Source organism: Photobacterium kasasachensis, from assembly GCF_050336885.1.
Classification (GTDB): domain Bacteria; phylum Pseudomonadota; class Gammaproteobacteria; order Enterobacterales; family Vibrionaceae; genus Photobacterium; species Photobacterium kasasachensis.
In genome coordinates this window covers 115,343-230,685 of the sequence record NZ_JAKJSH010000011.1, presented here as the reverse complement: position 1 = coordinate 230,685, position 115,343 = coordinate 115,343, and the positions used below count along the sequence as shown (strand labels likewise).

Sequence of the window (115,343 nt, the reverse complement as noted above, 5' to 3'; positions counted from 1 at the left end):
CTTCCACCTTCTTTGCTAAGCGACGCCTGCTGCAACTCTCCAGTGAAAACCGTCAGAGCGGATTTGTCCGCGCTGAAGTTGTTGAACAAACCACTCATTACCAGATAGCTAAACCTGTCGCGGCGAATATGACGCTCAGCATCAATGATATCGAGCTAAGCATTCCGCAAGGTACACCTGTGGGTTATCTGGCAGAGCTTATTGGCGCTCTCCAGTCATGAAAGGGTTAATCAGTCCTCCTGCCATTTACCTGTACCGTGAGTTCGTTGATTTCCGCAAATCCATCAACGGACTGGCGGCACTGGTCGAATCCGACTTGTCTTTAGACTCAGGGGCGCTGTTCCTGTTTACCAACAAACAGCGCGACAAAATGAAGGTGCTCTACTGGGATAAAACAGGCTTTGCACTTTGGTACAAACGCCTGGAAAAAGACAAGTTCAAGTGGCCATCCAGGGAGCAACATCAGGTCTTTACCCTCAGCAGTGAGGAGTTCGAACGCCTGCTTTCTGGCTTCACGATTATCGGCCATAAGTCCATAGAAATACATAGCTTTACAATGAGTTAGCCATCAAAAAAGTTAGATATATCGGGCAGTTACGAGCCATTTTCAGTATAATGGACGCCATGAAAAAGACGCCCAACATTAACCCTGACAGTCAAGATGTTGCCGCGCTTCAAGCGATGGTTAAAGCCCTGATGGCTGAAAAGGCATCGCTTCTTGAGCAGTTTAAACTGGCTATCGACCGCCAGTTCGCCAAACGAGCAGAAGCCCTCAAGCCATATGATGAAGCACAGGGCGATCTGTTCAATGAAGTGGAATGCGAAGCTGCTACTCCTGATGAGCAAGAAGTTGTTACGACCACAACCACCAAAAAGGCGCGTGGTAAACGCAAGCCGCTTCCTAAAGAACTGCCACGAGAACGTATCGTTCTGGACTTGGCTGATGAAGAAAAAGTCTGCTCATGTTGCCAGCATCCGCTGCATAAAATCGGTGAAGATAGCTGTGAAAAGCTTGAGTTCACGCCTGCTGTATTAAAAGTATTGGAATATGTCCGTCCTAAATACGGATGTCGTCAGTGCGAAAAGGAAGCGGATAAGGTCAGCATCGCACAAAAGCCTGCACCAGCAAGTCTTATCCCCAAGAGCTTCGCCACTGAAAGCCTGCTGGCCAACATCATTCTTGGTAAATACCAGTACGCGCTACCGCTTTATCGCCAGGAAACCCTGTTTAAGCAATCGGGTATTGAGCTATCCAGAACCACCATGGCTCGCTGGGTGATGCAGGTCAGCGAACACTTTACTCCGCTTTATCAGTCGCTACAATGCACCTGCTGGAACAGGTAGTGGTTCAGGCAGATGAAACGCCACTCAATGTACTGAAAGAAGATAAACAGTGTTATATGTGGGTTTACTGCTCGGGAGCAGACTCCCCAGAAGCCACACTGAAAGGTGTCAAAAATATCGTCTTGTTCGACTACCAAAACGGTCGTTCGAGGGCATGCCCTGTTGCCTTCCTTGGCGAGTACGACGGCTATCTACAAACGGATGGCTATAAAGCCTATGACGGACTGCCGAAGGTCAAACACCTGGGTTGCCTGGCCCATGCCCGCCGTAAGTTCATGGATGCCAAGAAGCTGCAAGGTAAGGGCAAGACAGGAAAAGCCGATGTCGCTCTGGCGAAAATCCAGAAACTGTATGCGCTGGAAACGCGCCTGAAAGGTAACACTGCTCAGGAGCGATTGGCAGAGCGGCAGAAGCTGGCGAAGCCAATGCTTGATGACCTGCATAAGTGGCTGACATCGCAGAAAGTGGTGGGCTCAAGCCAGTTGGGTAAGGCAATTAAATATACGACGGGTCAATGGCCGAAGCTGGTTCGATATGTGGAAGACGGCCATCTATCCATCGACAACAATCGGGCAGAACGTGCAATCAAATCCATGGTTATCGGCCGAAAAAATTGGCTTTTCGCTGATACCCCGAAAGGTGCGGATGCCAGCGCAATGCTCTACAGCATTATTGAAACGGCCAAAGCCAATGATCTTATCCTTTACGATTACCTCGTCCAGTGTATGAAAGAACTGGCCAAGCCTGATCCAGATATCGAATCACTTCTTCCCTGGAACTTCTCACATTAATAATGCGCCCGTGGGATCATGGGCCGCTTACAAAAAACTTAACACACGAAACTGGCGAACTTTGGTTTGAGGTACACTGGCGAGAACCCGAACTTGTTGGTGATGAAATTCAGTACGATTGGAAGAGCGAATTAATTCCCTTCTCTAAGCTAATTTTCCACGATTACTATATGAAAGCATACTTCAATGATGTAGAGACAAAAGAAGGTGAACTCAAAGCCCAGCTACAAGATAAAAAACGCGATCACTATGAGGAGTATTGCTCCTTCTGTCGAGAATCAACACCAAGCAAACATGTTGCAAACTACAAACTATATTCGAATTGTATGTCGCCCAAGTAGCTCACCTCATTAGTAATTTCTTACTCCATATATTGCTAATACAGGAGTATATCTACCTTTCGGACAACCTCTAGTATCACGAGCAATCAGAGGTTGACGCACTGAAAGTTGCTTAGGGAAGAAGACCAAAAATGAAACTTTATGATCTCATACTTTGGTTCTAGCATGTTTTCTATAGCCGACGTGAGACTCTAGTAGCTTAATATCATAGCCAAAATATTCCATTACCACGTTTTGTAGATCGCTTATACTGATGTTGGGGACTTCCTCGTAGCCACTGCTACTGTATATCTCTAACTGGGTATCACGAATAAATAAAAATCGCTGGCCAACGATCATTGAGAATCGTAACTGGTTGCTAAATGGGTAGGTAATGTTGGTGGAAAAGCGGTTTGCTATTCCTTGCCGGATTTCTGCCTCTGGTTTTGCTGCAATATCTATTTCCATTTGTTGCTTTTCTACGCCACGTTTAAGGTGGTAAATCGTGATCACACCATTTTCTATTTCAGTCCTATAGCGCATTCCGTAGCACTCATACACAATGGGGGTTGCTGCTGGGAAGAGTTGAATGGATGGCCATCCATTGCCGATATCGGCAAAGTAACGCTGATTACCAATCTCAAGCCTTACCAACCGGTGAATATCTTGCCCACCAATGCGAGCAGAATGCAAGTGTGCATCAAATCCTGCTACTTTGGCTGCCTCTAAGTAGCTTAGTGTTTTGTCCGAGCAGGTGCCACCATATGCCGTTGTGGTGGGTTGCACATTGTTGAGTAGATAGAGGTTGTGAAATGGTTCTTGCTTGAATTTGTCTAGCAGTATCTTTTGGGCTAATTGTACTGTCATCTGTGAGTTGCCCCGCGTTTAGCAATGGCAGTATCAAACGTTGGATAGCTAAAAAAGTAAGTGTTGTCGGCATCGTGTGTAAATGTCCGTTTCCAAATTTTCTTAAGCTCGGCTATTTCCGTATTGCCGTTGCGGGTTAAATAGTCCACCAGCAACTTGCGTATGCCACTGCCTACATCGAATGAGGTTTTTTTGCGGGTAGCGATTTCGACAGGCAATAAATCCCCAAAGGTATTCCTAAGTGCCACTTTATTGCGACCAGGTAAATAGAACTCTTTGTGCTCCAAAGTATCAGCGATACACTTCACCACACGATCTAAATATGGGCAACGAGCTTCAATACTATGCGCCATACTGCATTTATCTAGCCGACGAAGTTCGGTAAAGCGCATGTCGATTATCAGGTTAGTACGTGTTGTTTGCCATTCTTGTTCTGATAGCTGATCGTGGTAACCAGCAAATAGCTCATCCGCTCCCTCACCGGTTAGTACTACCTTTAAACCTTCCTTCTGTGCAGCTTCAGCTAATAAGTAAGTTGCCAAGCCATTACTTATTACCGATGGGTTATAGCTTTCAGTTGCGTAAAGCACTTTAGCAATCAATGAGGGTAGCTCTTGCTCTGTTGGTAACGGAATATAGCGAACTTGGCTTAACCCTAAGTGCTTAACGAGTCTGTTAACCATCGCGATATCGGAACTATCTGGGCCGCCAAGTGCAAAATAAGTGATATCCTGGCAGTGCTGATTAGCTAGTGCTGCAATAATTGAACTATCCAAGCCGCCACTCAAGAAAACGCCGAACTGCTGTTTGGGCAAGCGTTTAATAACTGCTTGTTCCATTGCAACAGCCAGACTAATCGCTTCCTTGGCTAGCGGTTGGTGCTCTGCTAATTGCGTTAGTTTTCCTGTAGTTAACTCTAACTGACTTATACCTAGCGGCACTTGCTCAAACCACTCGATGTTATGTAACGCTTTGAGCTCACTTACAACAAATATGTTACCGTTGGCTTGACCATAAAATAACGGTTTTTTGCCTATGTGATCGCGTAATAAGTAAAGAGTGTGGATGCTAGGTTGATAGATGACGCCTGAATAAAAACCGTCTAACTCTGACAGCACTTGGTTACCTAATTGAGCAAATAGCGGTGCAATAACATGTGTATCACATTGACTATTCAGCACTAGGTGATGTTGTTTAATAAGTGCATCAGCATTGTAGATTTCGCCGTTAAATGCCCCTATCAATTCACCAGCTTTATATGGTTGACGACCTGCGATGGTTCCATCGTTAATCGCCAAGCGTACAAAGCCTATAGCTAATTGACCGCTGACCCAACAGTGTTGGTCATCAGGCCCTCGATGAAAAAGCCGATCTAGGGTCGCTGGCATGCTTTGTTCTGCGGTGTCACCATAAAGTAACGCTATTCCGCACATAGTTGTGTCTCTTTACTATCTCGTAACTGGCTGCGCAATTGCACTAACAACGCACCTAATCGGTTTAAGCCAGTGCCATCTTCTGCGTCGCCCCAGTAGCTGTCATTGCGTGTATGTTCGGCTATATTACGTTGCTGTGTTGATAACAATAACTCTTTAAGCTCAGGGTGCTGAGTAAATTTAGCTGCAAGCGCTTGCCACATCACCTTTTCTTTTACGTTGTGCCAGTTAGGTTGGAGATGTTGTGATTCCAGCTGGTTGGCTATTTGTTTGGCTAACATCGGGCTCGCAGCAGAGCGTACACGCTCTTGTAGTGCAGGATCACTAAACTTTTGTGCTTGATAAAAGTGCTCAGTTGTACGCCAAATTTTGTCATACAGATAAACGGCATGCTGCGAGAAGTTAGAAAACTCCCCCCAGGTTTGGTCGGAATGATAAAAGTGAATTGAGCTGGTATTGTCATGTTCGAGGCCCAAAGGCAGATAGTGGCCCAGTTTGTCATTTTTACTCTGCAAGTAGTCGGCGTTTTCGTGGCGTACTTGTGGGTGGGTATTAACGACTTCTACTGCGATACCTGCTTGTTCCAGTGCACGTCTTTTTCGAGGGTTATTTGACACTAATCGCACTTGTTCTATCGCTATTTTTTTTAGCACTTTGATAGCTGGCGCGTAGTCGCGAATGTCTTGTTCTAAACCCATCGCTTGAAATGATTCAACGGTATCTAGTGCCTCGGTTTGCATTTTATATACCGCTTGAATCTTCTTCGAGAGACCTTGACCGCGCCCTTCTTGATGCAAATGAAAAATGATACCGCTTCCATCGTGTGCCATGACTTTCATGGCTTCGCGCAATTGGTCTGCGCAGTCGCAGTCTCGTGCTTCAAATACCTCTGAGGCCAAGCAAGAGGAATGCAATCGCACCATTGGCTTACTGCCTAGTTTGTTAATATCACCAAAAGTGACCACTCGTAGCAATTCATTCCCAGTATCGTACATTCTAAATGTGCCATGTGGTGTCGGGAGTTCGCAGTAATTTTTATAAGGCATTTTATTCTATTATCTCAACAATTTTCTGGTGTGCTTTTGCAAAGCGGGTACTTTGCGGCACAATTTGATTTAAAAACTCGTAAATATGGCGCTCGTTCATTTGCTCAACCTGAGCTTCTAGTTTGGAAATCGTGGCTGGGTTAAAGGATCGAATCAGGTATTCACATAGCTCGGTGAGTTCTGGAAACTTAGACAATGCTTGTGCCAAACCATTAATTCGATAAAAGCTATGTTTTAAACGCGCGAGACGAATGTTGCGTGCTACTTTAGTAGCTTGCCAAACCTTGATAATTTCGGCAGAAGTAAAGACCAGATTATGCTGTTCTTTTGTAAGCAAAAAATCCTGCAGACCAGCGTACAGTGCCGAGCCCATTATTTCATCCTGTACCTTATCCAAGTCCAGCATTTGCTTGTTTTGCACGCGCCCCGTATGTTGCACCGGAAATGGTGCGCTTTTAATACTTAGCCCATGGTGATGCTTATTGACCATTGCCCAAACCATGTCTGAACGGCGCGCTTCACGCCCGTTAATTTTAGGTATTAGGTTGGGTGTTTGTGTTAACGCCTTTGGGTTTAGTACAAAGGTATTGCCACCACGATTGACAGTGTCTTTTGCTGCCGCCAATGGGTCTACAGAACATGCAGGGATGATACTACGAGTGAGCGGGAAGCCCGTGACCAACAATGGCGCATAAGCAAACAAACGGGCGCGCGCTTCCGCTACAGTTTCGCCTTTGTAGGCGGGCTCGAGCCAAAATGGAACTTCAATATGGGCCGAATGTTTACGCGATAAATCGTAGTAATAATCAGGGTATTTATTTCGAAGTATTGTGTTTTCGCCGCTGCGGTCAGGCAGCTCGATATTGCTTGGTAGTTTATCTAGCCAGCGTAAGTTATGCAGCAGGTCTAGCAGCTGACCACGTAGGCCATTTAATGGCGGATTAGGTGAGGAGCCTTCATATTGCCCAATCACAACATCAACGCCCGCTTGCTTAAACCTTGGTAGCCAAGCGAGGTACTGCTTCGCACGCGCATCTAAGCGCATGTCGTCATCAAGAATCCAAGCAATGCTATCTGGATTCGCTTCACATTTTAGTCCAACGTACTTTTGCAGCATACTCCGTGCATGTGCGATGCCGACCTGACCTCGAGGGCGGCTAGCTAAGCCTGAGCCAAATAAGCCACTTTCGGCATCTTCTACTTGTCGTGCTTCGCTGATTATTCGAACATTGCCCAGTGGTCGCTTGCTATACTCAAAAACTGCTTTCAGAGAGCTAGCCGAGCAACCGTTGCACAGTACGATGGTGTTTACCTTGGATAAAAAACCATACTTCGCAAGTTCGGCAATGCTGTTAAGCAATGGCAATAGTTTATGGGCATCACCAGTAATCACGCCGATAGTTAGTGCAAAAGGTGCTGGCTGCTCTGATGGCAAAGTCAGGGGCAACCGGGCTTGCTGTTCTAGCTTCAGGTTACAGTCAATACCGGTTAATCGTTGACGAAATACTTGATAGCCCTGCATCTCCGGCAGATTCGTGGTTTGCAGCGATTGACGCATTAAATACTTTAGACGTGGGTGACCCGCATGATAAATAGTTAGATAAGCACGCCGCGCCATGTGTTCAAAACCCAATTCATTCCATGGGCGAATATCTGAGCCATAATCAATCAGCTTCACTTCATCTTGAGTTTTGATCAGGTTTTTCGGATGAATATTATTGCATACAATGCCCGCTTTACAGCAGCTATACAGCAAGTTAATCACTTGCTCGCAGTCACCACCTTGGTAGGCCTTGCTCACCTCATAGGGATAAGTCAGCACTAAGGTTTTGCCATCAGAAATGATTTCGTCGAGGGCATATAAACCAGGCAGATCACGCCATTGTGAACACTCCTTTTGTAAAAACTTGATTTGCTCAGCAGGTAGACGTGTTTTCCAGTAATCAATGCACTTAAAAACGCGTTTACCATCGGTCATTACAATGGCTTCAGAGCCAATACCAAGTAGTTGTAGATCACCGGTACTAAATAGCTTATTGATACGTGCATGGGCTGCGTCAGTGCGACACTGTTTTATTTTTTGAATTAGTTTTCTTTGCTGCTTTGTGAACTGCTCATTAAGGCTGTCGTTGCACAACTGGCGAGCACCTAATTCTGTCAGTATTGCTGAAATGACATTTTCGCTTTTTCCGGATGGTTGCTCTTGAGGTTGCCAGCCTCTTAATACCCATGCGCTATGGCCAATGTTCTCTTTGGCGACAAATGCAGTAGCTATTTCAATACATGTTTGTTGAGCACATAAGTTGTAGCAAGTAATTCCCTGTTGTCCCACAAATTCAAGAAACGTACGCAAATCATTCAAATTCAAATCTTGAGTTGCAGTCAACACAAGGTTAAAACCAACTAGATACTGTTGGCCTACTTGGTGAATTCTCTCTATAGCTTGGCTTAGCTGACAAAACGAGGTACTTCCTAATTCAATGCCGAGTGTTAACCCGATTTGTAGTACCGACTTTGATGCTGTTTGCGGTGCTGTTTCTGGTTGCCAGTTAAACAGGTGTTGCGCGCGCTCAAGGAATGCTTCACGCTGCGCGTCATTCATGCGCCCATGATACTTCTGCCAAAACGCTGCCAAACCCTTTTTCTTGGCTGGTGAGTTTGGTGTACTAAGCCGTTGGCGATCACTATCTGCATAGTGATTTAACAGTGGTTCATTTATGCTGTGGTAGCGGATCACTCCTAATTCACAGAGGCGTATGCACAGATCGCGATCTGTGCAGCTTTGTAGATGTTCATCAAAACCGCCAGCCATCAGCATGGTATCGAGTGATAAGAACAGGTTAGAGCCTTGAATACCCGGGTTGCCCCGCAAGAATAGGTCTTCATTTAGTGACTTAGGTGGTAAGCACTCGATAGGCCGCTGGCCATTACTTTCATAGCGGTAGAATCCAGCAGCCACCATATTGCAGTGGTTTGCGCTTGATACCGCTAAGCATCTTTCTAAATAGCTGGGATGCCATTCATCATCATCATCAAGGAATGCTAGAAACAGCGAATCACTGCTCTTTATTTGCTGGCTGCTCAGGTAGTCTATTGCCGTATTCCACGCACCACTGGCACCACGAGTTCGCTGATTTCTCAGGTATTGAATATGATAATCATTTAATGGAAGGGATTCGACAATCAACCTATTTTGTTGTTGAGCTTGTTCTGGAGAGTCATCTACAACAATTAAATATTTTGGTAATCTGGACTGCTTTAAGACTGAGTGCAGTGCTCGTTGTTTTAATAGGTTGGGTCTATTTTTGGTCGCAATAATTACTGCAACTTGCGCGGTATTCAAACCATACTCCATACGTCTTAACAGCTAGTTAGCGCTCTACATTATAATGACCAAACTAGCTTTCAAGTTCCTAGTTTTGGCCAATCAAAAATTCAGCTCTAAAGCATATCAAGCATTGACTCCACCTTGATGGATTCAGCACTTTGTTTATTTTAGTGGTTGATATAGCAGTAAACTAAAACTACTACGTTATGATCTGTTCAAGTTCAACCAGGCACGTCATGTTTTAAGCTGACAAAAAAGCACTCAGCCACTGAGTGGCATCAACATGTGAGAATATTAACACAATTGCTTTGTAATCAAAATTTTAAGTAACTTACGATAGCTCTTGCCGGCATTTCAAGAGTCTCGGTCAATATAAAAAACTAAGCATTTACGTGGCTGCCCCTTAGACGAGCTACCAAATCTGTCGTCATGCGTTTATCTATATCCCAACCGACTACTCCACGGAAAATACATTCACTCTGGTAATTCTTTGCAGATGCTTGAAGTGGTCAAATATATTTGGTCACAATGTGTTCAAACTAGTATCTTCAGTTCGTTCAGCCAATGCTAGATATATTGGTGGCACAGGTAGATTCAATAGAAAAGACTCAATCAGATCAGCCTTTTTCTTCGCGTCCCAGCGTTCACGTCTTTGATATTTAGGGCTTCGTTTATTACCATATCAGATACTGAGTTCAGAGATAAATTTAACTGCTGAAGAACTGAAGACCTCTCTAAAGAGTTACGAAGCCTATCAAGAATAAAACCAGTATTAGATGATTGCAGCCTACAAACTCCTGATTTTGTATGTTCACCTTTAACCACCAAACTATTAAATTCTGCCTCAAATTTACTACGCCACTACAGTTGGGGCACTCTTCGACTAAAGAGTGCCAATAGTCTCGATTCTGTCGGATAGGCGACTACCCCCAGTGTTCTTGGAAAGAAGGGCGTAATTTATCTATTAATGTCGGGACAGATGCTTCACAGGTTATACCTAAAAACGTTGCCGCCCTCGTCGCACCTACATAGAGGTATTTATCGAATAGCTCAGGCTTGCTTTGAGCTAAAATATCAGCTCCAACAAAGAATACCGCTTCAAATTCGAGCCCCTTAATGTGTTGAACATCAAAGACTCGAACATCATTCCCTTCACCTAAAGATTGCCCATCGCTACAGGCTACGGCTCTAATATTTAAGTCTTCTAACTCTTCCGTAAGAGCTTCAGCTAATGGTTTAACTTCGCTTTCATGGTTAACCAAAATAGCAATACTTGGTAAGGTATTTACTGTTTGCTCGACTTCAGTAATCCTACCTTTTAACCAACTCACGACTTTTGAGTGATCATCTTCATTTTCTAGTAGAACAGGGTTAACACCTTGGTGATTCGATTTCTCTGGTAGTTCTCCGCTGTAATCAATGTTACCATCCATTTCCATTAGCAGTGACTTTGCAAACTCGTTTAGACATTTACTTTGGCGATAAACTATCTGGATTGCCTCTGTCCTCAATTTTGGAGATACCCAGTCAAGCTGAGCTGCTGATTTAGTGCCTAGCTGAGTTATCCTTTGGTTGAAGTCTCCACATGCAAAGAAGGAACCTAGAGAAGGCGTGGTCAACGCTTCCATACACGCTAATTGAATAGGTGAAAAGTCAGTTGCTTCATCGACTAAGACTTGATTTCTAAACGTTTCATTGATCACTTGAAGCTGATTGTAAGCGGTCAGCTCTACTTTCTGCTGAACAAACCTTTCATTGAGTAGTTCTTTTGCAATTTTTAATTTGCTCAGAATTATCACATCCAATTCTGATTGTTCCAAATGATTAGGTTTACTCGGCGAGCTTTCGAACCAACTATGGAATACCTCTTCAGACTTTCTGAAAATTCTGTAACTTTTTGAAGTGTTTTTTAAGTACTTCAACTCAGCCTTTTTGAGCTTTCTCAGTTCGCGCATTTGAATTGCTAGAGCTCCAAGTTCTTGAAGTTTCTCTTGTTCAGGTAACCTGGTGTCTAACCATTGGACTATAGTGCTAGCTAGGCCATTTTTAGGGAGAGTGCGCTTGAGGTACCTAGCACGTGCTAGAGCATTCAGTGCTTTCTTGTATTCGCTAAATGCTTTTTGCTGTGGTGTTACAACTTGTTCTTCATCTTCGTCATCATCTTCATCATCTTCATCATCTTCTTCAATGGCAGACTCAGACAGCTTGCTCATCTTAAAGTCATTAATGACTGCAACTAAATCAGAAATAAAGCTTCTATCGGTATTTACCTGATAGGCTACTGTTGCCCTCAATATCATCTCGGCGCTGTCTTTCAGATCTTTTAACAGTTTTTGAATACCTTCTTGGTACTGGTCAAGATTTCTATAGAAATCAATAAGGTTCCCTTGCTCCAAATGCTTTTTAATTGACTTAAGTGCTGGATTGATATTCTCTAAGTCTTTGCTCTCAAGTTTACTAAGAAGGTCAATACTTACAAAGAGTTCTCTAATTACAGAGCTTTTGTGGAACCCGATAAAAGACTCATAAAAGCTAGGTAAACTAGAGCTGGCTGTTAAATTAAGGTGCTGAACATTCTTTTTAACAAAGCCGCCACTACCCGTCGATTGCAACACTGACAAGACATTACGACCCAAATGATTACTGTAGTTTTCCCACGTTTTAATTTGTTCAGACGAAGCTGGCACTTGCTCCTTAGCAAAAGCTTCCTTTAAATAGTGCTTGAGAAGATCTGTTGGTGTGAACATGATCCAACTGGTTTTATGTCGGGCTTCCCCGCCGTTAGAATTCCTGATTTTTGTTTGCTCGTCAGGTTCTAAATGTTCAATGTTAAGCTTTTGACCTAAGCGTTTAATCAGAGTAGTCGTTTTACCTGTTCCTGGAGGGCCTAAAATGATCAATTGACTATCTAGAGGTAAGCGGAAAATTCCAGATTGAAACTTATCTAAGATAGGTTGATCTCGAAGACTCATGGCCGCTCTAACTTGGTGCTTAACGCCCATGGAAAAATCAGAAGGAGCACCACTATCGTTGAGTAATTCATCCAAAAAGGATGTATCTGATAAATCCTTTTAGTTTTCAAAAAATTTACGTAACGATGGATCGATCGTAATGACTTCTTCGTCTTCAGAAGTAAAAACAGAGAATAAAGAGTCCCAACCTTTAGCGTTTTTTTGAGGTTTCAGCGTTAAGGTTTCTAGTACTTCCAGTATTGTTGTTTTACCACCAATGTTTAGTGTTGTTTCATCACCAACTTGTAGCGATGCTAAGTGGCCTAGTGGTGAATCATAGCTGGCAAGAGCGATATTTCCGTTTAGTTTGAGTGAACTCTTACGTGCAATGTAAAGAGTGTTAGTTTGAAGGCCATCATGGTAAAGGACTCTTGCAATTGCAGGTTCTTGCTGAAGAGCTTGATACCCAGCTTGAGTAGAATTCGAGATTTGACTCATGTTTCCGATAGCATGAGTGTCATTGAATGTGTTGACGCTTGCTAATTGAGCTTGCCCATTTGAGCTTTTTGATTGATTAGCTAATTTTTCGGCAGTACTAGAGACATTCTCCATTACCTCCACTGCTTCGGTAGCAATTTGCTCTATTTGTTGTAAATTATCCATTGTTATTTCTCTGAATCACTGACGAGTGCCTTTTTGAATGTTGAATGATTAACACCAAAATTGACAGCTTCTGTTTTATTACAGAGTTGCCGAGAAGTCTTTCTTTTTTGATGTTTGGTAAGAACCTTATTCTCTCGACACTTTTTAACGTCAAAATTGATACTCAATCGACTACATATTGATGCATTAGGAAAATTTGGTCAAATGATGAATGGAATATTTGTTAACTGTAATAATTTTAAATTGATAAGGGGCATAAAGAATGCCCCCACCTACTGTCCAGTTCATAAATCGCGCACGGCCAATTTCGAACCAAAGCTCAATACATTTTGGGGCAAAAGTGAGTCAGAGCAGATCAATTAGAGAGCCGATACATTTAAGTACTTCCAGACACTTCCACATACGGGATAACGGTATCAGGAAACGTTTCGGTACTAAACACTACCAATTTTTGTCCTGCGCGAGTCATCGCTACATAGAGTTTTCTCATTGCTTCTTGGCGTGCCTCTTCACGTTCTGATTCAGTATGTTCAATATTTAATGTTTGGTTGATGATATACCCAGCCCCTAAAACAAAAGTTGTACTACTTTCCATCCCCGTGCAGCTATTAATATTTAATAGCTTAATTTTGCTACCTTTGCTTGAATCTAGATCCTTTTTATCGTTGTAGTTAACTACACTCCCCGCACCCACTCGCTTTTCAATGTCTTTTTTGAGCTGCCAAGGATTGTATTGTCGACTACAAAGAACCATAATTTGATCCAATGGAATGGTATGGGATTTCACTAAGCCCTCTAATTCATTGAGAAAGCGATGAAGCTCATCCTGAAGGCTACGGGAAAACACAACTTGAGGCTTATTCCCACGTTCCATTTTATCGTAGTCAGGTGTTACATAGTCTTCTGTATTTGCTTCTAATCCTTCGAGTAACGCATTCGCTGCTATTAAAATTTCATAAGTCGTTCTATATGAATGTGTTAATCTTTTTGTTCTACCACGAACATTTAGCCCCACGCTCTTCCAACTCAAACGGCTTTTGAGGAAGCCTTGATTTGGGTCTGCACACATAAAAATTCCACCACCCGGTGTTAAGGATCGCTTAATTACCTCGAGCCAAGATGGAGCAAAAAACTGAGCTTCATCAATCATTATATGATCATAGGAAGGTAAGGGTTTTGAAGATAGAGCTGCGTCCTTGATATACAAGCTGGGTAGATAGCCTTGCGGGTCAGATAGTTTAGCTACCATAACGTCATAAAGCTGCCAAATGCTTTCACGCTGAGATTTTTGTAGTGCAAAACCTCGACCTTGGCGGTCATAACTCAAATATTCATCTTTGTCTTTGATCATATAGTCGCTGATATACTCTAACTCTGACCAAATTTGCTCATCTTTAAGATTGAGACTTTCGTATCCTTCATTATTCGCATTAAGAATTAACTTCTTAGCTGCTTCTATTTTTGCTTCATTAAATAAACCTGAGACATATCTAAAGGACTTTTTGTACTGCCACCACGCAAAAGAGTGAAAAGTGTTAATTTCTAGATTTACTGGCACCCCGCCTAACCACAATTTGAATCTGAGTTTAATGTCTTCAACAACAGGACGGTTGTGTATTACTAATAACACTTTTTTATTAGGATATTTTCGACAATATATAATGGCACGATTAATCAAAATTAGTGTTTTACCACTACCAGCAACACCATTAATCAGTCGAACTGAAAGTTCTTCCTGCTTCTCTTCTGTTTGATCTATCGATTCAAGTAAGTCTAAACGTGTTGCGAGCTCTTGATCATAATCAAGAAAAAAAGGTAATAAACGGGCAGAATTATCTACTATTTCATCTTGCCTACGAGTACTACATTGGGCTGGCACTACAGACTCCGGAAATAGTTTTTTCTTCACTCTCGCGAAAATTGTCGCTGATAACTCGGCTAAGTTATCTTGTATTAAATACTTACCTTCAGTGTAAAATATTTTTTCGTCCACGAGCTTAATATAACTTGGTAAATCGCTGGCATCGCAACCCAGCTCCTCTACTACAGCTAGATACTTGATTGTCGGCAGCCCTAGCTCCAACATTTTTTGATTAAATTTTATAACTACTGGAATATCTTGTACCGTCGGAATTGAAAGGTGTGCACCTATAAATAACCAGCTATTACATGGCCCCTCAATAATACAAGGTGCCACTTTGAGATCATCAAGAACAGGTGCTCGAACAAGAAAACTGTCGGGTAATTGTGAGAAAACCTTTTTGAAGTGACGTCTTTTCTTCCTATCTAGCCCCGTGATTGAATCAACATATGCCATAGCTATACTTCCACCTCATAACAATGACGAACGAGTGACTGATAATCAGACATACTTTTTCGAACCATTGGATCATCAATGCCAGATAAGAGTGTATCGGGGATATCCGGGCCCACAATAATTAGCTTTGTCTGAGGACGAGTAATAGCAACGTTCAGTCTTTCCGGCTGAAAGAAAAACTCCGCAATAGCAGTAATGTATTGAGGGTCAGATGAGCATAGAGAGACAACTATCATTTCTCTTTCTTGTCCCTGCATTCTCTCAACCGTATCAGTCACTATAAGCTGTGATGAAAATAATCCCATCTTGTCAGACATACATGTTCTAAGTGCTTTCGCATGACTTCTAAATGGTGTTACCACTCCAATTTCGTCAGCACTCAAGCCGGACTCAACAGCTGTCTGAATAATATTAGTAATCAGTTTTGCTTCTTCGATATTTACACTTCGTGCATTTACTCTCGGTGTTTTAATAAAGATTGATGCATGATCACTAGAAAGAATATCTAAGTACTTTTCTGGCTTACTCGGCAACGAAAAAAATGATTGGTCAGATGCTCTTTTCGATTCAAGCTCACCGTTGTAATAGCACTGACTCGGCCACTTAGTTAAAGCTGGTGACATGCGGTAGGTTTTACTTAATAAAACAGACACGTCATCATTACCAGTAATCATTTTGGAAAACGCAGAGCTGTCTTCTAGAACTGATTGGGAGAGTATTACTGGAGGAAGTTGTTTATGATCACCGACAAAAACAAACCGGCTTCCTTTCCTCATAGCCATTAGCGCCAATGGCACAGTAATTTGACTGGCTTCATCAAAGATAATGGTATCAAACGTAAAGCTTTCAAGTCGTTCACTACAAGTCGCAAAAGGAGTGGCGCCGATAACATAACCAGTGTCAGGAATGTCTTCCCATTTTGACGCATATTCGTAATGCAACACCTTGTCACTCAGTGATTTTTTGCCTCCAGCAGCACAAACTTTAGCAACAGGAACACCCTCTTCTGCAATTTTATTTAGAGCATTGTTTATCGCCATATGTGTATGGGACGTCATTAATACTCTTTGACCTGACTCGACAAGCAACTTGGCTATAATACTAATTACTTTCGTTTTTCCGGTTCCGGGAGGGCCTTGTATGCATGCTAGATATTTTGATGCTACACCAATGCCTACCGCTTCACTTTGCTCTTCATTCAAACCACGTAGTTCAGCATAGTTAGCAGCATCATCAAAATCATCTTCATAGATAAATTCAGTATTTAACTGTCCAGCAAGCATGGGCAACAGGATATCCCGTCCTACTTTTGATGTTGCCACGTCATCTAAAGCTTTATCATAGAATGGTTTAAGATCCATACCATCAGGATCAGCATAACAACCGTATTGCAAGTGAGAGAATATTTCTTGGTCAACTTCAACTTTGAGTAACCACTCTCCATCATTTTCACACTCAATCGATGCCTGCTGGATAACTCGCTCTCGATGAGCTTCACCAAGGTGTAAGCAGACCATGTCCCCTTCTCGAAAACGAGATTCATTGTCTCCCAAAACAACTTCTAAATAATGCTTTCCAAAGCTCTTCACGCTCTTTATTTTTTGAGTTTCACCTTTTGTGAGTTTTTCACTTAAGGGTTTTTCCCAAATTTCTAAGAGCTTCTCCACTCCCGCCTCATGCTCTGCATACACAAAAGCTTTTAACTCTTTCAGCACCGGACATAATTCCATATAGCTCACCAACACAAATCGGGGGTAAAACCGCTCATACTCATCAATACAAACATGTTACATCTTTTTTTTGGAGAGGTATTACATCAAAAAATACCTTATAAAACTGTTAGTTATATCGCAGTGCAAAGAACAAAAAGTGATATGACGATCATATGAGTTGATAGAAATCCTCAGGTATGAATATTATCGGGACATTAATAGGGGATTTTATTTAGATATGGCATGCAAACGTTATAACTTTTGTACTTTCCGAAAGAAGGGAAAATACTCTCTCAGGAACATCAGTTGATACCCAACTTGGATGAAATTTCGCTTTTGAGCTGGTTTAATCGATTGAAGGCTTACCTCTGGTTTGGAATCATCGCACCACCAAACAAATCGTTAAAGAAAGATCGGTGAGATTTATATCGTTGCAGTTCTTTTTCGATAAGCGGCATGTATTCTTCATCACAGTGGTAACATGCTGGTCATGCATGCGAACTGCATTAAGCTACATAGTTGCTTGAGGTATAAGTAGATTTAACTTATCCGCTTCGGTGATCAATTTATTTTTTTATTTTTGACTTGCTCTACTTTTTGTAGGAGTTCTTAGTTCTAATACACATCATTTACAAATACCATCGGATAGAGAACTAAACCATTTGAGTCTTTAAGTGCATTTAATTGCTCAACCACAGTGCCTGATGAAAAATGAAGCCGTGGGTTACAAAGGACACAATGAAGAATCCGGTCACCGTTTAAGCCAACAAAACCTTGAGCATAAGGCAAAAGTACATATGTTGAACCTGATGCCTGTGGCCATACGAAACAGCCATCATCTCTTTTAATCATTTCGTCCAGATTGTCAGCTCCCGATGACATACGACACCGGTCTTGAAAACCATCATTTCCGCGCCACGATACAAAAAGCCGATATGATGCCTCCCCTTTTGAGTGAGCCGTATAATAATCCAGGCATCAGGCTTATGAATCCTCGACTCAGGTTCTAGTGTAATAGCGTTCATAGCAACCTAGCTCATCTAAGATCTCAACAGGATTGGTAACCAATCCATCCTCGCTCGTTCTCAATTTCAGCAGAGAAATTTCTACACCAGGAGGCGCCATATCGATAGAATTGATTGTCCTTTGGAGAATAACTGTTCCGTAAGCATTGTGACGCTGATACCCTGCTCTACTGAGATGGTAGGTAGAACCGCTCAACTGCTCTGATACAAACAAGCCGATTGTTGCATCATATATCAGGTTAAAGTCTTCAGCGCCAGATGAAAGGCGCCACAAATCGCCATCGAGATACCCGCCACTCCATGTACCCAACACTTTATAGGTATGAGCACCATTGTTGTTAATATGGAAGATCGTCCATCCATCTGGTGTGTACACACGCCCGTCAGGTTTAATCATAATACGCCCCTCACCAATGCTTTATAAGTAATAGAATGAGCACTCAGTTGGTACTCTTTTTATATCTCCACCTTCTTTAAGCCTTCCAGGCATTTCACCTGCTTCAAAAGCTTTATCCAAAAGTCATAAATCGTTTCTCGTGCATCATCGTCATCAACAAATGAATACGAAACCTGGACTCGAGAAGGCTGAAACCCACCACAGCAGATCTGGTGTACACATAATTGAAGTGAAATTTGAAGATCAAATAAGTCCAACTGCCTGGGTAAGGAATATACACACCTCCGAGTTTCCCCCTGCTTGGAAAAGACTATTACCAGGGCTAACAATCGAAAATCATACCAATTCGCTACGAGCTGGCTCTGACTGACGTAAAGGCCATACTGACTACCTCCAATTGCGATTCTTCAATCTATGAACCTATACTGTGTATAAACACAGTATAGAGTGAATTCTGAGGTTGCACAGAAATGGCTAGATATCACAAGCTGAAAATCAAACTGACTCCACGATACATTGAAGCCCTCCATGAACTGATGGAAGCTGAACTCGAAATGATGAAAGATCAAGATAAAGACTACAGCGAGTGCTGGGCCTGGGGCATCTGCACCGTCGGCAACTTTTCAAAACCTAACCACCTCAATCTTACATTTGGTGATGAGGAGTCCAGGCCAAAGGGAATGAGCAGGAATACTTGTGTCCGGGAAGACTGCTAACAACGCTCGTCTACGATAGCTCTAGATCGTCCGGATCCACACTTGCTCATAAAATTAATATGTTAGCCATAATTAAGCGAGGCTCTCACATGAAACATATCGTTCTAAACCGGATTAAAACACCAGACGGCACAATTTTGACTAGCAGGCATCGACACGACTATGTCACTCACATTGATGCAAACGGAGAAACCTACATGGTCGATGGAGGAACTGATTATCTACGACGAAACGTTAATACCGACCCATTTGAAGAGCGATCTATCTACACTGATGCACCTCACAATGAAATTCGGCAAGGTTTCTTTTGGGGAACAAGAGGCAAAGATGGTAATCAACCTGTTGAGTTCAAGCCTTTAAAGGAACTCGATACAGCTCACATTGAGGCCATTATTCAAACACAATCCCACTTACCTAGTTGGAGAGTTGAAATTTTCAAAGCTGAATTGGCATTTCGCAAGAAAATCGATTAAACATGGTAACTGAGTTAATAGCTTGAGGTGCCTCAATTGCCTGATATTACTAATCGAGACCATTTAACAGCAGAACTTGAGGCGATCGACATTCGTCTGCGGCAACTTGATGCTGAAAAGCAGAAGCTATTAGCTCGTAAACAAGAGTTGTTAAAACAGCAAAACCTGCCACCAGCCCCGTATTCAATGTCTCCAGACCAAAAGATCGCACTTTTCGCAGACCTGTTTAAAGGAAGATCTGATATCTATGCAACAAGATGGGAAAACGGAACAGGTCGTAATGGTTACTCATTAGCGTGTGATAACGAATGGAAGAACGGAGTATGTGCAAAACCCAAGGTAAAGTGTGGAGAATGTCCAAATCAGCAATTCAAGCCCATCACTAATCAAACAATTTACGATCATCTCTCTGGCAAAATAGTTGTAGGGCTCTACCCTCTTTGTCAGGACAGTCGTTCTCATCTACTCGCTATCGATTTTGACAAATCCGATTGGCAAGAGTCCATTAAAGCAACATCTAAAGCATGTTTAGCTTTTGATATTCCCCATGCCATCGAGATTTCCCGTTCAGGAAATGGCGCTCATTTGTGGGTATTTTTCTCTGAACCAATATCGGCAAAAACGATCCGCCAACTTGGCTTTTTGGTACTCAATAAAGCAATGGAAATTCAACCATCGCTTTCTTTTGATTCTTACGACCGATTATTTCCAGACCAAGATGTGATGCCAGAAGGAGGATTTGGTAACCTGATAGCACTCCCCCTACAGCTAAAATCAAGAAACCATGGTTTCAGCGTGTTTGTGGATGACAATTTAACCCCCTATCCCGATCAGTGGGACTTCTTGTCAAAGATCAGAATCAGGCGCTTTTCACAACAACAAGTACTCAAACTAGTTGAGTCATATCAAATAACCACTAAGGAGGCATTTGAACTAACTGAACCATGGGACACAAGTAAACCTATCGCCCATAGCTTGATTCCTAACTGCCCTGACGCCATAGAAGTGACATTGGCAAATCATGTTTATATACCTACTGAACCATTACCTTCCCCGGTAATCGCCAACCTAAAACGAATCGCGAGCTTTTCTAATCCAACATTCTTTAAAACTCAAGCAATGCGATTTTCTACACATGGTATCCCTCGCTATATCTGTTGTGCTCATATTGAAAAAGGCTATTTGTCTCTTCCCAGGGGATGTTTAGATGAAGTTCTATCGCTACTAGCTGGCCAGAAGATCAAGGTCATCTTCAATGAAAAAAGAACCGTCGGAAAACCATTAGAGCACATACATTTCTTAGGGTCACTTAGAGGAGAACAGCAAGCTGCCGTCGATATCATGTCATCCATGACACTGGCATTTTGCACGCACCAACGGCTTTCGGAAAAACGGTGGCAGCAATTGGTTTAATCGCCAAACGAAAAGTAAATACGCTCATTTTAACCCACAGTCGGCAACTGGTAGATCAGTGGAAAGATCGAATCCTCTCATTTACATCAGGTATTGATGTCGGTGTATATGGTGGAGGTAAGAAAAAGCCAACAGGCCAGATCGATATTGCTACCTATCAAAGTCTTATTAATAAACGTGATAATTCCATATCAGAACTAACCCACCAATATGGCCAAGTGATCATTGATGAATGCCACCACATTTCGGCGCCAAGGTATGAGATGGTTATCAATGAAGTAAATGCTAAATATGTACATGGACTAACAGCAACACCAGACCGGCAAGATGGACATCAAAAGATCATGTTTATGCTAGCTGGCCCAGTAAGGCATAAGGTCATTTCAAGCCATAGCAATTCCTTTACTCAAACCGTCCAAACATGTACACAACCAACCACCGTCAGAACTCAGTGATATAGAAAAACGACCACACATCGCTTCCGTCTATCACTGGATTATGGAGAATCATGAGAGAAACCAACAGATCATAAATGATGTGACTGCAGCAATTAAATCTGGTCGCCACCCACGACTTCTGACAGAAAGAAGGGAGCATGCCAAATTACTCTTAAAACTATTAGAGGCCCAAAAGTTAAGCGCCGTAGTGCTTCGAGGAGCGATGAAAGCCAAAGAGCGAGAAGACGCAAATAATAAATTACAAGATGCTCAAGTAATCGTCGCAACAGGTAAATACATAGGTGAAGGCTTCGACCTTCCTCGCCTCGATACATTATTTCTCACAATGCCAATTTCCTGGCGAGGATCACTTGCACAATATGCAGGCCGTATTCATCGGCAATCCGATGGTAAACACGACACTGTTATCTATGATTACGTGGATATCAAGTTACCAATGCTACAAAGAATGTTTGATAAAAGAGCCAAAAGTTACAAAACCATGGGATATCAGATTGTCAGGCCAAGCTTAGCTTAACTCCAGCAATACAACATATCCCAAACAAACCAGAGGACAGTCCGTCTCGTTCTTCCCCCATACCTTGCCAACACAATGGGCATGTACCTGATTGTTTCGCTGAATGCTCAAGAAATGTTCAATACCATACAGCGCTAAACTATCACTTTTGGTGCGTTGACTACCTTTTTTTACTCAAACCTTACGGCATGTTTTTGCAGCCACACTTTTTGTGTGAACTGTAACAAATTTACACATCGAAATTTGCATGCTTTTCTGTGCACAAAAAGCTAAAATGTCCGACAAAATACGAAATGCAGCTGAAAGTGGTGTTTTACTAAGACAAATCAGCTAATTAACGTAATAGGTATTTTTCGTAATAAGTTTGAGTTTATGTTAGTTGCTGCTTGAAATCGCACAAGACAATGAAGTCAAACAAAGGAAATAATAACAATACTTTGAGAATGATAAACGTGTTAATTGTAAAAATAGCGCTATGATTCACATGAAAAACATTCAACGTGAAAGTTATACACAGCCCCAAAAATTATCAATATAATAATGAGACACATAATCATGGAAAAATTATCAATCAAACAAGCATATCTCTACTTAAAGAGTTACGCATACCATGACAATCTCAATCTCTTCTTAAAAGAACGAATTGCTCAGTTTGAACTGAATGATTTCGATGACGGCTTAGTTTTGATTGAAAGTGTTTTAAGTGAAGATAACATTCTTGAAACTGATACCTTCAAAGATTGGCTAAATCACATATCTTATCATGTACTTCCAAAATCAGTAATTAGACCAGAAGACAAGATTCAAAACGAACATAATAAACAAAATGGCTTATTCTTATCAAATGTAAGATCATCTAACAATTATGAAATACAAAAAGTAAACTATTTTATTGATGCCCCAATTCATATCCATATTCTAGAAACACTCTGGTCTTTGGTTGTTGGCCCAATACTTGAGGAAGATCTAACTAAAGATTGTTATGGTAACCGACTGCATGATTTTGCTTATAAGTTTAGCGATAACACTGATAAATCATCACCCAAAAATTCTGTTGAGATCTTCAAAAGATATATCGACCAATATAATGACTGGAGAGATAATGCAATTAAAAAAGCATCTTACTTAGCTGATCAAAATGAAGACATTGCACTCCTATCTCTTGATTTGAAATCATACTTTTATCATATAGAAATAGATTTCAATAAAATAAACGACTTAATCATACTAAAATTATTTGGTGATATTCAAACTTTTGCTCTTAAGCTTAATGCAATACTTGAAGCAACATTTGAAAAATATTTAGATACAATAAAACCACGACTAAAATCATCTCATCAAGAATGCATTAACAAATCTGGTATTCCAATAGGATTTGCGTCCTCATCAATTCTAGCAAACTGGTATTTGGCAGAATTTGACTCTGCGGTATCTCAAACTGTTCGACCAGCATACTATGGTCGATATGTTGACGATATTTTACTTGTCATGAAAAGACCTAAAGTCGATACAGAACATCCGATCGAGATATTAATTAGCAATTATTTCTCTGACTTAATACAAAAAGATAGTAAAAGTGGTGAGTATATTATTCCTGTCGCTGATAACTTCCTTCCTATACAGCCAGAAAAACTAATTCTGCAATACTTTGATAAGAATCATAGTAGAGCTGGTCTTGAAGTTTTTAAGCAAGAACTGGATGAACAAAGTAGTGCTTTTAAGTTTTTACCTGAAGAACACATAGATGGTGATTTAGACAAATTTGCGTACGATGTGTTATATGATGGCTCTGCTAATAAATTACGAAGTATTGTTGGATTAGCTGAAAACTCAACCGAATAGGCAAAATATCTCTCCTCACATATTACGGCGCATCGCTTATGTAAAGTTAATCATGAGAAAACAGCTCTACCACAGTTGAAAATATTTTTTAGAGGAGCAAATGTCCTAGATTTTAGTCGGCTATGGGAAAAAGTATATCAATATGCCTTAGTTGTTCAAAAAACTGAATTTATAAAGTACTTTTTTAAGTATATTAATAGTGAGTTGGATAAAATTGCTTTTCATAAAAATCTAAAAAAGTCTGAAGAAACGAAAGAAATAAAATTATTAACAAATAAAATAAAGTCAGATTTACTTAAGTATAACCAACTATCTTTTAGTCTATGTTTAGGATTACTTGATCTCTCAGACAAGAAAAAAGCAATAGAAAATGAGTTCTTTCAAAGCGAAAAAAACAATAGCTTATTCTCTGAACTTGTCACTTTTGAACTTTGGCATCAGGCAAAAGCATTTAGATGTTCGAATCTAATCAGGCACCAACTTGTCGCTTGGCCATTAGCTAACTTTACTAACTATGAAGGTAATCTTACTGATGAAAAATCATTCCTTAATTCAAAAATGATTCAGTTAGATAATTTAAAGCTAGAACTATCTCCTCGCTTTATCCACTTTGATGAATGGCAATTATTTGAACTACATGGTGCGATTTCAGCAAGTGAAAGTAATGTTAATGACACCTTTCCAAACTGGATCGAGCAATCCCTTGACAAATATAAGTCTCAGTATAATTGGGACGATATTCAGATACAAATTAATAATGATAAAGAGCAGACTTGTTCTCATGAAACTAGTACAAAATCTCTTATTGTAGGCGATAACAATACTCCCAAAAAATCCTTACGAGTCGCATTGGCTAATTTTAGAGTTAATAGTAATGACATTGAATACTCAGTTCGAAAAGATAAAAGACCAAACGTATCTTTTGAAAGACAAACTAGAATTTATCAGATTCTTAATGAGGCCAAAAGAAACAAAACAGAATTACTTGTTATGCCTGAGGTGTCAGTTCCTGTAAGTTGGTTACCATTTATGGTTTCCTTTTCAAGGAGAAATCAAATTGCTATTGTTTTTGGATTGGAGCATTGGGTGGTAGATGACCATGCTTATAATTTATTAATTGAAGCACTTCCATTTAAAGCTGCTGGTAAATATAATTCAACGGTTGTTACGGCTCGTTTAAAAAACCATTATGCACCAGGTGAATTAGAAATGCTCGAGTCAGTAAGATTAAAACCTGCGTCAAACTTAATTAAAAAAGACAACTATCATAAAGTCAGTTGGAATAATGTAACTTTTGCCACATATAATTGCTTTGAGCTTTCTGACATTAGGCATAGAAGCATTTTTAAGTCAGAAATAGACATGCTAATTGCATGTGTTTGAAATAAAGATACCAATTATTATCAACACATTATGGAATCAGTTGTTCGAGATGTTCACTGTTATGTTATTCAATCTAACACATCTCAATACGGTGGCTCTTGCATTCTTAGACCAACGAAGACTGAAACAAAGCAGATGTTATATGTTAAAGGTGGAAAAAACTCAACTATACTAGTACAGGATATTGATATTCAAGCTCTTCGAGATTTCCATTTCAAATCTAAAAGTATGTATCCTTTTAAACATTTACCGCCAGGATTTGATAATCACAAAGTACTTACTCGTTAGAAAGTGAATTTATAACAAACTTATTGAACAATCGGCAAATGTAATTATTTTATCATTTGTCGATTTAATTATAAAATCAACCATGACTTTTATCCACTGTAATTAAATGATGCACTCATACATACATGATTATGAATGCAACAAAAAACACCTTAAAAACTTAATTAGCTTTCAATTAAATGTTGATGCTCCCCTAAAATAAGAGAGCGATTTTTATAATCAATTCCATCCTTAAATATATGATGAAAATGATTTAACTCCTCCTTGATTACTCTACTCCAATCTTTACACCCATCAGACATTGTATCGATTCGACCAAGTAAAAAAAGTGCTTTTTTAACAAAAATATGATATTCAATTTTTGATGTAAAACTGTCATCAAAAGATTCACGAATAATATAATATTCCGGGTGGCTCATTATTAAATTTAAATACTCTTCATATATATGATAACACTGGTCATGGCATTCATACACTTTATGTTTATGCTTTTTTACATAACTATTTTTGACTACTGAGTCAATTATTTCCACAAGAGAATCATCCCAACCCACATTAAGGTAATTACTATTCTTAATATGCCATTTATGAATTTCTATTTGTTTCGCTATTGATTTCTTCCAATCTTTCGCATTAACATTAGAAATTAGTGTCTCTTCAAATGAAAAGAGCATATTGGCTACAAACCATCGATATTGAGAATATAATAAGTCATTATTTTTCAAAGTTTCCGGCTGAGGGAAAGCAAGTTGTGGATACTCTAGTGCCATCTGTAAATATTTACCATATGCTGATTGAGACAAGCTACGGTTATTGTCTTTTTTGATCTCAGTTAACTGCTTATAACCAAACCATACAATAAGGGCCGTTAAAAGTGCAATATTAGCCGTTGCAAGACCAGATATATCAGCCCAAGTATTACTTTCACCGCTTGTAACAATATCTCTTGCAAATATAACATTTAACAATATAACAACCAGCAACATAACAAACTTGAAGATATCACTCATAATACAATTTACCCCCTGATTGTTAAGGTGAGCCCAATATAAATCTGAATATTAAATGGCAACTGTTAACTGCCATTGTTTATCTTTAACAGTCTACAATCCACTTCTCTATTTTAATATAAATAAAACGTGGAAGCTATAATCTAACTATATTGGGCAAACAATCTTTATGAACATGATTATTAACATCCTAGAGTATTAATAATGCAAACCACAGCTTTTTCACAATCAAAAGCGCGCGCTCCATAACCTTCACAAAGTAGTTCATCAGGTAAGTAATCGTCATATTTTTCAATATGCTTTTCATCAACCATTTTAGCCAAATTTGCTTCTGTTGGTAATCCAGTTTTAACCGTACTTTTGAGGCATTGGACTACATCATCAATGGAAGCCTTCTCTACCTCAATGACACCAGCAAATGCTCCTGCTTTGAAACCATTTTGCAAGAGGATTGCCGATATCGTATTGACAACCTTATCGCCCATCCAGGTAAAAATATAAACGTATTGTCCCTGTTGAATAATTGATTTTGACTCTAGCTTACTGTCCTTAAAGAAGCATACACCTTCCTCAAAAAGGCTCTTAGCAGCTGTGTCTATGTAATCTACCTTTCCATGACCAACTTGTATGCGGTAATCACCTTCGCAATATATTTGGAACATCTCTTGACGAACAACATCATGAATAGACATCCCTTCTCCACCGAAAGACGGAGGCTTGCCGCCTTTAGTAGCTTCCACATGAATTACTTTCTTATCGCTATCTACATCGAGCACTTTCCAGCGGCGACCACCAAAAATAATATGCTGTCCCTGGATGACGACCGAGTCTATTGGTAATGTACCTAGGGTTTTATTGCCAGCCACGACACGAAACTCTTCTGGTGTTTTGAACACTGCGTAAAAAGTATATTGGTTTACTAATCGCTCTCCCTGAATACCAAGCACAAGTTCACCACTCGATAGCTGAGTCAATAGATCACAAGAGCCCATATGGGATAGCAACAGCTTAAATTGTTGGATCGTTGTCTTTTGGAAAGGGCCATTCGTACAGAGTAATGTATAAAGCTGATCTGCTCGTATCCCTCCCCACTGGGCGGTTACGGCTAGCACTTGGTGCAATAACGTCGAAAAGTGCATTTGGCTTGTATCAGCAGGTTCAAACCATTTACTGGCAATCAGCAATCGAATCATGGCCAGCGATTGAACCAACTCCATTCGAAGTTTATCGATAATACTAGAGCTTTTAGTAAGTTCATCTTCAGAGATAAGCATGCGAAGAATTGCCGGAGAATTTCTTCTACCGGAACGCCCCATTCGTTGCCGAAGACTAGATACAGAATGTGGAGCAGTGACCTGAACAACCGAATTAACTTTACCTATATCGATACCTAATTCAAGCGTCATGGTACACACAGCGGTCGTTGGCAGCATTTCCTTCTGCAACCTAGCTTCCAGCTCTTCTCGAAGCTCTTTAGACAGCGAGCCGTGATGCGGAAAGAACTCGTTGGGGACGATATTTTGCTCGCATAAATCACTCAGCTGAACGGCAAGGCTTTCAGTTCGTTTGCGACTATTTGCAAATACCAAATGTGAACCACCGCGACATAATCTATATAACTCCTCGCAAATCTGATCTTCAGCCGAATCTCGTAAATCGTCGGGTTGTAAGTCCAAGGGCTCTATATAACCACGAACCTGGATTTTAAGTGTTGCTTGGCTTTTGCTACTAGTTATGGTTTCACATGGCATGCTCTGATTCGGTCTCAACGATAAAGGAACTTTATCTAATTCACCGAGTGTTGCACTTAATGCGACTCGTGGAATCGGATCTGAGTACCTGTTCAGCAAATGCTCTAACCTATTCAATAACGAAAGCAAATGCTGACCACGATCTGAACCAATAAATACATGAAACTCATCAATAACAATGTATTTAAGAAAGCCAAAAGCTTGTTGCACCCAGCCTGCGTCTCTTACAAGCAACGATTCCAATGATTCAGGTGTTATAAGCAAAATACCAGAGGGGGCTTTCTTGGCCTTTTTCTTTTTCGACTGTGCACTATCACCGTGCCAAGGTGTAACCGGCATATCTAGCACTTCACAGAGACTTTCTAATCGACGGTACTGATCATTAATAAGGGCTTTAAGAGGGCTTATATAGAGAATGCCAAAACCTTCCTCTATATTAGCAATTGCACTACAGGCGGGAAGAAAGAATGCCTCTGTCTTACCCGCAGCAGTAGATGCACTAATCAACACATCTCGATCACCAGATAAAATCGGCTTAATGGCTCGCTTTTGGATTTCTCTTAAGTCAGGCCAACCTTGCTTAAACACCCACCGTTGAACTCGGGTGTCGAGAAGTTGATATTCATCCATCATAACTTGAAGTCTACTAACCCCTCATAATCACAGTTTTGCTCCCCAATAACATCAAGTTCAACATCACTAGGACGCTCCACTTCAACAATTGATGCTTCAACCAGTTGTGACCATTCTACTGAAGGATTTTGTTCTAATACTGCGAGCACATCCAAAAACGCCTTAATGGTATTCCTTGGCGTGCGAAAGTACGCATCACCAATATTTTTGCTACAGTGATGTAGAAATGATTTCAATGCCTCATCGGGAACTAAATACTTCGACGTATCTCCGCTTGCAAATACATGACGAAGATTCTTCAACAAAATGTAAAGCTCCTCTGGTGTAAGGCTAGCTAGATGCAATGCTGGCGATGAATAATCAATAACACCTGCTCTTTGGGCAAATCTATTTTCTGCTAATCGTGACTGCAAGGCTTCATAACTATATAACCCTTTTCTCGGGTCAAGTAAAAACTCGGGTGTTCCCCCCAACAAAAAGCCAAGGTGCTCTGTTGTACCTTGCAGGCAATCATTCAAAATTCTAAGAATCTGTTCATAGTTCGAAGTACGAGCCTGAGTGCTGTTTAACTTATACAGATTTACCATTTCATCAAGGTTAACCAAAAGGCCTTCGTAACCAGCCTGTCGAACAAATAAACTCATCAATTTCAAAGCATCATAAAATGATGAGTCTGAAATTATTGTACGAACCCCCAAATCTTTCTTCGCGTCAGTTTTTGTTGAATATTCTGCACGTAACCAACGAATAGCATTTGATCTCAAGGTTTCATTATCTTGCTCATGTCCAATCCAATAAGCCTCAATAACTTTTGCAAAATCGTAACCGCCAACAAGTTCTGAGAGCGAAGCCAATTTTTCGTGGATTACAGAAGACACATTGGCTTCTTTTGCCTCTGCTTCTTTTCTAGCCTCAGTCACAAACCGCTCAACAACACTGGTGAGAGCATTACCGTCAGGCTTATTCCGAGTTGCCAAATTGCGCATAAGCTCTGAATACAGATTACGTGCTTGACCTGATGATGCGTGAATACGTCTATCAGGTGCAAGATCAGCGTTTACAGTTACCAACTTCTTTTCTAATGCAATGGAACGAATAACACTTAAGAAGAATGTTTTACCTGAGCCGTATTCTCCAATTATGAGACGAAATGCGGAACCACCTTCAGTGATCCGTTCTATATCCTGATACAACGCTTTAAGCTCATTTGATCGACCAACCTGAATATGCTGGATACCTATCTTAGGAGTAACACCAGATTTTAAAGATTGAATAATCGCGTCTCGTTCTTTGAGACGAATACGTTTTTCTGCCATGCTTAACCTTCCAATTCTTCAACTACTTCTAAGTCGACATAGATGTCATCGTCATCATCCAGAACCGGGGCATCTACCATGTCAAAAGACCAATCGTTAATAGTTTCAATTGCACCATCTATCATCAAATCAAGCTTCTGACAGAGTTCAGCAACTTCTTTGCGTGCCCATTTTTCTTTCGAGATAAGACTCTGATAAAGCTCATGGTGCGAAGCTTCTAATCCACCAGCGCTTTGTCCCGATGATGATTTCACTTGTTTCTCATTCTGCGGTTCAGGCTCTTCATCAACAAAGATGGCTCCTAGCATACTTTGAACATCATTTGTCTCCGATTCATGTAGAGCCAAGATATCCTCATCCAATTCAAAGCTAGGCTTATCTTGAACCTGCACTATGGACTTGACCGAAGAGGTTGATATTGGAGAGACTTGAGTGCTAGTTTTGCTAGAAGAGAACCTATGGATATCACTTGTTACTAGAGATTTATCAAAACCGAGTGCTGTATAAAGTTTCTCAAGCTGTTTGATTTCTGTTGGATCAATTTTTCCATCGGCTAAGGAAACACCTATGAGGATATGACTGACCGCAGCTTTCTCCTTATCACCAAGCTTTTCCAACCGGGCTTTTAAGCCTGTCATATTGGCAGGAGTATTTAATCGCCAAGTTAGATAAGCATTTAATGAACTCTTTTCAGTTGGTGAAAGCTTACTATTGTGAGCTATTAACTGATGAAGCACATTTAATTCTGATTCATCAACATCGGAGTCAATATTCGCAACCATAGATCCAAGTCGCAGTGCCATACCCACTTCATTGAATGCTTTTGATGGTTCAAAAAAGTCACCATGGCCTCCAATAAACAACACTACCTTTCCGTCTAAGGTAAGTTTTGCATTATGATATCGTGAGTCAGGAGCAATTCCGAAACCTGCTTTCTGAGCAAGACATTGAATAAGCTCAGTTTCTTTCTTGTTGATTTTAGCAGGGAGAGGAGTTCCAGTATGTACCCAAAAGTCGGCAACTGTTACTAACCCTTTGTTAGCAGAAATACTCTTGTCAGCCCAATCTTTAAATCCTCCAATAACAGATGATGATTCCGCATTGGCCAATTCATCAGGTAACAACATCACTGCTGCAACGTCGTTTTTCGAAGTACCCTTCTTACCAAGATACCGACTATATGCATCAAGCTCACTTGTACAGCTGTCTGCTATCGTAATAAGCTTTTTCACTGGAGCCTTCAATACACTTGGATCAGGCAAGTCCTGCTGCTCAATCTTTACACCCCGGATTGAACTACTGGCTGGCCAGTATTCAAGCTTCAACCTAGTCTTATTAGGTTTGACGACTAAACCTTCTCCAAATTTTTCCGTGTATTTCGACTTAAATAGCTTCGCGAACTCGACATCACAGCGTCTAGCCGGGGTTCTGAGATTATATTCTGGATAGAACTTAACCCAAGCTAATGCCATTTCTGCGGGGATTGGTTCTTCGTCATGAACGATTGTAGCCAAATTATGCTTGAATAAGAGGGAATCACTGCCTGGTGAAAAATCATTTTCTTGAAGCGATACAATATCAGTCTTAGTCAGGCACATCAGTTCAAGGAGACGAGTTGAATAATTAAAGAAAGAACGGTTATGTGAATATATTACTCTCAGTCGCTGCAGCTCATCAAATAAAGAAATGTATTCAAAATCTTCAACATTTCCCTGAGCAGCATCAACAACTACACGTCTTTCTAGCCCGTAAAAATACATGAATATATAGCCAATCGGCATGTCTGGCTTACTTCTATCACTCGCAAGCCAATCAAGGTAGACACCGCGACACCTAGCTGATAGTGATATATATTTAGGCCAGTACCCTAAGGAGTCATCCTCAAGTGTATGTGAGTCCAATGTTGATATACTTGATACTTGTAACGAGTCGTCAATGAGAGAGGCTTCAGTACCATATCCATCTAATGAGCTCAGCTGTCCCCCAAAATAGAAGTTACCACTAGTAATTTTTCGACCATGAACAACTACCGATTCACCAGGGCTTATCCAACGACCTAATGTTTTATTTTTGCTTACCTCCTCTTCATAGCCATAGGAGATAGTAAATGTTGCAAGATCATCATCTAGCTCTTCGTTAGTACTTTGTTCATTTTGAGACCTGCTTCTCTGAGATGAAGCTTCAACCTTAAAATTACCCCACTCATCTTTCACTTTTTGTGGATGATTTGACATGGGTTTCGAGTTCTTTTGTTGTTTGAAAAACAAAACATAAATAATGTAACAGCCACCTAAAAACAGCAAAAATTCCATGATGTATTCCGAAGCGTAGTAAGCCCTTGATGATATTAAGGTAGTTTGGCCACATATGAAACATTTAGATGTTACATCGATAGCACACTTATACCCCGTATACGGATTGATTTCAGATAAACACCCTAAATTCGTCTGTAAAGTAACTTCCGAGAAAGAGCGCCCCCGCAAAAAGCTAGATTTAAGCTCTATTAGGATTTCACGGCGGATGATTACACCCAATAAAAGTTCCGGGTGGCGCTATATCGTCACATCCTAGTCAGTACCGCGAAGGTTAACTACATCGAAATCTATGAGGGATGTAAGGCTATACAGGAAGGAAAATCACGCTCTTAACCCGTTATGTGCGTAGCGGAATCTAAATTGATTACGATCTAACCAATAGTAGTGGCAAATCCTCACGTAATACTGACCATTCACTGTATACAGCTCACTCAGCAGGCGTGATGTAACTCAAGTTCCTAGACTATCACTTTCCAGATTTTCACTACCTAAACTAGACAAGCTGATTTTCATCAAAATGATTATTAAGTAATAAAATTATTAAAAACATGGTGATAAGAAGAAAATCAGAATTCCATTTTGCTATACAGAATCCCAAATGAGACTGGAACTGACACAGAAAAGACACGTGCGAGAAACTACTGTGTAAACCACTGTATATGACTTCAGTCTTGCTTCATTCACTTATGAACAATCCAGACTTCACCAATAATTGAACAGCTTTAGAGGTTAGATGCTTTGGTTTTAAAAAATGTATGGCAGCAAACAAACGTGCAAACACTATTGCTTACTGCCAGTGAAGTTAGCTCGCTTTTTGCTTTTCGTAACACGTAAGTACCGGCAAACGAGCCAGTTTCGTCAACACTTCGTGACGACGCTGCTGTTTAATGTACTTAGTACAACCCACTAGATACAGATGATTTTTTGCTCGTGATAGTGCTACATTTAAACGTCGTGGATCCCCGTAAAATTTAGCTGAACCGGTATTTCTGACAAAACTGAAGAATACAGCATCCGCCTGACGCCCCTGAAAAGCATCAACAGTGTCAATTTCTAAATTCAGGCCCTGCTCGTTATGGTGCATGAGTGTTCTTCTAAGAAGTCTGCACTGCGCTCTATAAGGAGTAATAACAGCGACTGATATAGGCTCTTTACTACTTACATTGCCGGCTAATTTCTGCAGGGCCTCATCAATGACTGCTACCTCATGAGAATTAGCCAACTCTGCACCATATTCACTAGGACATCTATCCTTCGTGCTATAAGTCAACCAGCCAAAATTTTCTTGGGCATTTTCTGTTTGCACTCGTCCATGAGACAGATTTCCATTATAGAAAGCCTCTGAAATCAACTCACCGATATTTGGCTGCATACGGTACTGTGTTAACAGTGTCCCTATCATCCATTCCGGAGCTTGCTCAAAGAGCTTGTCAATCACACCATCTCTGATCAACTTCTCCTGATGATCACTCATTTCTGATAACGCTTCCGCCTCTGTCGCGCAAAACGTCGGTGGTAGTTGCTTATGATCGCCAACCAAAACCGCTTTCTTGGCAATAGAAAGTGGCATTAGCCACTCAGGTAACGTTGCCTTGGAGCATTCATCAATAATAGCTAAATCAAACAAGTCAGACTCCGTATCAACAATGTGCTCCATCTGATTGCAAGTCACACCAATGATTTGATGCTTATCAGCCAAATTTTTACCCAGCCATTTCGGGATTTTACCATTAGAAGTCGCCAACCTATCCCACAAGACTTGTGTCAGTTCTGGTGACTGAAGATAAGCATCTGTCCAAGCTTTATTAGCTTTATCTTCGTAGTTGGCCATGCTTATGGCAGGGTTCTCGAAATGATACCCCTTGGAAAAATTGGGATAGCGTAAAACCGTTGGGATTTTATCGTCTTCCATCACCGCACTAAGTCTATCGATGGCATTATCTACCGCAACATGGGTCTCGGAAGCAATCAAAATGCGCGCATCAGGGTCGGCTTTCAATGCCTGTAAAACTATCTCAACAATCGCTGTCGTCTTGCCTGTTCCTGGAGGGCCCTGAAGCATAAAAAGTTGTGGGGCGTTCAATGCATTCTCAATTTGCTTAAAAGCATGATCGCCGCGTTGATAGCAGTCTAAAATCGGCGTGTATTCATTTACCGTCACGGGCTGGGGCTCGTTGTAACTGTCCGCGTAGATAGCTGAGATGATCAAGTTGTGGCGGTTTGAGGCATTACTGCCTTTGCGAAAGCCCAGTGTCCAACGCAGTTGCCTTTCATATTTCACTTTCTCACGGCGGAGGTTTTCTTTCTCTTGTTGCCCCCGTGAATTTGTAATCTTATCGTCACAACGATCAAGCAAAAGACATAAATAAGCAATCCAGTCGTCAAGGTGTGAGACAAAGCCATGCTGAGGTTGGTTCTCGGGTGTCGGTGTAGTCATTTCCATCGATTAGAGCTCCTCTACTAATGGCGTGGCATTAATATAAACGGCATTAAGAGCCACAGCGGTATTGGTTATACCCAATGTACTCAGGATGACCCGGCATTCTTCAATACTGAGTGTGTCGTTTGTCGCAGGAATTACCAGCGGAGGAGATTGCGTTAGCTGATCAAGGCGAACAGCATCGTCGCTGAGCACCAGTTTACCTAGCTGGATATCAATAAGCTTACTGGCCAATAAGTCCGTCAGAGCCGCTTCTAAACGGGATACACAAAACTGAGGTAGAGCTCGCAGTAAAGCCTGGCAGTCTTGGTGCTTATATTTTACTGCATACAGGATAGCGATAGATTCCGGGCGGCCCAATTTCTTTTTCCAACGAAAGCTTAGAGAAATTTGACTGAGAGATGATGCTACTGGATCCATAGGTTACGCCTCCACATGCGCTATTTTTTGTCTAGGCGGCTGCATTTTTTGCACCTTCTTAGTTTTGATCCCAAGAGCATCCCAGTAGAGCTGCTCGCCATTTTTCTCTTCTGTTTCCATCAACAAAGCAAAGATCTTCTCGACCTGCTGATCAGGGTGCAATTTGTTCAACAACTCCCTTAGCTTGAAAATGGTACCTATCTGCTCGAGGGTTTCTCCAATCTCCTCTTTGACATCATTCAACTCTTCGAAAGTTTCTGCATTCAGATTAAAATAAACCTGTCTGTTACGCTTGTCGGTCTCGAAGGTACTGTAATCGTCATGCTCGTGTGCATAGGCGATGCGGGATTTATAGATAGCAAGCTGCTCCTTGTTCTCATTGAGATCTTCGTAAAGGTCATCTTTCAAGGCAAACAGCTCTCTTTTCTTATCCATCAGCTCAGAAAAAGATAAAGGGAAGTGGTTATTAATTTCATCGTTAATGCTAAACCAATGGGCTTTCAGTTCGCGATAGAGGCGCCGAACCACTTCACGCTCTTGCTTCAGTTGAAGCGATAATGCTTTCTCTGCCTCTTTGGTTGCATCTTTTTCTTCACGGATCGTCGATAGTTTACGCGACGCTGCGCTGATGGCAGATTTGATCCGCTTCTTTTGGGCGACCAATTCGTGCTCTCTGTCTTCTTCCCAGCGGTCGACGTGCTTCTGGGCAGCGTGAACATGAACATTATCAATAGCTAATGGAACACTCTCCGTAATATGCCTCCATGCTTTACGTTCCTCGGTTTCGCACATCGCATCATAAGCTGACATAGCTTCAATATAGAAACTCTTCTCCTTTGCAATCAAATGAATACGCTCATTATGGTAACGCGTCAAACGACGAAGGGGTTCTCGTTGCCACCAAAGATCCAACGCATCGACAATATGCCCATTGAGCGCCATCATCATTGGCTGCATCTCAGTTGCAGAGCTACAATATGCGTTCAGTGTATCCACCAGTGCCTCGAGTTCAGCATTTTTGGCCGTTGCAGTCGCTTCCAAACTCTCTTTCAGCACCATCTGGTGTTCCTGAATCCGAAAGTCACTTTGCTCTTTCTCTACTTCATAACGCGCCAATTCCGCGTTAGTTTCACGCTGGTGCCTGTCCAATCTTTTCTTACTAAAGTAATGCGCGATTGCTTTAAACAGCATCAGATAGTTCTCCATTAAAATAGCTAACAGCCAAATCGGCAGGCGTGACTTTTGGAAGTACCTCGTTCATTCGGTTATCGAGTACGATGCGCATATACCGCACCAACTCGATAGGCACTTCCGTTTGAGAGGTGATCTCTTCGCGTAACCGGCGAATTTCGTCGGTATAGACTTGCGTTTTCTCTTGCCTCTCCAATACTGCCTGGGTTTTTTTGTCCTGCTGTTTAATAAGACGTAACCTGGCTTCATTTTTACAGAGGCGCATACGGTAGTGCTGGTTAAGATGACTGTCCAATTCATTCTCAAGCTCACCAAACATGACATCAGTCTGTTCGAAGAGTGCCGTTTTTTTCTCTTCAAACTGCGCTTCAATGACTTTCAATTGTTGCATATAGTTCGCCTGCATGGCGTAGAGAAGCTCTGCCTCTCGTTCCGGCAAGTTTGCTCGACGAGTTTGAATCTGATTCTGAATCGACATCAGTTGTTGTTTTCGTGTTTTGTACTCACCAAATACGCTAAATGTTCCTGACAAAGGAAGCATATCGCCCCAGCTAAACGAGAGCTCAGACATCGTTCCGATCTGACCGGTGTACGTAGCTAGGTCTATCTTCCCGCTACTGAGCAGCGCCATGGATGACTCGATGTCCGAAATCGCAATCTTTGTACCCTTCGAAGAGAAATGCTCGCAGTATTTAGTGACAACCACAGAGGCAGCGATCCCACCCACCACCCCCAGCGCAATAGGGCCCAACGCCCCCAGTGTAGTTCCCATAACAGCGAAGTTAGCCGTGGCTGGCCCCAACAAGGCTGTCATGTGAGGAGCGAGTAAGCCAGCTGCTCCGACTCCTGCTGCATACCCCCCCGCCGACGCAGCCAAGCTTATACTGGTATTTAGAGTGCTTTCGGCCAGCTCAACCCCATCAATCTCCCCTTGAGACATTCGGTGTAGATCTTTTCCTAAGCTAATACTTAAAATCGCCACGTTCGCAGCTACATTGCCCTTACCCAACTGTTTGCCGATCGATTTCACGGCTTCATGGCTGCCTTTTTTCACCATTTCCTTACCGACATGCTGAATCCCGGTAGTAAGCAATGCTTTACCCGCACTGCTTACCGTCCCTTTAATCACTTCTTCGGCAATCTTGATGTAATCTTCTTCAGTCAACGGCTCATTAGATGTCAGCGCACCATACAGTTGTGTCGCACTAGAAGTCAGTAAACCCGCCAACGCACCATACTTTAAGGCATCCCCATACTGGTTCATTTGCAACTCATGTTGCGCTTCCTGGCTGCGGCTATATTCGGGCAATTCGCCGTTATCAACCTGCTTAGTTAAATCCTCTGAACCACCTTTACCTTTTCGATTTAAAGTCTGACTCTTTATATCCGGACGATCTGGGTGTGAAATACTATCAGTCAAGTTTTCGTTGGTATGCTGATAATCTTTACTTACCTCAGGGCGAGTATGCTGGTTTCTAAGAGCTTCTTGATGAGATGTCACCATAGCTTCATCCATTTGCTCACTGGGTATCACCTTACCGACATCACCATCGGTATAGCGCATCTTGGTAATACTTTTAGCACTGGCCTCACCATCTTGATAAAACTTTAACTGAAAATCAGCATCAGGGCCGGAAGGAGAAGTTATACGTATATCAGTGACGGGATCATTTCCAGGAACCATGTGAGCGCGAATATTACTTTCACCCCGCGCCGCCGCTTCAATATTGAATGAGCCAGTGTGTGCCGCTTCTGCGACAAAACCTTGCTTTACCGCAAGTGTTTGGTTACTGATTTGCCCATCATTCCTTGTAATTGACTCTTTGAGCAACGCACCATACTCATTAAGAGCTGCGGACAACTGTTTCTGTTGTAATTCAGTGAACGCCGCAAACGCCGTATTTACAGCACTGTCTTGTGTCTTCTGAGTGCTTTTTTTCATCCAATATATCCCTACAATTTACGTCGCGTAATTTTGTATCTCGTAACCAACTTTTAGCCGTAAAATGACATAGAGCAACAGAGACAAGACAAAACGACAGTCAAATGATGGTTAACAATATCTAAACCCTTAGGTTCATTGTAAAAAACGGCCATTGATAAGTTTTTCATGGCAAATATGCTCAATATAATACCTAGTGATTTAATCCAAAGTTTGATGTTCGTCCAAAAAATCACACACAAATAGCTGTTAAGACGTCAGAAACTACTGTTTGCGCATATTTTGGGCATTTTAAAGTTACAAGCCTTACCAAATACTAAATCTCTTAAGAGCCTAATATTCATGGAAAAAAAGAACCTGAATAAACAAAGTCAAGAAACTAGATATAGAAAGTAATGAAAGCTTGAGGTTAAGAGATGAGAAAAAGAAGTGATACAGCACTACTAACCAATGAAAGATATAAGCAACTATAATTCATCATTGTACCGACACTCATCACCGTAGCTAAAAGAGACTTATAGTTCAGAAATACTCTTCCTACGCTTTATAAAACTAGTAGTACATACAGTGGCATTAACACAAACAACAGTAGCGCCTCAAATTGTCCCACCAATGCTTTTTGCTGTGCAATTAGTAACCTCCACACAACCATATTGTGATCTGCATCTCACTTGTGTGATTTGTTGGTAAATTGCCTGTTCAGGCACGACCATGTGATTTTTCGCCGCTTTAACTGTCTACTATTTGAAAAGCAAAATTCATACCAAAAGCAATAACTCATGGATTCTTATTACATTATTCTTCAAATTATCATTATTGATAGATGAATTAATAACGGACTTAATTATATCAATATTAACATAAACAATAGCTTACAATAAAAACCCTCCCTTGCAAGATGACAATTTCTATCTATGATTCGATCACCAACTAATCGAGGATAGTGAAATGCGTACAATTCCCAGACATTCAAAAGTAAGCAACATATACAGAATCAAAAGTCTAAAAGCAGATGCTGTCTTACGCTGTGAGAGTGAGGCAGAAGTTGGCGAGTGTATTAGGCAAGAATTTGATAACAACACGATTTCATACATGACCCAGCCCTTTACTATCAGTTACCTATTCAACGGAAAAAAACGCAAATACACCCCAGATCTACTCGTAAAGCGAGTGGACGGTATTTGGCGTGTTATTGAAGTCAAACCGTTTGAACAGATTGAAGGACTCAAGGAAAAATTTGAGGTATTACGACGGATTTTCGCATCTGCTGGTATGCAATTCGTGATTGTATCTGACAAAGAAATCTATGCACAAGATACTTATCACAGCTTGACTCGTAAATACCAGGAGAAGATGTATGCTTAACGTAACTGATTTAAAACAGGGAGATACAGTTAAGTACAAAAGTAAAAACTACAACCTTGAATAGGCCAAAGGCCAGCACTTAATCTTTACACACAACGATCCAAGTGAGGAGCCTCTTATCCTCACTATCCAGAAAGCAGACCATGCTGCACGAAGCCTCGAACTAACTATGGCTTCATCTTTCGAGCAAATGACCAGAGCCCCTCTTGGAGACATTAAAGGGCGCGAACGTGCCGTGATGATTATGAAGTACCTAGAGTTCTTTAAGGGAAAGAAGAACGTCACAAACGAGATGCTTCAAGCCGCGGCAAAGAAACTGGCACTCCCTCCTATAGGTAAGACTTGTTTTTACAACAACAGGGTTAAAGCAAGAAAATATGGGATGGTGATTGATGCCTTTCTCCCCAGGCATCATCAGAAGGGCTGCAAAACATCACGCTATTCAGTTCAACTGGAAGCGCAAGCGGAAAAGTTTATTCGAAAGTACTACTTAATTAGAGACAAGAAGACCTTTGACTCATTTTACCGAACCTTTATCGGCTTCTGCTCAACGGAGTTGGCACTTGCAAGGAATAATATACCTAGTAAGTCATGGTTGAAACGTCAGCTGAACAAACTCCCACAAGCTGAAGTTATTCATAAAACGAAAGGTAGCGTTGCTCTTAAGCAGTTCTTAAGAAAATATGATAAAAAATTTGACGTCGACGAGATTTTAAGTCTCGTTGAATTTGACTTCTTCAGTCCCAAGGTTTTGTTCCGCTCAAGGGATGGTAAAAAAGTAATCAGCCGTGTTTACTTTTGTATTGCTATTGATGCATACAGCAAAGTACCGCTTGCAGTATTCACATTAGAAGAAAGAGGAGAATCAGCAGAGTGTTTCAAGGCTGCTCTCAAGCAAGCAATAAGCGAACCATTGTTTTCAACCCGAACAGGGACATTACTCGAATTTACTGGACTGATGAGTACACTCGTTGTTGATGCTGGCTCAGCATTTTCTAAGGAATACTTAATACATTGCATTGTAGCTGCCTTAGGTATGACTTATAAGACAACTGAAGTTGCAGCGCCATACAGAAAACCATACATCGAAAACCTGGTCAATCAAATAAAAATACAATTTGAACCCTTACAACCTGGACACTATGACGATATTAGGAAGGACTGTGATGATAAGCTGATTCGACCAACTCTTACCGTAGAGCAATACCGCGAAAAACTAGTCAATTGGCTTGTTGATGTATATGTAAATGAAAGACAGCTTGGAGATACCAAATCCCCTCTTGAACTATGGCAAGAATCTTATCAGCGAGTAGGAACATTCTTGCCAGATGACTTTGATTCACGTTTTGCTATAGCGAATACAATAAATGAGGGACGAGCTGACTACCGTAAAGGGATCTGTAAACATGGTATTTACTACAGAAATGATGAATTAAGTGATTTAGTTGGTGTTGGCCGAACAATTACACTTGAATATTACGTTGACCCAATGGACGTAAGTGCCATCCATGTAGTGCACCCTAAAGAAAAATACTTAATTAAAGTTGAAGCTGTTCGTCCATCTATTGAGCCAGGAACAACACTGGAAGAGCTAAAGGCGATGATCCAATTTAAAAAGCCAGAAAGATCAACTGAAAGCTGCGAAACAGAATACTCAATTATGAAGGATTCATACGACAAAGCTAAAAGTGTTCGCTCAGAAAACCCAAAGAAAGCAAGAAAACAAGATACGTCAACCATAGGAGCCGAAGAACTGACGCCTAATTACTTAAATCAAGTAGTTCGTAACAGCCATGATAGTTTTGATGATGAACAGCCTCCCTTTTCTGCCTCAGGCGAAGATACTGAAGAAGCTGAAGAAGCTGAAGAAGCTGAAGAAGCTGAAGAAGCTGAAGAAGCTGAAACTAAGTCTACACCCAAAACGACTATGCGGGCTCTTAAGCGAAGAACTAAACCATAAAGTTTTTCTTGAATGAGCTCATTTATCACGCCTTTTTGAACCAAGTTATCCTATGAATACACTAAAAAAACTACAAGAGACTTACATCGTTCATCCACATGCTGATGTTGCTATAAATAAAATCGAAGCATGTATTGACAGTACAGTTGATGGCGGAACCCCAAGAAGCCTGATGCTAGTTGGCTGCCCTGGCTCAGGGAAGACATCATTAATTGAAACCGTTATTGATACGATCATAGTTGACCATGAGCACCCTGAGATTTCAGAAGAAACGGTACTTTTACTCGATACCCCGAGCCCAGCAACACTTAAAGCACTGCAAAGTGAATACTTCGCTGTGATGGATGCTCACATTATGGATATTAAAACCGATACGGAAGCCAAACGTACTAAGCATATCATTGAGCTAATAAAGAAGAAGGGCTACCGCATTGTTGTTAATGATGAAATCCATCATTTTACAGAGAAGTACAAAAATCGTGTTGAGTCAGTAGTCTGTGACTTTTACAAGACACTAATGAAACAGACACGATGTACATTTATCTTGGTCGGTAAGCATGAAGCTGAAATAATTGTCCAGACTGAAGGCCAACTTCGACGTCGATTTTTAGGAACCGCTCGTCTTCTTCGTTTAAATAAACCAACAGCCACTGACACACAGTTTTCTGATTTCGTAACTGAATACAATGAAAACTGTCCATTAAAGGTTACTCAATTTGGTCACGATTTCTTATGTCGAACCTATGTTGCTTGTGACGGGTTACCAGGTCTTTATCACGCGTTAATTGAATCAGCGATTCGCTGCAATAAAGATGGGAAAAAGATAACACAATCTGATATTGCAAAAGCAATGGATCTCGAATTCCAACCATCTGAGAACCTTAGCTTCAATCCTTACTCTGTATCATTACCAAGAGTTACTGCATGGCTCGAACAGATGGCATAAACATGAATAACTATAAATTGCCTTTTTCACTCTCTCCGGCTGAAGGAGAATCTGTACAAGGATATCTCGCTAGACTAGCTACAGAAAATTGCTGTACTGATACGAGAGACCTATTGAGAATAACAAGAATTCCAGGTGGAACTAGCTCTAACTTTCAACGCACCGGCTCCTGGAAGTCCGCTGTTAAATGTTTTGAATTACTTAAAGAATCGGATATACGGCATGCAAAAGACCACTTTCGCCAACAAGGTGAGCAATATAAATTTACACCACAAATCAGAAACATGGCACGTTGTTGCCCTCTTTGTCTTGAACAAAAACCGATTCAAAAATTTGAATGGTTAATTACCGTCAAAACGCACTGCCAGGTACATGGAATTCCACTAATTGACACCTGTACGTGCTGCGATGCTCCATTAAACTTTGATGCTATAGAACGTGGACAATGTAACTACTGTGCTTCTGGCATTCTTGACGGCAGCGTAAAAGAATCAACCTTACCTCAGTACCTTGATGGAATAATTGCTCTTAGAGGCCGGGAGCTACAGCAAGCATCCAAACAGCTACTTGATTGCGCAGGACGGTTACTACGACCTTTTGATATCTTGCCAGGTAAAAGTGAAACCCTTGAGCAAATCAATAATTCACTGCTAATCCAGATATTTACTGCGGCTTATGAGCTTATTCATTCTCCAGCTGCAAGAGAGTATTATGCAGAGGAAGTTGAACAACACCGAAACCAGGCAGTAACCTTGGGCCCGCATGTTGCTCGCTACCCTGCATATGAATTCGAGTATCCTGACACTGAGCATGAAAACTACCCAAGGGTATCTACATCGTACCTTCAGTGGAAATCAGAGGCTGCAATTTCTAACAAAGTTAAGGCAGTATTGAAGGCGAAAGACCAATCATTTGATGACGATGTTACGAAATACATCGCTGATCTCTGGGCCGCCAATAAAATCTTAGGAACTAGCTGTGCCGAACTTGCTTCTTTTGTTGAAGAAGGACTTATTGAACCGATCAAACGTTCGAAAAAAATCCAGGGTATACTCCTTGATATTAGAGATTTCGCTGAACTCATTGAACAACCAGCTATACCAAAAAAAACCATACCAGTGAGTCTTGATGAGTTAAGGCAATCAGAGTTTTTTGAACGCTACAGTGTTTCCCTGGGCGAACTAGTTGCGTCACCATCTATCCAAAACTACATTTCAGACAAAGGAAATGGGTTAGCTTCACTTTGCTGAAACAAAAATGAGTTGCTCCCTTGGGCTATCAACACATTCAAGAGTAAGGATATCCAAGTATCCCCAAAAACAGTTAAGTTGATACTTGGTGTGACCCAAACTGAACTAAATGACTTGGTCGATCAAGGCAAGCTAACTCGGTGTTTACCTGATAAAGGAAACCGAGAATTATTTAACACATACAAAAGTATCGAAGTACAAACCCTTCTTTAAAAAAAGCAGTCGAATGACTGCTTTTGTCCTCACACCTCCAGCGTCAAATCATTTTAGTATATTTATATCATTAACAGATTGATTAATAAACCATTATTATCTTGTTGATATTTTGATAAAACAGGCTATATTAGTACTAACATAGCCGTTAAGGCGTTCTTTTCGACGTACTATTATAGAATTCCGCCTATCTATGTTTTTTTGCCATATTTCCGCGTTATTGGCTTAATTTTTTTTCCGCGCTTCTGTTTTTTCATGCCTAACTCCTTAATTTGAAAGAGACGGTTTTCCGCTTTAATGATCCCCTAGCCACTCGTTTCAGCGAGAATTACTTGGCTTGTAGGCTAGGCACCGATTTGAAAATCTAGTGGCTCTAAATTAATAATCGGTAACAACGCATAGAAGCCAAGTAAACTCGCCCTTTGGGAGTGAGCCAGCAAGCCCATTTCTGTGTCAAATAACGTTGAAAGGGAATAACCATTGCTACCGTCATTTTCCTTGAACTGAGCACGCTGGTCTCACTCTGAATCCTGCATCTTGAGGTAGCTTGGGTATAGAACAAAAAAGCGGGTAAGGTCTCCCTTACCCGCTATAAGCTATTAAAATCAGAGTGAAATTACTGCTGTTTTTCCTGCAAGTGTTGCAGCAGATGGTAGGCATCAACAACACCGCCGGTAGCCGATAGCTCTGAGAACGGCACCATCACTTCCGGTGTGGCCGGATTCTTAACCATGTGACCCTCGTAAGTTCTTACCGTTTCTAGAATGGCTTTCTTCAACTGACGACCTTTCAGATCCGGGAAGTAAGTCAGCGCAAGCGCTGCAACCCCTGATACAACTGGTGAGGCCATACTGGTTCCGCTAAAGGCCTGATAATTGTTACCTGGTGTGGTAGACATGATCTTATAGCCAGGGGCAAATACATCGACACTGTCTTTACCAAAGTTGGTAAAGCTCGTCGCCAGCCTCTGATCTTTGTAATTACCCGATGCGCCGATATCTAACCAGGTGCCAATCCGGTGTCCCGGATAGTAGAGAGGGAAACGGTTCGGATAGCTCGGTTTGATATCGTTATCGGTATGGCTGTTTCCCGCAGAGTGAACCAACAATACACCGCGGCGTGACGCGTAGCGGAAGGCTTCATCCACAACATCCTTGTAAGGCGAATACGCCTTGCCGAAGCTCATATTGATGATTTTAGCGCCATTATCGACAGCGTAACGTACCGCATTGGCAACATCCTTATCACGTTCATCACCATTGGCCACAACCCGTAAAGCCATAATCTTCACGTTGCTTGCCACTCCGCGTACACCCAACTGATTGTAGCGATCAGCCGCTATGATCCCAGCCACATGCGTACCGTGTGATGCATCAGGACCAATAACATCATTATTACCGTATCGGTACTGCCAAGGGTTATAGGGCTGATCTTTGACTATCTCGGCACGAGGGTCATAATCCAGGTTGTAATGATAATCAACCGCTGAACTGTAGCGCTCAAACATGGAATCCATGTAGTCAAACGAACGCCATGTCGACAAAGTCTGTACCAGATATTCTGCGGCTTTCATCACTTCAGGATCATCACTCCTAATCTGCTCAATGGCCGCCAATGAGAAATCCGTCTGTCCATGCTTATTCTGCAGTACAGCTTTACTTGCCTGAGCCTCATCATACATCGCCTTGAAGGCCTGATACTTACTGTTTGCCGCTTCAGACTCAGCCAGATATTCCTTCTCGACACCTGCAAAATAGGCTTTCTCGTCAGGCGTTAACCAAACACCGTAATCTTTATAGGCCAGGTAACGTTTATACTCGCGCGTCACTGCAAGCGTATCGTAGGCAACATGAGAGCCATCACGCCCGCCTATGAAGTTCCACCCATAAACATCATCAACATAACCGTTGAAGTCATCGTCAAAACCATTGTTCGGGATCTCACGTGGGTTTTCCCACATTTTTCCCTGAAGATCCTCATGGTGAACATCAACACCCGAGTCAATTACGGCCACAACAACCGGAGTATCACTGGGAGTTAGCGTAATCGTGTCATACACACGGTCAACACTCGAACCTTCAATACCATTCATTTCCGGATCTAAGTTAAACCAGTCACCATCGAGTTGGCCAGCAGCATCACTGAGGCTTCTCTTCGAACGGGTGCGCTGCTCTTTTATTACTGGCTCAATGATTGTCCCTTTAACCGTTGTTAATTCTTCAAATGGAACAGGCGGGACGCTGTCATTCGCTGCTAGAACAGGAAAAGAAATTGCTGCCATTACAGCCGCAGAAATAGCCGAACGATAAAACTGTCTTGCTTTCATTATATTTTCCTTCATATAACATTTGCGTTGTTAAGTTGTTGTTCTTATTTGCAATTTAAAGCGAGACAGACATTAACATTGTTAATACCAATGCATGACAGATACGTATCACACTTAGTTATAACCAATTTACTCGTGTCACGGCTCTGGAGGTGGGAAATAGGAAAGGAAATCTATTCAGGAAAACAACCAATTATAGAAAGCAATCAGAGAAAGAATAAATCATCATCAACTCATTTATTCCACTTGCGCACTACATCACGATTTTGCTGACAGAAAAAACCGATTTGTACCTGAATCGATATATAACTATTTGATTATTTACAAGCGCAAAAAAAGTAATATTGCAATCAATTAATGGAACCATGCTCACAATAAGAATTAAGCTATATTATTGATAAAAAACAGATTAATTCACAATGTGCATGATTATCAATATATGGGAAATATGTTATGCCAGAGAAAAAAGTCCGGCAACCATTCAGGCTGCAGGACTTATTATCTGAAATCGGGCTTACTAATAAGATAAGGATATTCAGCTCGCTAAGCTATCACCACAAACCCGCTTTTGAACATTCATCGGTGCAGGTTCATAATGGCTCAATGTCATACTAAAGCTACCCTCGCCTCCTGTAATGGCCCGTAACCGCTGAGAGTAATCCTGCAGTTCGTTAAGCGGTGCCTTGGCATCCAGCGTTGTCTGATTATTCGGGGCTGCATTTGTACCGATTATTACCCCTCGGTTACCCGCAAGATCACCGGTAACATCACCAACCGCCAGAGTCGGCACCACCAAAGACAGTTCGACAATAGGCTCCAGCACGATAGGGCTGGCTTTGTTGACAGCATCCAGGAAGGCTTTCTTGCCTGCAATCACAAAGGCGATTTCCTTCGAATCTACCGAGTGATATTTGCCATCGTAAACAGTCACCTCAATATCCCGAATTGGGTTACCGGATATCGCCCCTTCGTCAACGGCCTGCCGGATACCCTTTTCGACCGCAGGGATCAGGGCTGTCGGAATAGCGCCACCAACAACTTTATTAACGAACACAAAGCCTGATTCAGGCTCTAACGGGCGAACTTTGAGCTGTACCTCACCAAACTGCCCGGCACCACCACTCTGCTTTTTATGGCGGTAATGCCCTTCCGCAGGCTGTGTGATCGTTTCATAGTATTCGATACTTGGTTGGGCAGCTGAGACTGGCAATTTATACAAAGATTCCATCTTCTCGAGGGCAATTTTCAGGTGGAACTCACCCTGCCCGCTGAGTAAGGTTTCATTGGTGCGAGTGCGATGCTCAAGCCGAAGCGTCGGGTCTTCCGCCACAATTTTGTTCAGCACTTCAGAGAGCTTTTGCTCGTCCCCCCTTTTTGTCGGCCTAATAGCCTGGCTATACATGGGTTCCGGGAAACTCAGTGTCTGCATCCTGATGTTGTCTTCATCATGAGAATCATGAATAACAGAGTCAAAATAGAGGTCATCGACTTTTGCCAACACACAAAAATCCCCCGCTTTCGCACTGGAAATTTCAATCCGTTTTTTACCCTGTAGCTGATAAAGGTGGCCGACCTTGAATGCCTTATTGCTCTCGCCAACATATAGCTGGCTGCCCGCGTTTATCTCCCCCTGAAAAACACGAATATAAGCCAGTTTGCCTAGGTACGGGTCGACACTCACCTTGTAGACATGGGCCACACTATGATCCAGCTGATCACAGTCAACTTTAACTTGTTTACCTTTCTTCTCCAGCAATGGCGGGTTGCCTTCATCCGGCATCGGCATGATTTCAGCCAATGTTCTCAGCAACAACTCTACACCCGCCCCGGTCTCGGCAGAAACAAAACAGACAGGAATAACGTGCCCGGTACGCAACGCTTCCTCAAATGGGTCATGCAACTGTTGTGGTGACAATTCCGAGCCTTGCTCGAGATATAACTCCATCAAGGCTTCGTCAACTTCAATCACCTGATCGATAAGCCGCTCATGCACGTCCGTTACGCTATCAAACAGAACCGGCTCATCGTATTCAGGCGCATAGTAGCAGTCGATCACCTGCTTTCCGTCTGCTGACGGCAAGTTGATCGGTAAACAATTACTACCGAAATGGGCAGCAACTTCAGATACGAGCTCACCTATCAAATGCAAATTTAAGTCGAGCTTGTTGATGATAATCATCTGACATTTTTGCTGCTCTTGCGCAAAAGCAAATAGCCGCTCCGACACCTGATTTAAAGGCGTGTTTGCATCAAGTACCAAGGCAGTCGCCTCAACGGCAGGAAACACACTCAAACTACGGCCTAGTAGCTCTGGTAGCCCCGGCGTGTCGAGGATATTCATTCGGTGTTTTTGCCAGGTAAGTGCCACAGGCGTGGCTTCGATGCTGTGCTGATACTGAATAGACTGGGGATCAAAATCGGTTATCGTGTCTCCGTCTTTGACTGTCCCCAAATGTGTGGAAGACCGAGACTCATACAATAGACGCTCGATTAACGTCGTTTTCCCAACCCCGCTTTGACCAATAAATCCTACGTTACGTATTTCATTAACAGACATAGATGCCCCCTAGAAAAAGAAAGACGAGAGATTTCACACGTTACATTGCGTTAGTTGGCGGTTTAACCGCCTCATCGTCTTCCAAGTCATTTTCCGTATGGGGATATCCATAATCGAACCATTCAGTGACCAGTTACTTATAGCTTAACCCGACTCATGGTAATTGCTGTGAGTTATGTTGTTTTCTCGAATATAAAAAAGACCTCTTTCGAAAAAGAGGTCTTGGCAGAATCAAACACTAAGGAAGCCATCGGCATTTGCCTTAAGCGAAGGGTAACAGAGTTTCTAACTGTCCATTTTGCGCATTTGGCTTAGATACTTTATCCAGCTTTTCGAGGCCGAGGTCGACTTAATGTTATTGGCCAGCTTGGCATGAATAATCGCTTTGTCATAATTCTCAAGCTTGTAGTAGGCACGTACCTTTGCCAGCTCGACATCGTCCTTACGCCCTTTCAGGGTCACCTTATCCAGTTCGGCAATTGCCTTGCGATAATGCCCTTCCTGAAGCAACAGCTGCGCCAACGGCCAGCGGTGCTTATTATCTAACTCCGCCGCCTTTGCCCACGTCGAAATCGCTTTATCCCATTCCTTAGCCATTTGCCAATACATTGCCTGAGATGATACCAGCTCAACATCAGTTTTTGCCCCTTTCAACTGGGCATAAATGTCAGCAGCCCTCTCAGGTATACCGCGCTGAGCATACAGCTGCGCGAGAGTTTTCAAATCCTGCTGACTCAGTTCAACGCCCTGACGTTTTGCCAGAGCCAAGGTATCCAACGCATCCTTCGAGCGGCTAAGCCGGAGCTGAATACCCGCCGTTTGTTGCCACCATACCGCTTTGTTGGGCTCTAGCATAATCAAACGCTGCAAGGTTGGCAGAGACTCACGCCACTTCTGAAGCTGAAGCTGAGCGCCCAGCTTCATTGACAGAGGCTGGACTTCATCACCGCGATTGAGCTTCTCATAGGTTGTCATTGCTGACAAAACCTGTTTCCACTCACTGATCTGATAATGGGCCTGTACAATCCGCAGCCATAGCTCATCGGCTTTCTGGTTCTCGGGGATTGCCTTGGACAACTGGTAATAATGGGGCAAGGCGCGTTTGAACTGTTCGTCAGACAACAAAATATCAGCCAGCATGCGCTGGGTAACCCAGGCCTGCTCGTCTTTCAACAGGCCGCTCTCAACCGCTTTGGAAAGGTTAGCAATGGCTCTTTTGACATCCCCTTTCTGCCAGTAGAAAACACCCAGCATACGCTGTACGAAGGCAGCATCGTATGCTTTGGAGGGTGACATCTCCGCCAGCAGCGCAATGGCCTCACCCAGCTTCTCTTCTTGTTGCAACGTTTGAGCTCGCTGAACTTTCCCTGCCGTATATCTCGATAGTTCTGCCTGAGCAGCCCCCGCGACCAATACCAGAGCCACTGCAACTACGAATTTCTTGATCATTTTTGTATCTTAAACTCCAGTCTGACTGTTTGATCCAACTGAGCAATCGCTTTGCCATCGACAATCTTAGGCTGGTACTTCCACTTCCGCAGCGCACGAATCGCTTCTTTTTCAAACAAACGTCGAGGCTGGGCATCCTGCACCTTCAGATCAGTCGGTCGCCCCTGCGGGTCAATGGTAAATGAAATAACCACATAACCTTCAGCGCCACGTTTCATTGCTCGAGCAGGATAACGAGGTTCTACCCGATAGAGCGGCATTGCCTGCTGGTTGGAGCCAAAGTCCGAAAACGTCGGAACATTAATCGCCAAGCCTGAAACAGCGGTATCCAGTGCCAAACTAGGCATTGTCGGTGCCACTGTCATTGCCGTGGTTTGTGAGGCCGTCGGTACAGCTTCAGGAGGCGGCTCTGGCGTATCCGGTTTTTCAGGAGCAACTCGCTGGCGGCGCTGAGCTTCTCGCTCCTGCTCTACCATCACCATGTCAAAAGCGATGAGTTGCTTCTCATCAAGAGCTCGTCGATGACCGTTATCGACCATCCAGGCCATAAAGGTAAACAAGCCGAGAGCCATTGCCAACGCGACAGGCAAAGCAATGAATAATCGCAACATCAGCGTTTCTCCGCTGCCAGCGCAATCTTCTTCACCCCGGCCCCTTTGGCGGCATCCATCACCTTAACAACGGTACCGTTGTAGGCATGCTCATCAGCCTGAATAACCAATGAAGCTTCAGGCTGTTCCAATAACAAATGCTCAAGGGTGGCCTGAACACGCTCAACATCGACCACCCGCTTATCAATATAGATATCATTTGCCGAAGTAATCGCGATAAAGATCCCGGCATCTTTCTGACTAACGACATTGCTGGCCTGGGGACGGTTGACCTCGACACCGGACTCACGAACAAACGAGCTGGTGACAATAAAGAAGATCAACATGATAAAAACAATATCCAGCATCGATGTCAGATCAACCTGGGCTTCTTCCCGCGCAGAAGACGGACGACTCAGTCTCATCACTGACTCCTTAATAACTTTTCTAACTTGAGTTCACGAAGGTGGCAGGCCTTCGACAGACGTGCGTGTACAAACATACCGGCCAATGCCGCGACCATTCCGGCCATCGTCGGCAAGGTCGCCAATGATATGCCAGACGCCATCAGGCGTGGCTGACTGCTACCTTGAGTCGCCATTACATCAAACACTGAAATCATACCGGTGACTGTGCCGAGCAAACCCAGCATCGGACAGATAGCAACCAGCACCTTGATGAGGTTCAAGTTCTGGTTCAGGGCAATACGCGCTTCACTCAACCAACCATCACGCAGTGCATGGGCATACCAGGACGTCTGATCCTGCCTTGCATGCCACTGCGATAGCCAATGGTTCTTTTGCTTTGGGTAGGTGATGAGCAGGTATAGCACCCGCTCGATCACCAGCAGCCAACTCACGACAACCACAGCTGCCAGCCACCAAAGAAGCTGACCGCCCTGACTCATGAAGTGCTGCAGTGAATACCACCAGCCCTCGAAGCCCGCAGCTTGTAACAGTGGTACTTCAAAAAGACTCGATCCCATTAGGCTGCATTTCCTGCTTTTTCTGCTTGCTGGGCAACAAGGCTGATGCCCTGCTTCTCAAGAATATTGCGGATAGTCTCAGCCTGGGTGCTCAGCATATTGTGAGCCAGCAATAATGGCATAGCCGCGATCAGCCCCAGTACAGTGGTAACCAGCGCCATCGAAATACCACCCGCCATCACGGTCGGATCGCCGTTACCAAACTGGGTGATCACCTGGAAGGTTTCAATCATGCCCGTAACGGTTCCCAGCAGGCCAAGCATCGGTGCCAGCGCCGCCAGCAACTTCAGCATCGACAGGCCTTTTTCAAGCTCTTGTTGTTCATCGACTATGGTTTCTAGCAGGCGCAGCTCAAGCGCTTCCACCGAGCGATTCTGCTCTTTGTCATACACGCCCAGTACACGGCCCAACGGGTTGTTGCCCGGCTTGGTCGGATTCTTCAGCTGAGATTTGATTTGTTGCCTGATAACGAGCAGTTTAACACCGCGGAACAATGCAATAATGGCACCGACAGCAAGCAGGCCAAGTATGATCTTGCCCACAACACCACCATGCTCAAGACGATCTTTCAGCTCAGGCGAGTTAGCCAGTTGCTCTAGCATGATGCCGCGAGACGGGTCGACAACAGCTGTTTGCAACCCAGATTGCACCAGACCGTTAAGGCTCGCATAGGCCGGCCCGTCTTCTGGTTGTTTCAGGTATGGCTTGGCAACTTGTCGTTTGCCGTCCCACGCCAGGTAACCTTGCTCACCAATCAAACCAATACTACCCAATCGGTAGGCTTGCGTATCAGACTGGTAGCCTTCGCCGTTAATATAAGGAACCGACACATCACGTAGCTCAGCACTTGCCGTGATCTGATCGGTCATTCCCAGCCACAGGCCATTAAGCTGAGACATTGAAGGCAAAGCTTTGGCATCAACAATTTGTTCTACTACAGAATGGTAGGCTTTGCGATCGGCGCTGGTGACCGAGAATGACATCTCGGCATCAAGATCTTTGGCAGCTTGGCGTACCACCCCAAAAAGCTCACCCAGGCTGCCCGTTTCAAGTCGGAGCTGCTCTTCCAGCTGTGCCAACTTGTTCTCATTGTTGCTGAAGGTCTCGCTAAGCTGCTCTGTTTCTTTCTGCAACTTGCTACGCTGCGCTTTCAAGGCTGCCAGTTTTGCTTTGACCTGCTTTTCCGTTAATTTAAAGTCCGCTTCACGCTCGGCATTATGGGCCGCTTGAACTTTCTGTGCCTGTTGTGTTTTTTCAACCAGCGAGTCAGTGGCAGAAGCGGCAAACGGGAGGGTAAATAAACACAGTGCAGTTGCTAACGCTTTGATTTTCATTAGTTCGTCTCCACGTTAACAGATACAGGCAAAGTGATCAGGCTCGGAGCGGCCTGTTTCGAGGCAATAGCATACGCCTTATCGATATCGGTAGAGTACTGCGAATCAAGTGTCTGCCAGTCGTTCTGGCTATCATTCCAAGCCCAGTAGCGTTTGCCATCGAGGCTACGAGCCACCAGCGAAATACGGCCCAGATACAGCAGATCAGCTTCTATCTTTTCCTGTTCGGAAAGCGCTACCTGCCCTTGGAAGATTCCCATCTTAGTGCCGTAATCCATTTCAATCTGGTAAGACTCCAGGATACGACGGTACTTTTCTGCATCACTGATATCAGCCTGCGCCATCATCAGCTCTAGCTTGGCAATACGAGCCAGACGCTGGTCACGACGAATAGGCTTGTCATTGGCAACAATGTCTTTCAACCCTTCGATCATGTTGTACATCAAAGGAACAACGCCTTGTCGCGTCTCCTTGATGCCCTTGATCTGCTCATTAAGGCTTTCTGCTTCAGCATTTTGACTGTCTACCAAGCGCGCAAGGTGATCGCGGTACACCGTCAGGTTTTTTACTTCTTCCTGAAGCTGTTCAATCTCAGCCATGGTCGACAGAGTTGTTTCGGCGCTCTTGTCAATTTTCTTCTGGCTCTTTGATGATGCCGCGTTGATCTTACTTTCAATCGCTCGGGCATTATCGAGGTTATCGGCGTTTACGCCCGCGCAAAGGCCGATCATCATCAACGCGAGGCTAGTTTTTTTTACGTTCATCTGGCAGTTAATTTCTTAAGAGAATGCACAAAAATAAAAAATTCACTCCGTGAATTTCACATATGTTAAAAACAAATACGCCCGACAATGCCGGGTAACGAGATTCAATGTTAATTGAAAACGAATATCATTTAAACAATTTTCAGCATTAATACTACAAAAGGGAGAAGCCGAAACTTCTCCCTCCTCACTTATTCCATTAGTAACGGAATTGTAGTGTTGCCATATAGTTACGGCCTTCACCCAAAATGGTTTTGGTCTGGCTGCCGCCTGCCAGGTAATCCTTGTCGAAGACGTTTTCAACATTTAGTCGCATAATAACATCCAGGTTTTGATCATATTTAATCGTATGAGCCACACCTGCATCTACACGCGTATATCCGTCTTTCTTGTATGTGTTCTGCGAATCGCCGTAACGGTCACCAACATAAATCACACCTAGGTTAGCGTCAGTATTATTAGTGACTGCATAGCGAGACCAAATGCTTGCCGATAGCTCAGGCACATCCGCCGGACGCTTGCCATCTTTCGATGCATCTGTCGGATCGACAATCTCTGCATCAAGGTATGTCATGCTACCATTCAACGCCAGCTTGTCAGTAACAAAACCAGAAGCACTCAGCTCAGCACCACGGTGCTTCTGCTCACCAACCTGTGTAGTGATTGACTCTTTGTCTGCAACACCGGTAACGGTTTCGGTCAGTACTTTGTTCTCCTGGGTAATATCAAAGATGGCGCCCGAAACAAATAATTGATTATCCAATAATTCCCACTTGGTACCCAACTCGTACAGCTTGCCTTTAACCGGATCCAGCTCCATACCGTCGTTAACATCCGTTTTGTCATCAACCGGATCTTCCGGCTCGAAGCTCTCAGAATAGGTCAGGTAGATTGAACCGTTAGACATCGGATGGTAAATCACACCGGCTTTCGGCAATACGTTGTTGTAGGTATCTTCACTGGTCTCGGTTTTGTCAAAACGCACACCGGCCAATACCTGCCACTGATCGTTAAATGTGATCATATCCTGCAGGTAGATACCGTAAGAATCACGCTCTGTCGGATCTTTCACTTTACCGTTGCTGTAGTGCAGTTCAGCAGGCTTATCCATTGGCTGACCCACCGTCGCTTCGTAACCTTTCAGGTACTCGCTCTGAGTCTTGTAGTAATAACCTAACCAGTTAGCTCCAACCAACAGTTGGTGACTAACGCCCAGCGCGTCGAACTCGCCGACAAAATCCATGTACGCGGTATCGAACTGCCAGTTATCCCAGCGGTCATAGGCGTTATAAGTAAAGGTCCCTGTTGATGCATCATAGGTATCCGGTTTCGAGAAGCTCTCGATATCACGGCGCTCAAAGTCCTGATGGTTATAGCCCGCCGCAACACGCCAGATGTCAGTCAGCTGCGCGTTGACATCAACACCGATATTTTCAACATCATTTTCAATGTTCGACCACTGAGCATCCCAGATATGTCCTTCGCCCAGTACAGGCTTGCCATCAACAATGTAAGCACCGGTATCGACGCTGCCGTCATCGTTCGTTTTGTCGTAATGGAACGAAACGGTAATATCATCGTTCACGTCGTAATCAACAAACAGGCCACCGACGAAACGTTCAGTCGACGGTGTGCTACCGTCGTTATAATGGCGCCAAGAGTCATAGCTTTGCTTGGCAACAACAGCGCGGGCACGCAGTGTTTGCTCGTCGTTCAGTGAACCACTGACATCGGCAACAGTACGCGATGAATTATTCGAGCCGATATCCTGGCTAACCGTTACCTGCGTATCAAACGTCGGCTTTTTCGATACCATGTTAATCAGGCCGCCCGGTGCAGACTTACCGTACAGCAGGCCAGCCGGGCCTTTCAGTACTTCAACACGCTCAAGCAGTTCGATTGGCTGACGGTAGTGAGACCAGTGCTGCTTGCCGTCGCGCAGGAAGCTATCACCGCTGCTCAGGTCAAAGCCACGAAGCTTAAATGTCTCACGGTTACGGCCCTTACCACCTTCGGAAACACTGGAGTCATTCTTAAGCACTTCTCCTAGTGTGCTGGCACGCTGCTCTTCGATCAGTTGTTCGTCAATGATTGCCACCTGCCCCGGAGTTTCCAGCTGACTTGCCTCAATACGCATCGCACTGGTATTGGTATCCGCCTTGTAACCATAGTCGCGGCCCGTTACCACCATGTGCTCGTCAACATCTGCTGACTGAGTCTGCGTCTGAGCATGAACAACAGGTGCGGAAAGAATCGCACCAATCAATAAAGTCAGCTGACTTTTAGAAAACATATTCCGTTACTCCAAATAGTATGAGGTCCCAGCCCTGATTTGTTTTGATTATCCAAAGGCTTAAGGTACCCACGTACGCCTTTTCGGCGTTGCTGCAAAATACGGAAGGGAATATAAGTGATAAGTATTACCATTTGCAGTTAATTTACATTCTTTGCATTTGGTAAATTTATGTCAACGACGGTCAAATAACGGCTGAGAATACCCATGTAAAGAAGTGCTATCTAAAGGAAACCACTCCCCCCGATAATCACCAAAGTGATATTTCGACCAATCACGGGTATAATGCCGCCGATTTTATTGATTTACGCGGTATGAGAAGTGACAGAAGTAAACCTAGACGAAGTGCGTCGTCAACTAACAGAGCTTAACTACAAAGCTGATAAGATCCGAATAGTTACCGTATCGGCTATGGATGACGAGCTGCTGGAAAGCTGCACGACCACAGAAGGTGAGTGTTTCTACAACAGCTATATGAATGTTATCTACGGCAAAGGTGAGCGTTATGTATTAGGTTACCGTTGCGAAGAGACCATTGTCGATCACGCCATTATTCGCAAAGGGGATAAGTATTTTGATCCGACCCTTCAGGCCGAAGGCGACTTTACATCGTATCAGTATGCTATTTTGACCGAGTTCACCGTGTTTGACATGATGAAGCATGCCAAGTCCAACAAGGACTTCCCGCCAGATGTCGACTACCTGCTGAGAAAGGCAAGCAAGTTCAAGAACGTTATTGACGCAGACAAGCTTCGCAAATAACAGCTTACAACCTCCTTGCTAAAGCTAATCAAACATCAGCCTACTTATCCAGATTGGTATTATCATCGACAAGTAGGCTGAGCTTGTCATTCATTCAGCAATGATGCTTATTTCTCAGGACAACGCCGAGCATTCAAGCCCCCTACCTTCTTAAGAGGCACGAAACAGTAAGCAAATTCGCAATCCGCCAGACTCCCGATTTTCAGCCCTGACATGGCCTTTCATTACCGTCATGGCTTCCTTCACGATTGCCAACCCCAGACCATACCCGCCAGATTGCTTGTCTCGTGCGGCTTCAAGGCGAGTGAAGGGATCGAAAATTTGCTTGAGATGCTGCTCCGGGATCCCTGCCCCGTCATCTTCGACCACCAGCTGCACCCAGCCATTGGCATTAGTGACCGACAAACCAATCACGGCCTGCTCACCCGCATACTTAATCGCATTACCTAACAAATTCTTGATAGCCCTTAGCAACAAACGGTTATCCGCCATTGCCATCAATGTTGCATGATTCAAGTCACACTCAAGCTGCTGCTCGGGGCCGAGATTGTGCTGCAACTCGAGCACCAGGTGGTGACAGACGGTTTCAAGCTGAGTTGGCACGAGATTAACCGAGTAACTGGCATTTTCCAGCTGGCTATATTCGAGAATTTCCGTCACCAGCTCATTCATTTCATCTGATTCACGTTCCAGTCGGTCAAGCAATTGCTGGCTATCTTCCGGTAATTTTCTACGCAACAAGTGCAAAGCAAGGTTATGGCGCGCCAGCGGTGTTTTCAGCTCATGGGAGACATCACGGATCAGCTGTTTCTGTTTTTGGGCCAAATCATGTATACGCTGAGTCATGTGATCGAACGAATTAGCCAGCTGGCCGAACTCAGTGACACTGTCACCCACCTCATGACCTACCCGGACACTAAAATCCCCTTCTGCCAGTCGATTGCTGGCATCTTGCAGCTTGTTCAGTGGCCGTTGCAGATAGCGAGCAAGCAATAATGAAAAGACACTGAGGATCAAAATCGCAATCGCTATCTGGATCAGTGCAAAATAGTACGGAAAATAACGAGCCGGATGATACTCATGGGGAAACTGGATCACTATTTCGTGCCCGGTACTTAGCGGAATAGAAATGACGGGCTGGTTAACCCGGTTCTCGAAAGTCGTATCTAGCTGCCTAATAAAGTTAAGCTTGAATTCAAAATGCGGATGCATGTCTCTGCCACTGATCGTGCGACGCTCTTTATCAAGCACAAACAAATAATAGTCCTGCCCCCGTTCCCAGTCGGCAAGCTCATCCATATCTCCCTCTTCGATCATTACTTCGGCCTGCTCGGCCAGCGAGAGCATCTCGGTCTGAATTCTCTCGGGAACATGTAGCAAGGCCTTGATCAGGGCAACCTCGGCAATGTTTTGCAACACCAGAATTAAAGTCAAAATAACCGCAAAGTATGAAAACAGGCGAAAAGCCAGACCGTCACGATCTCCAAGGAAAAACAGCGCGCGGGTTTTTGGAAGGCGAATAGGTATCATTCTATTTATCAATTAACAAACAACGCGCCTACCTTACCACAGCTTCCCGCTCTCTGTTCAATACATCGACACCTAAGTCACCGTTACGCCTCATCTTCTTCTCGTAAGTGACAGAATTCGAGCAGTTGCTCATAAATTTGATGGGTATTAGCAGCAAAATGCAATTAGTGAGTGCCAGACAATGCGAATTGTGGCATATATGAGAGCAATATTGTCATGTCAGGGCGCTAGCATACCCATAAGATGACCAAATGCTGATCACCGAGCAGGGATAGCAAGGATAAATTAAAAATGAGAATTGTTTTTTTCCTTTATACCATTACGTTATTACTAGGATGTAGTTCAGGGGTAGATATTTCGATCCCGGAAAAATACGGTGAAACCACCGAATACAACAAGGGCTATCTGACCGGCAGCCTGAGTGCGACCACCGTCTGGCCATCATCGGGCGAAGGGCTGGTGACGACCCTCTATATTCGTCAAAAAGGCCATGATGATGTCATAACCCTTGTTAATAACAACGCTGATTCCGATTTCATTACAGATTCTCTTAAAGGCCAGCTTTTTTCGCTACCTTTACCAGCCGGTGAATACGAACTCTTCTGCATCGGATTCAAAGGGAGCAACGGCTCAAAAACGATCACTTCTAAATCCAGAGATGATCTTGGCCTCGCCTTTTCGATTGAGCCGGGACGAGTCACCTACATCGGCCAGTTCATCACTTCTAGCCTGGTTGCGAAAAGTAAACTGTGGAATATCGAATATCCGAGTGGTTACGGTGTGATCACCTATAGCAATGCATACAGCCGTGACAAGGCCCTGTTCGATGAAAGGCACCCCGATCTATATAACCTTGCTTTCAGCCCCGAACCGCTTGCAGAAAAGAATACACGCCTGATTTCAACCCGCCCCGAGTAACCATCACTACTGCATACAAAGAGTGAGGCAATACGGCCTCACTCCTCCCCCCCTAACAGCAACACAGAACTCCTTTACCGCCTGCGATGAGTTTCACGCCCTAATTCTCACGCAATAGCTTTATTCACTAGCAACTCAGTGTCAGGCGCCTCGATTGCTCACGACTCGCCCCCTGACTCATAGCCCAAACTACAATAGCTATACTCAACATATAAAGCTGATGCGGGGAATGCTATGGCACTTTCAGATTATCTTCCGGTGTTGCTTATGACAGGGTTTGTATCCCTGCTGGCGCTGTTGATACTCACGGTTTCCTCGTTGATCCGCCCGCATAATCCCTATCCTGCCAAAAACCAGCCCTATGAGTGTGGTGTAGCGCCTATCGGTGATGCTGCTATCGGCCAGTTCAAGGTTCACTATTTTGTGATCGGCATTTTGTTCATCATCTTTGATGTCGAGACCTTGTTCCTGTTTCCCTGGGCTGTGGTACTCAAGAGCATTGGCCTGTTCGGTTACATCGAAATGATGGTCTTTCTCTTTGTACTGTTGGTCGGATTTATCTATGCCTGGGCTAAAGGAGCATTAGAATGGGAGTCTTAGATAACCGCTTTCCCAACAATCTGCTGTTTACCTCGGTTGACAATATTATCAACTGGAGCCGGAGTTCGGCACTCTGGCCGGAAATGTTCGGCATTGCCTGCTGCGCCATCGAAATGATTGCGACAGGCTGCTCCCGTTATGATCTCGACCGTTTCGGTGTCGTGTTCAGGCCGTCCCCCAGACAATCTGATGTCATGATTGTAGCCGGTACGGTCAACAAGAAATTCGCCCCGATAGTCAAACTGCTCTATGACCAAATGCCCGAGCCTCGCTGGGTTATCGCCATGGGATCCTGTGCTATCTCAGGCGGCGTCTACAACAACTATGCCGTCGTACAGGGTGTGGAACGCCTGATCCCGGTCGACGTATATGTACCAGGTTGCCCCCCTCGGCCGGAGGCCCTGATGCAGGGAATCGTTATGCTGCAGGAAAAAATCAAACAAGGTCGGGTCTTGCGTCGGTTTGATCCCGAAACAGGCCAAGATATTACAAACCGAGATATAACAAGCAAAAACATTACCGCTCAAGCTGCTAACCCACGAGATCTCGGAGAGTTTAAATCATCATGAGCCGCTCGCTTAACGACCATGCCCTCGCCGAGCATATTACCGACCTCCTGACGGATACCGGCATGGACGGTATCAGCCTCGATGCCAGCTGTATCGATATGCCGACATTGGTGGTACCGCCAAAAAAGCTCATCACTCTTTGCCAGCAACTCAAACAAGACCCGCAGTTCAAATTCAACTTTCTCTCTGATATCGGCGGTGTCGATTACCTTAATCGAGAACCACGGTTCGAGGTGGTCTACCATCTGTTTTCAATTGAACTCAACCATCGTATCCGGCTCAAATGCCCGCTTGCCGAAGGCACAACAATCCCAACGGTCTCAAAGATATGGAGCTGCGCCGACTGGCATGAACGCGAAGCCTTCGACATGTTCGGCATCATCTTTTCCGACCACCCGAACCTTAAACGGATTTATATGGATGACGATTTTAAGGGCTTTCCGCTGCGAAAAGATTTTCCCGTCCGCGGCTATCAAGACGATTTGAATCCCTTTGGTGAACCAGAACCGGAAGGAGACAACTAGGTGACCGCCGTAACCCAACTCAATGCAGATGACAGCCTAACCAAAGATCTGTTGCTCAATCTCGGGCCGCAGCATCCAAGTACCCACGGCGTGTTGCGTATACTGCTCGAAATGGAGGGCGAGCGTATCGTGAAAGCCGATCCTATCATCGGCTACCTACACCGTGCCTTCGAAAAAATGGCCGAGGCCGGCACCTATACCCAAACTATTCCGCTTACCGACAGGCTCGATTACCTGTGTCAGGCATCCAACAACCTGGGCTTTGTCCGTGCAGTCGAAAGCCTGCTGGGCATCGAAGCACCGGAGCGAGCCCAGTATATACGCGTGTTAATGGCAGAACTGTCACGTATTTCCGGTCACCTACTGATCACCGGTGCCCTGCCAATGGACCTGGGCGCTATGACCGCCCTGCTCTACACCATGCGTGAACGGGAAATGGTGATGGATCTGATGGAAATGGTTTCCGGTAGCCGGATGATGAGCAGCTATTGCCGAGTCGGTGGCGTTCGCGAAGATCTGCCAGACGGATTTACCGACAGAACAGCAGAGTTTTGCCAAATTTTCAGCAAGCGAATTTCTGATTACGAGCAACTGCTCAGCAATAACCGGATGTTTGCCAAACGCACCAAAGGCATTGGCGTTATCAGTGCGGAAGATGCCATCGACTGGGGACTAAGCGGGCCTTGCCTGCGCGCCTCAGGCGTTGACTGGGATATTCGGCGCGATAAGCCCTATGAAATCTATGGCCGGCTCGAATTCGACGTCATTGTCAGCCACAACGGCGATTGCTACGACCGCTGGTGGTGCCGGATGGAAGAGATGAAACAGAGCCTGAGAATGATCTCGCAATGCCTCGAGCAGATGCCTGAAGGCCGTTTCCAAGTCGACGCCCCTGAGATTGCCTTTCCGAGTGACAAAACCGAAGTCAAAAAGTCGATGGAAGCACTGATCCACCAGTTCAAGCTGGCCGCCCACGGTATCGAGGTGCCCAAAGGAGAATGGTACGAGGCCATCGAAGCTCCCAAAGGAGAGCTGGGGTACTACATTATTAGTGACGGCAGTGCGATCCCCTTCCGGGTCAAGGTACGGGCACCGTCATTTGTGAATCTTCAGGCGATGCAGCCAATGTGCAAAGACTGCTATCTGGCCGATCTGATAGCCATCGTCGGTAGTCTGGATCCTGTGATGGCCGAAGTCGACAAATAACAGGCAAATACGACCAAGTAGTGGGAGTCGCTGGCATGAACAAAGAACAATTCAAGCGCGAAATTGAGGAATTCTGCCGTATCTATCCCATGCGTCGTTCGGCACTGATGCCGGCACTCCATCTTGCCCAACAAGAATATGGCTACCTCAGCACTCAGATCATGCAGGAAGTAGCTGATATTCTTGAGCTCCCTCCGGTTCAGGTCTATGAAGTGGCCAGTTTTTACAGTCTCTATCACACCCAGCCAATTGGCAGCTGTCACCTTCAGCTCTGCACCAATATCTCCTGTATGCTTGCCAATGCCGAGAAGCTAATGAACGTGATAAAACAAACCTTGGCAATCGAGCAGGATCAAACCACGCCGGACGGTCGCTTTACCCTCTCCGCCGTTGAATGCCTGGGAGCCTGTGATAAAGCCCCCGTCCTGCAGATCAATAATGACCCATATATTGAGCAGTTGAGCGAGCCCCAGCTCCGGCAACTACTGGATCAACTCATAGAGTACACCAAAGCGCCAACGAAATGGCACCAGTCCGAGGCCGATAAGATCATTAAGGTGCGCAATGTTTGAACCTGTCCTTTTAAAAAATGTTGGCCGAGACAACGCCTGGCAACTTGATGTCTATCAGGCCAATGGGGGTTACGATGCCTGGCGCAAAGTGCTCAGCAGTTACAAACCCGCTGATGTGATCGGCCAGGTTAAAGCCTCCAACTTACGCGGTCGTGGCGGGGCCGGTTTCCCAACTGGCCTGAAGTGGTCCTTTATTCCTGCTGACAGCCCCAGCCAGCGCTATCTGTGCTGCAATGCCGACGAAGGCGAACCCGGCACCTTCAAAGACAAGTTCCTGATGGAACAAGACCCACACCAGTTGCTTGAGGGCATGGCAATTGCTGCTTATGCCATTGGCGCTCACCGGGCCTATATCTACCTGCGGTACGAGTTTCGCCTCGCACTGGAGAGACTCCAGCAGGCTATAGACTCGGTAAGAAAACAGGGGTTGCTGGGAAAAAACATTCTCGGCTCCGGTTTTGAGCTGGAGATTTATATCCACCGCAACGCCGGGGCCTATATCTGCGGCGAAGAAACAGCACTTTTACAATCACTGGAAGGCTACCGTGGCGAACCAAGACTGAAACCGCCATTTCCGGCTATCAAAGGCTATTGTGCCAGCCCGACGGTGGTCAACAACGTCGAAACCCTTGCCTGCATTCCATCCATTTTCACCAACGGCGCCGAATGGTTTGCCGCTATCGGGCCGGAAAAAAGCCCCGGACCAAAACTGTATTGCCTGAGCGGCCAAGTGAATAAGCCGGGCCTGTATGAACTGCCAATGGGCTTTTCCCTTCGCGAGCTAATTGAAGTCCATGGTAGAGGCTGCCGTGACGGTTACCAGTTGAAAGCAGTGATCCCCGGCGGTGTCTCGGCCCCGATGCTGCCAGCCGATCAGGTCGATATCGCCATGGACTTCGACACCCTGGCCGCTGCTGACTCAATGCTGGGATCGGCAGGCGTCATCGTCATGGACAACAGTGCTTCCATCGTTGAAGTGACCAAACGAACAATGGAGTTTTTCAGCCATGAATCCTGCGGAAAATGCTCGCCCTGCCGCGAAGGGACCTTGTGGGCCGTAAAAATCTTACGCCGCTTTTCTGATGGTACTGCAACGCAAGATGACCTGTCTCAGCTCCATAGCCTGTGTGACAATATCGCCGGCAACTCATTCTGCGCCCTGGCCGATGGTGCAATCATGGCTTTGCGGGCTGCTCTGAAGCACTTTGAATCGGAGTTCACTGAACGAATTGATGCCCGTGCTACCCTTAAATCAGAGGGCGGCATTAACCATGATTAAAGTGACGATTAACGGTGTGTGCCATGAATTTACACCGGGTATAACCATTCTGGAGGCAACACGGCAGCTTGGCCTCAACCTGCCTACGTTCTGCAACCATCAGCTGCTAAAACCTGTCGCCTCATGTCGCGTCTGTCTGGTTGAGATAGAAGGAGTCCCTCGCCTGCAACCTTCCTGTGCCACCCTCATCACCGATGGCATGGTGGTCAATACAGACGGAGATCGGGCAACGCAAGCAAGGCAGTCAACTATCAAGCTATTGCTTGCCAACCATCCGCTTGACTGCCCTATCTGCGACAAGGGTGGCGAGTGTGAACTGCAAGACACCGTGTTAGATCACGGCCCCCGTGTCAGCTACTTTGAGGAAAACAAACGCGTCTTTACCGACAAGGATCCGATCCTCAACAAAGTCATAGTTGCCAACTCTAATCGCTGCATACAGTGCCAACGTTGTGTTCGGGTATGTGATGAAGTCGTCGGTGCCAGTGCCATCGGCGTAATAGGACGCGGTGCCGATTGTATCGAAACCGGTTTTGACAATAACCTCAACAGCTGCGATCACTGCGGCAATTGTATCGAAGTCTGCCCTGTCGGGGCCTTAATGAGAGTCGAATACCGTTACAAAGCCAGACCTTGGGATCTGGCCACGACAGAGACAATTTGCCCCCATTGCGGTACCGGTTGTCAGATCAGCGCCGAAACAAGAAATAATCAGCTTGTCCGGGTCAAAGCCAAACCCACCAGCGCCGTGAACAAAGAGCTACTCTGCACCAAAGGCCGATTCGGTATCGACTTTGTTGATAAAGCCCCGCGGATCACCCAACCTATGGTTCGGAAAAATAACGAGTTGCTAGCAGTCTCTTGGAGTGAGGCATTAGACGCCCTCAAAGAAAATCTACAGCCTCTTATACAACAAGGAGCCAGTACAACCGGTGTGATCTCTGGTCGGATGACCAACGAGGTGCTATTTCGATTTCATCAATTTATCAGCGAGGTCTTTGCCAGCGAACAGATTTACTGCGGCAACGATATCTACCGCCGTGATTTTGAACCTGGCTACCAGCACGCATTAAACAGCTTGATCAACCAGAGTTATACCAACAAGCCTGTTTCTGAGCTCTTTAACAGCGATTGCATTTTCGTACTTGGCTGCAATATCGGGGAACAGAACCCTGTTTCCGAGTATCTGCTCCGAAGTAATTTTACTCGCCAGCCATTTACCCTGCTGCTTGCTTCAACACGCCAGAGTCGACTGGATTTACTCGCCAAGACCTATCTACGCTATCCACCGGGCCACGAGTTAGCCTTGCTACAACAACTGATCCTGCAGCTGAAAAACGTTCAACGGGTAGAAAATAATCAACCAACAGAAAATCGAAATACTGAAACACAAGTCTCCGATGAATTGCAGTCTATGTCCCCCGAGCTAAAAGACATCAGCGAGAAACTGGCGTCCGCCAACAGTATCAGCTTACTTATTGGTTCCGATCTGCTTACCGGAGAAAGCACAACTGCTACTGTTCATAACTTGGTACAGCTTATCAAGGTACTGCAGCAAATAACGCCAGACATGCAGTTTCAGTTCTTGTTCCAGCATTGTAATGGACTGGGGGCGTTAGATATCGCATCAAATTGGCCGGGACCAACTCAAACGCTACTACAAGCATTAACTCAAACAACCTCGCAATCTGCTGATATTATCTATGTCGTTGATCAGGAACTACCACTACCAAAACCTCAACTGATGATTTATCAGGGCGCATTTGTGAATTCGACGATGGAAATGGCCGATATTGTTCTGCCGGGGTTCAGTTTTGCCGAAACCGACGGCACCTTCACCAATAACGAAGGCCGTGTTCAACGGGTTCGACCTTTCTATTCCGCCCCGGAAGGCAGCACGAACAGGATCAATAACAGTGGCAATAGCGCAAAGTATGACGCCGAGATTTTTTCCCTCGTTGCACACTGCCTCGAACAAGGCGAGCTGGGAAGCTCGGAGCCACAACATATTTTCGATGAAATATGTCACCAGCTTCCCGCTTACCAAGGATTAGATTGGAGCCTGCTAGGCAGTAACCTGGCCTTTCGAAGTTCTGCCCCTGCTCACCCAATCAAGCATCAAGTCAGTCACCAATTCAGTCATCAGGACGGTGAAGCTTTTGTGCAGCCTTCTCCCCTTATCGAGAAAGAACACGAACTTGTTTCGGACATAACACCAGAGCCCGAAGCACAAGATGATAATAGCCAGCCATTTTTACTGTTGATCGCTTCCAGTTTGTATCACTCCAAAGACCCCATTGCCGCCTCCTCTCAGCTTGATGATATTGAGACAGAGGCCTGGATTGAGATCCACGAGCACGATGCCAGCAAGCTCAGAGTCAACCATAATGAGCCGTTGCTTGTTCGTTACAATAACCGCTCCTTCGATACACCCAATGACTCTGTTCAGAACCAACTTGGTAAGTCATTGATACTACCAGTTCATATTACTCGCCGGACAACACAAAGTACTTTGGTCATAAGCGGCGATCTGACCAAACTACCCAATAATTTGGCTATGTCGCCAACGCCTACTCCCTGCCTTGCCAGCGTATACAGGGAGTAGAGAATGGAATTCTTACTGGTCTTTCTCGTTATGCTGGCCAAGGTCATTGTGCTGACAATAATCTTATTTATCTTACCTGTGCCGCTGACCTGGATGGAACGCAAGGTTGCAGGCCACATTCAGCAGCGCCTTGGACCAATGCGCACTGGCTGGCATGGACTATTACAACCCATCGCCGATGGGATCAAACTGCTAACCAAGGAAGATATCATTCCGGATCAGGCTGACCGCTTTTTGTTTAAACTCGCGCCACTTCTCTCTCTGGTGCCACCATTTGCAGTCTTTGTGGCTATCCCCTTCGGTGAGCCCATCACCATTTTTGATACCCAAATCGACCTCCATCTGTCTGATATGAATGTCGCCTTGTTATACATCCTCGGGGTGGGAGGACTGGAAATTTACGGCGTTATCTTTGGTGGTTGGGCATCGAACAACAAGTATGCCCTACTCGGCAGCTTTCGTACCTGCGCCCAGATGATCAGCTATGCCGTGCCGATGGGATTTGCGGTTATTGGGGTGATCATGCTGGCTGAGTCGATGAACCTTAGCCAAATCGTCATCGCGCAGGAAAATGTCTGGAATGTCGTGACACAACCGATCGGCTTTATTGTCTTTTTTATTGCCGGACTGGCCGAGGCACAACGCATCCCCTTCGATCTTGCGGAGGCCGAAGGCGACTTGGTTGCAGGCTATCATACCGAATACAGCGGAGTACGTTTTACCTTCTTCATGACCAGTGAATATATCGTCATGCTGACGATTTCTGTTCTGTGCGTACTGCTGTTCTTCGGTGGCTGGAACGGGATATTGCTACCGCTGCCACCTGTGATCTGGTTTTTGCTCAAGGTCTTTTTCTTCGTCTATCTGATCATGTGGATCCGATTTACCTTCCCCCGCTATCGCTATGATCAGCTGATGACCATTGGCTGGAAAGTGCTGTTACCTCTCTCGCTGCTGAATATCATGATAACTGGGCTGTTTTTCACCTAGCTAACAAACATATCAACTAAACTAAGGATAACAAGAGCCGGATCCCGGAGCTGTCAGAGTGAATATTAAGCGCTGGTTTGGTTGGACCCTGTTAACCGACATCAGAGACGGGATGCGCCTGACTCTGCGCTATATGCTCTCCAAAGGGGTAACGATGCAATACCCGGATAAGGAGAAATGGGTGCCATACCCAAGGCACCGAGGTCACCCCTACCTGCGTAAAGATAAACAGGGCGAAATCAAATGCGTCGGTTGTGAACTGTGCGCCAATATTTGCCCCAGCGAGTGCATCACTGTGATCCCCTACGAAGACAGCGAAGGCAAGCGCCGACCAAAAATCTTTGAGCTGGATAGTCGCCGCTGTATGTACTGCGGACTGTGTGAAGATGTCTGCCCGGAAGAAGCTATTGCCCTTGGCAGTCACCTCGAATATTCCACCCTTGATAGCAATGATATGGTTCTCAATAAAGAACAACTATTGAACCTTCCGGGTAAAAACAAAGAAGGCGGCATGATAGTCCCTGCCACATTAAAGGCAGGCGCACAGGTCGTTGCTGTACCGCCTGACTCAAAACATGGTCAAGAACTTCAAGAACAAGAAACAAATAACCAAGAACTCAATACACAAGAACCCAAAACGCAAGGTCCGAAAACACGAGGTCCCAAAAACCAAGGTAAAGACTGGTGGCAGGCGATCCACCGTCATTAGAACACTAAGCCGACTTTCCCTGACAAAGCTTCATCATGAAGCGACAAGAATAAGAGGGTACAGATGCCGGGCATAGAAACACTTTTCTTCTTATTATTTGCATCATTGACGGTTATCTTTGCCGTACTGGTCGTGATCGCTAAAAACCCGGTACATGCAGCGCTCTCGCTGATGGCATGCTTTGTTCAGATTGCTGCCCTGTATATCCTTCTGCGCGCACCATTCATCGCCGCCATCCAGATATTTGTCTACGTCGGTACCATCATGGTGCTGTTCGTGTTCGTCATGATGATGCTGGATATCCGCAAGACCACCAGCGAGCCTTACCTGCCAGCAAGCCTTTGGATGCTGGTACTCTTCCCAGTTCTGCTCGGTGCATTACTGATCATCGGATTAAATCTTGGCGACAACTTTGACCCTATTACCCAAACCGACCAGATCCAGCTTCAAAATACCACCGCCGAACTCGGTCTGGCCCTATTCAATGACTTCTTGCTGCCGTTTGAGGTGGTATCGGTAATTTTATTAGTGGCGCTTGTTGGCGCCATATTACTGGCTCAGAAAAGGAAACGATGATGGTACCGCTCTCTTGGTATCTTAGCCTCAGTGCGCTGCTCTTTGTGATCGGACTCTGTGGAGTTCTGTTACGACGTAACATACTTATCATACTGATGAGCCTGGAGCTGATGCTGAATGCCGTGATCCTTAACTTCGTTGCGTTCTCATTTTATTTACAAGACTTGAGAGGGCAAATTATGGCTATATTTATTATCGCCATCACCGCTGCAGAAGTGGCTGTGGCGCTGGCAATTGTGATCGCGCTGACCCGCAACCGGGCAACCTTGCGGGTTGATGATATTAACTCGATGAAAGGCTGACCAAGGTTCGTACTATGGATCCAGAAATATCAGTCATCCCCCTGATCACAGTCCTAGTACCCCTCGCGGCGGCACTGGCTATTATTGCCAGCCGCTCTCGTCCCAACATGAAACACGTTATTTCTATTCTGGCTGCAGGAAGCAACTGTGTACTTGTGCTCTCTATGGCACCGCTGGTCTTACAGGGATACACGATTCAACTACCTCTGTTTACCGTCCTACCCGGTCTTGAGTTTGGATTTAGGGTCGACTCTCTCGGCATGATTTTCGCGAGCGTTTCGTCACTGCTCTGGGTCGCTGCGGCAATATACTCCATCGGCTATATGCGCAGCCTTAAAGAAAAGTCCCAGAGCCGATTCTTTGCCTGCTTCGCAACCAGCCTGGCCGCCGCTATTGGCGGGGCTTTTTCTGCCAACCTGTTCACCCTGGTGATTTTTTACGAGGTATTAAGCCTTGTCACTTATCCCTTGGTATATCACAAGGAAAATACAGACTCCTGGCTAGGCAGCAAGAAGTATCTGGTGTACTTGGTCGGGGCATCAAAAACCTTTTTGCTAGCCGCACTGGCACTCACCTTGGCTACCACAGGTAGCTTGAATTTTGACTCCGGAGGAATATTTAACGAGGTGAACGCCAGCCCGCTTTTGCTGACAGTCATCTACTTCTGCTTCCTGGCCGGATTCGCCAAGGCCGCCATTATGCCCTTTCATATCTGGTTGCCGTCGGCCATGGTTGCTCCGACGCCGGTCAGTGCCTTGTTACATGCAGTCGCCGTGGTAAAAATGGGGGTATTCTGTGTGTTGCGGGTTGTATTTGATGTCTTCGGGCAAGATACCCTGCAACGATTGGATTTGGGCATTGCTACCGCGTATCTTGTCTCCTTTACCATCATCATGGCATCAGTCTATGCCCTGACCCAGGATGATCTCAAGGCTCGGCTGGCCTACTCCACCGTTAGTCAGCTCTCCTACATTATTTTAGGCGCTGTGTTGCTAACCCCAGCCTCAACCCTTGGCGGCTTGCTTCACATCGCCAGCCATGGCGTGTCTAAAATTACCCTGTTCTTCTGTGCAGGCTCTCTCTACTGCGCCGCACGAAAAACCAAGATCAGCGAACTGGCCGGCATTGGCAGACAGTTACCATGGACCATGACCGCCTTCTTCATTGCCTCTCTGGGGATGATCGGTATTCCACCCGCGTCAGGCTTTATCAGTAAGTGGTATTTGCTCACGGGTACCATCGAAGCCGAACAGCTGGTTTTTCTCGGTGTCTTGCTGGCTAGCTCGCTACTAAACGCCGCCTATTTTTTGCCTATCAGCTATAAGGCTTTTTTTGAATCTCAGCCTCCTCTATCGAGCCAGGCGGATAACTCAGGACATACTCCATCCAGCTCAATGTCATCCGAAGCTATGTCACCCGGAGCAAGAGAAATCCCACTGGTTACTGTTCCGCTGGTTATTACCGCTCTACTGTCACTGGCACTTGGCGTTTATCCAGACTACTTCCTTGCATTGGCGCAGGGGGTACAGGGATGATCAGGCGTTCGGTTTGTATCACGCTACTTTTGCTGGCAGCCGTTGCGGTTGTCGTCGCTGACTTTCTTGCACCTCGCCACGACGTTCACTTTTTCTGGGACAGTTTTCCAGGCTGGTCGGCACTGTATGGTTTCATCTCCTGTATCGCCATTATCTTTATCTCCAAGTTTCTCGGCCATCAGTTTGGTTTGATGCATAAGACCGACTACTACGAAAACAAAGACTCACACAAGACAGACAATAAGAAGGAGGAAAATAGTCACGGCGAAACGGCGAAGACAAGCCAACAGCCCCCTGCAGCCAAAAATGCAAAAGGAGGGGATGAATGACTAGCTGGTTTCACCCCGGAGTCATCTTTTTTGTAGCCGCGGCCCTTTTACCGCTAGTTGGTCTGCTCCCAGCCAGTAAATCAAAAGAAAAGAAAAGTAGTCCGATGGTTCAAAGGATCCAGCAAGTTATTCTTATCGCCGCTCCGCTTGTTGCCATTACTGTTACTCTGAGCGCTATCTTCGGCAATACCGTCCCTACCGGTGACTATTGGCGATTTGATTTTATCGGCACTCCCATCACGCTCGGTGTAGTCGATAAGCTCAGCCTGATGTTCAGCTGTGTATTCACCCTGATCGCACTCATAAGTGCAATTTACGCACTCCATGTCCGCAATACCGCCGAACACAGCGCGGCTTTTCTCTACATCGGCAGCGCCCTTGGCGTCGTCTTCGCCGGTGATTACCTGTCTTTGTTCCTGTTCTGGGAGCTGATGGCGTTTTCCTCTTCCTATCTGATCTTTGCCTCAGGCACGACGCAATCAAAAGCCGCAGGTCATCGCTACTTGCTGGTACACATTACAGGCGGGCTTTGCCTGTTGGCCGGCATATTGCTTCATTACCATGAAAGCGGCTCTATGGTCTTTACCATCATGGACCACACTCACAGTGTCGGTTTTTACCTCATCATGACAGGCTTTATCCTGAACGCCGCAGTGCCTCCACTCAATGCCTGGTTAACCGACGCTTATCCCGAGGCCACCATCACCGGTGCCGTTTTCATGTGTGCCTTCACCACCAAGACAGCAATCTATGTGTTACTAAGGGGGTTTCCCGGTACCGAACTCCTTATCTGGCTGGGCACTATCATGGCGGTCTACGGGGTGATTTATGCCGTGCTGGAAAACGACTGTCGACGCCTGCTGGCCTACCATATCATCAGCCAGGTTGGCTATATGGTTGCTGCCGTCGGCATAGGCAGCGAGCTGGCATTTAACGGTGCGGCTGCCCACGCCTTTGCCCATATCCTCTACAAGGGCCTGCTGTTCATGGGAGCCGGTGCCGTAATCTATATGACGGGGAAACGTAAGCTCACCGAGCTGGGTGGACTGTATAAAGCCATGCCTGTAACACTTTGCCTGTATATGATTGGCGCGCTGTCGATTTCTGCCTTTCCTTTCTTTAGTGGCTTTGTCAGCAAATCTCTGGTTATTGCAGCCGCCGAGCAGGACCATATGGCCGTCGTCACCCTGATGCTGCTGCTAGCCTCATCCGGTACTTTCCTGCATACCGGCCTGAAGCTGCCCTACTATATGTTTTATGGCAAAGACAGCTCACCGAATGACTCTGAGGTAAAGCGCCAAGAGCCACCACTTAATATGCTGATAGCCATGAGCCTCGCCGCCATTGCTTGTATCGCCATCGGCGTATTTCCCCAGTTGCTCTATCAATTGCTCCCCTACCCGGTTAACTTCGAGCCGTACACACCGGTTCATATCACGACCACGCTGAGCATATTGATTTTCACCGCGCTGGGTTTCGCGGTTTTTCTCAGGCATCTGGATCCGGAAGATACCATCAGCCTGGATACCGACTGGTATTACCGAAAAGGATCGGTTGTTTTCATGTGGATAGCACAACACCCACTCAGTCGCTATGAACAATGGATGAGCAAGGCGAGTCTCGGGCTACTGTCAGCCGCCCAGTCTCTAGCCAAACAAGGATTACGATTCGATAAAGGGCTGATTGATGCCACCGTCAATGGTATCGCCAACCTTACTCGTCGCAGCGGTCAGCGGCTTCGACAATTACAGTCAGGCATCATCAACCACTACGCCCTTGCCATGGTAGTTGGCGTAGTTGCGGTCCTCACCTTTGGCGCGGTTGTTTTCGATGTTTACCTCCATTTCTTCGAATGGTTGAGGTAATCAATGGAGTTAATGAGCCTGCCACTGTTATCTCTGTTGATTGCTCTGCCACTCATTGGTGCCCTGCTGCTGGTAACGCTCCCCGGCACTGTTATCGGCCCTTTTATCACACGCTGGCTAGCCTTAGGTTTTACTACTGGCGAATTGCTGCTGGCGGTCTTGCTGCTCTGGTCATTTGACAGCAGCAGTCACCAAATACAGTTTCTTGAAAGCCACACTTGGATTTCCGCTCTCAATATCCATTACACACTCGGAGTCGACGGTTTCAGTATCCTGTTTATCTTTCTGACTGCCTTGGTTGGCTGGATCTGCGTGGTCGCTTCCTGGCGGGCAATACAACAACGCGTCAGACAGTTTATGGCCTGCCTTCTGATGATGCAGGCGCTCATGTTGGGAGTATTCTGCGCGCTGGATCTTTTTCTGTTCTATATATTTTGGGAGGCGATGCTGATCCCTATGTATCTGATCATTGGGATTTGGGGAGGTGACAACCGTTTCTATGCTACCTTGAAGTTCTTTCTCTACACCCTGGCGGGCAGCGTCTTCTTCTTAATCGGGGTTATCGTGCTCTATTTGGCCGGCGGTAACAGCTTTGATATTCAATACCTCGCCCAGCAAACCTACAGCCTTGAACTCCAGCGCTGGATATTTATCGCCTTTTTCATCGGGTTTGCCGTCAAAGTGCCGATGTTCCCTTTCCATACCTGGCTACCCGATGCCCATGTCGAGGCCCCGACGGCCGGCAGTATTATTCTTGCCGGAGTACTGCTGAAGATGGGCGCTTATGGCTTTATTCGCTTCTCTTTGCCGATCCTGCCCGACGCCAGCCAGTTTTTTGCACCTGTAATGGCCACTCTGTCGGTCATTGCCATTATCTACGGCGGCTTTCTGGCACTGGCGCAAGATGATCTTAAAAAGCTGGTGGCCTACTCCAGTATCAGCCACATGGGATTTGTCACCCTGGGCCTCTTTACGTTCAACAGTCAAGGGATCAAAGGGGCCATCTTGCAAATGTTCAACCACGGCATTGTCACCAGTGCCCTTTTCCTGATGGTCGGCCTGATTTACGAACGAACCCACTCCCGTTCAATCGCTGATTACGGTGGCCTGATGAAAGCGCTGCCTGTCTATACCGTCTTTTTTGTCATCTTTGTCTTGGCATCCATGGCGCTGCCCGGCACTAACTCTTTCATTGGTGAACTGTTTGTCCTTGCCGGAGCGTTCAGCTCAATGCCGGTATTTGGCGGGCTGGCAATTATCGGCGCGGCCCTGAGCGCCATTTACCTTCTGAGTATGTACAAACGGGTAGCGCTGGGGCCACTCAATAACCCTAAACTTAAAACACTCAATGACATCAACCTCAGAGAATTCAGCGCCATTGCTGCTTTGCTGATTTTTGTATTCTGGATTGGATTACACCCCTTGCCTTTCCTTGCCCTGATGGATGCCAGTGTCAATGAGCTGCTGAGGCAAATTTCACCTCAGTCAGGCACGGCTTTAACACCGTCAGTTATTACAGCTCCTTCTCTCACTGACTTTAGAGGGGGCTAGGCATGGACATAAATGCAATCCTACAGTCTATCTATGCCAGCAGTGCCGAACTCATTCTACTGGTATTTGCCTGTGGGCTTTTGCTAGCTCCACTTGTCAGTCCCAAAATAAACACCGAGGTTATTGCCTACCTGTCAATTCTGGCCGTTATTATCGCGGCAGTCGCCAATGCCTATACACCGCAGGGGATGTCCAGTTTCAATGAAATGTTCATCCTGGACTCAAGCGCGCTTTTCTTTAAATACCTATTCTATATCACAACGATTCTGGTGATTCTGCTTTCCACCGGCTACCTGAAGCTCAAGCAGATCCGTCACAGCGAATACTATGTGTTCCTGCTGTTTGCTCTTTGCGGCATGATGCTAATGGTATCAGGCACAGATTTGCTTTCAGTCTATGTCGGTATCGAACTCGTCGCCCTAGCCACCTACATCCTGACCGGCTTTCTACGCCATCAGACAGACTCCACCGAGGCGGCACTCAAGTATGTTATTCTCGGCGCGCTCTCCTCAGCCATTCTGCTCTATGGCATTTCCCTGTTTTATGGCCTGACGGGCACCACCCAGCTGCAACATATTGCCACAGCATTATCCGGCACAGGCACAACGGCAGGAGCCAACCTCGAAAACACCGGCTTGATTCTGGCAACGACCTTCTTGCTTGCTGGCTTCGGTTTTAAAGTGGCTGCCGTCCCCTTCCATATGTGGCAGCCAGATGTCTATCAGGGGGCTCCCACCCCCATTACGGCGTTTTTATCTGTCGGCCCCAAAATCGCCGGGATTGCAGTACTAATGCGGGTATTTATGGTGAGCTTTGCCGAACAGCAGGTTATCTGGGGACAACTGCTTACTGCTATCGCCATTGCCACTATGGTAACAGGCAGCCTCTTGGCCCTGGTGCAAAGCAACATCAAGAGACTGTTGGCCTATTCCAGCATCAGTCACGTCGGCTTTATCCTGCTCGCTTTTCTCACGCCAACAACCGACGGTTTCTATGCCATCGTGTTTTATTTGTCTGCTTATGCCTTTATGAATCTTGGCGCGTTCGCCGTCATCATTACACTGTATTCCCGCAACCAAAACAATGAGGACATTGATGACTACTGTGGGCTTGTCCATCGCCATCCCTGGCTGGCAACTATCATGGCACTATTTCTGTTTTCTCTGGCGGGGATACCGCCAACCGCCGGATTTATAGCCAAGTTCAACATCATCATGGCGCTGATCGGCCATCAGCACACAGTACTTGCCATACTGGCCGTTATATTCAGTGTGGTCTCTGCCTACTATTACATTCGAATCGTGCTGGTGATGTTCATGAAACCGGCTAAGCATAAATTTGCCCCAGACTATTCAGTTCATCTAGTTATAGTGCTGGCTACAACCGCCACTATCACTCTAGGGCTCGGGCTCTATCCCGCTCCTCTTATCGATATCATCCACCAACTATCACCCTAGCATCATCTTGGCTTAGTATCATTTTGGCTTGGGTATATCGAGTTTAAACAAAAGCGGGAGCCAAAAGGCTCCCGCTTTAAAAAACAGTCAATGTGATTTGAGATTAGATATCTCGCTTGAGCTCTTTAGGAATACCCGTTTGCAAAACCAGTGCTGAACTCAAGCGTTCCTCGGCATCTTGATCCCCTTCAACCTTATTAAGCAGTGACTTTGAGGCTTTCACTTGCTTATGGGTGCCTACCTGCTCCTCAGAGCGTGACAGTGGCTGGTGAACTTCAACATATAAGGAACCATCAGGCTCAACGGTTTTCTTCAAGGGTTGGTTAATAACCTGAACGGCAGTTCCCTTTGGCACTTGGTTGAACAGCCATTCAATATCCCACGGGTTCATTCGAATGCAACCAGAGCTCACCCGCATCCCGATGCCGAAATCTTTATTGGTGCCATGAATCAGATACTGCCCCTTGCCATAGGAAAGACGCATTGCATATTCACCCAACGGGTTTTCCGGGCCAGCAGGCACGACAGCCGGTAACTCGATATCATGCTTCTCGCGGTATTCTTTGCGAATATTGGCCGTAGGCGTCCAGGTCGGGTTTTCTATCTTCTGGCTAACCGTGGTCGACATCTTAGGCGTTTCTCGTCCTACCCGGCCAATACCGATCGGGAATACATACATTCGCTCTTTGTCATCTGCCGGGAAATAGTACAGGCGCAGCTCAGCAAGGTTGATCACAATCCCATCGCGTTTTACATCAGGCAGTATCAGCTGAGTCGGGATTGCCAGTAGTGTGCCGGGATCCGGCAGAAAGGGATCGACGCCTTTGTTTGCTTCCATCATTGCCAGGAAGCCGACATCGTATCGATTGGCAATATCCGCCAGACTATCGCCTTCATTAACCTGGTAGTACTCCATGGTACCTACCAAGTTACTCTCGCCATCCGGGCGCTGATATTCAATGGCATTAACCGACAATGATGTCAGGCAGGCTAGTGATAAAAGAAATGAGCGAAACACAAAAACACCTCCATCCGAAGTACTATTTAGTATGGCAAACATGGGAATGTCATCGTATTTCTACTGCCTTATTCTCATGAATAAGACAATACAACTTTTTCTGTAACAGAAGCTCCCAATTCATAACCCCGGATTCTACATGTCTTACCTGAATGCTTCGTCATCATAGCGTCAAAAAAAGGGCGAAATCGTTATGACTCCGCCCTTTTATTGTTTTTCCTGTAACAACCTTTTACGCACTAGGCATACTGGGCAGTCACCATTTTCCAGGACTTTCGCTGCTCATCCAGCAGACGCTTCATTTCGGCATACTGCTGAACAAACTCAAAGCTTTCATAATGCTTGACCAGTCGCTTCTTCTTAAGCTCAATCATTCGTTTCTTCGCTGCATAATAATCCGATATTTTCAGCATCAGAGCCTCGTATTCTTCCTCCAGTCGCTCCAGGCACACCGAACTATTGGGTACCGTCGCCAACTTGACCTGCAACCGCTTGAGTAGCATAGTTGCTCTGGCCTTTTCAATCTTATCCTCCGGGCAAGTACGCAGGTTCTTGGCAAAACCCAGCCAGTAGCAAGATTTAATCAACCACTTGGTCGGATCAAACTGCCACCAACGAATTCCGTTCCGGTAATCGTTTTCGAAAATATGGTGATAGTTGTGATAGCCCTCACCAAATGTCAGAAAGGCAAGGAAACCATTGTCTCGGGCCGTATTTTTGTCGGTATACGGCTGGCTGCCCCAGATATGGGCCAGCGAGTTGATGAAAAAGGTGGTGTGGTGGCTCAGCACAAGGCGTACTACCCCAACCAGCAACAAGGCTCCCCAGACATCACCATGAATAAGCCCGAACAACAAAGGAATACCTACGTTGGTGGCAATAGCCAATGGCACATAATACTTGTGCTGCCACATCACAATCTTGTCTTTCTGCAAATCGCGGCAGTTCGAGTAATCACTATAACGAGAGGCCTGGTACTCCCTTAGCATCCAACCGATATGGCTATAGAAGAAACCCATCTTGGCGGAGTAAGGATCTTTGTCGTTGTTATCGACATGGCGATGATGAACCCGATGATCTGACGACCAATGCAAAATACTGTTCTGCAGGGCAAAGGCACCACCGATAGCAAAAATAAAACGCATCAACGCATTGGCTTCATAAGCCTTGTGTGACCACAAGCGATGGTAGCCGGCTGTGATTGACAAACCGCAGTAGCTAAACGCTACCAGCAGCATCACGACTTGCGTCCAGTCAAAGCCTACGTAGAAGGCATAAAGAGGGGCTCCTAATGCAGCAATTGCAAATGTTACTGAAAAAATAACCACATTTAGCCAGATGATTGGTGGTCTGTTGGTCGACATCCTATAACCTTAGATAACTATTCAGCTTACAAGTGTTCGCTAGAATAATCAGCCATTCTTTCAAGGTCAACGATAAATTACGCATTTTGCAAACAAATATCACAACAGAGTCACACTTGTTACAAAACCGCCTCATCATAACTTTGCCAGCAAGATTCTGCATCTTGCTAGGGTTTAGATATACGTTTGGGTATACACTAACATTGAGCGGCCATGGAGATAACGACTATGAATCCCCTATCTTCATTCAATATGGATCGACATCAGCGTGTCGTGGTTGATACTGCGAGTCAGCCTTGGCTTGCCTCTCCGTCTGCCGGCGTCTGGCGTATTCCGCTAGAGCGAGAAGTAGCAGAAAGCGGTCAGGTAACCAGCCTTGTACGCTACGATCCCAACACGCATTTTCCGGCACACTTTCACCCCAACGGCGAAGAAATATTCGTTATCGACGGCATCTTTCAGGATGAATACGGCTGTTACCCCGCCGGCACCTATATCCGTAACCCACCGGGCTCCTGCCATGCCCCCGGCAGCGACGGTGGTTGCCTGCTGTATGTGAAACTGAATATGTTTCCGGAACATGACGCCGAAGTTTTTCGCCTTGATACCCACAACGCAATGTGGCAACCCGGAATCGATAACAGACTATCGACCTTGCCGCTGCACGGGTACGGCCAGGAAAAAACAATTTTGTTGAAGTGGCAGCCAGATTCGGCTTTTTCTCTCCACCAACATGACGGCGGAGAAGAGATTTTTATTCTGTCGGGCGACTTTTATGACGAACAGGGGCACTATGAAAGGGGAACCTGGATCCGCTACCCTGCTGGTAGCTCACATCAGCCATCGACAAAAAACGGCTGCCTGATGCTAATAAAAACCGGGCATTTGCCCCTTTAGGACAGAAACTCAATCCCGACGGCTTCAAATCTGGCGTCAGTGTTCTGATACTCAGGGCTCGCCGAGCGGTAGTAACCCGCAGGCATCCGTTCGGCCAGGCCAGCCGCTTTTAACTTCTGGAACTCTTCCCGGGTCAAGACGGTGTATTCAAGGTGTTCATCGAGCAAAGACTGAAGAGACTCGAAGTTCAGCTCGTCATCTCTCACCAGTTCTTTGAGCTTGCCTGTTAGCACAGCAAACGGCAAACGCGGTTCCCGTACCAGCTGTTTTCTGTCTGCTATCTGGCTGGCAGCTTTGGAACGTACAGCGCGCTCAAATATTTGTGTCCAATCGGCTTTTCCCTGCCGGGTAACCAACTGATAACGGTAACAATAATAGCCTTCGAAAAAAGTACTGAGATAGTGAAACCGTTCGGCATGCGCTTCAAGGAAGATATGCTGAAGCTCAAGATGGGCGTTAAATTGGTATAAGTCACTCATGGTTAATACGGTATTGGGAGAAACGCAGCAGTTTATATCACAAAAAAACCACTACGTTCATCAAGACATTATAGATTTACCCTGATCCCAATAGCGCCTTCGAACTCCACGCTCGAATCGCTCTGTATGTACCAGGTCGGACCGCCCTCGACATACAAGTGAAACTTATCGTAAGGGACGATTAGGCCAGCACCAGCTCTTGGCCCCCATTCATGCTTGTCATCATCGACCCACTGAAGCCCGGTATAGATGTAGAACGGCGAATACAGTGTACCGCGGCTCAGGTCGCTGACATTCCATAATGCATCCGCAGTCAGGCTGAAAGTATCAAGCCCCATCGAAAACTGTAATTCCTCTCGGTACTTAACAGTAACCCCGGAAGTTGGGCTACCGACATAAACGCCTGCTGCCAAAGGTGAACCCGCTGCTGTAGCCGTGACGGGTAACGCTAATAATGAAGAAAGTAATATCGCTCGTTTGTACATCCCTAATCCCTAAACGAAGGTGTTTCATTTGCACCGCGCAACATAACCTCTTCTTTCATAAAATAAAAGAATAATATTGTGAAATTTAGTATCGATTTGTCAGGTCTACTTTCCCATCAGCCAATTACTATAATTTTTATTACACCAAAGGAAGATTATGCTTATAAAGAAAACACCTCGCTGGGCGCTCAAGGAAAGCGATGCCACCCCAGAGTCAGTCTATCACCAGCGCCGTGATATATTAAAAAAACTGGGTATCACCCTTGTCGGCATGCCAATCGCTACGCAGGCCAATGCCGGGCTGTTTGACGCCTTTACCGGCAAAGACAAACCCGCCGCCAAAGACAGCCGCCGCCAGTTGGTGACCAAGCCATCACAGTACTCGGACAACAAGCTTTCGCTAACGCCTGAAAGCAAGATCCTCCAGTACAATAACTTTTATGAGTTCGGTACCGACAAGTCGGACCCCGCAGTTCGTGCCGCCAACTTTCAGACCAACCCGTGGACCGTAGAGATTGACGGACTGGTACATCGCCCGCTCACTCTGGGCTACGAAGATATTTTCAGCAAGTTCACTCTTGAAGAGCGTATTTACCGACTACGCTGCGTTGAGGCCTGGTCGATGAACGTTCCTTGGATTGGCTTCCCGTTGGCGGAGTTGCTGAAAAAAGCCAATCCGATGAGCAAGGCAAAATATGTTGCATTCGAAACCCTGTACGACCCCAAACGTATGCCGGGACAAGCCTCCCGCAGGCTCGGAGGCGGTATTGACTACCCATATGTCGAGGGACTCAGAATCGATGAGGCCATGAACCCGCTGGCACTCATATCGGTTGGCCTGTACGGCAAGACGCTGGCACCGCAGAATGGTGCTCCACTCCGTCTGGTCGTGCCTTGGAAATACGGCTTTAAGAGCATCAAGTCAGTTGTCCGAATTACCCTGACTGACAAAGAGCCGCCGACAACATGGAACCGCCTCGCACCGCATGAATACGGCTTCTATGCCAACGTCAATCCGAAAGTCGATCATCCACGCTGGAGCCAGTCCAGTGAGCGCTTCATCGGCGAAGGTAACTTGTTCAGCAGCAGACGCCAGCCAACGCTGATGTTTAATGGCTATGCCGATGAAGTGGCCGGACTATACAAAGGCATGGATCTCAGAAAACAGTACTAGTCAGCAAACGCAATAATGAGGAACAATGCGAATGAAAATCACGCCTCGACACATCACAGGGCTTAAGGTCATTATTCACATGGTAAGCCTGGGCTTTCTGACCATGATGATAGCCCAAACACTGACCGGCGGGCTCGGGGCCGATCCTGTCGAGGGGCTGAGTCATTTTACCGGCAAGGCGGCCTTGAATACCCTAATGATTACCTTGCTTATCTCACCGATTGCCCGCCGTTTTAAAATGGGGCAACTGGTCAAGGTTCGTCGTCTGGTTGGCCTGTACAGCTTTTTCTGGGCAGCGATTCATCTTCTGGTTTATCTGGCGCTTGATCTCAGCTTCGATGTTACATTGCTGGCAAGCGAAATCGTTGACCGGCCATATCTGACTGTCGGCGCAATCAGCTGGCTCATCCTGTTTGCCCTTGCTGTTACCTCCACACAGGGTATGCAACGGCGGCTCGGGCCGAAATGGCAAAAACTACACAACTGGGTTTATCTGGCGTTGCTGCTGGCTCCAATCCACTACTACTGGTCAGTAAAATCCGGTCTTGCCGAACCGGCTATCTATATTGCTGGCGCATTGATATTACTGGCATTTCGTCACAAGACATTCAGGCGCTGGCTACCAGCCATCCCCTATATCAATCGCACAACATCAAGCCGATCATAACGTTAGACCTATCACTTAGATCAAAGAAGTCGCTATCATGCGTCTTCTTTGATCACTAAACGTTTGAAAAACCGTAAGGGAAAATGTTTTTTTCTGGTACGATTAGGCTTAGTGATAGTCGGTATTATCAGTCTGGAATTAACCATATCATCATTCCGGGCTGAGCAAGTGGTATTGTGTTATGGGGCGTTGCGTTCTTGGTCAGTGATCTTCTTTCAGTCAGCATTCATCAGTTCAAGGCTGACTGCTTGCAGTTGTGCGAGCAACATTATCCAACCGTTCATAACCGGGGAATGCGTGGAAACCACTTGGGCAAAACCTTGTGCCGTCGAATTATGTCGACGCTAAGCAAAGCCGATATTCCCGCCGAGCTGCACCAGTGTCATCAGGATGATGCACTTGAACAGCCAATCTTCCGTATTGAGACTGCCGATTTTAACCTGTGGATTATTGCCCACCGCCTGGTCAGTGCCAATCTGGCTCGCCGTGAGGCGCTTGTTCAGTCTGTCAATACTGCCTGCCAGCAAATCGATGAAAACAAACAGCATCATCTGCTGATCGTATCCGACCATTGGTTTGACCGCAGCAAGGCCAGCAAAGAAATTCCTGCCTGGTGGCTGGGCCAGTTACCCGTCAACGTTAATGATTATCTGGCCGATGGGATCCGCCTGCAAGAATGTACCAACACTCTGCCCCACTGCCTGCAGCAACAATACCTGTTATCCGGTGGGCACCACCAGATCCATCATCCTCTCAAGCGCAATGGCAGTGATAAAACCGTACATCGATACCTTCTCCTCACGGCTTACTACCAACTTCAATAACAAACGATAGCCAATATAGTGATCGCTGCGATAACTCATATCGCACTTCATCCTTTACTATAGCGGCTCCTTCAGTGTTATATTTTTGTTGAATAAGACGTTACATGACAGCATCCAGCACGGCTTCTCACTTATCGCTGCGGAATGATTCTATCTTCCGGCTCTTTATTCGCTATACCATGCCTACCATTGCTGCCATGTTGGTAACTGGCATTTACGTCGCCATTGATGGCATGTTTGTTGGCCATTTCATTGGCGAGAATGGCCTCGCCGGAATCATGCTCGGCTATCCTATCGGCTCGATTCTTTATGCGGTAGGCGCATTGATTGGCATGGGCGCATCAGCCTTGGTTTCCATCCGGCTTGGCGAAGGCCACACTGACAAGGCAAGAATAATCGTCGGCAATGCCCTGTCTCTCAGTCTTCTCGCCGCAGTGCTGATCTGTTCCCTGGGCATTATCTACGGCGAGCCCCTCTTGCTCTGGCTGGGAGCCGAAGGCGAAATCCTTCAAATGGCTTCCGACTACCTGTTCTGGTATTTCGCCCTTGGCGCCTTTCCTGTCATTTCTATGGCATTTTCCTCCCTGCTTCGTAATGACGGCCAGCCAAACCGCGTCACGCTGATCATGATTTTTGGTGGCGTGCTCAATGTTGTGCTCGACTGGCTATTCATCGTAGTCTTCCCGTTTGAGCTGACAGGCGCGGCTATCGCGACCATGCTCTCGCAGGCTGCAACAAGCCTGTTATGCCTGCAGCACTTTTTCAGTCCCAAAACCACGCTTCGCATCCATTGGGAAACACTGAAGCTAAAGTGGGATACCGCTATCCAAATCATTCGTCTGGGCTTTTCCAGCCTGTTGATGTATCTCTATTTGTCCGTCGTACTCACTTTGCACAACAAAGCCTTCCTTTTAGTCGGCGATGCACTTCACGTGGCGGCTTACGGCATCGTCAGTTACACAGAAGCGTTTTTCTACCTGATCTTTGAAGGGATTGCGCTTGGGATCCAGCCTATTACCAGCTACAACACCGGAGCCGGACAGACTGAACGTGTTATCAAGGTGCGTAATCTGGCCTTTGCTGTCACTTTGTTATTTGCTTTATTCGGGGTCGCTATGCTCTACAGCTTCCCTGAATATGTGGTGTACCTATTTGCCGGTGATAACCCGACCCTCCAGCCTGAAGCGGTGAATGGCATGCAACTCTACTTCTGGGGGCTACCAATGGAAGGCTTGCTGCTTGTCGGCGCGACTTATTTCCAGTCCATCAACCGTGCCAAAGAAGCCTCGCTATTAACTGGCGGAAAGCTGATCCTGATAACCATCTTTATCTTCACCCTAGCCAACGTTGCCGGTGTCAATGGTGTCTGGATAGCTTTACCTCTGTGCAGTTCGCTCCTCACCGCCTGGATGCTTTTTGCCTTGCGCCGGACATAAGCCATTTAGCCAAATGGGCAGAAATACCTCAGTGCAAACGTTTAGCAGCGCCATATGGCGCTGTTTTCTTACACAAAACAAATTTCAACCCAGCAAGAAAGGTGACCCTAATCACATTTGGATAGGTAATTATGCAATACTGATTTTCAAGACATGATCTGAGAGTATCATCTGCATACCGTTATCGTTTTTTGGTAGTCATTGATGTTTAAAAAAACACTTATTGCCGTCTCTTTAGCCGCTACTTCTCTCGCCAGCACATCCGCTCTTGCGCTCGAAAAGGTCGACTTGCTGATTAAAAATGCCACTGTCCTGACCATGGATCAGGAAAAAACTGTTTTCGACAATGGATTGGTCGCCGTTAAGGAAAATAAAATCTTCGCCGTTACCGACGGCTCTGATGTCAAAGATTACCTGGCCGCAAAAATCATCGATGCCAATGGCGATATCGTGTTGCCGGGACTGATCAATACCCACACCCATGTTTCAATGACGGTCTTCCGCTCAATGGCCGACGACGTTCCTGATCGCCTGCACCGCTATATCTTCCCGCTTGAAAAGAAACTGGTCTCCCGTGACATGGTCCGTATCGGGGCGCAACTGGGTAATGTCGAGATGCTCAAAGGTGGTGTCACTACCTATGCTGACATGTACTATTTCGAGGATGAAGTTGCCAAAACCGTTGATGAAATCGGTATGCGTGCCGTGCTGGGCGAAACCGTAATCAAATTCCCGGTTGCCGATGCAGCCAATGCCGACGAAGGCATCCAGTACGCGCTGGACTTCATCAAAGAATATAAAGATCACCCGCGTATTACGCCGGCCTTTGCCCCGCATGCCCCGTACACCAATACCACCGAAATACTGCAGAAAATTACCAAATTATCGCTTGAACACGATGTGCCGGTAATGATCCACCTTGCCGAGTCAGAGCGAGAAAACCAAGTGATCGCCGAGCGTAGCGGCGGTAAAACACCTGTCGGCTATATGGCCGATATCGGCGCACTGACACCGAACCTTGTCGGTGCCCATGTGATCAATGTGGACGACAATGATATCGCCCTGCTAAAAAAACATGATGTCGGTATTGCGCACAACATGAGTGCCAATATTAAATCTGCCAAGGGTGTTTCACCGGCACTGAAAATGTTCGACGATGGACTTCGCATCGGCCTGGGTACTGACGGACCAATGTCCGGAAACACCATCAGCACCATCGATGAATTTAACCAGGTGGCCAAAGTACACAAACTGGTCAATAAAGACCGCGCAGCCATGCCACCAATGAAGGTGATTGAAATGGCAACTATCGGTGCCGCCCGCGCTCTTCACATGGAAGACACCATTGGTTCTCTGGAAACAGGCAAGCTGGCTGATATCATCATCATCGATACCACGGCACCTAACATGGTACCGGTTTACAATCCGTACTCGGCGCTGGTCTACTCGGCCTATGCGACAAACGTCAAGCACACCATTGTTGACGGTAAGCTGCTAATGGAAAACCGTAACATGCTCACCGTCGATGAAGACGCTATTCGCGAAGAAGCCTTGAAGTTCGCCGACAAAGTACGCAAGACAGTGGTAGAAAGCGGCGAAGTTGTCCAATAACTGTATTGCTTGCTGAACAACTAGCAATAGTTAAATCTAATCAGGGCGGTAGCAATACCGCCCTTTCTTTTTTCATCTCGCTACGATTTATGTTTTAAACGCGCTCTGTGGTAAAGTGCGACCAACTTCAACTAATTACCTTCGTTATGTCTAACTCGTTCGGCTCTTATATCCCTCTCGGCGTTCGCTATATGATGCTCTCAGCACTTGGCTTTGCGCTTATGTCTGCTTGCGTAAAATACGTCAGCAACTATGGTATCCCTGTCTTTGAAATTGTCGCGGCAAGGGCCTTGGTATCTCTAATCATCAGTTATCTGGACGTAAAACGAAAAGGAATTTCGGTTTGGGGACACAATAAAGTCTTGCTGTTTACCCGAGGGGCCGTTGGCACCCTTGCGCTAATGTGTGTCTATTATGCGGTAACCACGCTCCCACTGGCTGAAGCGACAATTCTCCAGTATGTGCACCCCGTCTTTACGGCCTTGCTGGCCGTGCTTTTCCTCAAGGAAAAAGTCCATTTCTCGACAGTTATCTGCATTGTCATGTGTCTTTTAGGCTTGTTCGTGATGGTCAACCCGGCAGCCGTCGAGGGAGCCACCACTGAGCTGCCGATGTTCAGTGTCATGGTGGCGATTCTGGGGGCTTTCGGTAGCTCAGTGGCGTACGTCATTGTCCGTAAATTAAGCCAGACAGAAGATAGCTCCGTAATTATCTTCTACTTCCCGCTTGTCGCCCTGCCGATGTCACTGCTGTTGATCGGCGATAGCTTTGTAGTGCCTGACTGGTACTTAACCGGCCTGCTAGTTCTGGTCGGAATATTCACCCAGGTTGGGCAACTAGGCCTGACCAAAGCAATGCAGACACAGGCCGCTGGGAAAGCATCTGCCTATTCGTATGTTCAGATTGTATTCTCGGCAATACTTGGTGTGGTCATCTTCCATGAGGTGCCGTCAGTATGGACATATTTAGGCGGCATGTTGATTGTGGCAGGTGCACTTGTCAATGTATTTGGTCAACGGCTCAAAGCCCCCTGGCACCGCTAGGCAATAACAAAAAAGGCAGCACTCTGATGCTGCCTTTGTTACTCCCGCATTCCACCAACCAGCTATCACCCAGAGCTACCAGCTAGTATTCGAGCTTATAACCCGCACCATAGACCGAGTGAATTAACTCATAATCGGGCTGGACCTCGGTGAACTTCTTTCTCAATTTCTTGATATGGCTATCGATAGTCCGCTCACTGACAATTCTGTTATCCCGGTAAATCGCTTCCATCAGCTGCGCCCTGGAATAGACCCGTCCTGGTGAGGCTGCCAGTATATCCAGCATGGCAAATTCTACTGCCGTTAAGTCCAGATCAGAGCCTTTTAACGTCGCCTTGAAGCGTGCTTTGTCCAGATGCAAGACCTCTTCCTGTTGCTCAGTTGCAGGATCCTGAATGAAATTTTCCGGAATAACAGCATGACGCCTCAGTACAGCCTTCACTCTGGCGACCACTTCCCGCAAGCTACAGGGCTTACAGATATAATCATCTGCACCAATCTCGAGTCCGATAAGTCGGTCTATCTCATCAATTTTTGCCGTCACCATGATAATCGGCACATTCGAAAATGTTCTGATCTCCCGGCACAGCGAAACACCGTCTTTACCCGGCAACATGCAGTCGAGCAGAATCAAAGCCGGGGCATTGGCTTTCACCCATTCAACGACCTGTGTTCCTTCGTACAATGCATCCGTCCGGTAGCCCGATGCTTTGAGATAGTCTTCCGTCAGTGTCGCCAGTTGAACTTCATCTTCAACCACTAAAATATGTTCCATCACACTTTTACTCCCACGTGATCACCACCTTCATACTCACCCCGCCCAGAGAGGAATGCCCTGCTGTCAGTGTCATTCCGTGTGCTTCGGCTATGCTCTTACAAATAGACAACCCCAACCCCGCCCCTCCGGATGTATTGCGATGGCGAGAAGGGTCTACACGGTATAGCCGTTCAAAGACCTGCACCAGATCGTTATCCGTCAAGCCTGGGGATGAATCATTAAACTCGATAACCAGCTGTTTATCTTCCGTATTACTACATACAACTTCAAGTCCACCACCGGCATCTGTGTACTTTAATGAGTTCTTCAATAAATTAGAGAAAAGCTGTTGGATACGGTTCTGATCCAGCGCCAGTGACATAGCTTTCATCGCTTCTGCATCCCCCAGAAAAATCAGCGACAAGCTCAGTGATTTCTCGTCAAAGGCATCCCGGTACAAATCAACACATTGCTCAAGCAAGGCTATTGGTGATGCCCTGAACTTGGTATAGGTCAAGGCACCGATATCACTCATCGACAGCTCATAGAGGTCATTGACCAGGTGAGACAAGTGCGTCACGTTATAATGCAGTGACTTAATGGTCGAGTCACTATTCTCCCGAACGCCATCCTGAACGGCCTCAACTTCGGCCTGCATAATCGCAATTGGATTTCTAAGCTCGTGTGAAATATCGGCAATCCACTGTTGGCGGGCTTTTTCATTCCTCTCCAGTACAGTCGCCAGGTGATTGATATCTGTTGCAAGCTGGCCCAACTCATCCTTCCGTTCTATCGTCACCCGGGAACCATATGTCCCCTGGGCCAACTGTCGAACCCCCTTGTTAAAGACTTCGATGGTTCTTATCAGGGAGTTGGCCCACGGATAGGCCACAGCCAGAGTGACAGCACAAGAGACTAGCCATATCCAAAGCAGACTGTAGTTAAACTCTTCAACAAACTGGACTTCTGTTGCCTCAACCAAACTTTTCTGCGGAATGTGGCCCAGATAGGCAATCAATTCGCCTTGACTGTAAATTGGATACAAAACCTCATCAGCGTGATTTGGGGGACCGATAATTCTATGCTTATCAGCATCCAATAACATAACACGCTGCTCAAATTCTATTGAGGTGTTGCCACCAGCCCGCCCAGCTGGTCTTGGTGGAGGAAGACTATGATCAAAAGCTTCATCAAACTTAGGCGGACTAGAGTCCCACTGTTGATAACGAGGAGGCGGTGGCGGACGACGCTCATGAAAGCCAGGAGGAGCTGGTCTTGCTGGTCCAAAACCTTCGCCACTTGCGATACTGTCGGACCTTTCAAAGCTCTCAAATCGTTCAGCTCTTTCCGGTCTTTCATAACTATATTCCGAGATTGGACGCTTCCATTGCTCAGACTCATGCGATCTTGTTGAATTGACTAGCGTTGGCCACCAGTAATGAGGATTTTCACGTCTGTCCAGGTATCCCGCCAACTGTTCTTCTAACAATGCCGTAAGCTGATCTACCCTGACCTGCTCTGCACTGTTTACATAGCGCAAGAAACCTTTATCCATCGAGGTCTTCGTTAGCACAACCAGTGTGACCGACCCAATCAAAGTCGTTGCCACTATCATGACAATCGCCTTGAATCGTATATGCCTTTGTATGCCAGCCAATTTATGTAACATTGAATCCATTCTATTGATGTTCAGTCCACTCACCAGAATACCTCCTGCTTGAAAAAACAGATACACCGGGGTGCACTTTTTCGTAAACGATAGAAACAATGCAAAGCACCTCGGCATGATAGGTTCCTTCCTAAACTAACCACTGAATATCTGTCGTTATTGCCTGCGACGGGGTGAAGGTGAAGATATCAAATCTTCTGTAAATGCAGTCTCAGATGAAACCCGCCTAGACAGTTTCTTGGCTGCAGCATCGATAATGAACGCGACAATAACCGCCAAGTAACCCAATAATGACAAGCTAATCATCCAAAAATCCTCTAAGCGTACAGCAAGATAGATACTAAAAAATGCCATAACCACTGCGATATATTTAGTCATTTGATTTCCTTATTTGCAGGCTTCTTCTCCTGCTCACAACTGATTATCGATATAGTCGATACCAACATGCGATGCTCAGAAAGCAATTCAGTTGCTCCTATCAATCGTCACAACGCTCTGTGCTGTCGACTTGAGTTCATAATAGAGAGGAAGTTAGTAAGAATTAGGGATGAAATGTGCAAATAAGATGGAAGGGAATATTCCAGGCACCAGCCAAAAGCGACCAGCGCCTGAAATATAGGGGGAATAGTTACATAAACAACTGTTACTAAATAGCGGCCTCAAATTATCATACTAATAATAAATAAACACTGACGACTTCGCCCTCTTCTTTGTTTGTATTTCATCTCTGATTACGCCATACAGAATTGCAAAAAAACTCGTAATAAAAATCGCTGTCAGCATAATTTCTTTCAAATACAAAGAAGATAACAGGCAAATAAATGATAGTAACAACGAAATATACTTAGGCATCATTTCTTCCTTAATACCCGATTAATTTTAAATATGACTTTGGTTTGCCATCTAATCTGCGTTGTGAGGATGCTGAGCTAACAGATCGTCATCATAGAGCGTCATATAAACCGGTTTTTTCGCTGGTTTTCTCCTGGAGCTTGCATCCAGGATAAAAGCAAAAACCACGATAAAATACCCAATCACAGCAAAGCTAATCATCCAGTAATCAGCTAACCGCGTAGCCAAGTAAATGCTGAAAAAGGATATAGCTAATGCAATATATTTCGCCATTGTATTTCCTTAATGACAGGGACGACCTGCCTAACACAGAGTTACGTAAAAAACTTTAAAACTGACTCACAACGACTCGTATCTCACCGGATATCACGGACAGACAGCAAAAAACGACTTCGTTACTCATTTCAGTCGAACGCAAATCACAATCTTTTGATGGGGTTTATTTTAAGAGGAAAATAAGTAAGAAATAGGGATGAAATGGAGTAACAGTTCCTGTTTCCAAAACACAAACAAAAACGCCAGTCATAGAAGACTGGCGTTGGCGATATAACTATTGGGCTTAGGCTTTAGATCACACCCAGCTCTTTCAGACGCTCCATGAGGTAGCTATTTGCTGTATGACGTTCAGAAAGTACAACTTCTGGTTTTGGATGCAAAAACAAAGGAAGCGAGATACGGGCCTTTGACTTGTCCGTTCCTTCCGGGTTAACGACACGGTGAGTTGTCGATGGGAAATAGCCGCCTGACGCTTCTTGTAGCATGTCGCCGATATTGATGATCAGGTTACCGAAATCACACGGTACATCAAGCCAATCCCCTTCTTTGCTCTTCACCTGCAGGCCAGGTTCATTGGCTGCTGGCAGCACAGTAAGCAAATTAATATCTTCATGAGCACCGGCACGGATAGCGCCCAACTCTTCGTCACCTTTCAGCGGTGGGTAATGCAGAATACGTAGCAATGTCTGAGAACTACCGTCAATCATGCTTGAAAGAGGCTGAGAATACAGTTTAGAAACATCATCAGGAGAGTGCTTCTCTACCCATGAAAGCAACTCAGCGGCTAGTTTGTTTGCTTCGTCATAATAGTTCTGAAGCTCGGCTTTCAACGCTTCAGGACATTGCCCCCATGGATAATAGTGGAAGTACTCTTTAATGTCTTTTTTGGTATGACCCTTTGCAATTTCAGACACTTCTGATGGGAAAAAGCCATCTTGAGTTTCAACATTAAACCGGAAATCATTTTTATCTTCACTGTTGAAGAACTCATTCCAATTTTCATAAATTGAACTGACCAGTTTTTGCTGGATCGGATGATTTTTCAGGACACCAAAACCGGTATTGCGTAATGACTCGACAAATAACTCTTCGGCGTTCGCGGCGGTATAATCGACTGCTTCCAATTTCATAGTACTTCTTCTTTTGGCTGACTGGTTGTTTTGACTGAAGACTTTTATTGATCCCATTACTTACCCTCTTAAGGGGGCACTTCATCAGCAATGAAATCGTTATTATTAGTGCGGATTTTATTGACTAAACCAGCTTGTAACAAGTTCGAAACATAATCATTTTGGAAACACACAATTTACTCACATCAACAATCAATCGATTGCCTAACCGTTTGCGCAGCAATACCCACAAAGACTAAAGCTTTACTTCGAAAATCAGCACGCAAAGATAATAACGCTAAATTATTAAAAACATAAAAAACCATAATTTTACGATCATGACCAATCGCGCTATCTTCACTGCCAGATTTGTCACCATCCATCTTCACAACGCTGCCGGATTAAAAGGCCTATGAGCGAGCCGGGAAAAGCGTATTAAGGGCTAATTATGAAATTCTTGCACACCATGATTCGCGTTACTGATCTGGACCAATCTATCAAGTTCTATACCCAGGTGTTAGGTATGAGTGTTTTGGATAGAACAGAAAACACTGAATACCGATATACGCTAGTGTTTGTGGGGTATGAGGATCAGCCAGAAGGTACAACTATCGAGCTGACCTATAACTGGGATACCAACCAGTATGAGATGGGTAATGCTTTCGGCCATCTGGCTCTGGGAGTTGACGATATTTATGCTGCCTGTGACAAGATCAAAGCGCAAGGTGGCAACGTCACTCGCGAACCAGGTCCGGTAAAAGGCGGTTCGACCCACATCGCTTTTATTACCGACCCTGACGGTTATCAAATTGAACTCATCCAAGTTAGCAAATAAGAGGACATTTCAATGACTAATGCACTATTTCAACCAATGCAGCTTGGTAATATCTCAATTAAAAACCGTATTGTGATGCCACCAATGACCCGCTCACGAGCAAGTCAGCCAGGTAACATCGCTAACGACATGATGGCTCAGTACTATGCTCAACGAGCCACCGCCGGCCTTATCGTTGCCGAAGGCACCCAGATTTCAGAAATGGGTCAAGGCTATGCGTGGACTCCGGGTATCTATACAGCAGAACAAATTGCGGGCTGGAAAAAAGTCACAGATGCCGTACATGAAAAAGACGGCGTCATTTTTACTCAGCTTTGGCACGTTGGCCGTGTCACTCACCCGGCTAACATCGGTGGCCATCAGCCAATCTCTTCATCAGCACTAAAAGCCGAGAACGTGAAGGTCTTTATTGATAACGGCAGCAACGAACAAGGTTTCGTTGATGTCGTCGAACCGCGGGAGATGAGCAAAGAAGACATCAAGAACGTGGTAGCGGAATACCGCCAGGCTGCGCTTAACGCAATCGAAGCGGGTTTTGATGGCATAGAACTACACGCTGCAAATGGCTACCTGGTCAATCAGTTCATCGATTCTGAGGCAAACAACCGTACCGATGAATACGGTGGTTCTATTGAGAACCGTTTACGTTTTCTTGGTGAAGTTGTCGAAGCAATGACTGACGCTATCGGCGCTGATCGTGTAGGCGTTCGTATTGCGCCATTTACTTCACTCAACGGCACCGTGGATAAGACCCCTGTCGACACCTACACAGCCGCGGCAGCCTTGATGAATGAGCTGAATGTCGTCTATATACACGTTGCGGAAGTTGACTGGGATGATGCACCAGGCACACCACAGGAATTTAAGACCGCAATTCGTAAAGCTTATCAGGGCACCATCATTTACGCAGGCCGCTACGATAGTGACAAAGCGGCACAAGCGATTACAGATGGCCTGGCGGATATGGTTGGTTTTGGTCGCCCGTTTATCGCCAACCCGGATCTGCCTAATCGCATCTTGAACAATTATCCGCTGGCTGCACACGATCCTGACACCCTGTTTGGCGGAAATGAAAAAGGCCTGCTTGACTACCCAAGCTATCAAGCCAACTGATAACTGTCTTAGCTTAAAACAGAAATAACCCCGCAAGCAATTGCGGGGTTATGGGTTATATAGTCTATTCTTTCATCATCCTATCCCTGAGTGCTTTCATCTATAGGAGCTCAAGATGAAAATAATCCTCATTGGCTTATTGCTATCCCTTTCGGTGAACACGGTAGTCCATGCACAAAGCGGTTTGATAACAATCCAAAGTACCTATGATGCGAGCACTACAGCAGAACGCTTGGTAAGTGTCCTGCAAGAGAAAGGCATGACTATTTTTGCGCGGATCGACCACTCACAAGGCGCAGCCAACGTTGGCATAAAACTTCGCCCTACCGAAGTCATCATTTTCGGAAACCCTAAAGTCGGCTCGCCATTAATGTTATGCAGCCAAAACGTAGCCATTGATCTACCACAAAAAGCGCTGGTCTATGAAGAGGCGAATGGCGAGGTCTGGCTGACCTATAATGACCCGAAATATCTGGTCGAACGGCATAGTATTTCTGGATGTGATGCAACTATAGAGAAAATCGACAAAGCACTCGCTAATTTCGCCCGCAAAGCCACCCAACCGTAATAGCTACCTCAAGGACTTATTCTGTGATAAAGCTACACCGCAATAAGAGATTAAGATTAGCTGGAGATATGTCTTGCAACATTTTCAGACATCTCACCGCGGATTGACTCACACCTGACAGCTGGAAGAAACCATGACTCACAGCAAAATATGATACGTCGTAAAGCAGCCCCCATGAATATGCCTTGTCTCGACTTTACTCGCCAGACGACGCAAGCTTTCATATTGTGGCCTGCTGTCCAGCAAGTTAAGCACGACTTCTTTATGGCCCATCTTTTTGGCTGTTTCCAATAACTGTCTGAATACAGGAATACCCATGCCCCAACAGCTTTTCTGCAATACAATAGCAATTTCATAAACAGAGTCATCGGGTTGAATCCCACACCAGCCTGCTAATGAACCATCGACTTCGATTGCACGAACATAACACCCCTCCAATGCATCAAGCGCCAACTTGCTATTTACCCATTCTTGAGCCGTTTGAGTGTCATACAACGCATGTTTGATTAAATGCGTCCTAATGTCGTTTTCGTTTAGAAAGGCAACTAATCTGTCGAGATTTATACTCTTTAAGTCTACAAACTTCATTTCACCTCTTTAGAGCTTCTATAAAGAACTTACTTTCGAACACAAATGTATCGTACCTGATATTCTTTGAGGCCATGTTTTGCATGTTTGACGTTGTCTTTAAATTGCCCCTCTTGAAGAGTACAGTACCGTTGAAAGCTATCCCTTAAATCACCCGCTGTAAAAAAGTGAATATATTTACCCGGTTTCACTTCAAAGGTGGCAGGCTCTACTTCACCCCCACTTCCAAAATAATCATCATTTTCCGATAGAACCGTAAAAAACATAAGGCCATTTGGCTTTACAAGATCTGCACATTTGGCAATAAATCGACGACGTTCTTCCTCAAGAAACAGATGAAGGACATCGAAACAAAAAACGGCATCAAATTCTTCAGCGGGCAACGGGGGCGTCAAAAAGAGAGCAATTAAGCAGCGTCATCGCCGGATCATAGCCCTCTGCTAATTGGCAGGCAGAAGAGGAGATTTCAATACCCGTTACATCAAACCCGTCAGAGGAAAATGCTTTACTGTTTCTTCCATAGCCTGCACCGGGAATTAAAACACTCTGCGCGTTATTGTCTTTAAAAAGAGATATCGCAATATCCGTCGCAACGCTGGGCTGATTCCCCCAGATACAGCCATTGTCCTCAAATTGCTCATCCCAATATGCTTGTTGGTCCAAACTTACCTCCTTGTAAACCTGCTTTCAGTGAAAAAAACACAAAAGCAACGTTGAGTGGCATCATATAGAATGGTTTAACACACTATGTTTCACAGAAAGTGAACGCAACAAATTGTTTCATAAAACAATGCTTACCATCTGTAATAGATGCCACATTTACCAACATAGGTATACCCAAGCTAAACACTATATACAGGCGCTAATTCATCGTAGTCGTAACAGGTGATCTCGTAGGGGTTTCCATCGGGGTCATTAATAAATACAGACCAGGCCAGCTTTAAGTCATAAACGGTAAGCTTTGTATTTAACGTTTGGTTCAAATGCTGCTCCCAGGCTAGAAATGCTTTGGCATCAACGGCTATAGCCACTGTCGAATGATTTGACTCTGGTTTCTCAGCCTGCGTCTGCTTTCCATATTTAAACAAGGCGATACACACTTGTTCATTAGCGTCAGCTACCGTTAACGGCCCTGTATCTGTTGCCCACACCTCAAGCCGCTTCACTGGCTCAAATCCCAGTACGTTGCGATACCATTGAACGCTGGCATCTCGGTCTGAAGCAAAAACATGAATATGATCGACTCTATCTATATTCGGTATCATAATAATTCCCTCCTATTTCCACTCAACGTTAAATGTTGATTACGATTTTTCCGCGCACATGTTCCGCTTCAGACAATGCATGTGCCTGTTGTATTTGCTCAAAGGACATCTCAGTAATCTCGGGTAACTGTATTTCTCCGCGGTCAATAAGCAGCCCAATATCTGTTAACTGCTCGCCACTAGGCATGACAAATACCCGTTGATGGTCAAAAGAGTAACGGGAAGGAATCTCATGTTGCTTCAATGTGGTAATGTATTTGCCCTCCTCTTTAACTTTGTCATAGATACCAGCAGCATCGTTATCAACAATATCAAACACCACATCAAACTGGCCCAAACTGCCGAGATATTCAGGCGTGTTGTAATCAACCACCGCATCCGCCCCGAGGCTTAACAAATAATCATGATTAGCGGCAGAAGAGATAGCCGTTACCCTGGCTCCCGCCAACTTTGCAAATTGCACAGCAAAACTGCCAACACCACCACTAGCACCATGAATCAGAACGGCGTCATTCTTATCGATAGCAGATAAACCATTGATCGCCTGCCAAGCTGTTAAAGCGGTGAGAGGTACAGCTGCCGCCTGCGAGAAGGTCAGTGTTTGTGGTTTCCTGGCAACCGCTTTGGCATCGACGGCGATGTACTCAGCGTATGCACCGTCACGACCGATATCACCAAGCGCATACACTTCATCACCGATATTCAGGCCTGTCACATTGTTGCCTACACTGGCTATACGCCCGGCAACGTCCCAGCCTAGTGTCAATGGCAGTTGATGCACTCCAGCATCAGCCAGCAGGCCGTCTCGTACTTTCCAGTCCACCGGATTAACACTGGTGTTCAACACCTGAATAAGAACTTCATCCCCCATAATATCAGGTATGGCTATTTGCTCATGGCGCAATATTTGTCGACCACCATACTCATGTATTTGTATTGCCTTCATAGAACGTTGAGTCGTCATACTATTCCCTTTGCTAATCAACTGATTGGTTAGAAACAGTATTAAACTTCTCTTTCATATCGTCTAATTAATAAGTAATATCATTTGCATTGATAAAAATGATGAGTAATTGATATGGCGAAGACAGATCTTAATCTTGTGGTTATATTCGATCAGATAATGAAAGAACAGTCGATAACTGTTGCTGCAGAGCGATTAGCAATGACTCAGCCATCCGTATCAAATGCCGTCGCCAGGATGCGCCATCAGTGGCGAGACCCTTTGTTTGTAAAACATGGCAGAGGCGTTCGGCCAACGCCGTATGCCCTAAAGCTATGGCAGCAAATTACCGAACCTCTGCATAATATTTCCGATGCCATATCACCAGACACGTTTGACCCCAAAGAAGCCACTACTACATTTCGAATTGCATTAACTGACGGAACCGCAGCGGTAGTTATGCCAGCACTTCGTCAGATCATTGAACAAGAAGCGCCGAATATCGCTATTCATACGGTTCCGTATAAACTCGATGGAGAAGATCTATTATCAAATGCTGATGTTGATTTAGTGTTTGATCACTACAACGGAGAAACTAAGCACATAAGAACTAAGGAGATGTTCGATAATCATTTCGTCTGTATTATGAATTCAAATCACCTGCTTGCGGACACAGACTTAACCCTGGATAACTTTCTTCAAGCCGATCATTTGTTAGTATCATTATCAGGCGATGCGACAGGTATTTTGGATGAGAGACTTGCCGAGCTAGATAAAACCAGACGAGTTGCAATGACAGTAAACAGTTTCGCGGGAGCATTGAACTTACTGCATGCCAGTCAACTTATCTGCAGTATGCCCTACTCTATTGTGGCCGAGTATCATGCCATCGACAAACTGGCAATAAAGCCATTACCGATAGAAATACCCCCCGTGAAGATTTCCATGGCATGGCACTGCCGGGATGATCATTCACCAAGCCTGCGTTGGCTCAGAACTGTCATGGAAAGAATTGTACAGTCAAAAGACTTCCTCCAAGATGCTGCGGTTTAGCTAATACCAACAAAAAGGGTCGTACTCAAGCACGACCCCAGTTTAACTATTGAGCTTATCTCTTATTGCTTGGCTTGCACTATCAAGACAATACCATCGACAGCAACCACCTCAACTAAAGTACCGGCTTCAAGCGGCTTATCGGTTTTTGCCAGCCATGAAGTATCTCCCAGGCGGATGCGCCCCTGTGATACTGGAAGCGGCTGTTCCAAAATACATGTCTGGCCGATCATCTGTTCCGTTCGTTGATTGAGCGTTCTAGCCTGATCGTCGGCACGATCCTTTCGGTGCTGATAGCGCCACCAAAGCCAGGTAGAGAACAATGAGAACACTGCAAATGTGAGCCATTGCAATGACCAGCTCATCGGTATCACCGACATTATCGCGCCTACCAGCAACGCAGATAAGCCCAGCCACAGCAGATACCCGGCTGTGCCCAGTAACTCCAGCAGCAATAGCACTAAACCAAATGCTATCCAATGCCAGAAGTTCACTTGCTCCAAAAGCGCTATCATGCTTTTGTTCCTTTGTTTGTCGACTCAGCTTGCTTTGACGGAGATAGCTTAGATTGGGATTGATTGGACTGATTAAGTAGTTCAGCAATACCCGCTACTGATCCCATCAAGCCTGTTGCTTCTAGTGGTAACATTATAATTTTACCATTTTCTGCCTGGCCAATAGACTTAAGTGCATCGGTATAGCCTTGGGCAATAAAGTAGTTCACGGCCTGCAAATCACCCTGAGCAATAGCATCCGACACCATAGCCGTTGCACGTGCTTCCGCTTCTGCTGCGCGTTCACGTGCCTCGGCCTGAAGAATTGCGGCCTGCTTGTCACCTTCGGCACGAAGGATTTCTGATTGCTTGTGACCTTCGGCGCGCAGGATCTCGGCCTGACGGACACCTTCCGCTTCTAATACTTCGGCACGCTTGTTACGCTCGGCTTTCATCTGTGCGTTCATAGCCGCAGTCAAATCAGCCGGTGGCTGTACATCTCGAATTTCGATACGGGTAACTTTTACACCCCATGGGTTAGTCGCCTGATCGACAATCGTCAGCAGCTGACTGTTGATCCTGTCACGCTGCGATAGCATTTCATCCAGCTCCATCGAGCCCAGAACAGTACGAATGTTGGTAAGAGTGAGGTTTCGAATCGCATGCTCGAGATCATTAACCTCATAGGCTGCTTTTGCCGCATCAACAACCTGAACGAAACAGACTGCATCAATAGTGACGTTCGCATTATCACGCGAGATCACTTCCTGCGCAGGAATATCAAGAACCCTTTCCATCATGTTGATTCTATTGCCAACTTTATCAACAAAAGGAACAATCAGATTTAGCCCCGGACGCAATGTTTTGGTATAACGACCAAAACGCTCAACAGTCCACTCATTCCCCTGTGCAACGGTCTTTACCCCGGAGGCAATGAACACAATCGCGACAATAATGAAAATCCCTACAGTAACTAACGTATCATATGGCATAGCCGGCATGTCTGGCATGACTCACTCCTTTACAAACAATGTTCAGTTACTGGTAGGATATCTTAAGCCATTGATTGTTCATATAGATATTGATCAATCTTAATTTTCGATCAAACGAAAACATCCGCCAAAAGCGGATGTTGATTATCGCGAGAGTTAGAAGGTTGGTATGTTTTAGGTGCGGAACTGCCCCACCAGCTCTTCAAGTTGTGCACACTGAGTCGTGAGCATCTCAAAGCCCTGCTCGGTCGTTTTGACCTTGCCGACCATATCATGACTCATCGAAGCAATTTCCTGCACGTTACGGTTAATGCTATCGCTGACTTGGCTTTGCTGAGTAGCTGCCGCTGCTATCTGCAGGTTCATTTCATTAATCACGCTAATCGATTGGCTGATAGCATCAATAGAATCATTGGCAGTGTTGGCCTGCTGTACCGTATAGGTGCTGCTTTCACGACTCGATTCCATTGCCTGTACAGCCGCTCTTGCCCCCTGCTGAAGACGCTCARTCATCACCTGAATTTCGCCAGTACTATCCTGGGTCTTGCTGGCAAGCGTACGAACCTCATCAGCAACAACCGCGAAACCTCTGCCCTGCTCACCAGCACGTGCGGCCTCGATAGCGGCATTCAACGCTAGCAAGTTGGTCTGATCCGCGATGCCTCTGATCACATCAAGAATAGAAGCGATATTACCCACATCACGCTCAAGATGGCTAATAACGACACTTGATGACTCAATTTCTTCTGCCAGTTTGTGAATAGAGACAACCGTATCACTCAACATATCGCGTGCAGTCTGAGACTCGGAGCTCGCACTCTGTGTCGCCTGAGCGGCTTCGTTGGCGTGCTCTGTTACGGTGTCACTGGTTGCGCTCATTTCATTGACTGCCGTAGCAGCCTGTGTGCTTTCTCCCTGCTGACGGGAGGCATTAGACACCACGCCCTGGGTTTCTTGCTGTATGCGGCCAGTTTCGGACTTAACTGCCTGTAAGGTAAGTGCTACCTCTATGATCATGATATGAATCCTGGACACAAACTCATTAAAAGAGTTAGCCAGCATACCTATCTCATCTTTACTGTCTTCCTGAATGCGTTGGGTTAAATCACCATGCCCTACCGCAATATCGTTCATCGCCAGTGATAAACGCTTCAACGGCGCACTGACCAAACGTGATACCAACCAGGCGATTAGAGCTGAGAAGATAATGGTGACGGTAATTCCACCCTCAATGATTAAAGAAATAAGTTCAGATTTAGCAACGAGCTGCTGCTTTAAATCCAGCTGTGCCAACTGAATTTCATCACGTATCGCCAGCAGCGAAGTCCGAAGTGTTTTGAAGTCCTCTTCAATCTGTATTCTGTGCTCCTGATAGTACATTCCCGCCAAATCAGGCTGCTCTATCATGGTTTGATAATACTGTAACCACTTGGCATAACTTGCGTTCAGTGTTTGCAACGTCTGTTCGCTTTCTGCACCAAGAAAGCCGTTATCAATCAGCGCTTGCGGAGATTGAAAGCGCAACAATGCCTTCGCACTGTTATCGTTAAATTCCTCGGTATGATATTGCAACTGCGCCGGATCGCGCTGCGACAAAATCACCCCTTGGCCAGCAGTAATCACCTGATAGATATCACGATAGCCATCCTCTAGCTGCTCAAGCACTGGCTGCATTTCATCTGTTAGAATTTTACTCGCGTCAGCCTGATCTTTTAGGACCAGTACAATTGTCGCAAACAGACCACTGAACAAAGTAACGACAAGCATTATCGGAGTAATGAATTTCCAACGAAAAGAGAGATTTCTGAACCACAACATTGTTATTCCTGACTTGATCTAAGCTGTTGAGATATAGGGTAACCATACCGATTATGGGTATATGCCACTACCTATTGATATGCAAAACTATGCGCACATTTATAAAATAGGACACACTCCACTTCTTTTACTCAGGCAATAAAGATTTGGGTAAAAATTGACCCAACTACGCAAAAAGAGTCAAAAAAGACATAAAACAGTGAAATACAGGGAACTCTAGTAATTCAAGCCAGTAAGCACGCAAAAAAGCAAGATTTTGCTTCTCTCGCCAGTAACCAAGCGCACAATATGCACATAACTCAACAGGTACATAGTCATAAAATTGGCAAATAAACGGTCAAAAACACGACATAAGCAGTCTTAGGTAGCAAAAATCTATTAATATATTGATACGTCCTATCATATTATGTTTTCATTAGCCTGATTTATAACAAGGTACCTCTAAATAAGTACCGTACATTTCAGGTTTATTTAAAATGTCAGCTCGCAACATCTTTTCAAATCCAAGCGAAATAACATTTCCGGAAGGTGAACAACTCGTCTCGACGACCAACCTCAAAGGTGTAATCACCTACTGCAACCCATCTTTCTGCCGAGTAGCCGGCTATAGCGAACAAGAGCTCATCGGCCAAAACCACAATATTATTCGCCACCCGGATATGCCTAAGGCTGCTTTTGCCGATTTATGGTCGTGCCTGCGGGATGGCAAGGCCTGGCGCGGTATTGTCAAAAACCAGGCGAAAAGTGGCAACTTTTACTGGGTAGATGCCTACGTCACCCCAATTTATGAGAACGGCCAGGTAACGGGCTATCAATCCGTGCGCGTTAAACCTAAATCTCAATGGGTGAAGGTTGCTACCGAAGCTTATAAACAACTATTGAAAGCAGAACAGCGTGGACGAAAAGCTGCCTTTTCACTTCCTGATTCGTTTAAGTACTGTGCGCTGGCTGCATCATGTGTTTTGCCCGCTACCGCCAACCTGTTCAATGACGGTATCAGCGTGCAAAATGCCCTGATGTTCACGCCATTGGCTGTTATCGGTCTATTGTTCCGTCAGGAAATCTTTGATACCCCGATACGCCTAAAAGAACTGCAGCAGCGATACGACAGCATCAGCCGACTCATTTTCTCTGGCAGCGATAAGTTTTCTATTGCCGACTATCGTATAAAAATGGCCTCTGCACGTATTCGTACTGTACTGGGAAGAATGACGGATTCCGCGGCTCCGCTACATGATCTTGCCGATCAGCTCAGCGAATCGGCCTGCCGGGTGAACCAGGCGATCTCTACCCAGAACACCAACATTCACCGCGTTGCCAACGCAATGAATGACATTGCCGACTCCGCGCGTTCGGTTGCATCTCATGCCAGTGACAGCAACACCCTGTTGGATGAAACGCGCATTCACTGCGATCAAACCCGTGAACAGCTTGATTCGACCCAAAGCAGCCTGCAGACGTTATCGGCGCAGGCTGAACAGGCAACGGCCGCAACCCATCAGCTAGGCAGCGAAGCCAACAAGGTCAGCACTGTTATGTCAGAAATCAGCGGTATTGCTGATCAGACCAACCTGCTTGCGCTTAACGCCGCCATAGAGGCCGCTCGTGCCGGTGAACATGGCCGTGGTTTTGCGGTAGTTGCTGACGAAGTACGTGCCCTGTCATCCCGAACACAAACGGCTACCGAACAAATCCAGAACAGCATCGAGCAGATGATGGCAACCATCAATGACTGGCAAACGGTGATCGAAAACAATCGGGACAAAACCAACGAATGTGTCGATATCGCCGCCAAAGGCGCCCAATGTCTTGAGCAGGTCGAACAGAATATGCAGGCAATCAACCAACTGATTGTTCAGGTTTCCTCATCAGCTTCGGAGCAAGAGCAGTTGTCAGAGCAAACTAGCCAGCATATTCATGTGATTGCCGATGCCTCACAGAAAAACCTTGATGAAGTCGAACAGGTAGAGCAAGGCAGCGCGACCCTGAAGAATAAAGTAAATGACTTCCACCTTCTGGCAGCACGCTTCGAGGAAAAATAACAGCGACGGCTGCCTTAACACAGTTTAATGCGTTAAGGCAGCAACACTTTTCAGCTTCCTACGATCTCCACCGACTATTTAATCGTTTTTGCCAGCCTTAGGTACTGTCCAGCGCCTAGGTACGTTATTATCACCCTTCATTTGTGCTAAGAGCTCTCTTTACCTATGTACCAGCAAACACTGAAAAACTACTTTGGCTTTGATCACCTTCGTCCGGGACAGGAAGAGGTCATCACGCAGATCTTAAGCGGCGAGTCAGCCTGTGCGATATTCCCGACAGGTTCCGGAAAGTCATTGTGTTATCAGTTGCCTGCTGTCCAATTGCCACACCTGACATTGGTTATTTCGCCTCTGCTGGCACTGATGAAAGATCAGCTCGACTTCCTGCATAGCAAGAATATTCCAGCCGCTTCAATTGATTCGAGCCAAAGCTGGGACGAGAGCCAGCAGGTTATGCAAGGGGTAAGAAACGGAGAAATAAAGGTTCTGATGATCTCAGTCGAGAGGCTAAACAACGAACGTTTCCGTCATTTCATCTCACAGGTACCTATCTCACTGCTGGTTGTCGATGAGGCCCACTGTATTTCGGAATGGGGGCATAACTTCCGCCCGGACTACCTCAAGCTGCCCACCCATCGCCAGTGGCTGAATATTCCTCAGGTGTTGTTGCTGACAGCAACTGCGACCCCGGCAGTTATTGAAGATATGAGCCAGAAATTTGCTATCGACAGGCAAAATGTCGTGGTCACCGGTTTCTATCGCCACAACCTCGACCTGACCATCACCCCGACAGAAGAAGAAAACAAACAGCAGGCACTGTTAAGCCAGCTGGAACAACAAGCCGGCCAGCCAACAATTGTCTATGTCACTTTACAAAAAACGGCAGAGCAATTAGCTAGCTGGCTAAATCAACAAGGGTACCAGGCCCAAGCCTACCATGCCGGAATGGACTCGGAGCAACGGCAGCGAATCCAGCACGCCTTTATGGCTGGGCAACATAGCTGCATCATTGCCACCATAGCCTTTGGAATGGGCATCGATAAAGCCGATATCCGCCAGGTTATTCACTATGATTTACCCAAATCGATTGAGAACTACAGTCAGGAAATAGGCCGAGCCGGGCGCGACGGGCTCTCTTCAAACTGTACCCTGCTGGCTAACAAGTCGGGACTGAACGTCCTTGAAAACTTTGTCTATGGCGATACGCCCGATCAAGCAGCGATAGAAACGGTACTGAGCCAGATACAGGCAAGTCCCGGCCAATGGGAAGTGATGTTAACGCGGCTATCAAAAGACAGTAACATTCGTCTGCTTCCGCTAAAAACCCTGCTGGTTTATCTGGAAATGCACCAGATCATTGAGCCGCAGTATACGTACTTTGCCGACTACCGCTTCAAGATGGTTAAAGATCAGCAATTTATCATTGACCAATTTCAGGGCGAACGTCGCGAGTTCGTCAGCCATATTTTTGCTTGTTCACCCAAAGCCCGCACCTGGCACACCGTTGATTTTGATGCTCTATGGCAAAGCAGCCAAACTGAACGCAAACGTGTGGTAGCAGCTATCGATTATTTCAGTGAAAAAGGCTGGATCGAGCTTGAAAGCAAGCAAATGACAGATGTCTATCGCGTCAAAAATCCTCACTTCAACATCCGGGAGCAAGCAGCAAGCCTCTACGAGCTTTTCCGGAAAAAAGAGGACAGCGAGATCGAGCGTATTACGCGCATGTTAGGCTTCTTTGAAAGCGACCAGTGCCTGAGCTCTACCCTCGCTGGCTATTTTGCCGATAACAATGCTCCGCAACAATGCGGACATTGCTCGGTATGCCGCGGACATGTAGCCAGCCTACCGGGAACCGTTGAATTATCAGATGTTTCTGAGAACACATTAAAAGCATGGTGTGATCCCTTTCTCTCGGCGTGCGCTTCACAACCGTCATCTGCTGCCGTCACCCGCTTCTTGTGCGGAATGACATCACCACTGAATACTAAAGTAAAAGCCCGCCAGATGAGTGGGTTCGCTAAGCTAGAAGCCTACCCCTTCCGGCAGACCCAGGCCCTGGTCGCTAACATCTACCCACGTTTAGCGTAAATTTTCCGCTGAGAGTCACTTGTTGCCAAGCCAGCAGGCTTGGCAACAGAGCAAAGAACCTTAACTTAACCGCTCAAAATGTTCGTTATCGAACAAAGACCAACATCACACTTCAACTCCTCTTCCCTGAATCTTGTCAAAAAAGTAAATGTACTGTTAATTAAGATACCCTCTTCAGCTAATATCTACTGCTTTCATAACATAACCTCCCTATATTAGCTCCTTTGCCAATAGCCGTCCCATGGCGACTTTGTAAACAGGAGTGTTGCTTTTTCCTTCGCAATTATTACACAAATGCTCGAATGAGCGATCCAACTCACACTAATAACTCGAAAACGAAAATTTTAATGTTTGTTTGTGTACATTCAGTCGAGTTCTGACTTATATTCCGTTACACAGATGTTAAGCAGAAACATCTGGACAACAAACAAGGACGAATATACGTCAATGAAGAGGAACTCTTATGAGTAATCAAGATAGAAAAACACTTGCCGGAGAATGCATCGCGGAATTTATTGGTACAGGTTTACTGATATTTTTCGGAGTTGGATGTGTCGCCGCTCTGGTATTGGCAGGCGCCAATTTTGGACAATGGGAAATTAGCATTACTTGGGGCCTGGGTGTCACCATCGCTATCTATTGTACCGCAGGCGTATCTGGTGCACACATTAACCCGGCTGTAACCATTGCACTAGCCTTATTCCACGGCTTTGACAAGCGAAAAGTGGGACCTTACATTGCGGCTCAGCTACTTGGCGCATTTAGTTCAGCGGCATTAGTATACTTCCTGTATAGCAACCTGTTTACTGAATACGAAGCGACAAACCAAATTATTCGGGGCACAGAAGCCAGCCTGGCAACGGCAGGTATCTTCTCGACCTACCCACACTCTGCTTTGTCATTCGGTGGTGCCTTCGCTGTCGAGGTTGTAATCACAGCAGTACTCATGTTTGCCATTCTTGGTATTACTGACGACAAAAACGGTGCGCCTCGCGGTGCCATGGGACCTCTTCTTATCGGTGTGCTAATTGCTGTTATCGGTGGCTCGCTTGGCCCGCTAACCGGATTTGCCATGAACCCGGCCCGTGACTTCGGCCCTAAGTTCTTTGCTTTTCTTGCTGGCTGGGGTGACGTCGCCCTGACTGGTGGTAAAGACATCCCTTACTTCATTGTACCTATCTTCGCCCCAATCATCGGCGCGTCGTTCGGTGCCTGGCTATACCCGAAAGCCATCGCTCTTTACCTGCCGGAAGCAAGCAATAGCGAAGAAGAACAAGCTCAAACCAACGCTGACATCAATACTGCAGAAATTGCTGACAAAGCCTAATCATAGACAAGGAGAACACTATGACTACCGAGAAAAAATACATCGTAGCGCTTGATCAGGGAACAACAAGCTCACGTGCCGTCGTCCTTGACCATGATGCCAATGTTGTCAGCTCTGCACAGCGAGAATTCACCCAGATTTATCCGACAGCCGGATGGGTTGAACATGATCCGCTCGAAATTTATGCCACGCAAAGCTCTACACTCGTTGAAGCGTTGGCCAAAGCCGAGATCAGAACCGATGAAGTGGCGGCAATCGGCATCACCAACCAACGTGAAACGACGATTGTTTGGGATAAGACAACCGGAAAGCCTGTCTACAACGCTATCGTATGGCAATGTCGTCGTACCGCTGAAATCTGCGAAGAGCTTAAATCTCGGGGCCTTGAGGACTACATAAAGGAAAATACCGGACTTGTGCTAGACCCCTACTTTTCCGGCACCAAGGTGAAATGGATCCTGGATAATGTAGAAGGCGCAAGAGAAAAAGCCGAGGCTGGTGAGCTCCTGTTCGGTACAGTAGACACCTGGCTGACCTGGAAAATGACTCAGGGCAAGGTACACGTTACCGACTATACCAATGCTTCCCGTACCATGCTGTTCAACATCAACACTCTAGAATGGGACGAGAAGCTACTATCAGAATTTGATATTCCGCTAAGCATGATGCCGTCAGTGAAGAAGTCATCAGAAGTATACGGTATGGCTAACCTTGGTGGTAAGGGCGGAACCCGTATTCCAATCGCAGGCATTGCAGGTGATCAGCAGGCAGCCCTGTTCGGCCAGATGTGTGTTCACTCAGGCGAAGCCAAAAATACCTATGGTACAGGCTGTTTCTTGCTGATGAATACCGGCGATTCGAAAGTCAGCTCGGCCAATGGACTACTGACAACACTGGCTTGTGGTCCGGAAGGTGATGTCAGCTACGCACTCGAAGGCGCCGTATTTATGGCTGGCGCATCTATCCAGTGGCTGCGTGATGAGCTGAAACTGATCACCGATGCCAGCGATACGGAATACTTTGCCGAAAAAGTCGCAACATCAAACGGTGCCTATGTCGTACCAGCCTTTACTGGCCTTGGCGCGCCGTATTGGGATGCCTATGCACGCGGAACCATTGTTGGCCTGACCCGAGGCGTCAATGCTAATCACATTATTCGGGCTACATTGGAAAGTATCGCTTATCAGGCCCGTGATGTACTTGATGCTATGCAGGCAGACTCGGGTATTCACCTCGACAGCCTGAAAGTTGATGGCGGCGCTGTTGCCAATAACTTCCTGATGCAATTCCAGGCTGACTTGCTCGATACCAACGTCCACCGCCCAGTCGTCACTGAGGTCACTGCACTTGGTGCCGCCTATCTTGCTGGACTTGCCGTTGGATTTTGGGACAACTTGGACGAGCTGAAAGAAAAAGCACAGCTAGATCGTCTCTTCATTCCTGATGGTGATCAGGAGAAACGAGAACGTAGATACTCAGGCTGGAAGCGTGCCGTTGCCAGCTCAAGAGGCTGGATCGAACACTAATTCACCAATTTTACTATTAAGCCCGTCACCTACCAGGTGATGGGCTTTTTCACTTACTACCTATTGCTCATTTGAAGCAAGCATGAAAAGGAACGCTATATGAACAAGAGAAGAAAAATCGCCGAAACTGTCTCCAAAACAATCCTATGCTGTAGCATCTTAATTTCTTGCTTCTACTCTTCCCATCCGGCCATCGTGATGCTCAGCTCATTCATCGCCCTAACAAGCTTATTGTCCCTAATGTTCATCACAAGTTACCGGCGACATGATCTCACCATGTTAAAGATTGCCGAATCAACCGAACGCTCATTCCTTATTCAAGTAAAGAAACGGGTTAAAAATGGCAAACCATTCAATGACGAACTGATGAATCTCTGCGACACCGCCACCAGCGAAGCAGAAGCCAAGTTTAAGATGATTCATGGTTTTAACAGAACTATTCAGTAGCCAGCCTGTATGCTGCAAGACACGGGCAATACGACAAACATACTTTTCAGCATTATTAAATAGCGATCTTGGTCACGAAGTTTTAAAATAGCCCCCATAAATCCATGGGAATAAAGAGAAAGTCATGTCGAACGAAGATCTAGAATACCAAGCTTGTGAAGCATGTGGTGTATCAGCAGAAATGGGCTTTATCATCAAAGAAGGTGACGATGTCGCTGAAGTTCGTGTCTATGCCAACGGTAAAGACGCACTGGAAGCTGAGCTAAACAACTACCTTGCTTTGGCAAAAGAAGTTAATGCCAACTTCAAGCATGAGGTAACACAGCTAGCTGAAGACAGTCAGGAGCTTGTTGCCCGTATCCAGTTTGAATGCAGTGCTGAGAAACTGATTTTTGAACTAAAAAGTCGCTCACTCGCTAAATAGAGAGTAATGGTAATCCATGGGTAGGCAGGAGCATACTTGTCTAAGCTAATGTAATTTCCATACAAAACTCTAAATTTTACACAAAAGCCAATTCCTATACGGAATTGGCTTTTTTACGACCAAAACAGACTATTTTTACAGCTGACCGACTGATTTGCTGACAATTACGAATGATTAACCGACTAACTGGTCTGATATGCAAAGTTATACTTTTGTCAGTAGTATAAAACTATGCGCACATGGATGCTTTAGGCGCATTTAGTACTGGCAAAACAGCTCATTTTGTATAAAAATGACAGCATATTATGAATCAAATGGCACATATCTTTGTTCTCAATGATATGAAAGAAAAGGAATAGTCCAATGAATAGTAATAAAGCAAAAGTAATTGCAAACTGGAAGCCAACCAACTCTCGTGAATCAGCAGCAATGAAAGAGTTGTTGATGCAAGAGATGGGGGCGACGACAGAGCACCATAAAGGCGGTACTGGCAAGCTGGCACCAAATTCGGGTCGTATGGTCCGCTAACGTCACTTGTTGATAGAAACTGTATTCTTAAGCGCAGTGTAGCTACAGCACTGCGCTTTTCATATCCTCTAAAGCCTTTAAATCATTGATATTATTTGAAAGCCCTATTTCCCATCCTTTGCAACTTTGTGCCATTTCAAGCGCCCGTTAGTTTCAAAGCTGTTCTCGGGTCCGCACTCCAATACCACGTTCTCAACTACAACGATTGCCCCCAGAGAATAATGCTTGCCTTCATATAGGCATACTCGGTTACCCACATTTCTAGGTTGTATGGTGATTTCGGGCGTATGCTTGACGGTGATCTCTTTGCTCGCCACCGAAACAGAGAACCCACCTAGCATCATTGGCAGCAATAATACCCACAAGCATTTCTTTATATGACTAAATTTCATTCGTGCCCCCTGCGCTATCTACGCTTATATATACCCAAGCTACCTCAAGATGCTCGTTTCAGCGAGAATTACTTGGCTTGTAGGCTAGGCACCGATTAGAAAATCTAGTGGCTCTAAATTAATAATCGGTAACAACGCATAGAAGCCAAGTAAACTCGCCCTTTGGGAGTGAGCCAGCAAACCCATTTCTGTGTCAAATAACGTTGAAAGGGAAAGCCATTCCTACCGTCATTTTCCTTGAACTGAGCTCGCTGGTCTCACTCTGAATCCTGCATCTTGAGGTAGCTTGGGTATATTCCTACAAGGCGACATAAATGGGTACTAACTTAACGCCAGTTTTGGCAATAAGTCATAATAACGGCAACCGCCGTCTAAAGTAGATGAATAAGAATGGATAGATGGGATTATTTGGAACGACTACGCCATAAGTCAAACAATAGTGATGCCAGTATCATGTAGGCAGATGCTAATATGATCTGCACGATTCGAGCATAAAAGCTGACATCGATGAATTTACTATCTGACGATATTACACCTCCCAGAACCACCAGCATCGCCGACATCACCCCAGCCCATATTGGCGCCTTTTCTGGTTGTTGGTATATCCGGGCACCGATAACCAAGCTCACCAGGGTCAACAAAGCCAACAAAAACAAGAACTCAGGAGTAGTAACCATCAGTTCATATAACACCAGGGCAAGCAGGCCTCCTACCCCGTTGGTTAGCAATAAGAACACACTGATTTTGATGCTTTTCACCGTCGTTATCTGTAACGACAGAATGCCGATAAACACCATGGTCAAAATAGCACCGTTTATCTGGAAATAATAAAAATAGACGACCACAGGGTAGGCAACAATAAGAGCCTTAATAGCCTCTTGGACTCGCTGTTCCTGACTCAATAAATCCGGCGAGGCTGTGGCTGAATCATTCTGTTGCTCCTCTTCAGGAAACAGCCAATGAAGAACAGCAAAGGCAATTACCGCCAGTACTCCAGAAAAAATTAATCCGGCACCAACATATATCGCCAACCCTGAATTTGTAATACCAAGATAAGGTAGAAGCAAAACAGCAATCAACAATATAGTGGCAAAGAAATTCCACTGCGGATCCAAAAACAAATAATAGGCGTAGAACATCAATAGGCCGACCAGCAATAATAAGATCACCGGGTAATTAGTCACGCCCATACTGACACTCAGCCCAATCATTACCGTCAGCACCATAGCGAGCAAAAGTTGCTGAAAACGTTCGCGGTTTGATACCGGAAAGTCAGCCAAAAACTTCGCCAAAAAAACCGGAAAGATAAATGACAGTCCCCAGCCAATGCCGAAAGCCAATCCGCATGCGACAACAACACCCACTACATAACGGGTTACTCGACAATAGTAACGCCGCTGCTCATCTGACCTATTAGCATTCGAGCTACTATCATTTGAGCTGATCACCTCGCTATCATCTGACATATGATAGCCAGCTCATGATTCGGATCCACACCCGGCCAAACATATTTAGTACCGAGCTATCCTGGGTATACACAATTACATCAGCCTGGCCTCCGACACGACGAAACCCGCGGGCGGTATCATCATCAAAACGTATCGCAACGGGAAACCGCTGTGTTTGCCGCAACCAGCCCGTTTGTGGAGTCACTGACACCAACTGTCCGGCCTGCTCACTCTGTCCCCAGCTAATGCCCCAGTCAATGCTGGCCACCTTGCCTTTGAACACTCGACCCGGCGCAAAATCGAGAACAATTTCAACCTCATCGCCGACAATCATGTTACCGAGACTATTTTCGCGGAAATAGGCATCAATCCAGACATCTTCTCCTGATACAAAGGTCAACAACGGCTGACCCGACTGAGCGTAGAAGCCCTCATTCAACCTAAAATTGGAGACGCCGCCAATTGCCGGTGCTCGTAGTACCGTTCGCTCAAGATCAATCTGGGCTTTTTGCAGCTTAAGCAACGCCGACTTCACAGCACTATTTTCTTTACCCGTTGACCCCAGTTGTTTTTTAGCCTGCTCCAGGTTGGCCTGCGCTGTTTCAACCTGAGCTTTGGCGCTCGCTAATGCAGCCCGGGATTTATCAGCCTCGGCCTTTGGCATTATGCCTTTTTTCGCCATGGCCAAAATTCGTGATGCCTGAGTACGGACATGCGCCTGATTCGCCAGGGCATCAGACAGCTTGGCTTGTGCCGAGGCCACAGACGCGGTTTGCACCCCAACCCCCTGACCTGCTTTCACCAAGCCTTGTTCTGCTTCCTGAACAGCCAGCTGATAATCAGCCGGGTCAATCCGAACTAACGGGTCTCCGGCCTGCACGACGTCATTCGGCTCAACCATCACGTCAACAACACGACCGGAAACCAACGGCGTAACCGGGATCACATAGCCCCTCACCCTTGCCATATCTGTTGACGGGATATAGCGATCAGCCAACACATAAAACACAAATAGCCCGACACAGATCAGTAATACTATTACGGTGAGTCGTTTAACTTTATCAACCGGAGGCTTGTCCTTCTTGGGCTTTTCGACACGCTCTTTTTTTACCCGCTTAGGTTTTCCCGCCTTGGGCGCTATTCGCTCGCCGGGTTCAGCCTGAACATTCGGCATGTTCTCTTCTGACATACATTGACTCCGCTGACAGTTCTAAGTCGATCACCAACCTGTACTGCGATTCAATACGCATGCTTTTAAGAATAGTCATGTATGTAAATCATCATGCATTAACAAAGAGAAACGCCCTTTATTCCGCTTGCTGCCCTGCCTTAGGGGAGACCTTTTCACTCGAACTGTCCGGCTCTACGCGTGAACTAATAACAGCCCCAGTCAGTGCAATCAGTGTTGAGATAAACATCGCCAATACCATTGGCCAAAGCGTATCTACACATAGCATCGCAGCCAAAGCGCTGACACCTGCCCCGACAGCATACTGCACAGCCCCAAGCAGCGCCGACGCAACACCGGCATTATGGGAAAAATACCGCATGAAACAGGCACTGGAGTTAGACATGATGCCGCCATTGGCGGCGATTGAAATGACAAAACCAGCAGCAGCAAACCAAAGGTTTTCTGGCGCAATAACCAGGGAACTGACAAGAATCACACCGCCAATCACCTGCATCCCCAGAAAGGCTTTTAACAAAGTGGCTGGCTCGTAAGCCCTCAGCAACAAACTATTGGTACGGTTAACTATCACAATACCAATTACATTGGCGATAAATAATCCGGAGAAGAGCTCCACACTCACTTCAAAATGCTCGATATAAGCAAACGGTGCGTTGGTAATAAAGGTCATCAATACCGCATAGCCAAAAGCCTGCGCCAACAAGTACCCCAGTGCTCGCCGCTCCTTGATAACTGAAGAATACCCCCCTTTCTTTTTCTCTGCTTTCGACAACTTGTTTGTTTTGGGCATTACCATCACAGCCCCAAAGGAGACAACAACCGCAATGACACTGAGCATAATAAAGATCCAATGCCAACCCAGCGTTTTCAGTACCACTGTTCCAATAGTCGGTGCTATGGAAGGTGCCAACATCATGATAAGAGCAACCAGAGAGAACAGTCGAGCTGCTTCTTTTCCTTCAGCATTATCTCGAATTGTTGCAGGTACCCCGACAACTGCAATGCCACCACCAATAGACTGAACCACTCGCCATGCCCATAGCATTTCCATCGACTCCACCGTGGCAATCAGCAAGCTACCTATAGCAAAAATCAGCAAGCCCGCAACCATCACCGATCTGCGACCAAACCGATCCGATAGCGGGCCGCCTATTAACTGGCCTATCGCCATACCCAGTACATAAATACTAACCGTCACTGACACCATAGAGATATCAATCTGTAGGTCATCCGCCATTACGGGAATCGCAGGTAAATAGCTGTCTATCGCAAAGGGAGACATGGCGAAAACAGCCGCCAGCAAAATGATCAGCGACGTTGGCATTTTTTTATTCATGAAAAACCTCTTATTTATCTTTCTAGAAAGATACTAGCTAGTAATTATCTTTCCAGCAAGATATATTTAGACCTCCACTGAAGAGGGTAAGTCATGAGCAAGCAAGAAACAGTCGCTAACATATTGAAGAAAATCGAAGATAACTGGCCTCAGTCTGCTGAAAAATGTTCTCCGGCGATCCTTCGTCTCCACCGCATTCATGATTACCACCAGCAGGATTTGATCGAAATCCTCGATCAATATGATCTTCAACGGGCTGATTTCAGCGTATTAGCAGCATTACGCCGACATGGAGAGCCTTGCTGCTTGTCCCCTACCGAACTCTACCGTTCTATGCTTTTCAGCTCCGGCGGACTGACAAAAGTGCTGAGTCGTGTCACCACGCTGGGGCTTATTGAGCGACTCGACAATCCGGAAGACAAGCGCAGCAAATTAGTCAAACTGACGGAACAGGGAAAAGAGCTGATTGACAGAATCATTCAGCAGTTACATAACCACGAACAAGAGTACGTGTCTGTTTTATCGAAAGAGGAACAGAAACAACTTAATTCGCTATTGGAAAAGTTACTTACTGCTAGGGAATAAGCAAGTTAACTGAAAACAGCAATGTCTAAAACCAGCTATAAGTGAAGCCGGTATATCTGCCCTAACTAATAACGACTAAAGTCATATTTTGGCAGGAATACAGAGTCCATCATAGATGACTTACAGGGCGGCAATAGTCGCCGCTTTTCTCGTATTGATCGACCTTCCTACTCGCAAGAAACTGACCAAACTCCCCTAACCTATTGACATAGTTTAGATAACTCAACCGACCTGGATCACGCAAAGCAACGCGAATATCCGCCATTTATTGCAGCTCTTCTTTGTATCACCCGCAAGAAGTGTGATCTACATTCGACTTTGGCGAGAATGTTTTGTTATACAATTCGCCCATTATTAGATGCAAACAGTGTTCAAATATCTACTTCGTGGACTTCAGATAAATAATAATTTTGCGAATGATGTGAATTGAATACGTCGTTATATAGCTTAAGGAAAAATGTGGAA

General features: G+C 45.4%; 101 protein-coding genes and 2 pseudogenes (2 of these 103 running past the window's edge). 52 read left to right on the top strand and 51 right to left on the bottom strand.

The genetic code is table 11. The annotated features are described in order from the left end of the window. The 3 genes and pseudogenes from tnpA to tnpC all read left to right on the top strand — a co-directional run. Positions 1-221, top strand: the 3' portion of a protein-coding gene (gene tnpA / locus L4D19_RS16900; protein ID WP_428453423.1) for an IS66 family insertion sequence element accessory protein TnpA. The gene continues 103 nt to the left of window position 1, outside the view; 221 of the gene's 324 nt are visible here — the last part of the coding sequence; its start codon lies beyond the left edge, outside the window; it ends in the stop codon at positions 219-221. Further along, entirely contained in the window at positions 218-565 is a 348-nt protein-coding gene (gene tnpB, locus L4D19_RS16895; protein ID WP_428453422.1) for an IS66 family insertion sequence element accessory protein TnpB, read from the top strand. Before tnpA ends, tnpB begins: the two co-directional genes overlap by 4 nt. A gap of 59 nt (positions 566-624) precedes the next feature. Beyond that, positions 625-2,135 (top strand): annotated as a pseudogene (gene tnpC, locus L4D19_RS16890) (IS66 family transposase). 488 nt (positions 2,136-2,623) lie between these two features. On the opposite strand, the gene L4D19_RS16885 reads toward tnpC, so the two are convergent. The 11 genes and pseudogenes from L4D19_RS16885 to L4D19_RS16835 all read right to left on the bottom strand — a co-directional run bounded on the left by L4D19_RS16885 (position 2,624) and on the right by L4D19_RS16835 (position 18,194). Further along, on the bottom strand, positions 2,624-3,322 hold the full coding sequence (locus L4D19_RS16885) for an arylamine N-acetyltransferase family protein (RefSeq protein ID WP_428453421.1): 699 nt from the start codon (positions 3,320-3,322) through the stop codon (positions 2,624-2,626). Beyond that, the gene (locus L4D19_RS16880; protein WP_428453420.1) at positions 3,319-4,710 is read right to left on the bottom strand and encodes an asparagine synthetase B family protein; all 1,392 of its coding nucleotides are present in this window, start codon (positions 4,708-4,710) and stop codon (positions 3,319-3,321) included. The genes L4D19_RS16885 and L4D19_RS16880 overlap by 4 nt, the downstream gene beginning before the upstream one ends. Positions 4,711-4,742: 32 nt before the next feature. Then, entirely contained in the window at positions 4,743-5,801 is a 1,059-nt protein-coding gene (gene ybiA, locus L4D19_RS16875) for a riboflavin biosynthesis intermediates N-glycosidase (protein WP_428453419.1), read from the bottom strand. Position 5,802: 1 nt separating this feature from the next. Beyond that, positions 5,803-9,144, bottom strand: a complete 3,342-nt coding sequence (locus L4D19_RS16870) for a glycosyltransferase family 2 protein (RefSeq protein ID WP_428453418.1) — start codon at positions 9,142-9,144, stop codon at positions 5,803-5,805. Between the two features lie 508 nt (positions 9,145-9,652). Further along, positions 9,653-9,787: pseudogene (locus tag L4D19_RS16865) on the bottom strand (DUF262 domain-containing protein); the annotation flags it as partial. A 265-nt stretch (positions 9,788-10,052) separates the two neighbouring features. Then, positions 10,053-12,176: an ATP-binding domain-containing protein gene (locus L4D19_RS16860; protein ID WP_428453417.1), complete on the bottom strand. Its 2,124-nt coding sequence runs from the start codon at positions 12,174-12,176 to the stop codon at positions 10,053-10,055. 24 nt (positions 12,177-12,200) lie between these two features. Further along, positions 12,201-12,743 (bottom strand): sortase family protein, encoded by a 543-nt coding sequence (locus tag L4D19_RS16855; RefSeq protein WP_428453416.1) that lies wholly within the window; start codon positions 12,741-12,743, stop codon positions 12,201-12,203. Between the two features lie 376 nt (positions 12,744-13,119). Continuing rightward, positions 13,120-15,060, bottom strand: a complete 1,941-nt coding sequence (locus tag L4D19_RS16850; RefSeq protein ID WP_428453415.1) for a UvrD-helicase domain-containing protein — start codon at positions 15,058-15,060, stop codon at positions 13,120-13,122. A 2-nt stretch (positions 15,061-15,062) separates the two neighbouring features. Beyond that, the gene (locus L4D19_RS16845) at positions 15,063-16,790 is read right to left on the bottom strand and encodes a DEAD/DEAH box helicase (protein WP_428453414.1); all 1,728 of its coding nucleotides are present in this window, start codon (positions 16,788-16,790) and stop codon (positions 15,063-15,065) included. 597 nt (positions 16,791-17,387) lie between these two features. Beyond that, on the bottom strand, positions 17,388-17,654 hold the full coding sequence (locus L4D19_RS16840; protein ID WP_428453413.1) for a hypothetical protein: 267 nt from the start codon (positions 17,652-17,654) through the stop codon (positions 17,388-17,390). 117 nt (positions 17,655-17,771) lie between these two features. Beyond that, on the bottom strand, positions 17,772-18,194 hold the full coding sequence (locus L4D19_RS16835) for a hypothetical protein (protein WP_428453412.1): 423 nt from the start codon (positions 18,192-18,194) through the stop codon (positions 17,772-17,774). Between the two features lie 470 nt (positions 18,195-18,664). On the opposite strand from L4D19_RS16835, the gene L4D19_RS16830 reads away from it, so the two are divergent. The 7 genes from L4D19_RS16830 (at position 18,665) to L4D19_RS16800 (ending at position 24,996) form a co-directional block, all read left to right on the top strand. Further along, positions 18,665-18,910, top strand: a complete 246-nt coding sequence (locus L4D19_RS16830; RefSeq protein WP_428453411.1) for a hypothetical protein — start codon at positions 18,665-18,667, stop codon at positions 18,908-18,910. A gap of 89 nt (positions 18,911-18,999) precedes the next feature. Continuing rightward, the gene (locus L4D19_RS16825; RefSeq protein ID WP_428453410.1) at positions 19,000-19,383 is read left to right on the top strand and encodes a DUF7695 domain-containing protein; all 384 of its coding nucleotides are present in this window, start codon (positions 19,000-19,002) and stop codon (positions 19,381-19,383) included. A 36-nt stretch (positions 19,384-19,419) separates the two neighbouring features. Continuing rightward, the gene (locus L4D19_RS16820) at positions 19,420-20,796 is read left to right on the top strand and encodes a TOTE conflict system archaeo-eukaryotic primase domain-containing protein (protein WP_428453409.1); all 1,377 of its coding nucleotides are present in this window, start codon (positions 19,420-19,422) and stop codon (positions 20,794-20,796) included. After that, a complete protein-coding gene (locus L4D19_RS16815) occupies positions 20,778-21,251 on the top strand; it encodes a DEAD/DEAH box helicase (protein WP_428453408.1) in 474 nt (157 codons plus the stop codon). Before L4D19_RS16820 ends, L4D19_RS16815 begins: the two co-directional genes overlap by 19 nt. An 82-nt stretch (positions 21,252-21,333) precedes the next feature. Next, the gene (locus L4D19_RS16810) at positions 21,334-21,771 is read left to right on the top strand and encodes a DEAD/DEAH box helicase (RefSeq protein ID WP_428453407.1); all 438 of its coding nucleotides are present in this window, start codon (positions 21,334-21,336) and stop codon (positions 21,769-21,771) included. 555 nt (positions 21,772-22,326) lie between these two features. Beyond that, on the top strand, positions 22,327-23,613 hold the full coding sequence (locus tag L4D19_RS16805) for an RNA-directed DNA polymerase (RefSeq protein ID WP_428453406.1): 1,287 nt from the start codon (positions 22,327-22,329) through the stop codon (positions 23,611-23,613). 75 nt (positions 23,614-23,688) lie between these two features. Next, positions 23,689-24,996: a carbon-nitrogen hydrolase family protein gene (locus L4D19_RS16800; protein WP_428453405.1), complete on the top strand. Its 1,308-nt coding sequence runs from the start codon at positions 23,689-23,691 to the stop codon at positions 24,994-24,996. Between the two features lie 452 nt (positions 24,997-25,448). On the opposite strand, the gene L4D19_RS16795 is transcribed toward L4D19_RS16800, so the two are convergent. The 8 genes from L4D19_RS16795 to L4D19_RS16760 all read right to left on the bottom strand — a co-directional run bounded on the left by L4D19_RS16795 (position 25,449) and on the right by L4D19_RS16760 (position 38,302). Next, positions 25,449-26,294, bottom strand: coding sequence for a hypothetical protein (locus L4D19_RS16795; protein ID WP_428453404.1), 846 nt, complete (start codon positions 26,292-26,294; stop codon positions 25,449-25,451). A gap of 182 nt (positions 26,295-26,476) precedes the next feature. Beyond that, entirely contained in the window at positions 26,477-28,678 is a 2,202-nt protein-coding gene (locus L4D19_RS16790; protein WP_428453403.1) for a DEAD/DEAH box helicase, read from the bottom strand. Continuing rightward, positions 28,675-29,994: an ATP-binding protein gene (locus L4D19_RS16785; protein WP_428453402.1), complete on the bottom strand. Its 1,320-nt coding sequence runs from the start codon at positions 29,992-29,994 to the stop codon at positions 28,675-28,677. The genes L4D19_RS16790 and L4D19_RS16785 overlap by 4 nt, the downstream gene beginning before the upstream one ends. Before the next feature lie 2 nt (positions 29,995-29,996). Then, on the bottom strand, positions 29,997-32,306 hold the full coding sequence (locus tag L4D19_RS16780; protein ID WP_428453401.1) for a tellurite resistance TerB family protein: 2,310 nt from the start codon (positions 32,304-32,306) through the stop codon (positions 29,997-29,999). A gap of 805 nt (positions 32,307-33,111) precedes the next feature. Then, positions 33,112-34,752: a DEAD/DEAH box helicase gene (locus L4D19_RS16775; RefSeq protein WP_428453400.1), complete on the bottom strand. Its 1,641-nt coding sequence runs from the start codon at positions 34,750-34,752 to the stop codon at positions 33,112-33,114. 3 nt (positions 34,753-34,755) lie between these two features. Then, positions 34,756-35,169: a hypothetical protein gene (locus L4D19_RS16770; RefSeq protein ID WP_428453399.1), complete on the bottom strand. Its 414-nt coding sequence runs from the start codon at positions 35,167-35,169 to the stop codon at positions 34,756-34,758. A 3-nt stretch (positions 35,170-35,172) separates the two neighbouring features. After that, positions 35,173-36,360, bottom strand: a complete 1,188-nt coding sequence (locus L4D19_RS16765) for a hypothetical protein (protein WP_428453398.1) — start codon at positions 36,358-36,360, stop codon at positions 35,173-35,175. Continuing rightward, positions 36,350-38,302: a hypothetical protein gene (locus L4D19_RS16760; RefSeq protein ID WP_428453397.1), complete on the bottom strand. Its 1,953-nt coding sequence runs from the start codon at positions 38,300-38,302 to the stop codon at positions 36,350-36,352. Before L4D19_RS16760 ends, L4D19_RS16765 begins: the two co-directional genes overlap by 11 nt. 948 nt (positions 38,303-39,250) lie before the next feature. Here L4D19_RS16760 and L4D19_RS16755 point away from each other — a divergent pair. From L4D19_RS16755 to L4D19_RS16740, 4 genes are all read left to right on the top strand, one after another. Next, a complete protein-coding gene (locus tag L4D19_RS16755) occupies positions 39,251-39,667 on the top strand; it encodes a TnsA endonuclease N-terminal domain-containing protein (RefSeq protein WP_428453396.1) in 417 nt (138 codons plus the stop codon). A 169-nt stretch (positions 39,668-39,836) separates the two neighbouring features. After that, positions 39,837-41,627, top strand: coding sequence for a hypothetical protein (locus L4D19_RS16750; RefSeq protein ID WP_428453395.1), 1,791 nt, complete (start codon positions 39,837-39,839; stop codon positions 41,625-41,627). Between the two features lie 52 nt (positions 41,628-41,679). Then, positions 41,680-42,573: a TniB family NTP-binding protein gene (locus tag L4D19_RS16745; protein WP_428453394.1), complete on the top strand. Its 894-nt coding sequence runs from the start codon at positions 41,680-41,682 to the stop codon at positions 42,571-42,573. 2 nt (positions 42,574-42,575) lie between these two features. Beyond that, entirely contained in the window at positions 42,576-43,823 is a 1,248-nt protein-coding gene (locus L4D19_RS16740) for a TniQ family protein (protein ID WP_428453393.1), read from the top strand. A gap of 829 nt (positions 43,824-44,652) precedes the next feature. Here the strand turns inward: L4D19_RS16740 and L4D19_RS16735 are convergent. The 9 genes from L4D19_RS16735 to L4D19_RS16695 form a co-directional block, all read right to left on the bottom strand. Beyond that, positions 44,653-46,362, bottom strand: coding sequence for a S8 family peptidase (locus tag L4D19_RS16735; RefSeq protein WP_428453392.1), 1,710 nt, complete (start codon positions 46,360-46,362; stop codon positions 44,653-44,655). A gap of 535 nt (positions 46,363-46,897) precedes the next feature. After that, a complete protein-coding gene (gene fusA, locus L4D19_RS16730) occupies positions 46,898-48,919 on the bottom strand; it encodes an elongation factor G (protein ID WP_428453391.1) in 2,022 nt (673 codons plus the stop codon). A gap of 285 nt (positions 48,920-49,204) precedes the next feature. Next, positions 49,205-50,368 carry a tetratricopeptide repeat protein gene (locus L4D19_RS16725; RefSeq protein ID WP_428453390.1) on the bottom strand — a complete coding sequence of 388 codons (1,164 nt, stop codon included), beginning with the start codon at positions 50,366-50,368 and terminating at the stop codon, positions 49,205-49,207. After that, entirely contained in the window at positions 50,365-50,979 is a 615-nt protein-coding gene (locus L4D19_RS16720) for an energy transducer TonB (RefSeq protein ID WP_428453389.1), read from the bottom strand. Before L4D19_RS16720 ends, L4D19_RS16725 begins: the two co-directional genes overlap by 4 nt. After that, positions 50,979-51,383, bottom strand: coding sequence for an ExbD/TolR family protein (locus L4D19_RS16715; protein WP_007466201.1), 405 nt, complete (start codon positions 51,381-51,383; stop codon positions 50,979-50,981). Before L4D19_RS16715 ends, L4D19_RS16720 begins: the two co-directional genes overlap by 1 nt. Next, a complete protein-coding gene (locus tag L4D19_RS16710) occupies positions 51,383-51,943 on the bottom strand; it encodes a MotA/TolQ/ExbB proton channel family protein (RefSeq protein WP_428453388.1) in 561 nt (186 codons plus the stop codon). Before L4D19_RS16710 ends, L4D19_RS16715 begins: the two co-directional genes overlap by 1 nt. Beyond that, complete coding sequence (locus L4D19_RS16705; RefSeq protein ID WP_428453387.1) at positions 51,943-53,277, bottom strand: MotA/TolQ/ExbB proton channel family protein; 1,335 nt, start codon at positions 53,275-53,277, stop codon at positions 51,943-51,945. Before L4D19_RS16705 ends, L4D19_RS16710 begins: the two co-directional genes overlap by 1 nt. Next, the gene (locus L4D19_RS16700) at positions 53,277-54,041 is read right to left on the bottom strand and encodes a DUF3450 domain-containing protein (RefSeq protein WP_428453386.1); all 765 of its coding nucleotides are present in this window, start codon (positions 54,039-54,041) and stop codon (positions 53,277-53,279) included. The genes L4D19_RS16705 and L4D19_RS16700 overlap by 1 nt, the downstream gene beginning before the upstream one ends. A gap of 199 nt (positions 54,042-54,240) precedes the next feature. Next, on the bottom strand, positions 54,241-56,334 hold the full coding sequence (locus tag L4D19_RS16695) for a TonB-dependent siderophore receptor (protein ID WP_428453385.1): 2,094 nt from the start codon (positions 56,332-56,334) through the stop codon (positions 54,241-54,243). 321 nt (positions 56,335-56,655) lie between these two features. Between L4D19_RS16695 and L4D19_RS16690 the strand changes: the two genes are divergently transcribed. Then, positions 56,656-57,096, top strand: coding sequence for a hypothetical protein (locus L4D19_RS16690; protein WP_075767242.1), 441 nt, complete (start codon positions 56,656-56,658; stop codon positions 57,094-57,096). Positions 57,097-57,246: 150 nt separating this feature from the next. On the opposite strand, the gene L4D19_RS16685 is transcribed toward L4D19_RS16690, so the two are convergent. Continuing rightward, positions 57,247-58,626: a histidine kinase sensor domain-containing protein gene (locus L4D19_RS16685; RefSeq protein ID WP_428453384.1), complete on the bottom strand. Its 1,380-nt coding sequence runs from the start codon at positions 58,624-58,626 to the stop codon at positions 57,247-57,249. Between the two features lie 291 nt (positions 58,627-58,917). Here L4D19_RS16685 and L4D19_RS16680 point away from each other — a divergent pair, with 291 nt between their 5' ends. The 17 genes from L4D19_RS16680 to L4D19_RS16600 all read left to right on the top strand — a co-directional run bounded on the left by L4D19_RS16680 (position 58,918) and on the right by L4D19_RS16600 (position 76,213). Continuing rightward, a complete protein-coding gene (locus L4D19_RS16680) occupies positions 58,918-59,544 on the top strand; it encodes a hypothetical protein (RefSeq protein WP_428453383.1) in 627 nt (208 codons plus the stop codon). A gap of 234 nt (positions 59,545-59,778) precedes the next feature. Next, positions 59,779-60,144: an NADH-quinone oxidoreductase subunit A gene (locus tag L4D19_RS16675; RefSeq protein WP_239412801.1), complete on the top strand. Its 366-nt coding sequence runs from the start codon at positions 59,779-59,781 to the stop codon at positions 60,142-60,144. Then, positions 60,132-60,713 carry an NADH-quinone oxidoreductase subunit B gene (locus L4D19_RS16670; RefSeq protein WP_428453382.1) on the top strand — a complete coding sequence of 194 codons (582 nt, stop codon included), beginning with the start codon at positions 60,132-60,134 and terminating at the stop codon, positions 60,711-60,713. Before L4D19_RS16675 ends, L4D19_RS16670 begins: the two co-directional genes overlap by 13 nt. Next, entirely contained in the window at positions 60,710-61,237 is a 528-nt protein-coding gene (locus tag L4D19_RS16665; protein WP_428453381.1) for an NADH-quinone oxidoreductase subunit C, read from the top strand. The genes L4D19_RS16670 and L4D19_RS16665 overlap by 4 nt, the downstream gene beginning before the upstream one ends. Next, a complete protein-coding gene (nuoD, locus tag L4D19_RS16660; protein ID WP_428453380.1) occupies positions 61,238-62,443 on the top strand; it encodes an NADH dehydrogenase (quinone) subunit D in 1,206 nt (401 codons plus the stop codon). 35 nt (positions 62,444-62,478) lie between these two features. Next, on the top strand, positions 62,479-63,015 hold the full coding sequence (locus L4D19_RS16655) for an NADH-quinone oxidoreductase subunit NuoE family protein (protein WP_428453379.1): 537 nt from the start codon (positions 62,479-62,481) through the stop codon (positions 63,013-63,015). Beyond that, complete coding sequence (gene nuoF, locus L4D19_RS16650; protein ID WP_428453378.1) at positions 63,008-64,294, top strand: NADH-quinone oxidoreductase subunit NuoF; 1,287 nt, start codon at positions 63,008-63,010, stop codon at positions 64,292-64,294. Before L4D19_RS16655 ends, nuoF begins: the two co-directional genes overlap by 8 nt. Next, positions 64,287-66,899 (top strand): molybdopterin-dependent oxidoreductase, encoded by a 2,613-nt coding sequence (locus L4D19_RS16645; RefSeq protein ID WP_428453377.1) that lies wholly within the window; start codon positions 64,287-64,289, stop codon positions 66,897-66,899. Before nuoF ends, L4D19_RS16645 begins: the two co-directional genes overlap by 8 nt. Before the next feature lie 3 nt (positions 66,900-66,902). Next, positions 66,903-67,889 carry an NADH-quinone oxidoreductase subunit NuoH gene (gene nuoH / locus L4D19_RS16640; RefSeq protein WP_075767234.1) on the top strand — a complete coding sequence of 329 codons (987 nt, stop codon included), beginning with the start codon at positions 66,903-66,905 and terminating at the stop codon, positions 67,887-67,889. Positions 67,890-67,947: 58 nt separating this feature from the next. Further along, on the top strand, positions 67,948-68,598 hold the full coding sequence (locus tag L4D19_RS16635; protein ID WP_428453376.1) for a 4Fe-4S dicluster domain-containing protein: 651 nt from the start codon (positions 67,948-67,950) through the stop codon (positions 68,596-68,598). A 63-nt stretch (positions 68,599-68,661) separates the two neighbouring features. Next, positions 68,662-69,174: an NADH-quinone oxidoreductase subunit J gene (locus L4D19_RS16630; RefSeq protein ID WP_428453375.1), complete on the top strand. Its 513-nt coding sequence runs from the start codon at positions 68,662-68,664 to the stop codon at positions 69,172-69,174. Beyond that, positions 69,171-69,476, top strand: coding sequence for an NADH-quinone oxidoreductase subunit NuoK (nuoK, locus tag L4D19_RS16625; RefSeq protein WP_281251585.1), 306 nt, complete (start codon positions 69,171-69,173; stop codon positions 69,474-69,476). The genes L4D19_RS16630 and nuoK overlap by 4 nt, the downstream gene beginning before the upstream one ends. A gap of 14 nt (positions 69,477-69,490) precedes the next feature. Continuing rightward, complete coding sequence (locus tag L4D19_RS16620; RefSeq protein ID WP_428453374.1) at positions 69,491-71,011, top strand: monovalent cation/H+ antiporter subunit D family protein; 1,521 nt, start codon at positions 69,491-69,493, stop codon at positions 71,009-71,011. After that, positions 71,008-71,340: a hypothetical protein gene (locus L4D19_RS16615; protein WP_428453373.1), complete on the top strand. Its 333-nt coding sequence runs from the start codon at positions 71,008-71,010 to the stop codon at positions 71,338-71,340. The genes L4D19_RS16620 and L4D19_RS16615 overlap by 4 nt, the downstream gene beginning before the upstream one ends. Further along, positions 71,337-73,205: a Na(+)/H(+) antiporter subunit D gene (locus L4D19_RS16610; RefSeq protein ID WP_428453372.1), complete on the top strand. Its 1,869-nt coding sequence runs from the start codon at positions 71,337-71,339 to the stop codon at positions 73,203-73,205. Before L4D19_RS16615 ends, L4D19_RS16610 begins: the two co-directional genes overlap by 4 nt. Positions 73,206-73,208: 3 nt before the next feature. Then, positions 73,209-74,756 carry an NADH-quinone oxidoreductase subunit M gene (locus tag L4D19_RS16605; protein ID WP_428453371.1) on the top strand — a complete coding sequence of 516 codons (1,548 nt, stop codon included), beginning with the start codon at positions 73,209-73,211 and terminating at the stop codon, positions 74,754-74,756. Between the two features lie 2 nt (positions 74,757-74,758). Then, entirely contained in the window at positions 74,759-76,213 is a 1,455-nt protein-coding gene (locus L4D19_RS16600) for an NADH-quinone oxidoreductase subunit N (RefSeq protein ID WP_428453370.1), read from the top strand. 103 nt (positions 76,214-76,316) lie between these two features. Here the strand turns inward: L4D19_RS16600 and L4D19_RS16595 are convergent, their stop codons facing one another. Continuing rightward, the gene (locus L4D19_RS16595; RefSeq protein ID WP_428453369.1) at positions 76,317-77,231 is read right to left on the bottom strand and encodes a L,D-transpeptidase family protein; all 915 of its coding nucleotides are present in this window, start codon (positions 77,229-77,231) and stop codon (positions 76,317-76,319) included. 239 nt (positions 77,232-77,470) lie between these two features. Further along, positions 77,471-78,595 (bottom strand): acyl-CoA desaturase, encoded by a 1,125-nt coding sequence (locus tag L4D19_RS16590; RefSeq protein WP_428453368.1) that lies wholly within the window; start codon positions 78,593-78,595, stop codon positions 77,471-77,473. Positions 78,596-78,823: 228 nt separating this feature from the next. Here L4D19_RS16590 and L4D19_RS16585 point away from each other — a divergent pair, with 228 nt between their 5' ends. Then, on the top strand, positions 78,824-79,492 hold the full coding sequence (locus L4D19_RS16585; protein WP_428453367.1) for a cupin domain-containing protein: 669 nt from the start codon (positions 78,824-78,826) through the stop codon (positions 79,490-79,492). Here the strand turns inward: L4D19_RS16585 and L4D19_RS16580 are convergent. Continuing rightward, the gene (locus L4D19_RS16580) at positions 79,489-79,971 is read right to left on the bottom strand and encodes a hypothetical protein (protein WP_428453366.1); all 483 of its coding nucleotides are present in this window, start codon (positions 79,969-79,971) and stop codon (positions 79,489-79,491) included. The genes L4D19_RS16585 and L4D19_RS16580 overlap by 4 nt on opposite strands. A gap of 68 nt (positions 79,972-80,039) precedes the next feature. After that, a complete protein-coding gene (locus L4D19_RS16575; protein ID WP_428453365.1) occupies positions 80,040-80,456 on the bottom strand; it encodes a hypothetical protein in 417 nt (138 codons plus the stop codon). A gap of 157 nt (positions 80,457-80,613) precedes the next feature. Between L4D19_RS16575 and msrP the strand changes: the two genes are divergently transcribed. The 6 genes from msrP (at position 80,614) to L4D19_RS16545 (ending at position 87,211) form a co-directional block, all read left to right on the top strand. Next, positions 80,614-81,630, top strand: a complete 1,017-nt coding sequence (gene msrP, locus L4D19_RS16570) for a protein-methionine-sulfoxide reductase catalytic subunit MsrP (RefSeq protein ID WP_428453364.1) — start codon at positions 80,614-80,616, stop codon at positions 81,628-81,630. A 31-nt stretch (positions 81,631-81,661) separates the two neighbouring features. Further along, complete coding sequence (gene msrQ / locus L4D19_RS16565) at positions 81,662-82,297, top strand: protein-methionine-sulfoxide reductase heme-binding subunit MsrQ (RefSeq protein ID WP_428453363.1); 636 nt, start codon at positions 81,662-81,664, stop codon at positions 82,295-82,297. Between the two features lie 176 nt (positions 82,298-82,473). After that, positions 82,474-83,121, top strand: a complete 648-nt coding sequence (locus tag L4D19_RS16560; protein ID WP_428453362.1) for a hypothetical protein — start codon at positions 82,474-82,476, stop codon at positions 83,119-83,121. Between the two features lie 104 nt (positions 83,122-83,225). Further along, on the top strand, positions 83,226-84,557 hold the full coding sequence (locus tag L4D19_RS16555) for an MATE family efflux transporter (protein ID WP_428453361.1): 1,332 nt from the start codon (positions 83,226-83,228) through the stop codon (positions 84,555-84,557). 201 nt (positions 84,558-84,758) lie between these two features. Then, entirely contained in the window at positions 84,759-86,168 is a 1,410-nt protein-coding gene (locus L4D19_RS16550) for an amidohydrolase (RefSeq protein ID WP_428453360.1), read from the top strand. A 146-nt stretch (positions 86,169-86,314) separates the two neighbouring features. After that, the gene (locus L4D19_RS16545) at positions 86,315-87,211 is read left to right on the top strand and encodes a DMT family transporter (protein ID WP_160653700.1); all 897 of its coding nucleotides are present in this window, start codon (positions 86,315-86,317) and stop codon (positions 87,209-87,211) included. 82 nt (positions 87,212-87,293) lie between these two features. On the opposite strand, the gene L4D19_RS16540 is transcribed toward L4D19_RS16545, so the two are convergent. From L4D19_RS16540 to L4D19_RS16515, 6 genes are all read right to left on the bottom strand, one after another. Next, the gene (locus L4D19_RS16540; protein ID WP_428453359.1) at positions 87,294-87,986 is read right to left on the bottom strand and encodes a response regulator; all 693 of its coding nucleotides are present in this window, start codon (positions 87,984-87,986) and stop codon (positions 87,294-87,296) included. Positions 87,987-87,993: 7 nt separating this feature from the next. Then, the gene (locus L4D19_RS16535) at positions 87,994-89,637 is read right to left on the bottom strand and encodes an ATP-binding protein (RefSeq protein WP_489685919.1); all 1,644 of its coding nucleotides are present in this window, start codon (positions 89,635-89,637) and stop codon (positions 87,994-87,996) included. Between the two features lie 156 nt (positions 89,638-89,793). Next, positions 89,794-90,015 (bottom strand): hypothetical protein, encoded by a 222-nt coding sequence (locus tag L4D19_RS16530; protein WP_428453357.1) that lies wholly within the window; start codon positions 90,013-90,015, stop codon positions 89,794-89,796. Positions 90,016-90,540: 525 nt separating this feature from the next. Next, positions 90,541-90,762 (bottom strand): hypothetical protein, encoded by a 222-nt coding sequence (locus tag L4D19_RS16525; protein ID WP_428453356.1) that lies wholly within the window; start codon positions 90,760-90,762, stop codon positions 90,541-90,543. Between the two features lie 293 nt (positions 90,763-91,055). Continuing rightward, positions 91,056-91,895 (bottom strand): 2OG-Fe(II) oxygenase family protein, encoded by an 840-nt coding sequence (locus L4D19_RS16520; RefSeq protein ID WP_428453355.1) that lies wholly within the window; start codon positions 91,893-91,895, stop codon positions 91,056-91,058. Between the two features lie 185 nt (positions 91,896-92,080). Continuing rightward, entirely contained in the window at positions 92,081-92,257 is a 177-nt protein-coding gene (locus L4D19_RS16515; RefSeq protein WP_428453354.1) for a hypothetical protein, read from the bottom strand. A gap of 65 nt (positions 92,258-92,322) precedes the next feature. On the opposite strand from L4D19_RS16515, the gene gloA reads away from it, so the two are divergent. The 3 genes from gloA to L4D19_RS16500 all read left to right on the top strand — a co-directional run bounded on the left by gloA (position 92,323) and on the right by L4D19_RS16500 (position 94,390). Next, positions 92,323-92,709 carry a lactoylglutathione lyase gene (gene gloA / locus L4D19_RS16510; RefSeq protein WP_428453353.1) on the top strand — a complete coding sequence of 129 codons (387 nt, stop codon included), beginning with the start codon at positions 92,323-92,325 and terminating at the stop codon, positions 92,707-92,709. A 12-nt stretch (positions 92,710-92,721) separates the two neighbouring features. Then, positions 92,722-93,822, top strand: a complete 1,101-nt coding sequence (locus L4D19_RS16505) for an alkene reductase (protein ID WP_428453352.1) — start codon at positions 92,722-92,724, stop codon at positions 93,820-93,822. Positions 93,823-93,937: 115 nt separating this feature from the next. Continuing rightward, the gene (locus L4D19_RS16500) at positions 93,938-94,390 is read left to right on the top strand and encodes a DUF302 domain-containing protein (RefSeq protein WP_428453351.1); all 453 of its coding nucleotides are present in this window, start codon (positions 93,938-93,940) and stop codon (positions 94,388-94,390) included. A gap of 138 nt (positions 94,391-94,528) precedes the next feature. Here the strand turns inward: L4D19_RS16500 and L4D19_RS16495 are convergent, their stop codons facing one another. From L4D19_RS16495 to L4D19_RS16475, 5 genes are all read right to left on the bottom strand, one after another. Beyond that, positions 94,529-94,978: a GNAT family N-acetyltransferase gene (locus L4D19_RS16495; RefSeq protein WP_160653714.1), complete on the bottom strand. Its 450-nt coding sequence runs from the start codon at positions 94,976-94,978 to the stop codon at positions 94,529-94,531. Positions 94,979-95,007: 29 nt separating this feature from the next. Then, positions 95,008-95,361 carry a class I SAM-dependent methyltransferase gene (locus tag L4D19_RS16490; RefSeq protein WP_428453350.1) on the bottom strand — a complete coding sequence of 118 codons (354 nt, stop codon included), beginning with the start codon at positions 95,359-95,361 and terminating at the stop codon, positions 95,008-95,010. After that, the gene (locus tag L4D19_RS16485; protein WP_428453349.1) at positions 95,351-95,641 is read right to left on the bottom strand and encodes a hypothetical protein; all 291 of its coding nucleotides are present in this window, start codon (positions 95,639-95,641) and stop codon (positions 95,351-95,353) included. The genes L4D19_RS16490 and L4D19_RS16485 overlap by 11 nt, the downstream gene beginning before the upstream one ends. Before the next feature lie 179 nt (positions 95,642-95,820). Then, positions 95,821-96,243 (bottom strand): VOC family protein, encoded by a 423-nt coding sequence (locus tag L4D19_RS16480; RefSeq protein ID WP_428453348.1) that lies wholly within the window; start codon positions 96,241-96,243, stop codon positions 95,821-95,823. A 28-nt stretch (positions 96,244-96,271) separates the two neighbouring features. Further along, a complete protein-coding gene (locus L4D19_RS16475; protein WP_428453347.1) occupies positions 96,272-97,207 on the bottom strand; it encodes an NADP-dependent oxidoreductase in 936 nt (311 codons plus the stop codon). Positions 97,208-97,321: 114 nt separating this feature from the next. Here L4D19_RS16475 and L4D19_RS16470 point away from each other — a divergent pair, with 114 nt between their 5' ends. Continuing rightward, on the top strand, positions 97,322-98,239 hold the full coding sequence (locus tag L4D19_RS16470) for a LysR family transcriptional regulator (protein ID WP_428453346.1): 918 nt from the start codon (positions 97,322-97,324) through the stop codon (positions 98,237-98,239). A gap of 62 nt (positions 98,240-98,301) precedes the next feature. Here L4D19_RS16470 and L4D19_RS16465 read toward each other — a convergent pair whose 3' ends face one another. The 3 genes from L4D19_RS16465 to L4D19_RS16455 form a co-directional block, all read right to left on the bottom strand. Beyond that, entirely contained in the window at positions 98,302-98,754 is a 453-nt protein-coding gene (locus tag L4D19_RS16465) for an NfeD family protein (RefSeq protein WP_428453345.1), read from the bottom strand. Then, the gene (locus tag L4D19_RS16460; protein WP_428453440.1) at positions 98,751-99,725 is read right to left on the bottom strand and encodes an SPFH domain-containing protein; all 975 of its coding nucleotides are present in this window, start codon (positions 99,723-99,725) and stop codon (positions 98,751-98,753) included. The genes L4D19_RS16465 and L4D19_RS16460 overlap by 4 nt, the downstream gene beginning before the upstream one ends. Before the next feature lie 174 nt (positions 99,726-99,899). Beyond that, positions 99,900-101,543 carry a methyl-accepting chemotaxis protein gene (locus tag L4D19_RS16455; RefSeq protein WP_428453344.1) on the bottom strand — a complete coding sequence of 548 codons (1,644 nt, stop codon included), beginning with the start codon at positions 101,541-101,543 and terminating at the stop codon, positions 99,900-99,902. Positions 101,544-102,019: 476 nt separating this feature from the next. On the opposite strand from L4D19_RS16455, the gene L4D19_RS16450 reads away from it, so the two are divergent. From L4D19_RS16450 to L4D19_RS16420, 7 genes are all read left to right on the top strand, one after another. Next, positions 102,020-103,585: a methyl-accepting chemotaxis protein gene (locus L4D19_RS16450; RefSeq protein ID WP_428453343.1), complete on the top strand. Its 1,566-nt coding sequence runs from the start codon at positions 102,020-102,022 to the stop codon at positions 103,583-103,585. 165 nt (positions 103,586-103,750) lie between these two features. Next, positions 103,751-105,676, top strand: a complete 1,926-nt coding sequence (locus tag L4D19_RS16445) for a RecQ family ATP-dependent DNA helicase (RefSeq protein WP_428453342.1) — start codon at positions 103,751-103,753, stop codon at positions 105,674-105,676. A gap of 463 nt (positions 105,677-106,139) precedes the next feature. Next, the gene (locus L4D19_RS16440) at positions 106,140-107,003 is read left to right on the top strand and encodes an MIP/aquaporin family protein (protein WP_428453341.1); all 864 of its coding nucleotides are present in this window, start codon (positions 106,140-106,142) and stop codon (positions 107,001-107,003) included. Between the two features lie 20 nt (positions 107,004-107,023). Next, the gene (gene glpK / locus L4D19_RS16435) at positions 107,024-108,529 is read left to right on the top strand and encodes a glycerol kinase GlpK (protein ID WP_428453340.1); all 1,506 of its coding nucleotides are present in this window, start codon (positions 107,024-107,026) and stop codon (positions 108,527-108,529) included. Positions 108,530-108,628: 99 nt separating this feature from the next. After that, complete coding sequence (locus L4D19_RS16430; protein WP_428453339.1) at positions 108,629-108,976, top strand: hypothetical protein; 348 nt, start codon at positions 108,629-108,631, stop codon at positions 108,974-108,976. Between the two features lie 124 nt (positions 108,977-109,100). Continuing rightward, positions 109,101-109,400, top strand: a complete 300-nt coding sequence (locus L4D19_RS16425) for a YfcZ/YiiS family protein (protein ID WP_075767199.1) — start codon at positions 109,101-109,103, stop codon at positions 109,398-109,400. A 363-nt stretch (positions 109,401-109,763) separates the two neighbouring features. Then, on the top strand, positions 109,764-109,928 hold the full coding sequence (locus L4D19_RS16420) for a hypothetical protein (RefSeq protein WP_175577586.1): 165 nt from the start codon (positions 109,764-109,766) through the stop codon (positions 109,926-109,928). Between the two features lie 104 nt (positions 109,929-110,032). On the opposite strand, the gene L4D19_RS16415 is transcribed toward L4D19_RS16420, so the two are convergent. The 4 genes from L4D19_RS16415 to L4D19_RS16400 form a co-directional block, all read right to left on the bottom strand. Continuing rightward, complete coding sequence (locus tag L4D19_RS16415) at positions 110,033-110,320, bottom strand: DUF1496 domain-containing protein (protein ID WP_083652074.1); 288 nt, start codon at positions 110,318-110,320, stop codon at positions 110,033-110,035. A gap of 404 nt (positions 110,321-110,724) precedes the next feature. After that, positions 110,725-111,786 (bottom strand): DUF2955 domain-containing protein, encoded by a 1,062-nt coding sequence (locus tag L4D19_RS16410; RefSeq protein ID WP_428453338.1) that lies wholly within the window; start codon positions 111,784-111,786, stop codon positions 110,725-110,727. Further along, positions 111,776-112,957: an HlyD family secretion protein gene (locus L4D19_RS16405; protein ID WP_428453337.1), complete on the bottom strand. Its 1,182-nt coding sequence runs from the start codon at positions 112,955-112,957 to the stop codon at positions 111,776-111,778. The genes L4D19_RS16410 and L4D19_RS16405 overlap by 11 nt, the downstream gene beginning before the upstream one ends. Before the next feature lie 118 nt (positions 112,958-113,075). Further along, on the bottom strand, positions 113,076-114,293 hold the full coding sequence (locus L4D19_RS16400) for a multidrug effflux MFS transporter (protein WP_428453336.1): 1,218 nt from the start codon (positions 114,291-114,293) through the stop codon (positions 113,076-113,078). Positions 114,294-114,386: 93 nt separating this feature from the next. On the opposite strand from L4D19_RS16400, the gene L4D19_RS16395 reads away from it, so the two are divergent. Then, complete coding sequence (locus tag L4D19_RS16395) at positions 114,387-114,878, top strand: MarR family winged helix-turn-helix transcriptional regulator (RefSeq protein ID WP_428453335.1); 492 nt, start codon at positions 114,387-114,389, stop codon at positions 114,876-114,878. 459 nt (positions 114,879-115,337) lie between these two features. Further along, positions 115,338-115,343: the beginning of a GNAT family N-acetyltransferase gene (locus tag L4D19_RS16390; protein WP_428453334.1), read on the top strand. It continues 522 nt past the right edge of the window; the window shows 6 of its 528 coding nt (coding positions 1-6); it begins with the start codon at positions 115,338-115,340; its stop codon lies off the right edge, out of view.

Coding starts and splice junctions, on each gene's coding strand:
- tnpB (WP_428453422.1), top strand. CDS start 218: ATGAAAGGGTTAATCAGTCCTCCTGCCATTTACCTGTACCGTGAGTTC.
- L4D19_RS16885 (WP_428453421.1), bottom strand. CDS start 3,322: ATGACAGTACAATTAGCCCAAAAGATACTGCTAGACAAATTCAAGCAA.
- L4D19_RS16880 (WP_428453420.1), bottom strand. CDS start 4,710: ATGCCAGCGACCCTAGATCGGCTTTTTCATCGAGGGCCTGATGACCAA.
- ybiA (WP_428453419.1), bottom strand. CDS start 5,801: ATGCCTTATAAAAATTACTGCGAACTCCCGACACCACATGGCACATTT.
- L4D19_RS16855 (WP_428453416.1), bottom strand. CDS start 12,743: ATGGATAATTTACAACAAATAGAGCAAATTGCTACCGAAGCAGTGGAG.
- L4D19_RS16850 (WP_428453415.1), bottom strand. CDS start 15,060: ATGGCATATGTTGATTCAATCACGGGGCTAGATAGGAAGAAAAGACGT.
- L4D19_RS16845 (WP_428453414.1), bottom strand. CDS start 16,790: ATGGAATTATGTCCGGTGCTGAAAGAGTTAAAAGCTTTTGTGTATGCA.
- L4D19_RS16840 (WP_428453413.1), bottom strand. CDS start 17,654: ATGTCATCGGGAGCTGACAATCTGGACGAAATGATTAAAAGAGATGAT.
- L4D19_RS16835 (WP_428453412.1), bottom strand. CDS start 18,194: ATGATTAAACCTGACGGGCGTGTGTACACACCAGATGGATGGACGATC.
- L4D19_RS16830 (WP_428453411.1), top strand. CDS start 18,665: ATGGCTAGATATCACAAGCTGAAAATCAAACTGACTCCACGATACATT.
- L4D19_RS16825 (WP_428453410.1), top strand. CDS start 19,000: ATGAAACATATCGTTCTAAACCGGATTAAAACACCAGACGGCACAATT.
- L4D19_RS16805 (WP_428453406.1), top strand. CDS start 22,327: ATGGAAAAATTATCAATCAAACAAGCATATCTCTACTTAAAGAGTTAC.
- L4D19_RS16795 (WP_428453404.1), bottom strand. CDS start 26,294: ATGAGTGATATCTTCAAGTTTGTTATGTTGCTGGTTGTTATATTGTTA.
- L4D19_RS16790 (WP_428453403.1), bottom strand. CDS start 28,678: ATGATGGATGAATATCAACTTCTCGACACCCGAGTTCAACGGTGGGTG.
- L4D19_RS16785 (WP_428453402.1), bottom strand. CDS start 29,994: ATGGCAGAAAAACGTATTCGTCTCAAAGAACGAGACGCGATTATTCAA.
- L4D19_RS16780 (WP_428453401.1), bottom strand. CDS start 32,306: ATGGAATTTTTGCTGTTTTTAGGTGGCTGTTACATTATTTATGTTTTG.
- L4D19_RS16775 (WP_428453400.1), bottom strand. CDS start 34,752: ATGGAAATGACTACACCGACACCCGAGAACCAACCTCAGCATGGCTTT.
- L4D19_RS16770 (WP_428453399.1), bottom strand. CDS start 35,169: ATGGATCCAGTAGCATCATCTCTCAGTCAAATTTCTCTAAGCTTTCGT.
- L4D19_RS16765 (WP_428453398.1), bottom strand. CDS start 36,360: ATGCTGTTTAAAGCAATCGCGCATTACTTTAGTAAGAAAAGATTGGAC.
- L4D19_RS16760 (WP_428453397.1), bottom strand. CDS start 38,302: ATGAAAAAAAGCACTCAGAAGACACAAGACAGTGCTGTAAATACGGCG.
- L4D19_RS16755 (WP_428453396.1), top strand. CDS start 39,251: ATGCGTACAATTCCCAGACATTCAAAAGTAAGCAACATATACAGAATC.
- L4D19_RS16750 (WP_428453395.1), top strand. CDS start 39,837: ATGGCTTCATCTTTCGAGCAAATGACCAGAGCCCCTCTTGGAGACATT.
- L4D19_RS16745 (WP_428453394.1), top strand. CDS start 41,680: ATGAATACACTAAAAAAACTACAAGAGACTTACATCGTTCATCCACAT.
- L4D19_RS16740 (WP_428453393.1), top strand. CDS start 42,576: ATGAATAACTATAAATTGCCTTTTTCACTCTCTCCGGCTGAAGGAGAA.
- L4D19_RS16735 (WP_428453392.1), bottom strand. CDS start 46,362: ATGAAAGCAAGACAGTTTTATCGTTCGGCTATTTCTGCGGCTGTAATG.
- fusA (WP_428453391.1), bottom strand. CDS start 48,919: ATGTCTGTTAATGAAATACGTAACGTAGGATTTATTGGTCAAAGCGGG.
- L4D19_RS16725 (WP_428453390.1), bottom strand. CDS start 50,368: ATGATCAAGAAATTCGTAGTTGCAGTGGCTCTGGTATTGGTCGCGGGG.
- L4D19_RS16720 (WP_428453389.1), bottom strand. CDS start 50,979: ATGTTGCGATTATTCATTGCTTTGCCTGTCGCGTTGGCAATGGCTCTC.
- L4D19_RS16715 (WP_007466201.1), bottom strand. CDS start 51,383: ATGAGACTGAGTCGTCCGTCTTCTGCGCGGGAAGAAGCCCAGGTTGAT.
- L4D19_RS16710 (WP_428453388.1), bottom strand. CDS start 51,943: ATGGGATCGAGTCTTTTTGAAGTACCACTGTTACAAGCTGCGGGCTTC.
- L4D19_RS16705 (WP_428453387.1), bottom strand. CDS start 53,277: ATGAAAATCAAAGCGTTAGCAACTGCACTGTGTTTATTTACCCTCCCG.
- L4D19_RS16700 (WP_428453386.1), bottom strand. CDS start 54,041: ATGAACGTAAAAAAAACTAGCCTCGCGTTGATGATGATCGGCCTTTGC.
- L4D19_RS16695 (WP_428453385.1), bottom strand. CDS start 56,334: ATGTTTTCTAAAAGTCAGCTGACTTTATTGATTGGTGCGATTCTTTCC.
- L4D19_RS16685 (WP_428453384.1), bottom strand. CDS start 58,626: ATGATACCTATTCGCCTTCCAAAAACCCGCGCGCTGTTTTTCCTTGGA.
- L4D19_RS16680 (WP_428453383.1), top strand. CDS start 58,918: ATGAGAATTGTTTTTTTCCTTTATACCATTACGTTATTACTAGGATGT.
- L4D19_RS16675 (WP_239412801.1), top strand. CDS start 59,779: ATGGCACTTTCAGATTATCTTCCGGTGTTGCTTATGACAGGGTTTGTA.
- L4D19_RS16670 (WP_428453382.1), top strand. CDS start 60,132: ATGGGAGTCTTAGATAACCGCTTTCCCAACAATCTGCTGTTTACCTCG.
- L4D19_RS16665 (WP_428453381.1), top strand. CDS start 60,710: ATGAGCCGCTCGCTTAACGACCATGCCCTCGCCGAGCATATTACCGAC.
- L4D19_RS16655 (WP_428453379.1), top strand. CDS start 62,479: ATGAACAAAGAACAATTCAAGCGCGAAATTGAGGAATTCTGCCGTATC.
- nuoF (WP_428453378.1), top strand. CDS start 63,008: ATGTTTGAACCTGTCCTTTTAAAAAATGTTGGCCGAGACAACGCCTGG.
- L4D19_RS16645 (WP_428453377.1), top strand. CDS start 64,287: ATGATTAAAGTGACGATTAACGGTGTGTGCCATGAATTTACACCGGGT.
- nuoH (WP_075767234.1), top strand. CDS start 66,903: ATGGAATTCTTACTGGTCTTTCTCGTTATGCTGGCCAAGGTCATTGTG.
- L4D19_RS16630 (WP_428453375.1), top strand. CDS start 68,662: ATGCCGGGCATAGAAACACTTTTCTTCTTATTATTTGCATCATTGACG.
- nuoK (WP_281251585.1), top strand. CDS start 69,171: ATGATGGTACCGCTCTCTTGGTATCTTAGCCTCAGTGCGCTGCTCTTT.
- L4D19_RS16620 (WP_428453374.1), top strand. CDS start 69,491: ATGGATCCAGAAATATCAGTCATCCCCCTGATCACAGTCCTAGTACCC.
- L4D19_RS16615 (WP_428453373.1), top strand. CDS start 71,008: ATGATCAGGCGTTCGGTTTGTATCACGCTACTTTTGCTGGCAGCCGTT.
- L4D19_RS16610 (WP_428453372.1), top strand. CDS start 71,337: ATGACTAGCTGGTTTCACCCCGGAGTCATCTTTTTTGTAGCCGCGGCC.
- L4D19_RS16605 (WP_428453371.1), top strand. CDS start 73,209: ATGGAGTTAATGAGCCTGCCACTGTTATCTCTGTTGATTGCTCTGCCA.
- L4D19_RS16600 (WP_428453370.1), top strand. CDS start 74,759: ATGGACATAAATGCAATCCTACAGTCTATCTATGCCAGCAGTGCCGAA.
- L4D19_RS16590 (WP_428453368.1), bottom strand. CDS start 78,595: ATGTCGACCAACAGACCACCAATCATCTGGCTAAATGTGGTTATTTTT.
- L4D19_RS16585 (WP_428453367.1), top strand. CDS start 78,824: ATGAATCCCCTATCTTCATTCAATATGGATCGACATCAGCGTGTCGTG.
- L4D19_RS16580 (WP_428453366.1), bottom strand. CDS start 79,971: ATGAGTGACTTATACCAATTTAACGCCCATCTTGAGCTTCAGCATATC.
- L4D19_RS16575 (WP_428453365.1), bottom strand. CDS start 80,456: ATGTACAAACGAGCGATATTACTTTCTTCATTATTAGCGTTACCCGTC.
- msrP (WP_428453364.1), top strand. CDS start 80,614: ATGCTTATAAAGAAAACACCTCGCTGGGCGCTCAAGGAAAGCGATGCC.
- msrQ (WP_428453363.1), top strand. CDS start 81,662: ATGAAAATCACGCCTCGACACATCACAGGGCTTAAGGTCATTATTCAC.
- L4D19_RS16555 (WP_428453361.1), top strand. CDS start 83,226: ATGACAGCATCCAGCACGGCTTCTCACTTATCGCTGCGGAATGATTCT.
- L4D19_RS16545 (WP_160653700.1), top strand. CDS start 86,315: ATGTCTAACTCGTTCGGCTCTTATATCCCTCTCGGCGTTCGCTATATG.
- L4D19_RS16540 (WP_428453359.1), bottom strand. CDS start 87,986: ATGGAACATATTTTAGTGGTTGAAGATGAAGTTCAACTGGCGACACTG.
- L4D19_RS16535 (WP_489685919.1), bottom strand. CDS start 89,637: ATGTTACATAAATTGGCTGGCATACAAAGGCATATACGATTCAAGGCG.
- L4D19_RS16530 (WP_428453357.1), bottom strand. CDS start 90,015: ATGACTAAATATATCGCAGTGGTTATGGCATTTTTTAGTATCTATCTT.
- L4D19_RS16525 (WP_428453356.1), bottom strand. CDS start 90,762: ATGGCGAAATATATTGCATTAGCTATATCCTTTTTCAGCATTTACTTG.
- L4D19_RS16520 (WP_428453355.1), bottom strand. CDS start 91,895: ATGAAATTGGAAGCAGTCGATTATACCGCCGCGAACGCCGAAGAGTTA.
- L4D19_RS16515 (WP_428453354.1), bottom strand. CDS start 92,257: ATGGATGGTGACAAATCTGGCAGTGAAGATAGCGCGATTGGTCATGAT.
- gloA (WP_428453353.1), top strand. CDS start 92,323: ATGAAATTCTTGCACACCATGATTCGCGTTACTGATCTGGACCAATCT.
- L4D19_RS16505 (WP_428453352.1), top strand. CDS start 92,722: ATGACTAATGCACTATTTCAACCAATGCAGCTTGGTAATATCTCAATT.
- L4D19_RS16500 (WP_428453351.1), top strand. CDS start 93,938: ATGAAAATAATCCTCATTGGCTTATTGCTATCCCTTTCGGTGAACACG.
- L4D19_RS16495 (WP_160653714.1), bottom strand. CDS start 94,978: ATGAAGTTTGTAGACTTAAAGAGTATAAATCTCGACAGATTAGTTGCC.
- L4D19_RS16480 (WP_428453348.1), bottom strand. CDS start 96,243: ATGATACCGAATATAGATAGAGTCGATCATATTCATGTTTTTGCTTCA.
- L4D19_RS16475 (WP_428453347.1), bottom strand. CDS start 97,207: ATGACGACTCAACGTTCTATGAAGGCAATACAAATACATGAGTATGGT.
- L4D19_RS16470 (WP_428453346.1), top strand. CDS start 97,322: ATGGCGAAGACAGATCTTAATCTTGTGGTTATATTCGATCAGATAATG.
- L4D19_RS16465 (WP_428453345.1), bottom strand. CDS start 98,754: ATGATAGCGCTTTTGGAGCAAGTGAACTTCTGGCATTGGATAGCATTT.
- L4D19_RS16460 (WP_428453440.1), bottom strand. CDS start 99,725: ATGCCATATGATACGTTAGTTACTGTAGGGATTTTCATTATTGTCGCG.
- L4D19_RS16450 (WP_428453343.1), top strand. CDS start 102,020: ATGTCAGCTCGCAACATCTTTTCAAATCCAAGCGAAATAACATTTCCG.
- L4D19_RS16445 (WP_428453342.1), top strand. CDS start 103,751: ATGTACCAGCAAACACTGAAAAACTACTTTGGCTTTGATCACCTTCGT.
- L4D19_RS16440 (WP_428453341.1), top strand. CDS start 106,140: ATGAGTAATCAAGATAGAAAAACACTTGCCGGAGAATGCATCGCGGAA.
- glpK (WP_428453340.1), top strand. CDS start 107,024: ATGACTACCGAGAAAAAATACATCGTAGCGCTTGATCAGGGAACAACA.
- L4D19_RS16430 (WP_428453339.1), top strand. CDS start 108,629: ATGAACAAGAGAAGAAAAATCGCCGAAACTGTCTCCAAAACAATCCTA.
- L4D19_RS16425 (WP_075767199.1), top strand. CDS start 109,101: ATGTCGAACGAAGATCTAGAATACCAAGCTTGTGAAGCATGTGGTGTA.
- L4D19_RS16420 (WP_175577586.1), top strand. CDS start 109,764: ATGAATAGTAATAAAGCAAAAGTAATTGCAAACTGGAAGCCAACCAAC.
- L4D19_RS16415 (WP_083652074.1), bottom strand. CDS start 110,320: ATGAAATTTAGTCATATAAAGAAATGCTTGTGGGTATTATTGCTGCCA.
- L4D19_RS16410 (WP_428453338.1), bottom strand. CDS start 111,786: ATGTCAGATGATAGCGAGGTGATCAGCTCAAATGATAGTAGCTCGAAT.
- L4D19_RS16405 (WP_428453337.1), bottom strand. CDS start 112,957: ATGTCAGAAGAGAACATGCCGAATGTTCAGGCTGAACCCGGCGAGCGA.
- L4D19_RS16400 (WP_428453336.1), bottom strand. CDS start 114,293: ATGAATAAAAAAATGCCAACGTCGCTGATCATTTTGCTGGCGGCTGTT.
- L4D19_RS16395 (WP_428453335.1), top strand. CDS start 114,387: ATGAGCAAGCAAGAAACAGTCGCTAACATATTGAAGAAAATCGAAGAT.